Below are 111629 nucleotides of genomic sequence, written 5' to 3'. Positions count from 1 at the left end.
CACAAGCGTGCGCGGAAAGCGGAATTGCCAGACCACGGTTGCCGCCGTGTCTGACGGCGGATTCCCAATGAGCGTGGCCCAGACCTGCGCGCTTTCCAGCGGGTAGGAACCTGTCATCAGGCTCCACAATAGCACGGTGGCAATCGCAACCGTGAGGCAGAGGCAGACCACCAGCGCCCGCAGTGGCACACGCAACGCGACGCGCCCACCAATTGCGTCAAACGTTGCCATGCTCATAGCTTTGCCCTGACCAGCCAGATGAACACCGGCGCGCCCAGCATCGTGGTGACAATGCCAGTGGACACTTCGATCGGGGCGAGAACGACGCGCGCAGCGATATCGACCATGACAACATAGGCGGCACCGATCAATGCGGAAAACGGCACGATAAGCCGATAGTCAGACCCGACAAAAAGCCGCACTACATGCGGGATAACAAGCCCCACAAACCCAAGCGGCCCGGCGATTGAAACGGCGGCAGCGGTCAGAACGACTACAGCGCCAAGCGCAATGAGTTTGATGCGCACAGTATTAACACCCAAACCGGCTGCCGTCTCTTCGCCCATGGCAAGCGCGGTGACCTGCCGCGCGATGATCAGGGCGGCCAGCATTCCGGCAATGAACCAAGGCAAAGCCCAAAGATATGTCGCCATGTCGCGCCCGGCGAGAGAGCCGGAAAGCCAGATACGAAAATCACGGAACGCGTCTTCGTTCATGAGAATGACCGCGCTTTCGATAGCATAAAGGAACCCGGTGACCGCCGCGCCGGAAAGGATCAAGGTCAGCGGCGTCGCCCCGCCGGGCGCGGCGCTGGCAATTGTCCACATCAGAACCGCGCCAATCAACGCGCCGACCGCGGCAAAAAGTGGAATGAAAGCGCTGCCCGCCAGATCAAGCCAGCCAATGCCAATAATGACCGCAAAGGTCGCCCCAGCCATAAGACCCAGCAGGCCCGGCTCGGCCAATGGGTTACGGGCCACCCCCTGCATCAAAGCGCCTGCAACAGAAAGTGCGGCGCCCACGCTGATGGCGAAAATCGCACGCGGCATGCGCAGATCGCGCACGATCACATGGTCGAACACCCCGTCCTGAGGCGCAAAAAGGGCCTGCCACACGGTGACAATCGGGATAGGTTTTGCGCCCACCGAAATATGCCAGAGAAAGGCAGCAAGCACCCCGGCAACGCAAAGCCAAAAACCCGCTGCGGCAAAGATGGTGCGCGTCGCGTTCATTCTGCTGCTGCGGCGGCTGGATAGGCGCTGTCTGCGTGATCCGGTGTGCGGGGCAGGCAAACGGGGCGGCCGGTTTTTGGGTCCGCGATAACATCCGCGCGCAAATCGAAAACCTGACGCAACTCCGCCGGGCGGATTACCTCTGGGCCGGTCCCCTCTGCCACGATCGCACCGTCGCGCATCATTACAATCCGGTCGGCAAAGGCGGCGGCAAGGTTCAGCTCGTGCAAGACCAGTACCATCGTGCGGCCATCTTCCTGCACGATACGCGACAAAAGCGCCATAAGATCCACCTGCACCTTAAGGTCAAGAAAGGTGGTGGGTTCATCCAGAAGCAAAAGCGGCGTGTCTTGGGCCAGCACCATCGCCAGCCAGCAACGCTGCCGCTGACCACCAGACAGGCTGTCCACGGGGCGTTCCGCGAAATCCTTCAGATCGGTCAGTGACATGGCTTTTTCAACGGCGGCCCGGTCCCCCGGCGACCATTGGCGCAGCAAGGTTTGATGGGGAAAGCGGCCTTGCGCCACCAGTTCTGTCACCGTCAAACCTTCGGGCGCGACAGGGCCTTGTGGCAGCAGGGCAAGGCGGGTCGCAACATCGCGGGTTTTATAGCTGCCAATCGGCTTGCCCATCAATGAAACCTCACCTGTTTTCGGTTTCAGAATGCGTGCAAGGGCCTTTAGCAAGGTCGATTTTCCACACCCGTTCGGTCCGACAAGCGCAGTAATCTGTCCCGCCGCAATATTGAGATTAATGCTTTTGATAATCGTCGTATCACCGTAGCAAACCGAAAGATTTGATGCTGTGAGCGGTGATCCTTCGGCGGCTAAACTCATCGGCATATGACACACGACGCCGTTCTGGCTTGCCGTGCTCTCCCAGACTTATTGTTGTCGTTTGTGAAAGCGCAGCCGGCATATGCCAGTGCGCCACAATTACCTTAGTGTTATAGTCAGATAAGTTGCGCTGCAACGCGTTTCTGCCTGTCGGCGCGGGCGGGCGCCGATGCAGCCTTGCGGACTATCATCGTCATTGTCACCATCACGGTCGAAACTGGTCGCAGACGCGCGAAACCTACGTCGCGGTCTGGCAACGCTTTCAATTTCCCCGGTGGCTTTCACCGAACGCAACCCCATCGTGGCCAAACATGCATGACAGCGCTGCATCCGGCCCTGGCCAGCCAGATGGCTGTCAACCAAATGCCCGCAGCCTATCGCATTGCCTGTTACTGACAGGATCGCTGCAAGGCGGTGGCAGGGCGTGCAGCGTGCCGGTCAGCCTCGCGACGGGCAACAGCAGATCATGGCTGTCCAGCAGTATATCCGAGGCGTTAAATGCCCCTGTTCCTATACAATTTTATGTCGTTTTCGCGGTCCGCAGCGACAGGTCGACGATGCAATAACGCATTCCGTCGCTATTGTCGGGTCATCTGTCCAGCCTGAACAGGAAATCAATCTGTGCCATTGATGACGGACCACTGGCGGACAATCTGTGCTTACAGATCTGCAGTGATATCTGCGTCGCCAGCCTGCAGCGTGCCCTTTGCACGATCAAAGCGCAGATGAGCCAATGCAGCCTTGCCCGATTGGGTGAACAACGTGCCCGCTTCCTTGCCGTCACCAGTCAGGATTCGCGTCCCGACCGGGGCTGCCCCGTCGATAGTGACCTTTACCAAACCCTTACGCAGTTCCGTCTTATGCTTCATCCGGGCGTTGATTTCTTGGCCAACATAGCAGCCTTTTTTGAAATCAATGCCGTTCAGACGTTCAAAGCCGCATTCCAAAAGATAGCTATCCGGGGTCAGCTCAATCCCTGTTTTGGGGATAATATGGGCGACACGCAGTGCATCCCAATCCGTGTCGTCGCTGCGATCCTCTGCCCCGTAAAACCGCCAGCCCATGGCCGGGTTACGTGGGTCGGGCATTGCGCCGTCGGGCACGGGGCCTGTTCCGCGCGACACGATGATCTCTGTTTCCGCGATCTGCACAGCGGCACGCAACCGGTACATTGTCAGCTTCTGGGCAAGGGATGGCGCATGCGACGCAGCAACGTCGATCAGCAGTTGCTCATCATCCCCAACAATAAAGAAATCGGCAATGAATTTGCCTTGGGGCGTCAAAAGGGCGGCGTAAACGATCCCATCCGTTGCGCGGTCAACATCATTGGTGACCAAATTCTGCAGAAATGGAATTTTGTCATCACCTGTGACCGAAAGCACAACGCGTTCATTCATCATTTTCGCTTTCTGATCGTTTGAACTGAAGCCGGTGCAAATCGGCATAGATCCCACCGCGGGCGAGCAATTCTTCATGTGTGCCCTGATCGACAACGCGTCCGTGGTCCATCACGACAATGGAATGTGCGTTGCGGATGGTCGACAGCCGGTGTGCGATAACAAGGGTGGTGCGGCCTTCCGACAACTCTTCCAGCGCGGTCTGGACGATTGCCTCGGACTTCGTGTCAAGCGCGCTGGTCGCTTCGTCCAGCAGTAGGATAGGCGTATCGCGCAACAATGCGCGGGCGATGGCGACGCGCTGACGCTGACCGCCCGACAGGTTCGATCCACGCGGTCCGGCGGGACTGTCCAATCCAGCGGACAGGCTCGGAAGAAAGTCGCTGACATGGGCCGCATCCAGCACTGATTTTAACTGCGCCTCCTCCACGTCTTCGCGGCCCAAAAGGATATTGTCCCGCAGCGTTTCATCAAAAAGCGCGGCATCCTGTGTCACAACCGAATAAAGACCGCGCAGATCGGGCAGTGCCATGTCTTTGATCGGGGTTCCAGAAATGCTGACCTCACCGCTTTCAGGATCAATCAACCGTGTCAGCACGTTGAACACGGTACTTTTGCCTGCGCCGGACGACCCAACCAGAGCGGTGGTTTTGCCGGCCTCAGCGGTGAAACTGGCCCCGCGCAGCACCGGCAGGTCATCGTAGCGCAGCGTGACGTCATTCAGGACGATCTCAGGCGCGCCAGCAGGTTTCGGGCGCGGGGAAGCGGGCGAGACGATGCTGGGCTTAATATCCAAAACCGATTGCAGGCGTTCCGCACTGGCCGCCGCGCGCTGCCACTGACCGCTCATCGCGCCCAGACGGCGCAGCGGGTCAAAGGCCAGCGACATTGCGGTGAAAAACTGCATGAATTCGCCGCTGGTCTTTTCACCTGCGATGATTTCAGAGCCGCCATAGATCAACACACCCAGAAAGCCGATGCCGGTCATGATATCGATCAGCGCCGGAACCGCCGCCTGACCCATGGTTGTCTTCACCTCGGCGTCAATACCCTTGCGGATCAGCCCGTCATAGCGGGTGGATTGATAGGTCTCGAGCGCATTCAGCTTGATAGGATTGATGCCGTGAAACACCTCGTCCAGTCGGGTCGAAATGTCGCCAGCGATCTGGCGTGACAGTCCCGCGCGATGGCGAATGAAAGCTTGCACCATCAGCGATGGCAGGATCAGCAGCGGCACGCCGACAATGGCAATCAGGGTCCAGCGCCAATCCACCGACAGTGCAGAGGCGAAAAGCACCACGAGCGCGATCAGATCCCGACTAAATGCGGTGATGATTGAGCTCCAGATCGAATTGATGGCACCCACATCGCCCTGCACCCGTTCGATCAGGCTTCCCGGGGGATTAAGCTGATGATAGCCACTGTCGAGCGACATTAAATGTTTCAATAGATCGCGTCGCATTGCCGCTGCGGAAAGCTGGCGGATTAGCGACATGATAACCTTTTGCGCGGATGACGTGAGCGCGCGAAGAATGAAGATCCCCATCACGCCAAGCCCGACCCAATAAAGCGCGTTCCGGTCGCCTTGCGTAAATACGTCGTCGAACATTGGCTGCACAAGAAAGCTGAGCGCGCCGAACATCGACCCTTCAATGGCCATCAGGGTGACGGCACCAACCAGCAGCCATTTATGTTTGCTGACATAGCCGCGCCATAGCCACCAGAATAGCTTGGTTGCTGAGTCCGGTTTAGGCTTCCGGGCCGGTTTTTTTTCTGCGGGCATCGGGGGCCTCTTGCCATGGGATCACGTGGGTCTAATCGTAAATGGGGGATGAAGACAAGCTTGGCAAGCTTGACGCCGAACATGCCGCGCGTAGTGTCCAAGTATCACAATTGCCGAAAGCTTCCCCATGTCTCTGTCTCAAGGTCGCCCCTATCTGGCCATTCCCGGCCCGTCGGTTATTCCGGATGCGGTTTTGCGCGCGATGCATCGTGCGTCCCCGAATATTTATGAGGGGGAGTTGCATGAGCTAACCCATAGCCTTGTCCCTGACCTTAAGGCGGTTGCGATGACCGCGCAGCATCTTGCGATCTATATCGGCAATGGTCATGCCGCGTGGGAGGCTGCGCTGGCCAACACCCTGTCGCCCGACGACACGGTGCTGGTGCTGGCCACAGGCCGTTTCTGTATTGGCTGGGGCGAAATCGCAGCCGGGCTGGGTGTAAAGGTCGAAACGATTGACCACGGCGTGCAGTCGTCGGTGGATTTGGCGCGGGTCGAAGAAGCGCTGACCGCTGATACCGCAGGGCGCATCAAGGCGGTGCTTGCGGTGCATGTGGATACCTCGACCAGCGTCAAGAACGATATCAAAGGGTTGCGCGGCGCGATGGATCGGACAGGGCATCCTGCATTGCTGATGGTCGATTGCATTGCCTCGCTTGGCTGTGATCGGTTTGAGATGGATGCATGGGGTGTCGATGTGATGGTTGCGGCCTGCCAGAAAGGCCTGATGACACCCGCTGGGCTGAGCTTTGTTTGGTATAATGACAAGGCCGATGCGGCGCGTGGTCGCTGCGTGACCAACTACTGGGACTGGCGTGCGCGTACTGATCCGAAAATGTATTACCAGTATTTCCACGGGACTGCGCCGACTCATCATCTTTATGGTTTGCGTGCGGCACTGGATATGATCAAGGCGGAAGGGCTGGATCATGTTTTTGCCCGCCATGCGACGCTGGCGCAGGTGATTTGGGCCGCGTTTGACAAGTGGTCTGAAACAGGACCGATGCATCTGAATATCGCCAACCCGGCGGACCGGTCCCATGCGGTCACGTCAATCGGGATCGGACCGGGGCAGGGTGATCGGCTGCGGAAATGGTGTGAAACCCAATGTGGCCTGACGCTAGGGGTTGGACTTGGCCGCACGCCAGAGGACGCTTATTTCAGGATTGGTCATATGGGACATGTGAATGCGCATATGATCATGGGGGTGCTCGGAACGATTGAGGCTGGGCTGACTGCGCTGGATATTCCGCATGGGGCCGGGGCGCTGGCGGCGGCGGCCGATGTGGTGGCGCGCGCGTAGATTCCTTGCGCTGGTCGCTAGTGTAGCACCTGGATCAGCAAATTATCTTAACGCTGCGCGCGCTGTGGCCAGTGCCTTTGGCAGGGCTGCTGCGAAAGCGTCGATCTGGTCGGTGGGGCCGCAGCTGACCCGGATGCAGCGATCCTGCGGGGTGACGAATGGCATGCGAACAAAGATACCCTGATCAATCAGCGCCGCCAGTATCGATTTGGCAAAGGCGCCATCCGCGCCGCAGTCAATGGCGACGAAATTTGTGGCAGAGGGCAGGGCGGACAGCCCATTCTCTGTGGCGATTTGGCTGATCCGATTGCGCGAATTTGCGACCTCTGCCCGGATATGGGGCAGCCAATCGGTGTCTTGCAGCGCCGCGAGTGCGCCGGCCTGACTGATCCGTGACATGCCGAAATGGTCGCGTACCTTGTTGAATGCATTGATGACTTCGGCGTGCCCGATGGCGTAGCCGACCCGCGCGCCGGCCATGCCATGCGCCTTGGAAAAGGTGCGCATCCGGATCACATTCGGGTTGGTCACGTCGATGGCGGGCGCGGTTCCGTCGGGGGCGAGGTCAATATAAGCCTCGTCCAGGATCAGCAGGCTGCCAACTGGCGTCTTGGCGATCATTTGCGCCATGGTTTCGGCGCTGTGCCATGTGCCCATGGGGTTATCAGGGTTGGAGATGTAGATCAGTTTCGCCTGCGTTTCCAATGCTTTGGCAATGAGCGCATCGGGGTCTTCGTGGTCGTCCTTGTACGGCACTGTGTGCAGTACCCCGCCAAAACCGGCGACATGATAGTTGAAGGTCGGATAGGCCCCGGCAGAGGTCACGACATTTTCGCCTTTGGCCACGTAAAGCCGGACCAGTACGCCCAGCAGCCCGTCAATCCCTTGTCCGACCATGATATTTTCGGGCGCGACGCCATGCATTTTCGCAAGCGTGTGCCGCAGATCGTGGTTTTCGGCATCACCATACATCCAAACCTCGGACGCGGCTTTTTGCATGGCTGCGATGGCTTTGGGCGAGGGGCCGAAGCCGGACTCATTTGCGCCCAGACGGGCGATAAATTGTTGGTTTCGCTGCCTTTCCTGCGCTTCCGGTCCAACAAAAGGGACCGAGGCAGGCAGGCGGGCGGCGAGCGGGGTAAGCTTGGGCTGTGTCATGCCGTCACATAACCGGGCCGTTGAAGCGGTTGCAAGAGCTGGTCGAAGGTTCGTATTCTTGTGTTCCGCGGTCGTCCGCTGCGTGTGACGTTGTCCCCTAGAATGGTTAAAGGCGGCCTAAGCGGCCGCCCCTGTTGACTCAGCCGATTTCTTGCAACCGCGCGATGGCGGCTTTGAGTTGGGCTTCTTCCTCTTCCCGCAGGGCGAGGTTTTCGCGCGCTTCGGCCACGACCTCATCCGGGGCGGAGGCCACGAATTTGGGGTTGTTCAGCCGTCCGCGCAGGCCGCCAAGTTCCTTGCCCAGCTTCTGCAAGGTCTTTTCCAGCCGTGCGATTTCTTCTTTGACATCAATCAGATCAGCGAGCGGGATGCCGAATGTGCCGCCTTCCATCGGGACGGTCACACAGCCTTTGGGGAAGCTTGCGACATGATCGAGATTTTCCACGCGGGCGAGCCGTTTGATCATGACTTCGTTACCATCCCAAGCGGCCTGACCGCGTGTGTCCAGCCCGGTGACCAGCAGCGGCACTTTGGCCCCGGCGGGGACGTGCACCTGGGCGCGGGCAGAGCGGATGCCTTCGATCAGGCTGATCACCCAGTTCATCGCGTGGTCGGCGTTTTCGTCAACCAAATCAGCGGCTTGGTAGGTCGGCCAATCGGTGTGCACCAGCATTTTTTCGCGCTTGCCCAAGGTTTGCCACAGCTCTTCTGTGATGAAGGGCATGATGGGGTGCAGCATGATCATACATTGGTCCAGAACCCATGACATGGTGCGGCGGGTTTCGGATTTTTCTGTTTCATTTCCGTCCAGTAGCAGCGGTTTGGACAGTTCGACGTACCAGTCGCAGACCTTGCCCCAGACAAAGGCATAAAGCGCGTTGGCGGCGTCGTTAAACCGATAGGTTTCAAGGGCTTGGTTGACCGTTTCCAACGTCTTGGCGGTTTCGCCGATGATCCATTTGTTGACCGTAAACTGCGGGTCTGGAATGGATCGGACTTGCGTCGGACTTGCGTCGGACCCGGGCGCGCGGTGGCTGAACACATCGTTCATTTCTGCGAACCGGCAGGCGTTCCAGATTTTGGTGCCGAAATTGCGGTAGCCCTTGATCCGGTCCTCGGAGATTTTCAGCACACCGCCGATGGCCGCCATGGCCGCGTTGGACATGCGCAGCGCGTCGGCACCGTATTGGTCGATCATGTCCAGCGGGTCGATGACGTTGCCGCGCGTCTTGGACATCTTCTCGCCCTTTTCGTCGCGCAGCAGCTGGTGCAGGTAGACCGTGTGGAAGGGTTCCTGGCCCATCACCGCCTCGGACATCATCATCATCCGGGCGACCCAGAAGAACAGGATATCCTGCCCGGTGATCAGTACGTCACCGGGGAAGTATTTCATCGCCTCGGTGTCTTCGGGCCAGCCCAACGTGCCGAAGGGCCAGAGGCCGGAGGAGAACCATGTGTCGAGGACGTCGGGGTCGCGGTAGATAGGAAGTTTGAAAGCCGATCCATCGGCTTCTGCCCGAAACCGTTCGCCTAGCGTCAGCGTACTGAGATTTGCCTCGAATTGCTTTCTTAGGTCGGTGTCCGTTGGAGGTGACGGTACAACCACTACGTCTATTCCATAGTATTCTTCAAACCATTTGATTGCTTCAGATTCAGTAGCAAATGACTTGAATGTTCGACCGTTGAGATTGAATTTGCGTTTGCCGTCCTCTGATTTTTCCGTACTGATTCCATACCAAACCGGGATCTGGTGTCCCCACCAGAGCTGGCGCGAGATGCACCAAGGTTCGATATTTTCCAGCCAGTGATAGAAGACCTTTTCGCCGCTTTCGGGCATGATCTTGACCCGGCCCTCGCGCACGGACTCCAGCGCTGGGCCGACGATTTTCGCCGAATCCACGAACCACTGGTCAGTCAGCATTGGTTCGATCACGACTTTGGAGCGGTCGCCGAAGGGCTGCATGATCTTTTTCGCCTCGACCAGCGGGACGAGTTGTTCTTCCTCGGTCCGCGCCTCGCCGCCTTCTTCGGGTGCAGTGGGGGCCTTGGTCGCTGCCTTTCCCAGACGCGCGTCGGTGGCGACGGTCATGACGGCCAGACCTTCGGCGGTGATGTCTGCGACCACGCGCTTGCGGGCCTCGAACCGGTCCAGCCCGCGATAGGCGTCGGGGACAAGGTTCATTGCGGCGATCATGTTCTCGTCGAAGCCCTGTTCGCCATTGGCGATGCGCTGGGCCACGGCGGCTTCCTCGACATAAGGTTTGCCATCGGACCGCATGTTCCCTTTGGTATCCATCAGCGAATACATCGGGATGCCGCCGCGCTTGGCGACCTCGTAGTCGTTGAAGTCATGGGCGCCGGTGATCTTCACCGCGCCCGAGCCGAACGCCATGTCCGGATAAGGATCGGTGATGATCGGGATCAGGCGGCGGGATTCCTTGGGCCCGACGGGAATTTCGCAGAGCTTGCCGACGATGGGCGCATAGCGTTCGTCATCTTTGTGGACCGCGACTGCGCCATCGCCCAACATGGTTTCGGGCCGGGTGGTCGCGATGGAGATGTAATCGCGCGTTTCGCGTAGGGTGACGTTCCCGTCTTCGTCTTTTTCGACGTATTCATAGGTTTCCCCACCGGCGAGCGGGTATTTGAAGTGCCACATGTGGCCGTCGACCTCGATATTTTCGACCTCAAGGTCGGAAATCGCGGTTTCGAAATGCGGGTCCCAGTTGACCAGTCGCTTGCCGCGATAGATCAGGCCTTTGTTGTACATGTCGACAAAGACTTTGAGCACGGCGTCGTGGAAATTGCCGGGCTTTTCCGTGGCTGGCGCAGTTGACGCGCCGGACATGGTGAAGGCGGACCGTTCCCAATCCATGCTGTCGCCAAGCCGCCGCGCCTGTTGTTCGATCACGCCGCCTTTTTGAGCCTTCCAGTCCCAGACCTTTTTGAGGAAGTCATCGCGCGCCATATCCGTGCGCTTGCCTTCGCCTTTTTCGGCCATGTCTTTTTCGACCATTAGCTGCGTGGCGATACCCGCATGGTCCAACCCCGGCTGCCAGAGCGTGTCAAACCCTTGCATCCGCTTCCAGCGAGTCAGGATGTCCATCAGCGTGTGGTTGAAGGCGTGCCCCACATGCAGATGCCCGGTGACGTTGGGCGGCGGCAGTTGGATGCAGAATGTTTTCGCATCGGGTTTGGCGTTGGCCCCCGCTTTGAAGGCGCCTGCCTCTTCCCACATTTTATAAAGCCGGGTTTCGGCTTCGCGCGCGTCAAATGTCTTTTCCATGCCCATGGTCGGATATCCCAAGTCAGTTTGGGGTCAGATACCGAATGGATGGCCCAAGTAAAAGGGCCTGCGTCATTGCTGACGACAGGCCTGCGCTTGGGAACGCAAAAATCAGAGGCGTGGCGGACAGGGCCGGAGGGAGGGGCCGGACCTGTCCTGCCTCGTGGCTTATGGCCGTGCGAGGTGCCAGTTGCCGCCAACGCCGTCGCCGGTGATGTCGCCGGGCTTGCTGTCATTGACCCACAGGTACAGGGGCTGACCATCATAGGCCCATTGCTTGCTGCCATCATCGCGGGTGATCGCGGTGAATTTCCCAGTCTCATCGGCATCTGCAGCGGCGGCGAGTGGTGGCCAGTTGCGTGCGCAGCCGCCGTTGCAGGCCGATGAGGTCGCGGTGTCGGGATCGAATGTATAAAGGCTCATGCCGCTGGCGTCGGTCAGGATGCCGTTGGCTTCGACGGCAGGGGCTGTTCCGTGGCCGGCCGCATATGCATCACAGGCGCTGAGCCCGACAACAAGGGAAAGTGCGATCAGGGAAAGTTTCATTGGGTCACTCCGTCTGGGTTGGTTTCATTCCTGCCGGGTCATCTGCCGGTCATAAGGGATACGCCGGGGCCCGCGGGTTTATTCCCGACCCGTGACGATTTTTTTCAAAAATCTGATTTGCCCCCTGCATGGCTGGACAACAGGCGCGTGTTGCCTAGTGTGAAATGAGCATCGCAGCGGGGGAATGGCAGATGGAAAAATTCGGCAAAAGCCAATCGGTTGGGCGGGTTGAGGATGTCAGACTGCTGACCGGCCATGGCCGCTATGTGGATGATATTGCACCTGAGGGGGCTTTGTTTGCTTATTTCCTGCGCGCCTCTGTCGCGCATGGTGAAATTACGGATTTGGACGTTGACGATGCTCGCCAGATGCCCGGCGTGCATCTGATTGTGACGCTGGATGATCTGGAAGCGGCGGGTGTGAAGATTGGTCTGGGCGGGGTGACAGTTAAAAATCAGGATGGCTCTAAAGGGGCTGCGCCGGAACGCCCGATGCTGGCCCGTGCCCGCGTGCGCCATGTGGGCGAGGCTGTAGCGATGATTGTCGCGGACAGTCTGATCTCGGCGAAGGATGCGGCAGAGGCCATCGTGTTGGAGATTGACGACCTGCCTGTGCATGTCGATCTGGCGATTGGCGGCGATCCGATCCATCCTGAGGCGCCTGAAAACCTCGCTTTCGATTGGATTTTGGGCGATGTGCCCGCGGTGGAGACTGCGATTGCCGCTGCGGATCATGTGGTGCGCGCAGAGGTTTTCGATAATCGTATCATCGTCAATGCGATGGAGCCGCGCGGCTGTTTTGCCGAAGTGGTGGATGGTCGGTTGCATCTGGCCTTTGGTGGTCAGGGCGTTTGGGGGATGAAAGACGATCTGGCCCGCCATTTCGATCTGCCTAAGGACGAGATTCGCGTAACCAACCCTGATGTGGGCGGCGGTTTCGGGATGAAGGGCATGCGCTATCCGGAATATTTCGTGGTCGCCCATGCTGCCCGCGTCCTGGGCCGCCCTGTCCGTTGGATGTCCGACCGGACAGAGGCGATGTTAACCGACAATGCGGGCCGCGATCTGGTGACGACAGCCACCATCGCATTTGATGCCAATTACCGCATCACAGCTTATCATCTTGATACCATTGCCAATATGGGCGCATATAATTCCCAATTTGCGCAGCCGATCCAGACTGAACTGTTCGCCAAGGTGATGATGGGCACCTATGACGTGCAGACCGCCTGCATGCGGACGCGCGGTATATTTACCAATACCACACCAGTTGATGCCTATCGTGGTGCGGGGCGACCAGAGGCGATTTTTGTGTTGGAACGTGTGATGGATGAGGCGGCAAGGCAGTTGGGACTGGACCCCTGGCAATTGCGCGAGACGAATTTCATTGCGCCGGACAAGTTTCCTTATACCAGCGTAACGGGTGTGACATATGATGTTGGTGAATTTGCCAAGGTGCTGAACACCGCCGCGGGTGCGGCTGACCGTGACGGGTTTGCTACCCGCAAGGCGGCCTCTGCCGGGGAAGGCAAACTGCGCGGGCAGGGGCTGTGCTATTATATTGAAAGCATCCTTGGTGATCCGTCCGAAACGACTAGCGTTGCCTTCGTGGATGATGGCGCGCTGATCTATGTGGGCACCCAGTCGAACGGGCAGGGGCATGAAACCGTCTATGCAAAGTTCCTGTCGGATCACACAGGCATTCCGGTGGAGCGTATTGCCGTCATTCAGGGTGATAGCGATCAAATTGCCGAGGGTGGCGGCACCGGTGGCTCGCGTTCTGTAACCGTGCAAAACACGGCGACGCTGGCCACGGTTGATGTAATGGTCACTGCGTTCAGCGCATTTCTGGCAGAGCATGAAAACGTCGATGCGGGGGCCGTCAGTTTTGATGACGAACGGTTCCGTATTGCCGGTTCCAACCTGACGCCGACCATGTTGGAGGTCGCGGATCTGGCACGAGAGGCGGGCCGCGACGAACTGCTATCCCACACCGCCCGGATCACGCTGGATGCTCGCAGCTTTCCCAACGGCGCCCATATCGCCGAGGTTGAGATTGATCCCGAAACCGGGGTCGTCACGGTTGACCGGTATACGGTGGTTGATGATTTTGGGAACCTGATCAACCCGATGCTGGCCGAAGGGCAGGTGCATGGCGGTGTCGCCCAAGGCATTGGGCAGGCGCTGACCGAACATGTGGTTTTTGACGCGGATGGGCAGTTGTTGACTGCCACCTTCATGGATTACGGGATGCCGCGTGCAAATGCGCTGCCCATGATTAGTTTTGCGACAGAGCCGACACCATCGGTGAATAACCCGATGGGGATGAAAGGCTGTGGCGAGGCTGGCACTGTTGGTGCGCTGGCCGCCGTGGCCAATGCGGTGATTGATGCGCTGTGGGAGGTTGGCGTGCGGCAGATCGACATGCCGTTTACCCCGCATCGCGTATGGCAGGCTATCGAAGCTGCAAAGGATGACAGTGCCGCTGCGTGATTGGTTCTTTGGTCTATTCGGGCGCCGTGCGCGCACCGAAGACGGCGGCGTACGGCACAGGGGCCCAGCGACCCATGTTGTCATTCTGGACGGGACCATGTCATCGCTGGAACCGGGGCGTGAAACCAATGCCGGAATTACATTTAAGTTGCTGCGCGAGGTCAGTCGCACCGCGAACCTGACCGTGCATTACGAAGCCGGTATCCAGTGGCGCGACTGGGCGGGCACCTGGGGGGTGATGACCGGCAAGGGCATCAATCGCCAGATCGAGCGGGCGTATGGTGTCGTCGCGTCGCGCTATCGACCGGGCGATCAGATTGTGCTGATCGGGTATTCGCGGGGAGCCTACGCCGTGCGGTCACTGGCGGGGGTGATCGATTTGGTCGGTCTGGTCCGCGCCGACAATGCCACTGTGCGCGCGGTCCGGCAGGCCTATCGCCATTATCGCACCGGCGCGCGTCAGCCTGTGGCGCTGAAATTCCGCGAGATCTATTGCCATCCTGACGTGCAAATTGAGGCGGTAGCGGTTTGGGATACGGTCAAGGCGCTGGGGTTGCGCCTGCCGATCCTGTGGCGCTGGGCGCAGGCGAACCATGATTTCCACAATGATATGCTGGGCCACCATATCCGCCACGGGTTTCATGCGCTGGCAATGGATGAACGGCGTGAGGCTTATGCCCCGGTGATGTGGGCCTGCCCAAGTGATTGGCAGGGTCATCTGGAACAAGTGTGGTTTCGCGGCAATCACGGCGATGTGGGTGGCCAGGTGGGTGACTACCCCTGGGCGCGCCCGCTGGCGAATATTCCCTTGGTCTGGATGTTGGAGCGTCTGGCGGGGTGTAACCTGCCCTTGCCTGATGGCTGGCGCGACCGTTTCGTGCAGGATGTGACTGCGCCCTCAATGGGAAACTGGCGCGGTTGGTCAAAGATATTCCTGTCCCGCCGCCGCCGGATCATCGGAACGGATATATCGGAACGTATCCACGAAAGCGTCCCGCGTGAAGAGGTGACCGGTAAGCGGCGCACGGCACGATCGCGGTTGTCCGTTTAGCTTTAGAGCATTTCGATTTACACCTGAATCGCCAATCGCTGCCTTTTGCCTGCGGCTCAAACGCAATGGGTGATCTATGATGTCTCAGGTTAAAATCGAAACGCTTTAGATACTGACAATGACGCTGACATGCGTCATCCAGGCCGAACATAAGAAATAGATGGTGAGTGCTACAAAGGCGAAGGTCGGCAAGTGGAAATGTCGTGTGCGGACTACGACCACGACATATAGCGCTAAAATCGTCAGGGCGATTGCAGGGATGCCAAAGAAAAAAACCGGGAATGGCGTGATGTAGGCATCATAGTTCGGAAGGATGAGACCATCGGAAAAGCCTGCGCCCAATACGCCGAACGCAATGAGACAAAGATATCCAACCATAGATATTACGGAGATGATGGAAAGCTTGAAAAAGAACGGGCGTTCCAAGCCTTTGGTCCAAATGACGGTCGCCAGAGCTATCCAAATAAGGAATGCGACGAACGGGGCAATATCCAGAAGAAATCTGAGCTGGTTCATCGCCGCCTTATCCCGCAAGCTGCATGATCAGGCAGGTTGTGGACCCAGTGGCATAGAGCTTGCCATCTGCGGCGCCTCGGATTTCTCCATGCGCGACTCCTGTCGACCGGCCTGCGTGGTCGATCGTTCCGGTGGCCAGGATCTCTGTGCCCAGCGGGATCGCGCGGGTGAGATTCACCTTGTATTCAAGTGTGGTATAGATCGACCCTTTGGGCACGGTCGTCATGATTGCGCAGGCCATGCAACTGTCAAGCAGCGTGCCGTACCAGCCGCCATGGACCCCGCCCATGGGGTTCGTATGGGAAAAATCCGGCGTTCCGCGAAAGATGACCTTGCCGGGTTCGACCGTGTCGAGCGCATAGTTGAGCAAGGCGGAAATGGGCGGGCGGCTGATCTCCCCGCGCTGCATGGCCTGCATGAAGTCCAGACCGGAGAGCGACAATAGCGTCTCGCGGTCTGGCAGTTGCTCGGGAGAGTTGGCAATAAACATGGTCGCTCCGGCTCGTTATTCGGCGCGAAGCTGGACCGTCAGGCTACGTTTTGCAACCGTACTTTTGGTGTCACGCCAAGCGCGTGGCATACATCGCGGCTGAGCTCTGGCCGGTTGAGCGTGTAGAAATGCAGATGTTCCACCCCGCCCTGCAAAAGATCATCACATAATTCGGTCGCAATCGCGGTGGCCAGCAGTTCGGTCGTGCCTTGTCCTGCGGCATGGGCGAACGCGTCTTGGATCAGCTGAGGAATATGCGTGCCGCATTGCGCAGCAAAACGTTGGGTGCCGCCCCAGTTTTCAATCGGCAGGATTCCGGGAATGATCGGCGCGTCGATCCCCGCCTTTACGCAGGCATCGCGGAAGCGAAAGAAGGTATCGGCTTCGAAAAAGAACTGTGTGATGGCTGATGTTGCGCCCGCGTCGATCTTGCGTTTCAGGAAATCAATATCGGCGGCCTGATCGGCTGCTTCGGGGTGCTTTTCAGGATAGGCCCCGACGCGCAGTTTGAATTTCCCTGTCTCGGCGAGCGCTGCAATCAGTTCGACCGAACTGCTGAAACCTTCGGGGTGGGGTGTGAATTTTGTTGTGCCTTTGGGGGCATCGCCGCGCAGGGCGACGATTTCGGTCACGCCTGCATCAGCATAGCTTTCGGCGATTTCCAGCGTTTCGGATTTTGAGGCATCGACACAGGTCAGATGCGCGGCCACGTTCAACCCGCTGGTTTTATGGATGGTGCCCACGGCCTCATGCGTGAGTTGCCGCGTCGTGCCGCCCGCGCCATAGGTCACGGACACAAAGCTGGGGTCCAGCGGTGCGAGGGTGTTCACGCAGTCCCAAAGCCGAAACGATCCGGCGAGCGATTTCGGCGGGAAAAATTCGAAGGAAATGGATGGGACGGACATGTGGCGGACCTCTCTCTTGCTTTGCATGTTTGCCATCTCTATTGATCTGAGGCAAATTCATAAACTTCAGCACGATGATGAGGTCGGCTCACATATGCATATCGAGTTCCGCCATTTGCGCACGATCAAAGCGATCCATGACACCGGCGGGCTGGCCCGCGCCGCCGATCAGTTGAACATCACACAGTCCGCTTTGTCGCATCAGATCAAGGGGATAGAGGATCAGGCGGGGGTGGAGCTTTTTGTGCGCAGGTCCAAACCGCTGCGCCTGTCTTCGGCAGGGATGAAGATGCTGGCCGCGGCAGAGCGCATCCTGCCGCAGGTCGCCGCACTGGAGGCAGAGTTTTCAGGGCTTGTGGCGGGCAGTGCGGGCCGCCTGCATATCGCGATTGAATGTCATGCCTGTTTCGAGTGGCTGTTCCCAGTGCTGGAGCAGTTCCGTAAGGCTTGGCCAGAGGTGGATGTGGATATCCGCCCGGGTCTGGCGTTTGACGCGTTGCCCGCTCTGCGCAAGGAAGAGGTGGATTTGGTGGTGTCTTCCGACCCGGAGGAGATGCCCGAAACTGATTTCACCCCGCTTTTCGACTATGAGCCTGTGTTTGTGGCCGCTGCGCAGCATCCGCTTGCGCAGAAAGACGTGATCGAGGCCGAAGATTTCCGTGGTCAGACCTTAATCACCTATCCGGTCGACCGCGCCCGGCTGGATATTTTTTCGCAGCTGCTGACCCCGGCCAAGGTGGAACCGGCTGCGGTGCGTCAGGTTGAATTGACGGCGGTGATCTTGCTGCTGGTGGCCTCTAACCGTGGGGTTGCAGTGCTGCCTGATTGGGTGGTTCGGCAGGTCCGATACAATTCCGATTATGTGACCCGCCCGCTTACCAAAGCCGGAATCACTCGCAGGTTATACGCGGCGACGCGGGCGGAGGATACAAGCCGCCCGTTTATGGCGCATTTGATCCGGCTGGCCCGGCAGGAAGCGGTCAAGTTGCAGCGGCCTTAGGCGTGTTTTGTTCTAAATTTTGTGTCAGCGGCTGCGGTTTTTGCTGTGGTATGGGCGTAAAATACCCTTCGGCTTCGAGTCTGATCATGGTTTCGCTGAAAGGGGCGGCCATGCCGTAGTAGTAGCCTTGCACCACTTCGCAGCCCATTTCATAAAGCATATCGCGTTGCTGCGGGGTTTCGACGCCTTCGGCGATCACGTGAACACCCAACCCTTTGCCCATGGTCAAAAGCCCATCGACAAGCACATGGGTTGCCGGATCGACCCCAAGGTCGCGCACAAAACATGTATCAAGTTTCAATTCATCGAATTCCAAATCTTTCAGGTGTTGGAATGATGCGAAGCCGGTGCCGAAATCATCAAGTGAGATACGCACCCCCGCCCGCCGAAAATTGGCAATCGACCGCTGAATCATTTCGCTGGAACGCGCAATAAAGATGTCTTCGGTGATTTCAAATGTCAGGTGCCGCCGCAGATGCGGGTATCGGTCGATCAGTTCGAGAAGGTCGTTATGCCCCGTCACTGTCGCCAATGTTGTTTCTGACACATTGATGGAGACCTGCCCGGGGTTTAGCCCTTCGGCTGTCCATGCCTGAATGTTGCGCAAGACATGTTCCGCAGTGTGCAGCATGAAGGCGCCTTGCAGGCCTAATTCATTGATCAATGGCAGAAATGCGGCAGGTGACACCAAGCCCCTTGTCGGGTGTTCCCAGCGCGAAAGCGCTTCGAACCCGACAATGCGCCCGGTTTCCAGCGAAACTTTGGGTTGGTAGTAGGGGACGATCTGATGATCTGCCATTGCCCGGATCAGCACGTTGCGGTCTTCCAAGGTGGCGCGGGTCGGGAAGGCTGTTTTGTCATAGATGACAGGCCGCTTGTCAGGATCCTGCTTGGCCTGAGACATTGCCTGATCCGCGCCAGACATGAGTGACGCCATGGTTTCGGCATCGCGCCCTTGCCGTGCGATGCCAAGACTGGCGCTGACCTTTAGGTTTTTCTGCTCAAACGGAATTGGTTCTTCGATTACGCCCATGATGCGTTCACTGAACCGCTGCGCTGCTTTGGCGGATATGATCGTTGCCTTTATAATAGCGAATTCATCGCCACCCAGTCGTGCCACATGACCATCTTTACCCGCGAGCGCGCGCAGCCTGTCTGCAAGTGTGACCAGCACGGCGTCGCCAGCGGTGTGACTGTAGCTGTCATTGATCGGTTTGAACCCGTCAAGGTCCATAACAAAGACCGTCACCCCCAGCCGATTGGCATGCTGTCGCATCAGGCTTTCGAGCGTGTCTTCGAACGCTTGCCGGTTCATCAGACCTGTTAATTTATCATGCCGCGACAGCCGTTCAAGTTCCATCAACCGCGCATTGGCTTCGTTTTGCGCCCGCCGCAGGGCGCGGTGCGTGTCCTTTTGTAGATTCATCGTATCAAAGGTGTTGGCGATATAGACCGTTGTCAGAATGGCAAGCACGTACCACGCGACATTTGATGACGGAAAGGCCGGGTTATTGCTAAGGTTCCAGAGCATCATAAAAATGGTGGCAAAGGCGGGTGTCATCTGGCTCCAGTTATAGAGGGGGAGCAGGCCGAACACGTTGCTGACATGCACAAAGACGCCGAAAACCCACATATATCCGATCAACACGAAGGGTAAGCTATCGCTGGTCGACAGCAGGAAGGCGAAGGCCAAAAATGGAAGGATTGTTGTTAGATTGACAAGAAAAATCGCAAGCGCCAAAGGCAGGTTGAGCGGCCTGTCGAAATGGCTAGCCCGTTTGTTCAGCGGGTAGGACAGTGTTTCGAGTACCAAAAGTGCGGCCATTATTGCCGACGCTGGAAGCCACATGCCGTTTAACCCACAAACGCCAACCAACATACTGGCCGCACCGATACGTTTTGTAAGGTGCAGGCCTGATATGTGCCCGGCAATCTGGGATTCGTGCAGGAAGTGATCTAGGTGGCGTCTGGGCATATTGGACTAAATCTTTGCGGTCGCTGCCCGTATCGCAGAGGAGTGGAAATAAGTTATTAAGCCGCATGGGCTGTGTTGGCTCTTGTTCCATCGGGATGTTGCGCCTATACGCCGCCACTGATCCTGAAAATTCGGAGGCCCCGCAATGGCTGGCAGTGCGAACCTGAATGTGATGATGAAGACCGCCCGGAAGGCCGGTCGCGCGCTCTTGAAGGATTTCGGCGAAGTCGAGAACCTGCAAGTCAGTACAAAGGGCCCTGGCGATTTTGTCACCCGCGCTGACCGCACGGCCGAGGAAACCATCCGTGAGGAATTGATGCGCGCCCGTCCGTCCTATGGGTTTCTGGGCGAAGAGGGCAAAGAGATCGCGGGCGAAGATCCGACCCGTCGCTGGATTGTGGACCCGCTGGACGGTACCACGAATTTCCTGCACGGGCTGCCCCATTGGGCTGTGTCCATCGCGCTTGAACATAAGGGCCAGATCGTTGCGGGCGTAGTCTATGACCCGGCCAAGGACGAGATGTTCTATGCTGAAAAGGGTGGCGGTGCATGGCTGAATGAAGGCCGTTTGCGCGTTTCTGGTCGTCATCGCATGATTGAAAGCATCTTTGCCACGGGCCTGCCTTTTGGCGGTCGCGCTGATTTGCCTGCAACCATTCAGGATCTAGCCCGCCTGTTGCCCGCGACCGCAGGGGTGCGCCGGTTCGGTGCGGCGGCGCTTGACCTCGCTTATGTGGCCGCTGGCCGCTATGATGGCTATTGGGAGCGTGGGCTGAAGGCTTGGGATATTGCCGCTGGTCTGGTCATCGTCCGCGAGGCGGGCGGGATTGCTGAGGCGATCACGCCTGAAGGCGATATTCTGGCAGAAGGCACGCTGATTTGCGCCAACGAGCCGATCTTTGAGACTTTTGCGAAAGTTATCCGCAAGGATTAGCGTCTGTCCCTATCGTCTGACGATAGGGATATTGCTGCGCCCATACTGCGCATCCGGGTGGTCCGGATGCCCGTCTGTGCGCTTCCAAAACCGTACCCCGCCCAGCTTGAGCCAGAGCGGCAGGGTGGCCAGTAACCCGATGATAAACCCGCCCGCATGCGCCCAATAGGCGACCCCGCCGGCGGTGGTATCCACATTCACCCCATTGAACAGCTGCATCCCGAACCAGACCCCAAGCGTGATCCAGGCCGGGATGGGCAGGATGCGGAAGAAGACGATGAAAAAGACAAAGATGTCGACCTTTGCCTTGGGGAAAAGCAGAAGGTAGCCCCCCATCACCCCGGCAATGGCGCCGGAGGCTCCGATGACTGGCACGATGGAATCCGGCTCGCTCGCGAATTGCGCGAGGTTCGCGCCCACGCCACAGATAAGGTAGAAGAGCAGAAACGGGATGTGCCCCATCTTGTCTTCCAGATTATCCCCAAAAATCCACAGAAACAGCATGTTCCCTGCCAGATGCATGATCCCCCCATGCAGGAAGATCGACGTCACGAGCGAGACCGAATTTTCCGCCTGCGACAGCCGGGCCGGGATCATGGCGTAGTCGAAATAGAACCGCGCCATCAGCATGTCGGAGCTTAGCGCCGTATAGCCCCAAACGAAGATGCCCACGTTGATCGCGATGAGGATCAGCGTGACATATGGCCTGCGTTCAGAGGGGTTGTGGTCGCGGATGGGTATCATGCCGCGACCGTTAACGAACTGGTCGGGACGGTCAAGCGGAAGCTGCAACCTCTGCCAGCAGGGCGGCGTTTCCGCCTGCTGCTGTGGTGTCGATGCAGACATGTCGTTCATGCAGAACATGGGCGGCGTCCGGCATCCCGGTGATCAACGCGATGATCGGGCCCTCACGCTGACTAAGCGCGCGTTCCAGCGCTTGTCCGGTGTCCGCGTCGCCCCACCAGATTACCGCAGACAGCGGACGCAGGCTGGTCAGCTGTGTGGCGGGCAGATTACCATTGGCAATGACAGGCAGGCCGCCCAAGGCTGTGACCGCATCTGCCTGCGCCCGCGCGGTGTCTGCGCCCGGTCCCATACAGAGGATCGGACCACGGGGCAGTATGCTCAGCCGGTTGGATTCGCCGGTCACGCCGGGCAGGTCAGTGGGTGCGCCGGGATCGCTGGGGGTGGCAGCGGATAGGTTTTTATGAAGGGCTTTTAGGTCAGCCGCGCTGTCCCAGCTTTCGCGGGTCTCTGGGGCTTGTGTGGCGCTGAACCGCGGCAGGTAGTGCGCTCCGCCTGCCTTGGGGCCGGTCCCTGACAGCCCTTCGCCACCAAAAGGCTGGCTGCCGACGACCGCGCCGATCTGGTCGCGGTTGACGTAGATATTGCCTGCCTCAATCTTTTCAACAATGGTTTGCACACGGTCATCAATCCTTGTGTGCAAGCCAAAGGTCAGCCCATAGCCGGTGGCGTTGATGGCGGCGATGACCATGTCTAGCTCGTGCGCTTTGAAGGTTGCCACATGCAGGACGGGGCCAAAGATTTCGCGCGTCATGGCGGCGATACTGTTCACACGGATGACTGTAGGGGCAATGAAATGCCCCTCTGCCGGGGCGTTCAATTGGTGGATGATCCGGTTTTCGGCCTTTGCGGTGGCGATATGATCGGCGATGGTCTTGTGGGCGGCGGCGTCAATGACAGGGCCTACATCTGTGGACAGGTGCCACGGGTTGCCAAGGGAAAGTTCATCCATTGCGCCTTTCAGCATTTTCAGCAGGTTTTGGGATATATCCTCTTGCACATAAAGGCAGCGCAGGGCCGAGCAGCGCTGCCCGGCAGAGCGGAACGCGCCGTTCACGATATCACGCACCGCATGTTCGGGCAGGGCAGTGCTGTCCACGATCATCGCGTTCAGCCCGCCGGTTTCGGCAATCAACGGTGTGCCGGGCGCGCAATGCTCTGCCATGCTGGTCCGGATTTTCAGCGCGGTGGCGGTAGAGCCTGTGAAGGCGACGCCTTTGATGCGTATGTCCGCCGTCAGTGCCGCGCCTACATCGCCACCGCCGGGCAGAAGCTGTAGCGCGTTCTTGGGGACTCCGGCGGCATGCAGCAGTTCTACCGCGCGGGCGGCAATCAGCGGAGTCTGTTCTGCTGGTTTTGCCAGCACAGCGTTCCCGGTCGCCAGCGCCGCTGCGATTTGTCCAGTGAAAATGGCAAGCGGAAAGTTCCACGGGCTAATACAGGTCCAGATGCCGCGCGGCGTTGTGACAGCGGTCGCTTGGGCCGCATAGTACCGCAGGAAATCGACCGCTTCGCGCAGTTCAGCCACCGCATCGGGAAGACCTTTGCCTGCCTCACGGGCCAAGAGCGCGAAGAGTTCTTCGGCGTTTGCTTCATAGGCATCGGCGGCTGCATTGAGGGCTGCAGCACGCGTCATAAGATCAGCCTGCCAAGGCGATGCGGCGTTGAGTGCGGTGGCGATATCGTGTTCAGTCGCGTCGCGGGTTGTGCCCACGATATCGCCCGGTAGGGCTGGGTTTATTACCTCATGCGCGGAGCCGTCGGACGGCTCGCCTGCGATGATCGGTCCGCAGGTCCAGCGGTCGGTCTGATAAGCGGCGCGGCCGTGGTCGATGGCCGTCAATGTCGGTGCGTGGGTCAGATCCCAGCCTTTTGAATTGCTGCGCTCTGGCTGGAAAATATCGGGTCCTTTCGGCAGATCGGGGCCTTGGCCCGCCATGTCAAACGGATCAGCGGCCACCACCGCTGGGGGCACGTCTTCATCCACGATTTGATTGACAAAGCTGGAGTTCGCCCCGTTTTCCAGCAAGCGCCGGACAAGATAGGCCAGAAGGTCCTCGTGCGCGCCGACAGGGGCGTAGATGCGGCAGCGGGTTTGTTCGGCTTGCAGCACCATCGTGTGCAAGGTTTCACCCATGCCATGCAGGCGTTGGAATTCGAAATCCTCGCGGGTTCGGCCCATTTGATCGGCCATATGCAGCACGGCGGCGACGGTATGGGCGTTATGGGTGGCGAATTGCGGATAGATCCTGTCCGTCATGCCCAGCAGCTTGCGCGCAGTGGCGATATAGCTGATATCGGTGTGGCTTTTGGCGGTGAAGACCGGGAAGCCGTCGATACCTTGAACCTGTGCTCGTTTGATCTCCGCATCCCAATAAGCTCCTTTGACAAGTCGTACCATGATCTTGCGGTCAAGCCGTGTTGCCATGTCGTGAAGCTGGTCAATAACTAACGGCGCTCGTTGCCCGTAAGCTTGCACCACCACGCCGAACCCGTCCCAGCCTGCCAGCGAACGATCCGAAAGCACAGCCCCGATCACGTCGAGCGAGAGCGAAAGGCGGTCGGCCTCTTCTGCGTCGATGTTGAAGCCCATGCCTGCCGATTTGGCGAGCAGTGCAAGCGATCGGACGCGTGGGACAAGTTCATCCATCACGCGGTCTTTCTGCGCGACCTCGTAGCGGGCGTGCAGCGCGGAAAGCTTGACGGAGATACCGGGGTTTTCGGCGACGCTGTCATGGGTGCAATGTTCGGCAATTGCGCTGATCGCGCGCGAATAAGACACATGGTACCCGCGCGCATCCGCGTCGGTGCGCGCAGCCTCACCCAGCATGTCATAGCTGTAGGTGAATCCCTTGGCCTGCATCCCCTCGGCCCGTTTCATCGCTTTCTGGATCGTCTCGCCCAGTACGAATTGCCGCCCCATTTCACGCATGGCGCGGGCGACGGCAGTGCGGATGACGGGCTCGCCCAGCCGCTTGACCGCGCTGCGCAAATGCCGGGTCATCCCCGGTTTTTCATCGTCGAGAACGCGGCCCGTCAGCATCAGCGCCCAAGTGGAGGCGTTGACCAGTGAAGAAGCCGAACGCCCCAGATGCTTGCCCCAATTGGACGGCGCGATCTTATCCTCGATCAGGTCATCCATGGTTTCGGCATCGGGTACGCGCAGCAGCGCCTCGGCCAGACACATGAGCGCGATGCCTTCGTCAGTGGACAGGCCGTATTCGGCCAGAAACACCTCCATCAGACCGGGATCGCTGCTGGCGCGGATGTCGCCGACCAGAGCAGCGGCGTGGTTGCTGATCAGTTCACGATCCGTGGCGGAAAGGTTGGCCATCTGTGTCAGCTGCGCGACAGCGGTGGCTTCATCGCTATAGATCGCAGCGTCGATCTGTTGGCGCAGGTCAGTTTTATCGTCGCGGGGCATGGGGGGACCTTTCACTCTTTGACCTATTGTACCGCGTTGACCGCAGGCGTATCGCCCTCTATTGATGTGAAATGCAGGCTGCTGGTCTGAATTGAGGGGTTTTTTATGTCCGAACGACTTGCTGATCTGGACGTGTTTGATCGTAAGATTCTGAACGTGCTGACCGTGGAGGGCCGGATCAGCGTGACAGAGCTTGCCCGGCGGATCGGTCTGTCGAAATCGCCGACGCAGGCCCGGCTGAAGCGGCTGGAAGAAAGCGGCATCATCCGCGGATATCGCGCGCTTTATGATCCGATCCGGCTGGGCCGCGATCACATCGCCTTTGTTGAGGTGAAGCTGACCGACACGCGTGAAGCCGCGCTGGCGACCTTCAACGCTGCTGTTGTCCGCGTGCCGGAGGTGGAGCAATGCCACCTGATCGCCGGGTCGTTCGATTATCTTTTGAAGGTGCGGACCTCCGGGATGCCGGGCTATCGTGCGGTTTTGGCAGAAAAAATTTCGACACTGCCGCATGTGGCAAGCACATCGACCTATGTGGCGATGCAAGCGGTCAAGGAAGAAGGTGTGCCGCCGGTCGCGCCTGCGTGATTTGACGCGGCACTGCTCTTGCGCGGATAGTTCCATATGCGCTGGATTGCCCCATTTTGTCTGATCGCCCCTGCGGCATTCGCCAAGACATGCCCGCCCGTGCCCGATCACGCCGCACGTCTGGATGAAATCATCGCCGGGCTACAGGCCGCCGAAACGGCGGCAGATGCGGGGCTGTTGAACCAACAGATCTGGGCAGTTTGGACCACAGCCCCTGATGAACAAGCGCAGGCGCTGCTGGATGAAGGGATGCGCCGGCGTGACGTGTTTGATTTTCTGGGCGCAGGCGATGCCTTTGACCGGCTGGTGGCCTACTGCCCCGATTATGCCGAAGGGTATAACCAGCGCGCCTTTGCCAGTTATCTGCGACAGGATTACGACGCGGCTTTGATCGACCTGAACCGCACGCTGGAAATTGTGCCCAACCATATCGGTGCGCTATCAGGCAAGGCGCTGACCCTGATCGGGCTGGGCCGCCATGATGACGCGCAGCAGGTGCTGCGTGCAGCGGTGGCGCTGAACCCATGGCTGCAAGAGCGTCATTTGATTGTCGCACCTAAGGGCACGGATATCTGATCACATATTGCACCGCCGCAGCGGGCAGATTAGGAATGGCTTTGTGCCCGCGTGGTGGAATGGTAGACATCGGAGACTTAAAATCTCTTGGCCGAAAGGCCGTGCCGGTTCGAGTCCGGCCGCGGGTACCACTGTGTATTAGCCGAGCGTTTCGGGCGCCGTGCTGCTGCTTATTTGCATATCTGACAGTGTAATCTGGCGGTTGCTGAAAAGCTGCACTTGCGCGGCGCTGGGCAAAGTTAGCACTAGGTCACTGGTGTCTTCGGGAAAGGTGATGGTCGTGGTGGTGGCACCGCTTTGTGCGGTGAGGGTTGCCGGGATACCTTGTGTAGTTTCACCAAGCTCGAACAGTAGTACTTTGGCCGGTTGCCCAAAGCGCCGCTGAGTCCAGCGGTCTGACCGGCCCAGATTGCACGACAAGGCTGGTGACAGATGCGCCCATGTTGCGGCGCACTCCAAAAGCGGGATCGGGCCGCTGGCATCACGCAGCACCAGTGCGAATTGCCGGTCCAGATCAGGGATGTCGACTGTGATCGGTGTTTCGAACGCGGCCCAATGGGCAAAGATCCCATCCCCGATAGGGTGCAGGTCCATCTGTCGCGGGCTGATATTGGCCTTGACGCTGCCACGGAGTTTGCCAGGGCCAGCGATATCGGCGTCGAAATCGGCAAGGTCGATTTGCAGCGTTTCTGCCTTGTCCGGCGGGTTGGAGAGACACAACCAGACGCCGGAAAACTGCCGTATCTGATCGCCGCTCCCCGGCAGATGAAACCGTTGCAGAAGTGAGGCGCGCGGAGGCAGGTGGATGCCCTGACAGTCCAGCAGGGTCGCGGGGGCTTTCAACCCTGTCAGTGCGGGTCCCTCGACATTTATATCGGCCCTCAGGTTGATGGTACCCGCGCCGCCAGCGGGCAGGTTGGGCACAAGGACCTCTGGCTGCCAAGGCGACAGCAGGGTTTCACCCGATGCATCCTCGTCTGCCAACCCTGTGGCAAGCTGTCTGCGTGTCAATCGCAGCTGCAAGCGCAGTACGCAATCGGTGCGGCTGCCGATAAGGAAGGTCGCGCTGTCTTCGCCCGCTTCAAATTTTTCGTTCAGGTAGTCTGACAGATCACTGCTTTGGGCGCTGTCATCAATCCCCAGCTTGCGCGGGACCTGATGCAGCACCCGGTCGTCATCGCGCGAGATGCTCAACCCTTCGCCCGTATTGGGCAAGATCGCGGTAATCCATGGCGCGGCGCTATGTGCATACAGCTGGTTGAGCGTCAGCTTGCTGACATGTCTTCCGATGAATGTACTGTTTGGTGTGACGAAAGACCCGGTGCCGACTGAGGACATGCTGACAGAAATATCGGTATCCGCTGTCAGAGTCAGTCGGTCGCGTCGGCCAACATTGCTGCTTCGGGTGAGCGCAGGCTGATACTGGCATATGATCCCGCCGATAAAAAGCGGGGGTGATAGCGGCAGCGCATGCGCCGCAGCGAATCCGGTTGGCCCCGGTTCGTTCTTTTCCAAGGTCAGCGGCAGCGCCATGTTCCGCCCGTAGGGGACCAGTGTCAGTTGCGTCGCGTTGTAGTGCCAGCCGCCTAAACCTGTCACGGTCAGTTCTGCACTGCCACCTGCGGGGACACGCAGGATGATGCCATCGTCGGCAAGTGCTGCGACAGCGATGGTCGCCTGTGTAGCTGCGGGCGCGGCGTTTGTCGCTGTTTGGGCCGCGACCAAATTTTGGTAAGTTTCAGCCGTCTGAAGGTCGTTGCGCCGGACAAGTTCCTTTTCCGCTTTCCTGCGTTTTTCGATCTGGTCGGCGGCCCGCATGGCTGGTGATAGAATTTTTTTCACAGCCATCAGTTTTCCCCGATATTCGTGGTTGTCAGCTGCCCAAGCGTGACCTTCGCCCGGTCCGCGCTGCGCACCAGATGCATCAACTGGCTGACCATCAGTTGGAACCGCAATTGTTGATCCGCGCGCATATCGGCAGGCAGTGTCAGTGTCGTGCCGTCCCAGACCGTGTCGAGCGTAAGCGCCGCGTGTCGTTCATCAAGATAGGCGGCGTTCAACCCGCCCAGCACGGCATCGCGCCGCAGCATCAGGACTGCGTGCAACACGGTGAGACCGTCCTGCAAACCGGCATTGCTTCCGGCGATTTGCGTGGCCAATGCGGTGATTTCATCACGCGGCACCCGCCCCAGATCGCCCAGCCGCACCATATCAAAGCTGGCCAACCGTTCGGCATTCTCTGGTCCGATGCCAAGGAAAAGCGCAAGTGGTAGCTGGTTGGAAGTCCCCTGAATGGTGGCCGTCATGACCCTGTCATCCACTGTCCCGTTGACTTCGGCCCGTGCGATATGCCCGCCTTCGGCAGGCAGCGGGCTGAGCGTTTGCACTCCTTCGAACACTGTCTGAAGCCGCCAGAGGCTGCGGTCAGACACAGTTTCGGGTGTGATCGAGACGATTTGCCCAAAGCGCCATTCCGCCGCGATCCGCCGCCCGCCCGCCCGCGTTTCGGCCATAGAGATCGGTGCGTTGCGCCCGGCATCCCGTGCGGTGCCCAGATAGCCAGTAATCACGGATAACAACAGATCTGCGCCTGTCACCGGGGCATCCGCAGGCTGACGCTCTGTGTTGTCCAGAACCACGTCGACAGGTCCGGCGAGTGCGATGTTCACCTCTGCCAGAAAGGGCAGGCGAATAACCTCGCCATCGGCCCGCGCGCCGATATCGGTTTCATGTTCCAGCGGTCCCAATGAGACGAAAACAGCGGCCCGCTCCGCGTCACCATTGCTAAAGGACACATCGCCGCCGACACCCCGGCAGGGTTGCGCAAACAGCTCCGTGCTGCTGGCAACATGTGTCACCTCTGCGGCCAGCATGTCCGCAAGGATACCGGGCAGGGCGCTGATCATGTGACCTGACCCAGTTCACCAAAGACCGCCAGATCGAAGCTGAGCTTGCTGAGCCGGTCAAATCGCACCGCGTCGCCGTCAAGGGCCGCAGCGCCAGTGAATTCAATATCCACATGCTGTGTCGCTTTCGCCCGGATATTGGCGCTGATCATTTTATATGTCCCGTGGGTGCGTGGGGTGACGGTCACCGCGTAGGAAGCATTCCGGTAGGGGGTGACAAAGCGGACCCGGACCCAGTGATCCTCTGGCGCGCCTCTTCTGAACTGCCGTGTCACCGACAGCACATTGCGGCCCCCGGACAGCGCGTAGCCGGTCCCGAACAGATGCGGATTATACAGGATATCGGGTAGCCAGCTCTTCCCGCCGCCCCAAAGCGGGCGGTCCGGGTCGAGAAAGCGTTTGTCGCCCTGAAATGCAAGGGTGAGCTGCGCTTTGACCTCGTTGGAAAGCTTGGCTTCGTCGGCATAGTCGTCATCTATCCCAAGGTTGAACAACATCAGACCGGCAGCTTCTGCCGCATCCGTTTGCGCGCCCGCGTTGGAGCCGCTGATATTGCGGTAATCTATCGCACCGCCATCGGTGTAAAAACTGTCCTGTCCGCCGAAACCGGCACTGACTGTGATCGCATCTGCGCTGCCAGCCGTGACAGGTCTGCCATCCGGATCGACGGTCGCGATCGTCATGCCCCGTTTTGCGGCTGATTTGCCGTTGCTGCTGGTCACGGTAAGCGCGGGTTGCGCCGCAGCGGTGGTGCTGCGCGCTGCTGGTTGTGTTGCGGCGGTCGCGGTACGGGCGGCTGGTTGTGCGGTTGACCGAGTTGCGGGCTCTTCCATCGGTGCCATGCGCATCATCATCGGCGCGATTGTACCTGCGCCGGTCGCTGGGAAATCCTGCGGCGCATCAAATTCTGCTTCTGTAAAACGGATCGCTCCGACGGCCATCAGATCGCTGGCCATGTCACTGGCCGCGATATTTAGCTCTCTTTCCATAAAGACCAGTTTCTCTGGCTGATCGAGCTTGAAATCAATCACGTCGATGGTCTTTTCCGGATCGATATTCGGGTTGAACCTGATCGGTTCGTCACGGTCGTTGATGCTGACCACTGGAATATCCCACCGCCATACAGTCGGGTCGTTGATCCCCTCGATGAGTGTTGGTCCGTCATCAATCGGGAATACATAGATCGGATTGCGCCAGATGACCTGCGACGCCGAAGAGGCCCCGCCGCCAACGCGCAAAAGCAAGGCGAGAACCTCTGGCGAGAGTTTATCCTGCGTGACAGCGGCGTCTATGATCGCGTCCGTCGTGACCGCATCATCGGCGATATGTGTGGCCCTGACCACGCCGTTTTCCAACACCCGTGCCGACACGGCCCCATCTGCGAGCTTTGGTTCGGTGACGGATTTGTCGGCCAGTTTGGCTGTAATGACGGAACCATCGACTAGCCCGTCAGCCGCGATCGGTGCGCCTTGGGCCCCGCCGGTGTGATCATGCCCGGCGAGCTGGTCAAGGATCAGCTGCTGCAACCGGTTGAGCGCGGCTGCGGACAGAAGCTCACCAATTTCGAATTCTTCGGGGATGTCGTCCGGCATCGTCTCTCTCCTTTTGGGGTTGGCCGGTGGCGTTATTCCATGGCCAGTCGGAAATTCACCGAAACGGATTGCCCATCGGCCATTTCGACCTGATTGGGCGTTGCGGCAAAGTTATAGAGGTCGCGGGTTTTGTCGCCGCTCTTTTCGCTGATGGCGACCATACCGCCGCCGATCACGACCTGACCTTGCTCCACATTGCCCCGGAAAGTGATGGTCAGTTCTTTGTCGACCATTTTTAGCGTGGGTTTTCCGGTCAGCTTGACCGGGACCACACCGGGCTGGTCGAGCGGTTTTTCGGCCATGGGGTCGAACTCTTTGTTGCCGAGGATCAGTTCATAATCCCCGATGACGCTGTCACCCTTGAGTAGCGACAAAAGCAGCATGCGCCCGCCGTCAAGAACCTGATTGTGATGTGCAAATGTGGCCGTGACATTGCCCGCATCATCAAGAAGCTGAAGGGTCATATGTCCGCGTGGGTGAATTGTTTCGGATGTCATTTGGTCTCTCCTTATGTGTTGCTGCCGTTTAGCCATTGCGCAGACGGCGGATTGTGATGCGGTCCTGCGGCTGCACCACGGAACGCAGTGTGATGGCACGGGTGCGCAGTGGCGGGTCGGTATCGGTCGGGCTGCGGATCTCCGCGCCGGGATCCAGCCCGATAGTGTCGCGCGGGTGGGCTACGGAACGCAGGCTGTCAGGCAGTCCGGCCGATAGTGTCATGCTATCGCGAGGGTGGCCCGTGCTGGTAAGGTCGTCCGGGCGCAGCTCTGCATCTGTGAGGGTCAGGGTGTCCTGCGGCCTGACGCTATCACGCGCATCAATGGGGATCTCTGGCAGGATTTCGATACTGTCGGTCGGTTTTGCCGTGGCCCGCAGGTCAGGCGGAAACCCGGCTGCGAATGTCATCGTATCGACCGGATGCGCGGCGCTGATCGCGGGCTCCACCTGAGCATCACTCGCGGTCAGCTCAATCCGGTCGGTTTGTGTTAAAGCAGAGGCCAGTGACAGGTCGCGCTGCTCTAGCATTTCGATGCTGTCAGAGGGGTGCACGCTGTCAGTTAAATATAGCGGGTCGTTCAGTTCCATTTGATCTGATGGGCGCAGCTTATCGCTGAAATGCATTTCAGTGATGTCTTGCAGGACGTCGTCAGCCGAAAACAGCAGGTTTTTCGCGATCCGCACGGTCCCCGCCAGTTTGAATCGTTCGATCATCTGGTCGCGCCAGATTGTGCGATGGCTTAGCGGTCCCCCGTGGTCAGCGGCAAGTGCGGTGTCGGGCATGACAACGGCAAATTCGCCGGGCCTGCGTCCGAACCAGCGGGCCGAAAGCGTGATGTCTGCGGTGCTGGGTACGGGTGCGAACTGCGCTTTGTGGATATCGGGATCAGACTCGTCATGCGCTGTGAGCGTGAGGATACGCCACTGCGACCGCCCCTCACCCAAAAAGGACGGAACTTGCAGTGGGCTGGTGTGGAGTGCCGTCGCGTCCTTGGGCACGCCGTGGCTTTGTGCGCCGGTGAAGTTCAGATCGCTCTTGCTGCGTAGCGTAAGGAGCGGCCCGATGGGTTTGTCCGTATTGGGCGCAGGGATCAGGTGATCATCTGCCGACAGTCCGAACCCGGCATAAAGCGCGTCCTTATTGCCCAGACAGGTCAGTTTGCTCAGCGATGTGCTGCCCGTTTCAAGGTGGTTCCAGATCATGTCTCGGACGCTGAAATCTAACGTGGCACCGGGGGCGAGCACCCGGTTGACGATGATCGCCTGCGCTTGTCCAGTTTGGACCAATGCGAACGGCCCAAAAGGAGCGGCACCTGCGGTGATACTAAACGTCGGATCAGGCCAGAGCAGCGGATCGCTGTCCTCTAGCCCGGCAAGGTTTTCACTGGCTGGGTTATCCAGCGCGAACCGATAGTGATCGCCGGGCAGCGGGCTGATTTCAGCATCATAGCGCCGCAAGGGCGCGTCGATCACATCAACAGGGAAAAGCCCGCCCGTTGTGGGTTTCACAAAATATTGCCGGGTTTGGCCGGGATCTGTACGCCCTTGCAGAGTCTGGCTTTGGATTTGACCCTGCGCGTCCTTTTGGGTGAGCACAAAGCGATAATCGGTTTCAGGCGGGACCGCCTGCGCGATGCTGCCGCTTGCCAGCGCGTGACCGTTGCCTGCCAATGCGGCGAGCGCCAGCAGTCGGTCAGCAGTGGCGGCCCCGCGCATGGCAAGGGCTGCAACCCGGCCTAGCCGGATGCGAAATGTTTCGGTGTCATCTTCGGGCCAGGGGGCCTGATCATGCAGCGCGCCTAGCAGCTTGCCATCGCTGAGGTCATTGAAGAATTCCAACGCGCGCGACCGCTGCACTGCTTCAAGCTCGCTTAGGCTACGGCGCAGCGTATCGCGAGCCGCGCGGGTGAGGCTGGCCATGGCATCCCCGTGGCGCGATAAAGCCCGGCGATAGGGATCGGGCAGGTAACGATCCACCAGCCCGAACTGCCCCGCCGGAGCCATATCAATGATGCGTTCGGCGTCCAGAGCCATCAGGCGGGATCCTCCCATGTGAAGGATACGATGGGGTCAGCCAGACGCAGGATGGCATTTTGCGGGATGCTAAGCTGTTGCGTTCCATCCGAAGTCAGATTTTGCAGTGACCCTTCACCCGTTTCCAACGCGGTGAGGCTGAAATTTGTCAGGGTGATCTGATCTGTCAGCACGGTCATGGTCTGATCCGCGGCAAGCGCTGTCACAGTCTCGGCCAGTGTCAGCACAGCGTTCGGCTTGCTGGTGTCGATGGCTTCCAGATAGGTGCCAAGGCTTTGGCGTAATTCGGTGGTGAACTGGTCGATGACCGGCCCGGTCGGCTCTGTGATATCTGCCGTCAGCTGCACGCCGATCAGAAGTGTGGGCCGGTCTTCCAGCGTGACGATCAGGCTGTTTGTCTCTTGCCCCGGTACCAACCGCTGTGTTTCGCGGATGCTGACATCGCCGGGTGCAATGGTTTGCGTGTCTATCGTGCTGATCAGGGTAAAAGATGACTGATCAATCAGGATATCGCCCAGGTTTTCGACCGACATCAGCGCGGCCAGTAGCCGGTTCCATTGCAGCCCGTCGCCGATATCCAGCTTGTCCACTGTTTCGGTAATCAACGCCTCGCAATTGCGCACCAGTTCTAGCGCTTGGCTGTTTGACAGGGTCGCGCTGGCGGGCCGTATGACCAGCGTGCCGCCGATTTCGACGTTTTGCGTGCTGGCCAGCCGGGCAATGATGCCGGGGCCCTTTGCACGTGCAATGGCCTGTTTGACCTGCTCCATATCCTTGGGGTCGCCATCAAGGATGATCTCAATTTCGCCGGGGCGTAGCGGCACGCCTTCCAGCGGATCGCCCGCGTCGCGCAAGCGGACGCCATTGACGCCTTCAATTTCCATCAGGGCCTGCTCAAGCGCTTTTTCCGTGCCGCCGCCCGCCGATGCAATGGCCATGCGGGCGCGCTTGCGCAGCTGTTCATCGGTTTCATTGGTGCCCAGCCGCACCGAAGGGCCGACAAGCGACAGGCTGGCGATGCCCGCGATGGGGGCGACAAATGTCGCATTGTTGAGCGTGACATCATCGCCGTTCACCGACAGATCAGCATCTGGATCATCGGGATCAGGCAGCGCGCGCAAGGCGACCTCAATGGTGTTTTCGCCTGCGCGCAGTTCATCGCCGTCAAGCACCGCATAGGACACGCGCGACGCATCCGCCCGTTCGACAGTAACCACGGCACCAGCGGGGATGATCACCCTGGCAGAGACCCGGTTGTCCCGTTCAAAGCGCATTTCCACGATATCCGTTTCGCCCGACAGCCGGGTCAACCCAATCAGCGCGACAAGTTGGTCCAGTGAACTGCCCGTTGCGGTCTCCAGAAAGCCAGCCTCATACACCGCGTTCATGCGGGCATAGAGTTCTGCGAATTCGCGCGATGTTGCTTCGACCAGTGTGCGGGTGACCGAACCGGGGGCGGTGTCGGTCAGGATGCCCTGCGCGCTGAGCGTGCCTAACATGTGATCGACCACCTCTTGATAGGTTCTGCGGGCGAATTCAGGGGTCATGATGCCAGCGCTCCGATATCGTTCAGGTCAGCGCCGCTGATCAACGCGGCAAGCGGAAAGATCAGGGTGCCCGCCGGATCAAGCGTGATCTGTGCGTCCAGCGCGCCAGGGTCGGCGGCGTTGCGGCGGATCGTGACATCGCGCAGGCGAAAACGGGGATCGTCGCGCAGCGCTTCGCGGATATAGGCGCGGGCGCGGTTGCTGGTCTGTTCGGTCAGGTTTTCGCCGATTAGCAAATGCAGCCGTGATCCAAAGCGCGGGTGCCCCAGTTGCGCCAGCGTACCGCGCGGAATGGCAAGCGCCAGCCACGCAGCCTGACCGATAGCATCAATATCGCGCTGTGTATCAAGGTCCCAGCCGGTCTCTGTGGCGCGCCGGTCCAGCGCCAGCACGGCATCGGCCCGGCGGGCCGGTTGCAGCCGCAGGTCGGACAATGTGTCATGTGCCAGTTCAGAACGCAACATGGTCTTTCCTTCTTGTCTTTCTAGCCGATCATCACGGTGCCAATGGCAACAACAGTGCCGACGGGCAGGTCAGACGGATCATTGCAGGTCATGGCGGTATCGCCGCTGCGGGTAGCGGGTTTGCCGTTGATCATCACAGTGCCACTGCCCATCAGCACCTCACCTTTGTTGGATGGCGGCGATTGAAACGGTCCGCCCTGTGGGATGTGAGGCGGTGTGTTGCTGGCGGTTGACCCTTGTACGGCGGCGGGCATGCCCATGATGTTCACATCGCTTGACAGCCCATCGTCGATAATCCCCGCAAACGGATGCGGCAGGGGTGTTGGCACGGGGCTGGGCGCGGCCGGGATCATCACGATATGGATGTCCGTTCCCACGATCTGATCGCCTTGTTTTGCGCCGGGTTGTCCCATTCTTTTCTCTCAGTTCAGGTTAATGACAGAGCCTTTGATATCCATCGTGCTTGATGCCGTGATTTCAGTCGCGGCCCCGGCCTCAAGCACGGCATTGCCGCCGGCCTTGAGGGTCAGGTCGCTTGCGGCCTCGATCACCAGAGCGCCATCGCCTTTCAGGGTAATGTCGCCACTCTCGGTGAGTGTCAGCGTGCCACCGCTGGTTTTCAGTGTCGCTTCGCCTGCATCAGCGTCCAGTGTCATGGTCATGTCGTCCAGCGTGGCCGAGATTGTCTTGTCGGTCATTTGCAGCACAGGCCCAGAGGGCAGGCTGACCGACCAGTCACGCGATCCGTTCTGCCCAGCGGTGTGCCGCGTGTCGATCCGCGCATCATCCGCCCCGTCATGGGGCAGCCGGGTCAGCATTTCGCCCGCAGCGATTTCAGGCGCGGTGACGGTTTCGGAAAAGACCAGCCCGGCGATCACAGGTTGATCAGGGTCACCACCTATAAAGTTCAGCACGACCACATCGCCTGCAACGGGCGGGGCAACATGCCCCAGATATGCGGTGGTCAGGGGCACCTTTTCATAAATCGCCTCTGTGCCTTGCAACCGCACATCACAAGCGTATTGGGTCATGCCCGCCGCATCCGGCTGGTGCACCGTGTCGATCACCCCAAAGGCGCTGGGCATATGCCCGCGTAGTTCAGACTGCACCACCTGTCGGATGAGGGTCACAAGATCGAGCATCACGCGGCCTCCAGATCGGAAAAATGGTAATGGCCAAGCAATCCGTTTTGCGCGGAAAAGCTGACTGCAAGTGTTTCAAGCCGCGCCATCCGGATCGGAAGGCCGTTGTCGCCGGGCAATAGCACGACATCACCGGGTGACAGATCTTCGGGCAATGGCGTGGTCAGGCAAAGCCCGCTGATCGTGGCCGCCTGCCGTTGTTTGGCGGCCAGTTGTGCCTGGGTGGCGTCCACCAGCGTGCGGATCGCTGCAACGCGAGTGGTTGCGGGCGCATCGGCGGAGCCCGCTGAAATCAGGGATGTATCGGCCAATGGCAGCGTGCTGGCACCGGGGCCGACACTGCCCAATGCGCCTGCGCCAACCATCCGGTTTGCGGGCGGTATATGGCTGTTTTCAGCGTCTTCGCTGACCAGCGCGGCCCGGTTCAACGCGGGTGGCGCGCCGGGTATGGGCAGGTTGATCGCCAAGGCGCCAAGCGCCCCGCTGGTATCGCTGGTCAGGGCAAGCCCGGACATATGGGCCAGCCGCATCGCGTGGTCCAGCATGGTCCGGTCGGATCGCAGCACCATATGCGGGATCGTCGCGCCGGGTAAAATCATGCCTGTTTGCACCTCTGCGATGCTGCACAGGTCAGAGATCATCTGCCCCGCGGTTGTGTTAGCATAGCTTTTGGCGGCCATGGTTTGCATCAGCGCGGCGGCGGGTTCCAAAATGCTGATGCGGGTGGCATCAAGGCCGACCCCGCGCCAGGCAATTGTTCCGCCTAACAGGGTAAGTGACGTATCACCTTGCACCACCCCAAGGCTGACCGCTGCCCCCGGATCGGGGGCCGTGACGCCGCGCGGCAAGTCCAGCGTGGCCCTGCCCACAGGGTGGGCAAGCCCCCGGTCCAGCCGCATGGAGCGGACCGGAACCGGGTCGCTGGCGCCGTCAAACGCCAGAGTTATGGTGACCTTAGCGGTCACCGACGCCGACCTGACCGACGGTCAGTGCTGTGTTCAGCATCTCGATGGATGCGGTCGCATAGGCGGCAAAAACTGCATAGGCCCCGCCCGCAGCAACAGCGGCCCCGATGGCGCGCAGCGGCCCTAGCGCGTCATCCACATCGACGCTGCTGTTGGCGGCTGCATTGATCACGCCTTCGATTGCGGGGATAAATCCGAAATTCGGATCGGTGCGCGCGCCCTGTGCCGGTTCGTTCAATTCGTTGAACGCATCGACACGATCCTGCACCCCAAGTTCATCATTCAGCTGCGCGGCATCGTTCAGCACCTTCTGAATGGCATCGGTGGCAGATTTGATCGCGTCGTTGATCGAACCACCTTGTAGCCCGTCGAAAAGCCGGTCAATCGCGTCTTCCAGATTGTCGGTGACGGTCAGTGCCGCCATCGCCGCGTCGATACCTGCGGCATGGGCCACCGGGTCGGGCACATCTGTTGTGGGCCAGATAAGCGTGTGGGCGAAACTGTCACCGGTGATGACGATATTCAATTCGTCCAATGCGTTGGAAATCGCTTGTGTGCGCGTGTCCAGCAGATTGAAAAGTTCGGTTCCTGTAGGCATGGTTCAATTCCTTTTTTATAACAACCAGTGTCGAAATGCTTTATTTTGCAGAGGATGCGACTGCGCCCATCGCGCTGAGCAGGGGTTCAAGTTCCAGTGCGCCGTCGATCAGCCCTTTTGCGTCCTCCAGTACGTCCATTGCCTTGTTTACTGCATCAAGCGCCCCTTGCGCGGTTCCCAATGCGTCGGCAAAGCCACCCGCCGCCTCAAGCGCGTTCGCAAGGTTGAGGTCGTCGAGATCCTGTAGAAATTCCGCCGAGAATCCGCCGATCGTCGGTTCGGGTGGCGGTACGTAGCGGCGGAGTGTCATTGCGTAGAGATAGCCGCCGTTTAGGTGTCCGGATTGCACCACGTCCAGCCGTTCGAGTAGGGTTTGTTCGACCTCTGTCGCGACGGACGCGCTGGAGACGAAATCCAGTGGTGTGCCGTCGCCGAACGCGCTGCGCAACTCTTCTAGTCGTTGGCCTGCGCTTTCTCCGTGGGCGATGCCGCGGATGCGGATTTCGGCGGCACCTTCGCCCAGGTCCTGCACCAGATCACCATCCCAGCCCGGTATCGCATGGGCGGCCAGTTTGCGGGTCTGCGTGATCTCGATGTCGAGCACCTTGTCCAGTTCCAGTTCGCCAATGAGAACGGTTTCCTGCATGTCAGATACCTCCGTCCGGGATCAGCCCGTGCCGTCGCAGATCGTCGGCAAGGATGCGCGTCAGGGTCGCACGCAACTGTTCTTCATCTGCGAAAGCATCTGTTTTCAAAGTGTTTTCTTGTGAGGTAGGGGCGGTGTTGAGCGGGGTGTTCTGCCGTGGAAGTTCCTGGTCGAGTGCCGCAAGGGCGGATTTGACCCTCGAAACCGGAGCGCCTGATGTTGCCTTGTTCCGGTCCGTTAATACGGGCTGGTCCGATTGCGCCGGGGCTGGGCTGTAAGCTGTTATCGGGTCCATGCCAGTGAGCGCGGCGCGTGAAATTGATGTTGCATTTTCCGATGGCGCGCTATGCGTCACGAGCTGTACGGGAGCGTCGGCAGGGGGGCTGCGGCGGCGGCTGGCTTGTACGAACAGGGCCTGCAAAACGCGTGCGGCGGGCGTGATTATTCTGGTCGGTTGGATGGCGTTCTGGCCGTGTCCTGCGGGGCCTGAAACAGGTGTTTTTAGCGATCGGACTTCCGTCGGACTTCCGTCGGACTTTTGCGGGCGATCTGCAATCGAGGCGGATGGATTCGGAGCTATGACATCACTGCGCGCGGATGTGTCTGTCGCTTCTCTATTTGTGACGAGCCGCAGCATCGGGGCGGGTTGTGATGGGCCTTGCGGTGCCGGGGCAGCACTGATCGGGTGCGGGATCGCGGCGCGTAAAGGTGCAAGCGCTGTCTGTTCTGCGGTCGGTCCGGCGTTGGGCCGCAAGGTGCTGTTGTCAGCATGTTGTGAGGCACGCCGGGATGCTGTTGTTTGTGGCGCGCTTTGATGCGCGGCCTCAACCAAATGCGCGGGGGCGGTTGGGAAACTGGTATGCGGCCCTAGATCCGTGGCGCTGTTGTCCTGTGTTGCGGCGGCGTGCGCGCGGCGGGCCTGACCACGGCTGATCATTGGGGCCAATTGGTCAAGGCTGGTGCCCAATCGTTGCCCAAGACGGGCGCGTATATGCATTACGAAATCAGTCATCATGCACCACGATCCGTGTTGTTCTGTCGTCATCGACAGGCTGGGCCGGGGCGGGCAGGGTGGCTTGGGTCGCCTGCAACAGGCCAGCGGCCACGTTCAAGCGCCGTGCAGTATTGGCGGGCAGGGCCAACGCCTCTGCCGGGGTCAGCCCAAAGCGCAGGCAGAGCGATGCAAGTTCAAGGTCCGGATGCGACTGCCCGGCCTGTGCGAAGGCTGCGATTTCTGCGGCGGGTGCTGTGTCTGAAAGTTGGCGGGCCGCGTTTACCAAGGTTTCGCCCAAGGGAAGCGGCAGCGCCATCAGATCGGCGTGGCTGGGGCGTTGATCGCCGCTGAGCGAGGTCGCTACCAGCGCGACCTCATACGCTGAGGCGTCGATTTCGGGCTGCCCGTGGGCAAGCCCGATATGGCGCGACAGGCAGGCGTTGCGTTCACCAAAGGAAAGCGGGCGCAGATCATAGGCTCCGACGGTGGTGGTGATCGTCACCCCGCCTGTCGCGGCATGATCTGTTTGTTGGATATCCAGCCGGGTGCTGAGGTCCGCAAGCGCTTTGCTCCCTTCCGCAACCAGATCATCGGCCAAATCGGCAGGCAAGGTATCAATCGGGCCAAGGGGGGCGGCTTTTCCGTCCAGTTCCTTTTGGACAGAGCCCGCGACCCAGAGCCGCAGCAGTTGGCCCACATCTGCCTGATCGGTGCTGCCCGTACTGCGCGCAGATCTGTCAAGGATCGTTAACCATTGCCCCCAGCTTGGCAGCGAGATGCGATAGGTCACGCCGTCGCGGCTGAACAGCCGGGGCTGGATATCGCCAGGGGCCGTCATCAGCCCGCTGTCTCGCGTGTTGCGGAGAAGTCATAAAGCGTTTCAGCCGCGCCGCCGACACCCATCGCAAAGCGCTTGCCGTGGGCATAGCATTCTTGCAGCGAGATGACATTTTCGACCTCGCCATCCGGGCCGTCGAAATTGGTCGATATGACGATCTGAAAGCTTTGGTTGCTGGCGAATTTCTCTTCCACCGCATCGAGGGCTGATTTTGCCTTGATCACACCGGTCACACGGGTGGTGCCGAAGATGACGCCGATCCGTTCCGCTTCGCCAATGGCGGCGATGTCAGAGGTCGGGCGGTCGGTGACAAAGCTGATATCCTGCAAGCCTTCCATCGGCTCGCCGTCGATCAGCACCTTGGATCGGTTGGCGCTAAGTATCTTGGGCATGGGCAATCCTTTCCTGTGCGCCGCAGGTCATGCGGCGTTGGTCTGTGAAATCTGTTGGGGCCTTGGCCTTGTTTAGAAGGCTTTCACGTTCAAAGTGGCGTAGATGTAATCAATCGCCCGGACCGGACGCACCGCGATGTTGATCCGGACAATTCCGGCAGCGGCTTCGGCGTTGGTGGCTGTCACCGCGACCTCGTATGGTGGGGACAGACCGTCGGCGGATGGCACCAGCGCGCCTTCGCGGAACATGGCATTGAATGCCTCATCTATCCGCTGTCGCAGGGCCGAGCGTTGGGCCTGATTGTTCAGCAGTCCGACATAGTCGATGGCGATATTCTGGACCGTGCGCACAGCCCGGTCGGCGGTACGTTGCACGTTCACCTGTTCCTGACTGGTGGCGATGCCCTTGATCACGGCAACACCTTTGCGGGGGAGCTTGTCCACCGGCAAAAGCCCCGCGCGCAGCAGTGCCCGCAGGTCCCCATCGGTAAAATCAAAATTCGGCGCAACGATGCCACGCAGGGTTTTATAGGTCGGAGAGCGGAAATATTGCTGGCCCGAAATCAGCCCCGCAACCGCGCCGACGGTGCCATGCGGTGCCGTCAGCACAAACCGATCCGAAGTCAGGACAGAGGCCATTGATTTGGCCGCCTCGATATTCGGGCGGGACGTTCCATGGGGGACGATCTGGCCAAAGCCGATGCGGTTCTGTGCCTTGCGGCTCATCGCTTCGCAATGGGATATGATGGTGGAATAAAGCTCTGTCGCGGTTACGGTGGAGGTAATGTTGTTGGAGGCGATCACCATGTCGATCTGTGGTTGGGTTTCCAGCCGTTCCAGCGCGTCGCGGTATTCGGCGACGGTGGCTTCACGACCGCCGGAGAGCAGGGTGGCCGCTGCCGTGGGATTGGTGTTTTGCGGGTTGGCTGAACCACCCCCGGCGATAAAGGCAGGCATGACAGCGGGCAGGCGGATCAGCCCGCTTTCGGCATTGATGACCGACATGAAGAAACGCGCGTCGCCAGAGGCGGTGGACAGATTGCGGAAGGTTTCGGCGGGTTTGTCATTCTGCGCCGCCTCGGCTGAGGTGAAGACAAAGACATCAACGGCCCGTGCCGCCCCGGTGCCCTTGGCCAGAAAGCGCACCCGCAGGTCATTGCCCCAGGTGCCCGCAGCCCGCGCCCTGACCGATATCTGGTCAACGCGGGTGTCATCCGCTGCGCTGGTCAGGCTGATCGGGACTGTGACATTTGCCGCAAGCCCCGCGCTTTGTGGAAGGGCGGAAACAACGACGGCGCGCAGCCCGTTGGCAAAGGCAAGCTCTACCTCGGGCATAGAGGTGAGCGACCCGGCGCCAAAAAGATCACGAAATTCCGAAAGCGAGCTGAGTTCGCGTAGTGGCTGATTTGCATTGTCCGTCTCGCAGCATCCCACGATGCCAAGCGTGCCAGCCGCAGCCAGACCTCGTGGGACAAGTTCCTTTACCACCGTGATTTCAACGCCGGGAATTGTCAGCATGACAAATACCTTTCTCAAAATGTAATGCCGCAGAGTAAAGCGCGGCAGAGTGAAAACTGTTGTTCAATTGTTAAAACTGTGCGGCAGGAGGCGCAGTTTCGTATAGTCGGGATTTCCTTACCCTTATTGGATTGGGTTATGAGGCTATATAAATGCAATTAAAACAGCCTGTTATGTGGGTATTTCCCGTTGTCCCGGTTTTGCGCCTTGATGGTAAAATGATAAATAGGGGCGTTATTTTCATGGTGCCGGATGATGGTCGGCGTGCCCTGCGGGGTGGTCGCGCGATGCCTGACGACGCTCATAGGCGGCGGTGTGGTGACGTCCTATTGTCGTTTGCCGTCGTATTTCGTTCCTGTCTCGTCAATGATCACGTTTCACAGTTTTATTTTGCAGATTTTCGACATTCTATTGTTACGCTTGCATTGGATAGTCCCGGCAGCTGTGCTATTAATTCAACCATCGGCATAGGGGGGATGAGATGAATCAACTTCATTTCAAAGAGCCGTCTGATCGGGATTTCGTTCCGGGCTTGCGGTACGACCGTCAATCGCGCGAGCGCGCGATTCATATTGATGACGACCTGCCAGCATTGGGGCCAGACCCGAAAGCCAGCCTTGAAATTTTCGTGGATCTTGGCCTGTCTGACGATGAGATTGCGACGTATTTCGGTGTGCAGCCGAGGATGATTTCGTCGCTGCGTAAGATTTGGGATATTCGTTTCTAAGGTCTTGGCCATGATCCGGGGGGCCGTGGGAGGGATTCGTGCGCCCCGGCGACAGTATTGATCGAGATCAACTTCTCGACGCGCGGATTTGTTAGGATTGCGCAATCGCACTTGTGTCATTGGAGGACACCATGCCAACGAAAACCGAAAGCACTGCACGTGAAACGACCCCGTCGTCATCAAATCAGGACGACGCGATATCGCAGCTCGCCGCCCTGTCCTGGATGGGGAGCACCTGGGTTGAAGCCATATCGGAAATGGGAAGCGAAGTGGCACGTTTCGTCGCGGAGCGGATCAGCGAGGACGTCAAGGCACAGCATGCCTTGTTGCACTGCAAATCCCTGAGCGAGATGCACGCGGTCCAAGCCGCTTTCTTGGAGCGTGCCTACGATCAGTACACAGCCGAAACAGATAAATTACTAGAGAGGGGCGGTGCGATTTTGCCACCGTTTTTGGCGACAACAAAGCATACGCCTGTTTGACGCGCGCGAGGGGCGTGGGTCGCAATTCACCCGCTGCCGCGCGCGCATAAAAAAACCCGCCCAAGCCGAAAGCTGGGCGGGTTTTTTGTTCGTTTTGATCGCTTATTCGCGGTTGCCGAACAATTGCAGCAGGAAGATGAACATGTTGATAAAGTCGAGATACAGGTTCAACGCACCCATGATCGCCGCTTTGCCCAACCATTCGCTATCACCATGCGCTGCATGTGCGATGTAGTCGTTTTTGATCTTTTGCGTGTCATAGGCGGTCAGCCCCGCGAAGATCAGCACGCCGATGGCGGAGATCGCGAACATAAGAGCCTCTGACTGCATGAAGATGTTGACGATCGACGCGATGATCAGACCCACAACACCCATGATCAGGAAGGAGCCCCAAGCCGAGATGTCTTTCTTGGTGGTGTACCCCCAGAGCGACAGGCTGGCAAAAGAGATGGCCGTGATCAGGAAGATCTGGATGATCGAGAACCCGGTGTAGACCAGAAAGATCGAGCTGAGCGACAGGCCCATCACTGCTGCGAAAGCGTAGAATACAAGCTGCGCTGTCGCGGCGGACATCCGGTTGATCATCGCGCTTAGGCCAAAGACAAAGGCCAGCGGCGCGAACATGATCACCCATTTCAGGGGCGAGCCATAGATCAGCGTACCAAAGCTGGTCAGCAATGTACCGTTGCCAAGCTGTGCGGCGGCATTGCTTGGGTCCGTGGTTGTTGCCAGACCGGAAATTGCCCAAGCAGCGAGCGCTGTGATCAGCATGCCGATGGACATGGTGCCATAGACTTTGTTCATATGGGCGCGCAGACCCACATCAATCTGCTGGGTTTGAGTACCGGCACCAGCGCCGGGAGCAGTTTTTGCCCAATCGTATTGCGACATTCAGACCTCCAAGAATATGCAACGCCTGAGACGGCGGATTAGGTTACATATTGGCACATAACAGCACAAATTCAAGCATCCGCTAGGTGTATTTGACGCATTGCGGATGCTTTGGGCGGGAATGTCGCAACAGTGCAGACCGAATATTCATCTGCGCCAAGTGTCAGGCACATCCCACAGGGGTTTCTGCGCTTCTTTTTGCGCCTCTGCGTAGCTGATTCCGATGTCGCGCAGCAAATGATCCTCCATCTCACGCAGGGATCGGCGCTGATGCACGGTGGCCAAAATCATACGCAGCTTGGTCAATAGACTGGTGTGTTGTGACTTCGCTGTGTGCGGCTGACATTCGGACGATAATACAGAAGACATCATATTTCCCTTCGTGATGTTTTGTGTCGTTTTGATCTATTCCCTTGATGGGTACCTTTTTGCCTGCCATAATGAAAATGAATATTTGGAAATATCATCATCAGGAATATTGATATGTCGCGAAATCTGGATCTGACGGCCTTACGCTCTTTCGTTGCAGTGGCGGATACCGGGGGCGTTACCAAAGCCGCCGGGTTGCTGAACCTGACCCAATCGGCTGTGTCCATGCAGTTGAAACGGTTGGAAGAATCATTGAATGCTGGTTTGCTGGACCGCTCTGCCCGTACCATCGGCCTGACCCCGCAGGGGGAGCAGTTGCTGAGCTATGCACGGCGCATCCTGATCCTGAATGATGAGGTCTATGGCAAGCTGACCGCGACTGAGTTTGAAGGTGAGGTCACCCTTGGGGTGCCGCATGACATCATCTACCCGGTCATCCCAGAGGTGCTGCGCCGGTTCGCAGCAGCCTATCCTCGCGTCCGGGTGCATCTGGTGTCGTCATTCACCCGCCGGCTGATGGATGATTTCAGCCGGGGTGAAGTTGATGTGATGTTAACGACCGAGGATAGCGTCGGGACGGGTGGCACGACTTTAACCAAAATCCCCTTGGTCTGGATCGGCGCACCCGGCGGTCAGGCATGGAAGCAGCGCCCGCTGCGGTTGGCGTATGAGCAGCGCTGCATCTTTCGCCAGTTCGTGCAGCGCCGTCTGGATGAGGTGGGAATCCCTTGGGACATGGTTGTCGATAGCAATTCTTCCCGCACGGTGGAGGCGACGGTCAGCGCCGATCTGGCGGTGCATACGATGCTGGAAGGTACAGAGCCGCAGCATCTGGAACGCATTTCTCATGGTGGGCAATTGCCCACGCTGCGCGACATGAATGTGAATATCTACCATGCGCAGATCAAGGATGGGCCAGTTGTCAGCGACCTTTGCGACTTTATCCAGGATGGGTTCTACAAGCTGAAAGCCCCCGCTATGGCGTAACGACGATTTTCCCGGTCGCCTTGCGGCTGCGCAGCATGTCCAGTGCCTCGACCGCGTTTTCTAATTTGAAAACGTAGCTGATATGCGGTTTCAGTTTACCCTGCCGGTACCATTCCATCAATTCTGACAGACTGCGGGTCAGAAGATCCGGGGCGAATTCCAGATAGCCGCCCCAGTAGAAACCGATGACGGTGATGTTTTTGACCATAATGATATTGGCCGGAACCGGAGGGACCTGACCGCTGGCAAAGCCAATGACGATAATACGCGCCTCGCGGTTGCACGCCCGTAATGCGGCGTTGAACTGATCGCCGCCCACCGGATCATAGACCACATCGGCCCCGCCCAGCGCCTTGACAGCCGCGCGGATATCTTCGGTTTCGCTATTAATCAGGTGATCTGCGCCAGCGGCCTTTGCCACGGCCAGTTTGTCAGCCCCGCGCGCCACGGCAATGACTGTCGCCCCCAGTGCTTTGCCGATTTCGACAGCAGTCAGCCCGACTCCGCCAGAGGCGCCAAGGACAAGCAATGTTTCGCCCGTTTGCAACCGCGCGCGATGGGTCAGCGCCAGATGCGATGTGCCATAGGCAACCATAAAGCCCGCCGCGACGTCTGAGGGCATTTCTGCTGGCACCGGCTGGCAAAGCGTGGCCGGAAAGGCTGCCTTTTCTGCAAGCCCGCCTTGGCCGCCGAATACGGCAACGCGGGTGCCGATGGCGGGAACGCTTACGCCGGGCCCGTGGGCGATGACGGTGCCGCATACCTCCATCCCCAGTATGAAAGGGGGCTTTGGTGTGGCCTGATATGTGCCTTTGGCCATGAGCAGATCCGCGAAATTCAGGCCGCACGCCTCAACCGAAAGAATGACCTGCCCCGTTTTTGCAACGGGATTAGGAATAATCTCAACCTTTGGCGCGTTAGTATGAGAGGAGAGGAGTAGCGCACGCATCTGTTAATTGTCCTGTCGGGGTCGAATCTTATTCACCTTTACCATCACATCGGGGCGGTTGGCGGAAAAAGGTTAATATTTGACCGCTCGGAAAAAAATTAGGGCAGGGAACCTGTCTTTAAGGTAAGGTCAGATACTGCAACCGTTGCGTGTTCTATTCTAATGGTGTCATGGACGTCTGATAGTGCGGGGTGTCCGGAATTTTGTGACGGTACGCTGCACTTGGCCTGGGTTGTTTTGTTCAGGTTCAGTCAAACTAAGGAAGTATAATATGAAACATCCGGTCGACGTACATGTAGGTAAGCGTATTCGTCATCGCCGTTGGATGAGTGGAACGACGCAGCAGCAGCTTGCGGAGAATGTTGGTATCAAATTTCAGCAAATTCAGAAATATGAAACAGGTATGAACCGCGTCAGCGCGTCACGTCTGTGGGACATTGCGAAAGTATTGAATGTTCCTGTCTCCTTCTTTTTCGAAGGTCTGGATGCACAGCCTGCGGCCAATGCTGCAGATGGGGATATGCCCGGGGATATCCTGACGGATAAGGAAGCGCTGGAGTTGCTCCGGTCTTACTATGCCATCCCTGAAAATCAGCGTCGTCGTTTGTTCGACCTCGCACGTGTGCTCAGCGAAGCAGCTTGATGCACACTTGACCCTATGGACTGCACCGCGTTACCCGAAGTCTAGAACGCGGTGCAGACAGGGCAAAACCAATGGCAATTGATCGGACGACCCAAGCGGAGCTGATCCGCGTGGCACATGTGTTGGCAGATGCCGCTCGCCCCGTGACGCTGCAATATTTCCGCAATAACAACCTTGTGGCGCAGAACAAGGATGCGGACGGGTTTGATCCGGTGACCGCCGCTGACAAAGCCGCAGAGCAGGCTATGCGCGCGATTCTGGCCCGTGAACGTCCGAATGACGGCATTTTGGGCGAAGAGTTCGGTACGCAAGAGGGCACAAGTGGGTTAACCTGGGTGCTGGACCCCATCGACGGCACCAGAGGCTATATCAGCGGCACCCCGACTTGGGGCGTGTTGATCGCCGTGTCTGATGCGACCGGTCCGCTGTTTGGCATTATTGACCAACCTTATATTGGCGAACGCTTTGTTGGCGGCTTTGGCCTTTCAGAATTAACCGGCCCGCAGGGTGTCCGCCCGCTTGGGTGTCGGGCGGTGTCGCAACTGGGTCAAGCCACAGTTCTAAGCACCTTTCCCGAAATTGGCAGTACGGCCGAAATGCATGCATTTCGCGCGGTGGCAGGGCAGGCGCGGCTGACTCGTTATGGCATGGATTGCTATGGTTATGCCTTGCTCGCCGCTGGTCAGATCGACCTGGTGATTGAGGCTGGATTGAACGCTTATGACATTCAGGCCCCCATCGCTGTCATCGAGGCAGCGGGTGGTGTTGTGACGGATTGGGCGGGTCGCTCGGCGCATCAGGGCGGCCGCGCTTTGGCCGCCGCTAATGCGGACATCCATGCCGCCGCACTGTCGATCCTGCGGGATGCGATGGATGGCTAATACGCTGATTGTGGGCGCTGATGTCATCCTGACAATGGATGATGACCGGACCCAGCTGACGCAGGCTGATATCCAGATCAGCAATGGTGTGATCAGTGATGTCGGGCGGGGATTATCGCCTAATGGTTGCATGATTGTTGACGCATCGGGGACAGTGATTACCCCGGGACTCGTTAACACACATCACCATCTGTATCAGACGCTGACCCGCGCCGTGCCCGGTGCGCAGGACGCGCTGCTGTTTGGCTGGCTGCAGACGCTCTATCCGATTTGGGCGCGTTTTGGCCCCGAAGAAATGTTTGTTTCGGCCCAGATCGGGTTGGCTGAGCTGGCATTGTCGGGGTGCAGTCTGAGTTCTGACCATCTTTATCTGTATCCGAACGGGGCGCGGCTGGATGACACGATTGCCGCCGCGGCAGAGGTGGGTCTGCGTTTTCATCCCACCCGTGGCGCGATGAGCATTGGCGAAAGCGATGGCGGGCTGCCGCCCGATGCGCTGGTCGAACAGGAAAGCGCGATTCTAGAGGATTCTATTCGGGTCATTGATGCGTTTCACGATCCGCGTCCGGGTGCGATGGTCCGTGTCGGGGTTGCCCCATGCAGCCCGTTTTCGGTCAGCACCGATCTGATGCGCGATGCTGCGATCCTTGCCCGTGACAAGGGCGTTATGCTGCATACGCATTTGGCCGAGAATGACGAGGATATCGCCTATTCGCTTGAAAAATTCGGCTGTCGTCCGGGGCAATATGCGCAAGATTTGGGTTGGACCGGGTCGGATGTCTGGCATGCCCATTGTGTCAAACTGGATCAGAGTGAAATTGGCCTGTTCGCCCGCAGCCGCACTGGCGTGGCCCATTGCCCCTGTTCCAATTGCCGCCTTGGGTCGGGCATTGCCCCCGTGCGCGCGATGGTGGATGCGGGTGTGCCTGTGGGGCTGGGCGTGGATGGGTCGGCCAGCAATGACACTGCGAATATGATGGCAGAGGCCCGTCAGGCGATGTTGTTGCAGCGGGTCAGTCGCGGGGCAGACGCGATGTCTGCGCAGGAGGCATTGTGGCTGGCGACGCGCGGCGGCGCAGAGGTGCTGGGCCGCGATGATTGCGGTCAAATTAGCGTCGGAAAACGTGCGGACATTGCCATTTGGGATGTGGGTACGATTGAAAGCGCGGGGTCCTGGGACCCGGCTGCGCTGGTTCTTGCGGGCCCGCAAAAAGTGCGGGACCTTTTTGTCGAGGGCCGCCGCGTTGTGGCGGATGGGCAGATCACCACCATCGACACGCGCCGGGTGATCGACCGGCAGAATGCGCTGGTGCAGCGCCTGATGGCTTAGCCGCCCCGCCGCGTTCCCGCCACCCAGACGTCGGCGATGGCCCGGTCGTCGCCCATCATGATTGTCGGGAAAATCGCGGTCCAGATATCATCGGCGCGGGTGCTGCGTTGGGCTATCGCGGGCGTCGAGGCCAGATCGAGCACCACGATATCGGCCATCGCGCCGCTGCCAAGGTGGCCGATTTCGCCGGACATATGCAGCGCGCTGGCCGAACCTTCGGTTGCCAGCCACATCAATTGTGCGGGGTGTAGTGCGTTGCCTTTGAGTTGCCCGATTTCATAGGCGGCGGCCATGGTGCGCAGCATTGAAAAGGACGACCCGCCGCCTGTATCCGTCGCCAGCCCTGTGCGGACACCCTGTGCGGACAGCGCCATCATGTCGAACAGCCCTGAGCCGATGAAGGTGTTTGATGTGGGGCAATGCACGACGGCGGCGCCGACCTCTTTCAGGCGATCCACCTCGCGCGGTTCGAGGTGGATCGCGTGGCCATAAAGCCCCTTTGCGCCGAGCAGCCCGAAGGTTTCGTAGGTATCGAGGTAATCGCGCGCATCGGGGAACAGATCGCGGACCCATGCGATTTCGGGCAGCTGCTCGCTCAGATGGGTTTGCATCAGCACATCCGGATGTTCGCCCCAGAGCGCGCCGAGCGCTTCTAACTGGGCTGGGGTCGAGGTGGGCGAAAAACGCGGGGTAATCGCATAGCGTGCCCGGCCGCGCCCATGCCAATGCTCCAATAATCGTTTGCTGTCGTCATAGGCGGATTGGGGCGTGTCGCGCAGTGTGTCTGGGGCGTTGCGATCCATGCAGGTTTTGCCTGCGATAACGGCCATATTGCGCGCTGCGGCGGAGTCGAAAAATGCGTCAACGCTTTCAGGGTGGATCGTGCAGAAACTGGTGAGCGTTGTGGTGCCATGCGCCAACGCCAGATCCAGCGTGCGCCCCGCCACATCGTCGGCATAGGCGCGATCACCGAAACGCGATTCTTCGGGGAAGGTGTAGGTGTTCAGCCAGTCGATCAGTTGCTTGCCCCAACTCGCTACGATGCCGGTTTGGGGGTAGTGCATGTGCGCATCCACAAATCCGGGGCTGATCAGCTTGTCGCCGTAATCGGTTACTGTTGCATCCGGATGGGCGGCCCGCAACGCCGCGCCGCTGCCGGTGGCTGCGATCCGGTCGTTTTCGATCAAGACCCCCCCGGCGCTGTCAAATTGCGTGACATCGGCCCATGCGCTGGTCAGCGGATTGCCGGAGAAGCCGAGGGTTTGCCCCAAAAGAAGATGTTTTGTCATGCAATCACATTATGGTGGCACCGCAGCGGCGTAAATCTGTCAAAACGCGTTGTGGTGCATCGCGCTTGGGCTATGTTGCAGGTCAAGAACAGGGGGCGCGCATGGCTGACACAGACGACACCAACATCGAAGAAGAAGCATTCGGGATCACGGACCGATTGCTGAGCGATGTGCGTGCAGCTGTGGATGCGGATGAGGCAGAGGTTGTGGCCGGGTTGCTTGACCCGCTGCACCCCGCTGATATCGCGCATTTGCTTGAGCAGATCGAAACGAAAGAACGCCGCGCTTTGCTGTCCCTGTGGACAGCGAAGCTGGATGGTGAGGTGTTGTCCGAACTGGACGAGAGCCTGCGCGAAGAGATCATCGACCTGCTTGGCCCGGCAGAGCTTGCCGATGCGGTGCGTAGTCTGGAAAGCGACGATGTTGTCGATCTTGTCGAATACCTCGACGAGGATCAGCAAGAGGCTGTGCTGAAGTCGCTGCATGCAGGCGACCGGGTGCTGGTTGAACAGGCGCTGTCATACCCCGAAGAATCGGCCGGTCGCCATATGCAGTCTGAACTGGTGCGCGCGCCGGAACATTGGACCGTGGGCGAGATGATTGATTATCTCCGCTCTGACGTGCTGTTGCCGGAACAGTTTTACCATATCATTCTGGTGGACCCGCGTTTGAAGGCGACGGGCTATGTGGGGTTGGGCCGTATCCTGAGCCATCCGCGTTATATGCCGCTGAAAAATCTGACGGAAAGCAGCTTTCGTACCTTTCATGTGGAACAGGATGTGGAAGAGGTCGCGCAGGCGATTAACCACTATCACATGATCACGGCCCCTGTGGTGGATGATGACGACCGCATCGTCGGGGTGATTACTATCGACGATGCGATGGCGTTCCTTGAAGAAGAGGCCGAGGAAGATTTGCTGCGTCTGGCGGGTGTGGGCGAGGGATCATTGTCTGACCGGGTGATCCTGACGACGAAACAACGCTTTCCCTGGCTGGCGGTGAACCTTGTGACGGCGATCTTGGCCTCGATGGTGATTTCGCTGTTCGACGAAACGATTGCCGGGTTTGTCGCGCTGGCGGTGCTGATGCCGATTGTCGCCTCGATGGGTGGGAATGCGGGCACGCAATCGCTGACCGTGGCCGTTCGTGCGATTGCGACCCGTGATTTGACCGGCGCGAATGTCTGGCGGGTGATCCGGCGCGAGGCGGCGGTGGGGCTGATCAATGGTGCGATCTTTGCTGTGGTGATGGGGATCGTCGGCGTGGTCTGGTTTGGTGCCCCGATGCTGGGCGTGGTCATTGCCGTCGCGATGGTGATCAATCTTGTGGTGGCGGGGCTGGCGGGCACCGTCATTCCCGTGGTGCTGGAACGGATGGGCGTTGACCCGGCGCTTGCCTCTGGCGCTTTTGTCACGACGGTGACGGATGTCGTTGGGTTCTTTGCATTTCTGGGGCTCGCCGCAGCATGGCTGATTTGATCGAAAAGGCAGAGGCACGCAAGGCGGCGCTTGTCCGCCGCAAAGACGCGCATGATCTGGGGATCGGGATCGCCGGTTATCTGAGCGAGGTTCTGGCCGGGTATCGCGGCGTGCCGCTGTCGGGTTACATGGCGATGCGTACAGAGATCGACCCGACCGCCGCGATGGAAGAGGCAGCGGCGCATGGTCCGGTCGGGGTGCCGGTGATAATGGGCAAGGCGCAGCCATTACAGTTTCGTCTGTGGGAGCCGGGCTGTGCGATGATACCGGGTGAGTTCGGCGCGCAGGTGCCTGAGGCTGGCGATTGGATGGCCCCAGAGATCGTGATTGTGCCGCTGCTTGCCTTTGACCGGCGCGGCGGCAGGCTGGGTTATGGCGGCGGGTTTTATGATCGCACGCTGGAATTGCTGCGAATGAGCCGCCCGACGATGGCCATCGGCTTTGCCTATAGCGCGCAAGAGGCGGATGTGCTGCCGTTGGAACCAACGGATCAGCCGCTGGATTTGATCGTGACGGAAAGGGGCGTGATCACGCCCGATCCGTAATGGCCTGGTGCGCGCTTATTCTTCGCTGAATGCGGCCATTACTTCGTCCGAGGCTTCGAAATTGGCGGTGACGCGCTGTACATCATCGTCTTCTTCGAGCGTGTCGAGCAGCTTCATCAGTTTGGTAAGACCCTCTAGATCAAGCTCTGTCGTCATGTTGGGTTTCCAGATCAGCTTGGTCGTTTCAGATTCGCCCAGCTCTGCCTCAAGCGCTGTTGCCACGTCGTTCAGATCCGTATCGGCGCAGTAGATCACGTGGTTTTCTTCGTCGCTTTGCACATCCTCTGCGCCAGCTTCAATCGCGGCCATCATGACGGTGTCAGCGTCACCGACAGAGGCAGGATAGACCACCTCGCCCTTGCGGTCGAACATGAAGCCGACAGAGCCGGTTTCGCCCAGATTGCCGCCACTTTTTGAAAAGGTCGAACGGACGGTGGATGCGGTCCGGTTGCGGTTGTCGGTCATCGCCTCGACGATCACAGCGACGCCGCCGGGGCCGTAGCCCTCGTACCGGATTTCATCGTAGTTTTCCGCGTCACCGCCCTGCGATTTCTTGATCGCGCGGTCGATCACATCCTTGGGGACAGAGTTCGACTTGGCCTCTTTTACGGCCAGTCGCAGGCGGGGGTTCTTATCGGGATCGGGGTCGCCCATTTTGGCGGCCACGGTGATTTCCTTGGCCAGCTTTGAGAACAGCTTGGAGCGCAGCTTGTCCTGCCGTCCCTTGCGGTGCTGAATATTTGCCCATTTGGAGTGGCCAGCCATTGTCAATCCTCGTCGTATGTCCTGAAAATCTGCGTCTCTATACGGCAAGGGAGGGGCGGGCCGCAAGCGCGTCGGCATAGGTGCGCGTTGGCTGATGGCCGGTCGGGCTAGGATGCCGTTCGATAGTGCCAGCCCGATGTCTGTCTACAGATCACGGCACCTGCTAGTGTTAAAGCCGCTTTGTCAGGCTGGGACTGGGTTTCCATTTGATGTTGCGACATCTCAGGGGCGAATCAGTTGGTCGTTTAGTGCGCGGCTAACCATCAATCCGGTCCTGATATTTACGCGCACCGCTTGATTTTCAGGGATGTTCATCTGACTGCAATTTCAAGTAGTTTTCATAAAAATAATAACGCGTTTTAGCTGTTCGGCGCGACCATATTGAAAACTTTGACAAAAATCAGAGCGCCACGTTAGGGTGTGTGCTCAGAATGCATTATCAATCTAAGGTTTATTTCTGGCGGTGAAGATTACGCTTACGCGAGCAGAACCTTAGCCATAAATTTTGAACAGTAGATCGTTTCTACAGGATATTTTGGTGGGGATACTAAAATGAACAACTCTTATCGTACTATTCTAGGTGCTGCCATTGTCGCGACGGCCTTTGGTTCGGTTGCGTCGGCGCAAAACGTTTTTTCCGGCACGAACGTGGCCGAAGATCGCAATGAAGATCTGCTTGAAGCCATCGAGGATGATGCGGAGCGTGATCTTGACCGGTTTGGGAACGAAGGGCGCCCGCAGGGCTTTGCCGGTTCTCTTGCTTTGCGTGGTGTCGCGAATTCGGGAAACACCGATAGCGTCGATCTCGGCATTGGTACCGATCTAAACTACGTGCAGGGTGTGAATGGCTATGAGCTTCAGTTGAGCTATACATATGGCGAAGAGGACGGCGACAAGACCGAGGAAAGCCTGTTCTATGGCCTTGAATATACCCGCGATTTTACGCCGGTGATCTTTGGATTTGCCAAGGTTCAAGGTTCGGTCGATGAGTTTTCTTCTTTTGAAAACGACACCTTCGCGAGCTTCGGTCTTGGGTACCGCATCTATAATGAAGCCACGCGCCAGTGGTCCGTTCAAGCTGGGCCGGGCTATCGCTTTGCCGAGTTGAGCGACGTGACTTCGGCTGATGTCGATGAGGGCGCGTTTGGGATTTCTTCTGACTATGCGCAAAAACTGACAGAGACTGTTTACCTGACCAACGACACGGACATCATCACGTCAGAGTCTGACACTGTCATCTTCAACGATCTGTCTATGAGCCTGTCTATGGCTGATGGCCTTGCGCTGCGTACCAGCCTGCTTACTGAATATCACTCTGACCCGGAACCCGGCTTTGATGAGACCGACAATACTTTCGGTATCTCATTGGTTTATTCGTTCAACTAAGACCAACACGTCCCTCGTGTCAGTCTGAACAGTGCAAAGGGCGGCGACGTAAGTTGCCGCCCTTTGCTTTGTGACGTCGCTTGCATCGCCGCCAAGGGGAGCCTCGCGGCGGTCGGTTCAGCGGAATGCTGAAGCTTGCCGCGCATAGTTAACGCGCCTTCGATACGGAACGAAAAGCCATCTGATAGGATTTTTGCCGCTGAGCGCATTTGCCCGGGATCGGCGTGGCATTTTGTTTCAGGATAGGGTCGCAACGGATTATGAAAACGCGGCACCTGTGTCCGGTGCGGGGGAACGCAAAAGGGAGGTTTGGGTCGTGGTGAAAGCGCTTGTGCTTGAAGAGAAGGGGAAACTGTCGCTGCGGGATTTCCCGTTAGAGCAACATCTTGGACCCGGCGATGTACGTATTGCGATCCGAACCGTTGGTGTTTGTGGCTCTGACGTTCATTACTATACCCACGGCAAGATCGGTCCCTTTGTTGTCGAAGAACCGATGATCCTTGGCCACGAAGCCGCCGGTGTCGTGCTGGAAATCGGGTCCGAGGTCACCCATCTGAAGGTGGGCGACCGGGTGTGCATGGAGCCGGGGCTGCCTGATCCGACGTCGCGTGCGTCAAAGCTTGGGATCTACAACGTCGATCCTTCCGTGCGCTTTTGGGCGACGCCGCCTGTGCATGGATGCCTGACGCCTGAGGTCGTGCATCCGGCGGCATTCACCTACAAGCTGCCCGCCCATGTGAGCTTTGCCGAGGGGGCGATGGTCGAACCTTTTGCCATTGGCATGCAAAGCGCGTTGCGTGCGCGGATCCAGCCTGGCGATATCGCGGTGGTGACCGGGGCGGGGCCGATTGGGATGATGACGGCGCTGGCCGCGTTGGCCGGGGGCTGTGCCAAGGTCTATATCGCCGACCTTGCGCAGCCGAAGCTGGATATTATCGGGGCCTATGAAGGGATTGAGACCATCAACATCCGCGACAGGCCTGTGGCGGACGTTATAGCAGAGACCACGGACGGCTGGGGCGCGGATGTGGTGTTTGAATGTTCGGGGGCGGCACCTGCGGTTTTAGGGCTGCCAGCCTTGGCCCGGCCCGGTGGGGCGGTGGTACTGGTCGGCATGCCGGTCGATCCGGTGCCGGTCGATGTGGTCGGGCTTCAGGCCAAGGAATTGCGGGTTGAGACCGTGTTTCGTTACGCCAATATCTACGACCGGGCGATTGCCTTGATTGCGGCGGGCAAGGTGGATTTGACGCCGCTGATTTCCGCGACCCTGCCGTTTGCAGATAGCATCGCCGCCTTTGACCGTGCGGTCGAAGCGCGCGAAACGGATGTGAAAATCCAGATTGAGATGCCGTCGCGCTGACGGACCCTTCGGCCGATTTCGGTGAAAAATGCTGATACAAAATTGCATGCCGCAGGTGCATAAAAGTATGAGGGCGCTGCCCCTTGTTTTGCTGGCTGATGGCTTCTTTTGAGTTGGATAACGTCTGGGGTTCCCTTGTGAATATAGCTGAACCATCATTTTTCGAGGATATTTTGCCGCAATGCAGCATGTTTGGGAGTTCTGTGACTGCTGCAGGATCGGCGCAGAGCGATGCGCCTCTGCATCCCCACAAGTCTTGCGTGTCAAAAAAGTATCGGTTTTCTGCGGGTGGCGACGTGGCTCGGAGCGCTGACTGGTGATAGAAAAGAATCATCACCGAGAGGAGAGCCGTAACCGCAAAGGCGCGGACCGGCTACGGTGCAGCGGGGAGGACAAGATGCAACTCGACCTGGAGCTGGTCCATATCAGAGATGGCGAATCCTTTGCCGCCTGGCGTCATGGCTATCCGTTCCGGACGGTGCGCTGGCATTACCATCCTGAGTATGAAATCCATCTGGTCGTGGCGACACACGGCAAGTTCTACATCGGTGATCACGTCGGAGAGTTCGCGCCCGGTCAGTTGATCATGACGGGGCCGAACCTGCCGCAAAACTGGATCAGCGACATCGGCGCGGCGGAAACCGTGCCGCAGCGGACCGAGGTGATCCAGTTTCCGCAGGATTTTGTCGACAGGCTAATCGCGGCCTTTCCTGAGGCTGGCGCGGCTCAGGCGCTGTTTGAACGCAGTCGCCGCGGCATCCTGTTTGATAGCGAAACGGGTAACGCGGTCCGCCCATTGATGAAACGGATGATGGGCGCGCGTGGAGTCCTGCGTTTGGCGCTGTTTTTTGAAATCCTCGACGTGCTGCTGAAGGCTAGTAAAACGCAAACCCTGTCGAGTCTGAGCTTTGTCATGGATATGGCCAAGGCCGAAGATACTGACATGAACCGGGTTATTGCCCATCTGCGCGAGAACCTGACAGAGCCGGTGAGCGAGACCGACCTGGCCGAGATGACCGGGCAGAGCCAAAGCGCCTTTTCGCGATCTTTCAAGCGGCATACAGGCACGACTCTTGTGCGGTTTCGCAACCAGCTGAGGATTGATTTGGCCTGTCAGATGCTGGTGTCGGTTCCAGAGGTTCGGGTGTCTGACATTTGCTTTGATGTCGGCTTTTCGAACCTGTCCAACTTCAATCGTCATTTTCTGCGGCTGAAAGGCATGTCGCCGTCTGAATTTCGACAGACCTTTGCACAGAACGAGGCGGTGCGCATGCCCGCCTGACCACCGGATATCTTTGCTATGACCATTGATCTGCGGGCGTGTCGCGCGCGGAAGGCAGAGATTTTTGTCTAACACCAAGGGGAGGAGACCCAATGAAGACCTTACTTAAAACCGTTTCAGCAACGGCACTTGCGTTGGCTGCATCGACAGGCATGGCCGTGGCACAGGACGATCAGCTGAAGATCGGCATGACATTCCAAGAGATGAACAACCCGTATTTCGTCAGCATGCAAGAGGCGCTGATGGAGGCCGCCAGTGCGATTGGGGCCGAGGTTGTTGTAACCAATGCCGGACACGATGTGGCCAAGCAGATTTCAGATGTCGAAGACATGCTGCAACAGGATATCGACATCCTGCTGTTGAACCCAACCGACAGTGCAGGCATCGAAAGCGCGGTCCGTATGGCCAAAGAGGCTGGCGTGATCGTGGTGGCTGTGGACGCCAATGCGAACGGGCCGGTTGATACGTTTGTCGGCTCTAAAAACCGCGACGCGGGCTATATGTCTTGCCAGTATCTGGCCGAAGCCATGGGCGGTGAGGGCGAAGTCGCCATTCTGGACGGGATCCCGGTTATTCCGATCCTGCAACGTGTCGAAGGCTGCAAGGCCGCGCTGGACGAAGCGCCCGGCATCACGCTGGTGGACACGCAGAACGGCCGGCAGGATCGTTCGGTCGCGCTGGGTGTGGTCGAAAACATGATCCAGGCGCATCCGAACCTTGGCGGGATTTTCTCGGTCAATGATGGTGGTGCAATGGGTGCATTGGCCGCGATCCAAGGCTCTGGCAAGGACATCAAGCTGACGTCGGTCGATGGCGCACCAGAAGCGGTGGCCGCTATCGCGCAGGGTACGCCGTTCATTGAAACCACGGCACAGTTCCCGCGCGATCAGGTGCGCGTGGGCCTTGGCATGGCGCTGGCCCAATATTGGGGCGCGCGGGTCGTCCCGTCTGAGGTTCCGATCGACGTGCGCGTCGTGGATGCCGAGAATGCCGCGGGCTTTTCCTGGTAAGCTGCATTGATTTTCCGCGCCCGGATGTTGCGTCCGGGCGCGGTTCACGTCGAGAGGAGATAACATGCTGGAAATGAAAGGTCTCCGAAAGGCCTTTGGCCCGGTCAAGGTGCTGCACGGCGTTGATCTGGATGTGCGGGCCGGAGAGGTTCACGCCCTGCTGGGCGAGAATGGTGCCGGGAAGTCCACGATGATGAAAATCCTGTGTGGGATCATCAGCGCGGATGAAGGCACGATCCGTATTGACGGCGAAGACCGGCAGTTTGCCCATTATAACGAGGCGATTGCCGCAGGTGTCGGCATTGTGTTTCAGGAATTCAGCCTCATCCCCTATCTGACGGCGGTCGAAAACATCTTTCTGGCGCGTGAGATCCGAAATCGCTTTGGCCTGCTGGATCGCAAGGCGATGCGCGCCCGCGCCAAAGAGGTGTTGGATAAGCTGGGCGTTGACGTGGTGCTGGATGTGCCGGTGGCAGAGCTGAGCGTTGCCGAGCAGCAGTTTGTTGAAATCGCCAAGGCGCTGTCACTGGATGCGCGGATCCTTGTGCTGGATGAACCCACGGCGACCCTGACCCCCAGAGAGGTGGAATATCTGTTCAAGGTGATGCGCGAGCTGCGTAACCACGGCGTTGCGATCATCTTTATTTCACATCACCTTGAAGAGATATTTGAAATCTGTGACCGCATCACGGTGCTGCGTGACGGCGCATATGTCGGCACCTGTCCGGTTGGTGAAATCGACACTGACGGGCTGGTTGAGATGATGGTCGGACGTCGGATCAAAAGCAATTTCCCACCCAAGCCCGCAGCAAACCCGCGCGCCCGCGTTGTCCTCAACGCCGCGCAGATTCAGCTGCATAAAAACGGGCCTGTCAGCGCCTTTCAACTGCGTCAGGGCGAGGTGTTGGGCTTTGCCGGGCTGGTTGGGTCAGGCCGGACGGAAACGGCCTTGGCGATCATGGGTGCATATCCGGCCTTTCGCGTGAAGGTCGAGATTAACGGCAATACCAAACCACCGAAAAACCCCAGCGAGGCATTGGCGCGCGGGATCGGTCTTTTGCCGGAAAGCCGCAAGGAACAGGGGCTGATCACGTCGTTTTCTATCATGCAGAATGTGTCGGTGAATAATTATGGCAAGTATCGCCGCATGGGCCCGTTTCTTGATCTGGCGGCAGAGCGCGCGCATACCGAAAAGGCGATCCGCGATGTGCAGGTCAAGGCACCCGGTCCGGATGTACCTTGCGATACGCTGTCCGGCGGCAATCAGCAGAAGGTGGTGATTGCCCGCTGGCTGAACCACCATACGCCGATCCTGATTTTTGATGAGCCGACGCGCGGTATCGATGTGGGTGCGAAGGCCGAGATCTATCAATTGATGCGTAATCTGACCGAAAGCGGTTACGCGATCATCATGATATCGTCGGAGTTGCCAGAGGTGACGGGCCTTGCTGACCGGGTCTGCGTGTTCCGCAGCGGCGCCATTGTTGCCACGCTTGAAGGCGACGCGATCACCTCTGAAGACATCATGAAACACGCTACAACGGGAAAGCTCCAATATGTCGCATGAAGCCACCGCTCAACCGTCGTCTTCGGCCTTGCGGTCGGTGACCGCGCGCCTGAAACATTCGCCTTTGCTGCTGCCGCTGGTCGGGTTGATCGTTGTGTCAATCGCCATGGCCTTCGCCAGCGATAACTTTTTCAGCGTTGATAACATCGTCAACGTGCTGCGTCAGCAATCCATTATTGGTATTCTCGCCATCGGCATGACCTTTGTCATCCTGACCGGCGGGATTGACCTGTCTGTCGGCGCTGTGATGGCGCTTTGCGGGACGCTGGGCGCCGGGGTCATGGTCCATATGGGGCTGCATGGCGGGCTGGGTCTGTTGGCGATGATTGTTGTCGGCATCCTGTTTGGGCTGTTCAATGGTCTGCTGGTCGCCTGGGGCAAGATGCCCGCGATCATCGTGACGCTGGCGACCATGCTGATCGCGCGGGGGCTGGGGCTGGTTTATTCGGGCGGTTACCCGGTCAGCGGGCTGCCGGGCTGGGTGTCGTGGTTTGGGATTGGCCGCATCGGCGGCATTCCTGTGCCGATCATCATCATGGTTGTCCTTTATGCGCTTGCCTGGGTTCTGCTGCAGCGCACCGCCTTTGGCCGCCACGTCTATGCCATTGGCGGCAATGAGACCGCGACCACCCTATCGGGCGTGAATACCAAGCGGATCAAGCTGATCGTCTTTATGATATCTGGCTTTACCTCGGCCATGGCGGCCATCGTGCTGACCGGGCGCTTGATGAGCGGTCAGCCCGGCGCGGGGGTTGCTTTTGAACTGGATGCTATTGCGATGGTTGTCCTTGGCGGCACGGCGATTTCTGGCGGGCGCGGTCTGATCTTGGGCACCCTGATCGGGGCGGTGCTGCTGGGGATCATCAATAACGGCCTGAATCTGATGGGGATCAATCCCTACCTGCAAGACGTCATCAAGGGCTTCATCATCCTTCTGGCTATCTACATCGGTCGTGATTGGCGGTGATCGAAGCGGCGAACCCGGGCGGTCTTTCTCCCGCTGCTCGGGTTTGCTGGGGCGCTGACCTTGAACAGGAGCTTGCAAAATGACGGATCATTTTATCGGCGTGGATGTCGGGACCGGATCGGCGCGGGCCGGGGTTTTTGACGCCGCAGGTGAACTGCTGTGCACGGTCAAGCGTGATATCACCACGCATAAAGCGCCGGGCGGTATCGCCGAGCAATCGGGTGATCAGGTATGGGACGCCGTTTGTGAAGCCACGCGGGCGGCGCTGACCGCAGCCGGGATTGACCCCGCCGAGGTCCGTGGCGTGGGCTTTGACGCGACCTGTTCGATGGTGGTGCGCGGCAAGGATGGGGAGGCGCTTGCCATCGGTGATCCGGTCCATCCTGAACGCGATATCATCGTCTGGATGGATCACCGCGCGATCCCGCAGGCCGCGCGTATCAACACGCAAGAGCATGCTGTTTTGAAATATGTGGGCGGTGCGATTTCACCTGAAATGCAAACGCCCAAGCTGCTTTGGCTGAAGGAAAACCGCCCTGAAACCTATGCGGCGGCCGGGCATTTCTTTGATTTGACGGATTTTCTGGGGTGGAAGGCGTCAGGCAGTCTGGCGCGTTCGTCCTGCACGGTGACTTGCAAATGGACCTATCTGGCGCATGAAAGCCGCTGGGACCCGGATTACTTTCATGCCATCGGATTGGGTGATCTTGCTGATGGGGCGTTTGCCCGGATCGGACAGGAGATCGTTGAACCGGGCACGGCCCTTGGGGCTGGGCTGACCGAAAAAGCGGCGGCTGCGCTGGGCCTGATCCCCGGCACGGCAGTTGCCGCAGGATTGATCGACGCCCACGCCGGGGGCATTGGCACTGTTGGTGCCAGTGGAGGTGATGAAGATCCGACCAGCTGCCTTGGGTATGTTTTCGGCACCTCATCCTGCACGATGACAACCACAGCCGAACCCGCCTTTGTGCCGGGGGTTTGGGGTCCTTATTATTCGGCCATGTTGCCGGGGGCTTGGCTAAGTGAAGGCGGGCAGTCTGCGGCGGGGGCGGCCATTGACCAGCTAGTCGCGATGCATCCTGCGTATGGTGCGGCGCAGGAAAAGGCGGCGGGGCAGCCGTTGCCTGTGTGGCTGGCAGATCGGGCACTTGCGACCAGCCGCGATGCCTCTGACGCTGTTTCGCTGGTGCGTAATTTGCATGTTGTACCGGAATTTCTGGGCAACAGAGCGCCGTTCGCCGATCCGCATGCCCGCGCGGTGATTGTCGGACTGGGGATGGAACAGGGCATCGCTTCGCTTGTCGCGCTTTATGTCGCGGGGATTTGCGGGCTGGGCTACGGATTGCGCCAGATTATTGAAACACAGGCTGCGCATGGCGCGCCGGTTTCCTCTGTCGCGATCAGTGGCGGCGCGGGGCAGCATCCGCTAATCCGCCAGTTGCTGGCCGATGCGACCGACCTGCCGGTCCATGCTACATGCAGTCCCGAACCAGTGCTTCTTGGCGCGGCGATCCTTGGTGCGGTCGCTGCGGGGACCCAGCCGGACATTCGGTCCGCCATGCCGCAGATGTCGCGCATTGACCAAACCTTTGCCCCGTCCGGCGACGCGGCCCGCCGTGTGCATGATCAAAGGTTTGATGCCTTCCTGAAACTTCAGCGCGTCGCGCGCGACCTGCGTGCCGCGCCATGACGACCCCCGTAAAAGGACACACCATGCAATTTTCTGGAAAATCCGTGATCATCACTGGTGCGGGCAAAGGTATCGGCCGTGCGACGGCAGCGCTTTTGGCGGCGCGCGGGGCAGAGATTACCGCTATCAGCCGCACGCAATCTGACCTTGATGATCTGCGCGCCGCGATTGGTGGCTGTAGCATCGCCGCTGACCTGTCTAGCCCCGAAGGCGCAAGGAAAGCCATGGCTGAGGCAGGGACCTGCGATATGCTGGTCAATTGCGCAGGCACCAACGTTCTTGAAAGCGTGCTTGAGATGACCGAGGCCGGGTATGACACGGTGATGGGGATCAACCTGCGCAGCGCGCTGATCTGCGCGCAAGCCTTCGCGCGGGGCCGCGTGGCGGCTGGCGGTGGTGGTGCCATCGTCAATGTCACCTCAATTGCCGGGCATCGCGGATTTCAGGATCACGTCTGCTATGCCGCGTCCAAGGCTGGGCTTGAAGGGGCGACCCGCGTCATGGCGCGAGAGTTGGGGCCGCACGGCATCCGCGTTGTTGCGGTGGCCCCCACAGTGACAATGACCGAATTGGCAGCCAAAGCGTGGAGCGATCCGGCCAAGAGCGCACCGATGATGGCGCGCCATCCTGCCGGACGTTTTGCCGAAGCCGAAGATGTGGCGCGTGCCATCGCACTGCTGCTTTCAGACGACGCCTGCATGGTCACAGGATCGGTCATGCCAGTGGATGGCGGGTTCCTTTCTGTCTGATCAGGCAATCCCCGAATAGCCGGCATGGCGATGCGTGCCCGGCCAGAACAACACAGAAGAATGTAATGGGATGACCATTGCACAACAGGAGGATGGACATGGGTATGTCTTTGAATGGCAAGGTCGCGGCTGTCACTGGCGCGGCTTCGGGGATCGGTTTGGCGATCACAAAGGATCTTTTGGCCGAAGGCGTGACCGTCGTCATGGTGGATCGCGATGCAGAAAGTTTGGCGGGCTTGGCCGCGCAGTTGGGCCGTGCTGCGATACCACAGGTAACAGATCTGCTTGACCCGCAAAGCTGCAAGGACATGGTGCCGGAGATCCTCGAAAAAACCGGGAAAATCGACATTCTGCTGTGTAATGCGGGCAGCTATATCGGCGGTGATCTGGTGGATACAACGCCAGAGGCTATCGACCAGATGGTGAACCTTAACGTGAACGCCGTGATCAAGAATGTCCGCGCTGTCGCACCGCATATGACGCAGCGCAAGGAGGGGGATATCATCGTGACCTGCTCTATCGCGGGTCACACGGCGATCCATGTGGAGCCTGTCTATTCAGCGTCGAAATGGGCGATCACAAGTTTTGTGCAGACAATGCGCCGACAGTTGATGCAGCATGGCATCCGCGTGGCACAGGTGTCCCCAGGCCCGGTTATTTCCGCGCTGCTTTCTGACTGGGAACCCGAACGGTTGCAACAAATGAAGGACGCAGGCGCGCTGATGGAAACCCAAGAGGTGTCGGACGCGATGATCTTTATGCTGACCCGCCCCCGCAATGTGACCATCCGCGACATGATTGTGCTACCATCCAATTTTGATATTTGACCGGTGGTTGCTTTCCGGTCGCGCAGTTAAGACGGCATAAATTGACTCCGGTTCGCAAATTCACCCCGCGCCGACCGTTTCAATCGGCGCGGGGTGTGTTAGGTGCTGGCGTCACGTGCAAGATAGGTAAAAACTGCCATGGCCGAAAAACAGATCAGTCCGATCCTTAAACAGGTTCTTGAATTGGGCCCGACGCTAGCGTTTTTCCTGATCTATGTCCGGATCAAGGATGAGACCTATAGTTTTGCTGGGACTGAATACACGGGCTTCATTGTCGCGGCGCTGGTCTTTGTGCCGATTCTGCTGATCGCTATGTGTCTACTTTGGTGGTTGACCGGCAAGCTGAGCCGTATGCAGGTTTTCACGGCCTTTATGGTCATCTTCTTTGGCGGGCTGACGGCCTGGTTCAATGACGAACGGTTCTTCAAGATGAAGACAACGATCGTTTACAGCTTTATGGCTGGATTGTTAGGCATCGGGCTTTTACGGGGGCAAAGCTATCTGCAGTACGTCATGGATGAATTCCTGCCCATGCGGGAGGAAGGGTGGATGATTTTCACCCGTCGCCTGACTTTGATGTTTGCACTACTCGCAATCGCGAACGAGCTGATCTGGCGCACACAATCTACGGATGTGTGGGTCAAGCTGGAAACATTTGCGTTCCCAGCTATCCTGTTCGTTTTTCTGTGGGTGCAAATTGTTGGATTGCAGAAATACCTGATCGATGATCCGTCTGCGCCAAAGGGTTAGCGCATCTCAGCAAAGCCGAACCCCACTGCACCGCGCCGTTGCACAGCCCGTGCATCGCGCCGGTAGCGCAACGTGTCGACCTGATCTTGGGTGATCTGCGGGCGGAATGTCAGCCCAGCGAGACCCCCTGCAACCCATTGCACAATCGCATCTGCCGGGAAGCTTAGGATGTTCAGCTGAATCTTTTGACCGCGTTCGATATTTTGCAGCCCTTCGATTCGAACACCTTTACGGTTCACATCTAGGATATGAACTTTTTGCTGGCCGGATGGCGTGCGTACTTCGATAGGATATTCCGTTGCATAACGGTGCTGACGATATTGCATCATGACTCATTCACTCACTTTCTCACCACGCCCTTATTTTTATGGCTGAATGGCTAAGAATTGGTTACGGTATGCGTGACAGTGAGAATTGTCCGTAAGGTGCTGGACGGCTTGTGAAACATTCGTGTTTTTATACGGGCTCCGGTGCCGCAGGACGCCCTGCTCAAGTCCCGCTATGCAGGATTGACGCAGGCGCGGTGGCGGCTTATGAAAATGTTTGTGGCGATTTGTTACCGGATTGCGGGCCACGTTAAACATGCCGCTAAAGAGGATTGATGGTTGCATGACCTCGATACCTTTTCCCGGTGTCGGGGTTTTTTAATGCGCCGTGATGCGCCTGGGGAATGAATATGGGAACGTGGAAGAAACGTACAAAAGCCGTGCATGAAGGCATTCGCCGCAGCCAATATGGCGAGGTGAGCGAAGCGATTTTCATGACACAGGGTTTTGTCTATGACAGCGCCGAAGCGGCAGAGGCTCGCTTTATCCAGTCGGGTGAGGATGAGTTTATTTATGCCCGTTATGGCAACCCAACTGTTGCCATGTTTGAAGACCGGATTGCCGCGCTGGAAGGGGCCGAGGATGCATTCGCCACAGCCTCTGGCATGGCGGCTGTCAATGGCGCGCTGACCTCATTGTTGCGGGCTGGGGACCATGTTGTGTCCGCCCGTGCCCTGTTCGGGTCCTGCCATTATATCCTTGATGAGGTGCTGACACGGTACGGCGTCGAAGTCACTTTTGTGGATGGTACGGATCTGACCGCATGGCAGGAGGCAATTCGGCCTGACACTAAGGCTGTGTTCTTTGAAAGTGTTTCGAATCCGACACTTGAGGTGGTTGACATCAAGGCGGTGTCTAAGCTGGCACACGCGGTTGGTGCCACTGTGATTGTGGATAATGTCTTTGCTACGCCCGTCTTTTCCGACGCGCTGGCGCAGGGGGCGGATGTGGTTGTTTATTCCGCGACCAAACATATTGACGGGCAGGGCCGTGCGCTGGGTGGGGTGATCCTTGGCACGCGCGACTTCATCCGCGGTACGGTTGAACCCTACATGAAGCATACCGGCGGTTCCATGTCGCCTTTTACGGCGTGGCTGATGCTTAAGGGATTGGAAACGCTCGATTTGCGGGTGCGTGCGCAGGCTGGGTCGGCGCAGGTAATTGCAGAGGCGCTGCAGGCAGATGCACAGTTGACGCAGGTCATCTATCCGGGGTTGCCGGACCATCCGCAGCATGCGCTTGCGGTTGCGCAGATGGGTGTCGGCGGCACGGTGTTGGCGTTGGACGCCGGGTCGCAGGCGGCTGCGTTCAAGCTGTTGAACGCGCTAGAGATCATTACGATTTCCAACAACCTTGGCGATGCGAAATCCATCGCCACCCACCCGGCGACCACCACGCATCAGCGTTTGCCCGAAGAGACGAAGGCAGAGCTTGGGATCACGCCGGGCCTTTTGCGGATCAGCATCGGCCTTGAGGACCCTGAGGACCTGTTGCAGGATTTGCGGAAAGCCATCGGAAAAGCGTAGGACTTGCGCGTGCTTTGGTGGATCATTGACGGCGCGATTCTGCTTTCGGTGGAGGGGTGGGTCCGCGTCACGGCCTATCGCCAGTGGCGGTTGCTGCGCAGGCGACAGCGCCGCTATGGCGTCCGTCGCGTGCGGATTGCCGCGCCCCGCTTGGCCGATGAAAAGTTTCTGTGGCGCAGACTGTTCGACCATGATCCGCGCTTTACGGTGCTAAGCGACAAGATCGCGTGCAAAGACTGGGTGAGGGAACAGGGCTTTGCGGTCAAGTTGCCCCGCACGCTGTGGACCGGTGATGACGCGAGAGACATTCCCGACGCTGTATGGGCACAGCCGATCTATATCAAGGCGGGGCACGGCTGGCAGATGAATATACCGGTTCTGTCGGAGCCGGCGGATCGGATGCCGCTGATCGCGCAGGCCAATGAGTTTATGGCACAGTCGCATGGGTTGGAAGGGCACCAGTGGGGCTATGCAAATGTGCCGCGCCAGTTGTTGGCCGAAGAGGCCCTCTTCCTCGACACGGACCTGATCGAGATAAAATATTATACGTTTGGCAGCATCGTTGAGCAGATGGTTATTTCACGGCACGGCGATCCGACCACCTCTGCTCGCTGGTTGCGGCAAGAGAGCGGCGGCTATGCCCGTGACGACCGGCCGACCACCGTCAGTCCGATCATTGACGTATTGCCACTACCGCCCGCTGCGGATGAAGGTCTGCGGATCGCGGCAGAGATCGGCGCGGGGTTTGACCAGATGCGCATAGATACGATGACGGATGGCGAAGATATCTACGTGGGGGAAATTACGGTCTACAACCAGGGTGGGCGGGCTCATTCGCAGGGCCACTACGCCGAAGCACCGCTGAACCGGAGTTGGGATTTGCGCCGAAGTTGGTTTTTGACGCATCCGCAGTCTGGATGGCGAGCGATCTATTCATCAGCGCTGAGGCGCCGAATTGATGCGCGTGAACGGCAGGGACACGGGCTGGCGTAAATCGAAGGTGTACCTTGTTTGGGCTGCGTGATGGCGCGGCATTATGGGGACTGTCGGACGGATTTTACGACAGAATACTCTGATGATCAGGATTGATCCAAGCAGTTCTTTTTTGCGTATTTATGATACTACCGTTGGAAAATCCGGGAATTCGCCCCATTTAAAGGGGTCTGATCAAGCAGGGGGGCACTCCGATGAATGTTCACGCAGCCGCTATGGATGGCGAACCGACACGCGAAGAGGCTGAGGCGGCACTGGCATTGCTGCGGCGCTGGGCCAGTGATGTGACGGTGGAAGAAGTGGCGACGCTTGATCCGCTTGTCTCGCGTTTGATCCCCGGCCAGGAGGTGTCAAACTATCCTGCGCTTGCACGTGCCTATCCCGAAGATTTTGAAGTTGATGACGCTTACAAGGCGTCGATGCCCGATTTGCAGAACGGCCCATCGAGCCTGATCAAGGGCGCGCAGCGACAAATTCAGCATGTTGGCATTTCGAATTTCCGCCTGCCGATCCGGTTTCGCACCCGTGACAATGGTGATCTGACCTTGGAAACGTCGGTCACGGGCACAGTGTCGCTGGAGGCGGAAAAGAAGGGCATCAACATGTCCAGAATCATGCGCACGTTCTACAAGCATGCCGAAGAAACCTTTAGTTTTGAAGTGATTGAGCGCGCTTTGGACGCTTACAAAAGCGATCTGGATAGTTTCGACGCGCGCATCCAGATGCGGTTTAGCTTTCCTGTGAAGATGGAAAGCCTGCGGTCGCGCCTGTCAGGCTATCAGTATTACGATATCGCGCTGGAGCTTGTCGAAAGCGCTGGTGTTCGCAAGAAAATCATTCATCTGGACTATGTCTATTCTTCGACCTGCCCTTGTTCGCTAGAGCTATCTGAGCATGCCCGCCAGTTCCGGGGGCAGTTGGCGACACCGCATTCCCAGCGCTCGGTTGCGCGTATTTCGGTGCTGATCGAAGAGGGGTCCAATGTGCTGTGGTTCGAGGATCTTATTGACCGCGCCCGCGCGGCTGTTCCCACCGAAACCCAAGTTATGGTAAAGCGTGAGGACGAGCAGGCTTTTGCCGAGTTGAACGCCGCCAATCCGATCTTTGTCGAAGATGCCGCGCGGCTTTTTACGGAGCAGCTGCATCTTGATCCCCGGATTTCGGATTTTCGCGTGATTGCGAGCCATCAGGAAAGCCTGCACAGCCATGACGCGGTGTCGATTTTGACCGAGGGTGATACATTCGCGGCAGAAAGTCTTGACCCACGGCTTTTCACATCACTTTTTCACGTGGGTTGAGCCGGGGTAGGGTGGATCAAGATCCACCTTACGCGCTGATCGGCTGTCTTCCCGCGCTGGCGTAGCATCCCAATGTCAGATCCCAGCTTTTCAAATAGCTGGTGCTGATCGCATCGGTGACATGGCCGAGGATTTCGTAGCCGCCGCAGTTGAGCACGCAACGCGTGCCTTCCGGCGTCCCGGTGAAAGTGACGGTCACGATGGTGGCGTCGTCCTCTGACCTGCCCGGAAACCAGGTGAATGCGAGGTAGCTGCCGGGATCATAGGCCAGAATCCGACCCCATATTTGCTGGCTGCCATCCGCCATGATTTCGCTGATCGTGCCATCTTTGTGATCATCGAAGCGGATGTTTTTAGGCCGTTTTTCTCGTCCCGCAGGGCTGTCTCCGGGCCACCATGTGGCGATATCGCGTGTAAACAAAGCAAAGGCGTCCGCAGGATCAAGCGGAACAGTGACGGATTTCTCAATCGGTTTCATATTTCTGATTTCCTTTTGGCCTGATCTTCGGCAGCCTTGACAAAGGCGATGAGCGCGTCATCCCAAAGGGTATCGAGGTAGCGCCGCAAGCTATCGACACCTTCCGGCGCAATGGCGTAGAGGCGCCGATTGCCATGCGGAGTGACTGTCAGAAGCCCGGCATCGGACAGAACCTTGAGGTGCTGACTGACGGCGGGGCGGCTGACCGGCATGTCCTGCGCGATGGCGCTGACCGGCAATGCGCCCGCCCGAAGCCGGTTGAGAATGTCCCGCCGGGTCGGATCCGCGAGTGCGGCTATTGCGTATTCGTAACTCATGACTTACCGTAAGTCACTGCTTACGATTTGTCAATCGTGGCGTGCAACCCTTGAAGCCCCTGACGCCGGATACTAAGACTCTGTCAGGATTTTAGAAGTAGGACGATCACCGTCCAAATGTGAGGCAGTAGATATGCAAGACCCCGTCGAAACCTATATGAACCTTGTCCCGATGGTCGTCGAACAGACCGCGCGGGGGGAGCGTGCCTACGATATCTTTTCGCGTCTGTTGAAAGAGCGGATCATTTTCGTCAACGGTCCCGTCCATGATGGGATGAGCCAGCTTGTGGTGGCGCAGTTGCTGCACTTGGAAGCGGAAAACCCGAAAAAAGAAATCAGCATGTATATCAACTCCCCTGGTGGTGTCGTCACCTCGGGTCTGTCGATCTATGATACGATGCAATATATTCGCCCGAAAGTGTCCACGCTTGTCGTGGGGCAGGCGGCATCTATGGGCTCTCTTTTGCTGACGGCGGGTCATGCTGGCATGCGCTTTTCGCTGCCCAATTCGCGTATCATGGTGCACCAGCCATCGGGTGGTTATCAGGGTCAGGCGACGGATATCATGATCCACGCGCAAGAGACGCAGAAACTGAAAGACCGCCTGAACGAAATCTACGTGAAGCACACTGGTCAGTCTTTGAAAAAAGTCGAAGCCGCGCTGGAACGTGACAACTTCATGTCACCCGTGGAAGCAAAGGACTGGGGCCTGATCGACGAGATCGTGGAGAACCGTGAGAAATCGGAAGAATAAACGCTTTCTTAACGTCCCGTGCACATGTTCATTTTGACATTGTGGACCTTCGCGGGCTGTCCTAGTGTTACGGGCAGGGGCAGCCCGAAATATGTTTGACCGGCCGCAGGGCCAAGGGGTTTGAGATGGCGACAGCGTCAGGTAGTGACAGCAAAAACACGTTGTATTGCAGCTTTTGCGGCAAAAGTCAGCATGAGGTGCGCAAGCTTATCGCTGGCCCGACAGTGTTCATCTGTGACGAATGCGTTGAGCTTTGCATGGATATCATCCGCGAGGAAACCAAGACCGCGGGGCTGAAGTCCGGCGATGGTGTGCCGACGCCGACGGAAATCTGCCAAGTGCTTGACGATTATGTGATCGGCCAGATGCATGCGAAACGCGTGTTGTCAGTGGCGGTGCACAATCACTACAAGCGCCTGAACCATGCCGATAAGACCGATATTGAGCTGGCGAAATCGAATATCATGCTGATCGGCCCGACAGGTTGCGGCAAAACTTTGCTGGCGCAGACGCTGGCGCGTATTCTGGATGTGCCGTTCACGATGGCCGATGCAACGACCCTGACCGAGGCGGGGTATGTTGGCGAGGATGTTGAGAACATCATCCTGAAACTGTTGCAGGCATCTGAATACAACGTCGAACGCGCGCAGCGTGGTATCGTCTATATTGATGAGGTCGATAAGATTACCCGCAAGTCTGACAATCCTTCGATCACCCGTGATGTGTCGGGCGAAGGCGTGCAGCAGGCCTTGCTGAAAATCATGGAAGGCACGGTTGCCTCTGTGCCACCGCAGGGCGGGCGTAAGCACCCCCAGCAGGAATTCCTTCAGGTCGATACGACCAATATTTTGTTCATCTGCGGCGGCGCGTTTGCCGGGCTGGACAAGATCATCGGTCAGCGTGGCAAAGGGTCGGCGATGGGCTTTGGCGCTGACGTGAAAGACAATGACTCGCGCGGTATTGGTGAAGTGTTCCAGAGCCTGGAACCTGAGGATCTGTTGAAATACGGTCTGATCCCTGAATTTGTCGGGCGTCTACCGGTGATTGCAACCCTGACTGATCTGGATGAAGACGCGCTGATCACCATCCTGACAGAGCCAAAGAACGCGCTGGTCAAGCAGTATCAGCGGTTGTTCGAGCTGGAAGACACCAAGCTGACCTTTACGGATGACGCGCTGAGCGCCATTGCGAAGCGGGCCATTGAACGGAAGACCGGTGCGCGTGGTTTGCGTTCGATCATGGAAGATATCCTGCTGGATACGATGTTCGATCTGCCTGGTATGGATACCGTGACAGAGGTTGTGGTGAACGAAGAGGCTGTTGCATCCGAAGTTGCCCCGCTGATGATCCACGACAAGGGCAACAAGAAAGAATCGGCGACGGCTAGCTAAGCGATGACCGTCCGGTATATTTCAACGGGCTCCCCTTTTGAGGCCAAGATCGGCTACAGCCGCGCGGTTGTGGCCGATGGCTGGGTCTTTGTCGCCGGGACGACCGGCTATGATTATGCCGATATGCGCATGCCAGAGACGATCGAAGAGCAATGCCGGAATACGATTGCTACCATAGCGAAGGCATTGGATGAGGCCGGAAGCGGGCTCGATCATGTGGTGCGGGTCAATTACATTGTGCCGAACAAAGATGAATGGCCGAACTGCTGGCCCATTTTATCGGCGGCTTTTGCTAAGGCGAAACCTGCGGCGACCATGATCTCGGCGCAATTGCAGAACCCTGAGATGAAGATCGAAATCGAAGTCACGGCACGGGTCCCCTGATCCTTGCTGGACCTTTTGGCACCGTTGGTGCATGACATCCGCAACGCATACGGAGACGCGACATGGGCCTTGGTCACAACATCAAACGCATCTTTACTTGGTGGGATGGGCAATCCTTTGGCACCCAGCTTTGGACCAGCCGTCATGGGCAGAAGGTCGGCGAAGATGCGCAGGGCAATATCTATTATCGCAACGCCGACGATAGCCGCCGCTGGGTGATCTATAATGGCGAGAATGAAGCGTCACGCGTAAGCCCCGAATGGCATGGCTGGCTGCACCGCACATGGGATGAGCCACCGAGCGAAGTTGCGCTGCCGCATAAGGACTGGGAAAAACCGCATCAGGAAAACCTGACGGGCACCATGGCCGCCTATGCGCCTGCCGGGTCGATCCGCCGCGCCGCACCGGCAGAGCGTTCGGACTATGAGGCATGGACACCGGAATAGGGCACACCATGCGCAATTTTCTTGCAGTTTTGGTCGGTGTGGCCTGCCTGGGGCAGGCTGCCCTTGCGCAGGATGACGTTGCTGTCAGTTCTGCGGACGGTGGTGAGTTGCGTGTTCTGGACAAGCTGACCGGGGACGTTACAGACCTGTCGCTACGTGCCGGTGATGCGGGGACAATCGGCTTTTTACAGGTGCGGCTGAACCAGTGTCGCTACCCGACTGAAAATCCAGCCGGTGACGCATTTATTGAAGTTCAGGTGTCTTACCGGAATGAAGCTGCTTTCGCTGGCTGGCTGATCGCCTCTGCGCCAGCGCTGCACGCGATGGACCATCCACGCTATGACGTCTGGGCGTTGCGCTGTATGACGTCCTGAGGCGGCGGAACGGGGCCAGCCACCGTAAAGTCCGCTTGTTGTGCTATCGCGCCGGCGAGTCGTTTGCGATAGCTGGCTCGGGGTATTTCCACGGCACCCAGACTGGCCAGATGTGGCGTCAGGAATTGTGTATCAAACAGGGTGAACCCGCCAAGCCGCAGTCGGTCAATCAGGAAGGCCAGCGCCAGCTTTGATGCATCTGTCGCACGGCTGAACATGCTTTCACCAAAGAACGCAGCGCCTACGGTAACGCCGTATACCCCGCCCACGAGCCGCTGACCGTCCCAGACTTCGACGGAATGTGCTTGGCCACGCTGAAACAGGGCGCGGTAGAGGGCGAAGATCGTATCATTAATCCAAGTCTCGTCACGGTCGGCACAGCCCTGTACTACTGCATCGAACGCTGTATCCACCGTCACTGTAAACTGACCGCGCCGCATTGTACGCGCCAGACTGCGTGAGATGCGGAAGCCTGTCAGGGGGAAAATACCGCGCATACGCGGATCGACCCAGAACACATCCGGGTCGTCGCGGCTTTCTGACATGGGAAAAACGCCGACCTTATATGCCTGCAAGAGCAGGTCCGGGGTCAGGATCGGGTCAGCGTCTTTCAAGCGGCTCAGCCTAGGTTCTGGTCCAGCCAATGCTCCAGCCAGTGGATGTTGTAGTTGCCGGTCAGCACGGCTTCTTCGGCCAACAGGGCGTGGAACAGCGGGATTGTGGTGTCGACGCCATCGACGATCAATTCACCCAGCGCGCGGGCAAGGCGGGCGAGCGCCTCGGGCCGGTCGCGCCCATGCACGATCAGCTTGCCGATCAGGCTGTCGTAATACGGCGGGATGCGGTAGCCGTCATAAAGCGCGGAATCCATCCGCACACCTAACCCACCGGGGGCGTGGTATTGGGTGATCGTGCCGGGGCAGGGCGAGAAATCAGGGAGCTTTTCAGCGTTGATTCGCACCTCAATTGCGTGCCCGTTGATCTTGAGATCTTCTTGGGTGATCGACATTGGTTCACCGGCCGCGACACGCAATTGTTCGCGGACCAGATCGACGCCAAAGATCGCTTCGGTCACCGGATGTTCCACCTGCAGGCGGGTGTTCATCTCGATGAAGTAGAATTCATCGTTCTCGAACAAGAATTCGATCGTACCTGCGCCGATGTAGTTGATTTTGGCCACCGCATCCGCGCAAACCTTACCGATCCGGTCACGCAGTTCTGGTGTGATCGCGGGGCCGGGGGCCTCTTCAAACACTTTTTGGTGGCGGCGTTGCAGTGAACAATCACGTTCGCCCAAGTGTACCGCGTTGCCTTTGCCATCACCAAAGACCTGAATTTCAATATGGCGCGGCGTGGTCAGGTATTTTTCGATATAGACTTCGTCATTGCCGAATGCGGCTTTGCCTTCGGCGCGCGCGGATGTGAACGCCTTTTCCATATCGGCTTCGGTCTGGGCAACTTTCATGCCGCGCCCGCCGCCGCCCGCAGTGGCCTTGATGATGACGGGGTAGCCGATTTCCGCACCGATGCGCTTTGCATCGGCCAGCGTCGGAACGCCGCCGTCAGAACCGGGCACGCAGGGCACGCCGAGGTTCCGCATCGTTTCTTTGGCGGTGATCTTGTCGCCCATCACACGGATATGTTCGGCGGTCGGGCCAATGAAGGTGATGTCGTGATCTTCGACCACCTGCACAAAGGCGGCGTTTTCCGACAGGAAGCCATAGCCGGGGTGGATCGCCTGCGCGCCCGTAATCTCACAGGCCGAGATGATGGCCGGAAAGGACAGATAGCTTTGCGCAGAGGAGGGGGGGCCGATGCAGATCGCCTCATCCGCCATGCGCACATGCATGGCATCGGAATCAGCGGTGGAATGTACGGCAACCGATTTCACGCCCATCTCACGGCAGGCGCGGATGACACGCAGGGCAATTTCGCCCCGGTTCGCGATGAGGATTTTGTCGAACATGGGCTGGCCTATTCGATAATCATCAGCGGGGCGCCAAACTCAACGGGGCCGCCGTCTTCGACCAGGATGCGTTTGACCGTACCGGCGCGTGGGGCGGGGATATGGTTCATTGTTTTCATCGCTTCGACAATGACCAGCGTGTCGCCTTCGGAGACGGTTGCGCCGACGGCCACAAACGCGGCCGCACCGGGTTCGGGTGACAGGTAGACCGTGCCGACCATGGGCGACGTCACAGCACCAGGGTGTGATGCCGGGTCAGCAGATTCGCTTGCCACAGGGGCTGCCGGCGTTGGCTGTGAAGCGGCTGGCGCAGCCGGGGCTGGTGCAGAAGCTGGGGCGCTGGCCTGTGCAACCATTTGCATCTGGCGGCTGACGCGGACGTTCAGGCTGTCGTTTTCACCATAATCGCGCTTGACCTGCAGTTCGGTCAGGTCGTTTTCGCGCAGCAGCTCTGCCAATGCCTGAATGAAGCTGACATCGCTGTCATGAGGGGTTTTCTTGCTCATCATGTCCTCGGCCCGTTGCCTATATATTATTAGCGCTGTTGTGACGTGAGGTCACAAGCATCTTGACGCTTATAGGGCAAGCTATCGGACGTGGAAAGCGGGGGCGGTACGAAAATGCGCGGTCAGTCGCCCGTCGTCTCATCCGCAGTATCGTCTGCGGTTTCAAAGGTCGGTTCAGGCGTCTCCGCCTGATCCGCGTCACGGGTGGCAAAACTGTCATTCGGTTGCGTTGCCGCATCGCGCGTTGGCTCTTGCTCTGCCGTGGCCTGCTTTTCTGGCTTTGTAACCGTCTCGGCCTCTTCTTCTTCGGCGGCGGTTTCTTTCACCTCTTCCGTCTCGAAGATATCTTCTTCCTTGTCGGCGGGTAGCATTGGCACATTGTAAGGCCGCAGGGTGCGTTCTGGCGGGGCAATTTCCGCAGGGTTTTCAGGATAGGATGCCCCGGCCAGTCGGGCGTTCACCACTTGGGCGATGAAGGCCTTGTCTGCCGGCAGGGTGGCAATGGTATCCAGCGCCTTAACGACGGGAACTTTGTGATCGTCCGGGCGCTGCACCTCCGGTATGTAGACCGGGACGGCGATGGCCTTGGGGGACAGTGTCAGTGTTGTGTCCATGGTATCATGCTCCGAGAAGCGGGAATCTGTGGAGTTCAGGTTCGCGCTTTCGACTTACCAAGCTGTTAATCGGTCCCTCACAATTCGAAACGATTTTAGGTAAACCGCCGCTCAGATCGCCAGATATTGGGCGCGAAGCTGTTCGTTTTCGAGCACTTCGGCTGCGGAGCCATCAAAAACCACGGTTCCGGTGTCAAGAATCACGGCCCGGTCAGCCAGCTTGAGCGCGGCGACCGCGTTCTGTTCGACAATGACGGTGGTGATCCCCTGATCGCGGATCACGTTCAGTGTCTTGGCGATCTCTTGCACGATTACGGGCGCGAGCCCCTCATAGGGTTCATCCAGTAGCAGGACTTTGATGTCGCGCGCCAAGGCCCTTGCGATGGCCAGCATTTGCTGTTCACCGCCGGAGAGCGTCACGCCCTCTTGTTTGCGCCGCTCTCCAAGGCGGGGAAACAGGTCATATAGCCGTTCCAGTGACCAGCCCACGGGCGGGGCGATCTGGGCCAATTGCAGGTTTTCTTCGACGGTGAGCCCCGGAATGATGCGGCGATCCTCTGGGACCAGCCCGATCCCTGCGGCGGCGGCCTGATGGCTTTTCATGTCATGCAGCGGCTTGTGGTCCAGCCAGATTTCCCCATGGGTCAATGCCGGATCGTCCATCCGCGCGATGGTGCGCAGGGTCGAGGTCTTGCCAGCCCCGTTGCGGCCAAGCAGCGCTAGAATCTCGCCTTCATGGATTTTGAAGCTAACATTCTGGACGATGTAGCTTTCGCCATAATAAGCCTCGATCTCCCAGACGCTCAGAAAGGCGGGCTGTGTCGCGGCATTGTTGGCGTTCTTGTTGAAGGGTGCGTTCATGTTCCAATCTCCGATTCTGCCGCCAAAACGCGTGCAGGAATGTTGCAGGGCTTTTCAAAATCGTCCTGCGGCTAGACCTGTGCCTCGCCGAGATACGCTTCGCGGACCTTGGGATGACCTTTGATATTATCGGGCGTGTCTTCAACAAGCGGTGTGCCCTGCGCCAGAACGGTGATCCGTTCGGCCAGTGAAAACACCACGTTCATGTCGTGTTCGATGATCGCCATCGTGATCCCGCGCTTCTGCCGGATTTCCTTGAGCAGGTTGATCGTGTTTTCCGTATCCGCCCGTGCCATGCCTGCTGTTGGTTCATCCAGCAGCAACAACTTTGGGTCCTGAACCAGACACATTGCCATTTCTAACCGTCGCTTGTCGCCGCGCGACAGGCTGGAGGCGATCATGTCCTTCTTTTCAAGCATGTTGACGTCTTCCAGAATGGCTGCGGCCTGATCCTGTATGGCCCGCTCTGAAAAGATGCTTTCGATGGCATGCATGCGAAACGCCCCGTCGCGCTTGGCAAAGCAGGGGATCATGACGTTTTCGAAGACACTGAGATCGTTGAAGATTTCGGGGGTTTGAAAGACCCGGCTGATCCCCAGCTGGTTGATCTCATGCGGTTTACGCCCCAGCACGGACTGCCCGTCAAACATGACCGATCCGCTGTCGGGGATCAGTTTGCCCACCAGCACGTTGAGCAGGGTGGACTTACCGGCCCCGTTCGGGCCGATAATGGCATGTGTCGTGTTTTCCGCCACGCTCAGGTTCACATCCCCCAGCGCTTGCAAACCGCCGAACCGCTTGTTGATACCTTTGACTTCAAGAATACCCATCAGACTGTCTCCTTACTCGGCTGGCTTGGTGGCGCCGGGTTTATTCGCATCCGGCTTTTTGCGCCGAAAGGCGGCGGCGATTTTCTGACCACCCTGCACCAGACCGCCGGGCAGGAAGATGACGACCAGCATGAAAATGATGCCCAGCGTCAGGTGCCAGCCCTTGCCCACGAAGGGATGGATCACGGTGACGAGGAAGTTTTCGATCCCGTCGGGCAGAAAGGCGAACCAGCTATGCAACACCTGATCGTTGATCTTTGAGAAGATATTCTCAAAATACTTGATCATGCCTGCACCGAGCACGGGGCCGATCAACGTGCCTGCACCACCGAGAATGGTCATTAGCACAACCTCACCCGATGCGGTCCACTGCATCCGTTCTGCACCGGCAAGCGGGTCCATTGACGCCATCAGCCCACCGGCAAGCCCGGCATACATCCCAGAGATGACAAAGGCTGCCAGCGTGTAAGGCCGCGCGTTCAGGCCGGTATAGCTCATCCTTGTTTGGTTCGATTTAATCGCGCGCAGCATCATCCCAAAGGGGGACCGGAAGATACGGATCGCCAGATAGAAGGCCAGGATCATAAGAACAGCGGCCAGATAATAGCCGACGTTGAAAGTGAACAGCCAATTCCCCAGCTCCAGCTGATAGCTTGACCGCATTTCCAGCCCAAAGAGCGATGGCACCGGGATGTTCCCGCTGGCGGTTTGGGACGCACCCAGTACCCGTGGATCGTTCATCGCCAGTTGCAGTCCTGTTTCACCGCCGGTGATCGGTGTCAGCACCGAATAGGCCAGCGCAAAGGACATCTGCGCAAAAGCCAGTGTCAGGATCGAAAAGTAGATCCCTGACCGGCGCAGCGAGATGAACCCGATGATCAGCGAGAAGAGCCCGGCAATCACAACGCTGAGCAGGATCGCGGGGATCACATTCATGCTGAGCAGCTTGAACATCCAGACCGCCGCATAAGATCCCGCCCCCAGAAAGGCCGCATGGCCAAAGGACAGGTAGCCGGTCAGGCCAAAGAGGATATTAAACCCGATTGCAAAAATCCCGAAGATCACGAAGCGCTGCATCAGGTCGGGATAACCCGCGTTGAATTGCGCCAGTTCTGATCCTTCGGGGAAGGGGTTCAGGATGAAGGGGGCAAGCATCGTCAGTGCGACAACAACCAGCAGCAGACGCAGGTCTTTCTTTTCCAGTCCGAGCATTGGGTTATTCCTCCATCACGCCCTTGCGGCCCATCAGGCCACGGGGACGTGTCAACAGAATGATAATCGCGACCAGGTAGATGACGATCTGATTGATGCCGGGCAGCAGGTCGATCACTGCAGGCATTGATGCAAAGCTTTCGAGGATACCAAGCAGGAAGCCTGCGGCGACGGCGCCGGGCAGGGAGCCCATGCCGCCGACCACGACGACCACGAAGCTTAGCACAAGGAAATCCATTCCCATGTGATAATTGGGGGAACTGATCGGGGCATACATCACCCCGGCAAGGCCCGCGACGGCGGCAGCGATACCGAACATGATGGTAAAGCGTCGGTCGATATCAATGCCCAGCAGGCCCACGGTTTCGCGGTCGGCCATCCCGGCGCGCACCACCATCCCAAAGGTCGTGAATTGCAGGAAGGCAAACACAGCGGCGATGATCACGATTGAGAAGAAGAAATAGACCAGACGCCAGTAGGGGTAGATGATCGCATTGGGATCAAAGCCCAGCAAGACACCGAAATCGAAGCTGCCGACAAAGGCATCCGGGGCCGGGGTCGGGATCGGGTTTGCGCCGTAGAAATACTTGATGATCTCTTGGATCACGATCGCCAGACCGAATGTCACAAGGATTTGGTCGGCATGGGGGCGTTTATAGAAATGTTTGATCAGGCCCCGTTCCATCACAAAGCCGATCATAATCATGATCGGGATCGCGATCAGGATGGCCAGCGGCACGGCCCAGTCGATGATGGTGGCGCCTGCGGCCTCTCCGAACCAGTCTTGTACATAGGGTACATTCACCTTCATCGGATTGCCCAGAAAGTCGGTGCGCGTGTCGTCAATCACCTGATGGCTGAGCGTCAGCAGTTTGTTCATGCTGACGGCGACAAAGGCGCCCAACATGAAAAGAGCACCATGGGCAAAGTTCACAACACCCAAGGTGCCGAAAATAAGCGTCAGCCCCAGCGCGATGAGCGCGTAGGCGGAACCCTTATCGAGCCCGTTCAAAATTTGCAGGATAAACTGGTCCATATGATGACCTCTGATCGTTTGGAGAATGGGCAGAAACGCCCATGACGACACCAGTTAGCCGTGTCGAGGAGGGGCCACCGCGCAAGGCGGTGGCCCGGATGCCTTAGGCGCCTGGGTTACAGGCTCCGAGTGCGCCACCTGCGAATTGCTGGTGGTCGGGGGCGTATGTGACCTGCTCGGCAGGTGTCACTTCGACGATTTCCACCAGATCGAATTCGTTCTCGGGGTTTTCTTTGCCCCGCACAACGACAACGTCCTTGAAGCACTGGTGGTCGTCGGCGCGATACAACGTCGGCCCGTTGCCAAGCCCGTCGAATTCGAAGCCTTCGAGCGCTTCGGCCACGGCGCAAGGGTTGAACGAGCCAGCCCGTGTGACCGCATCGGCGTAAAGCATTGTCTGCACATAGCAGGTATGCGCCGCCTGGCTTGGTGGGAAGCCGAACTTTTCGCCAAAGGATTGCACAAAGGCGTTTGTCCCGGAGTAGCGGGACCCCAGCTCGTTCTCCAACTTCCAGTCCCAGTTTTGAGAACCGAGGATACCGGCGATATTTTCGCCTGCACCGCGGGCCATCAGCTCGGAATAGAGCGGCACGACGATTTCAAACTGCTGACCGTTGGCTTGCGCCTGACGCAGACCGAATTGCACCGCGTTGGTGAGAGAGTTCACCATGTTCCCGCCGTAGTGGTTCAGAACCAGCACATCCGCGCCAGAGTTCAGGACTGGTGCGATATAGGAGGAAAAGTCTGTCTGTGTCAGCGGTGTCAGCACCGTGTTGACAGTTTCCCAGCCCATCGCCTCGGTCGAAGACTGGATGGCTTCTTGAGTGGTATAACCCCAGTTGTAGTCTGCGGTCAGGTGATAGGCCTTGCGGTTATTACCGTATTGCGCCGCCAGGATCGGTGCCAAAGCAGCACCCGACATGTAAGAGTTAAAGAAGTGGCGGAAACCGTTGGCCCGCTTGTCTTTGCCTGTTGTGTCGTTGGAGTGGGTCAGACCCGCCATGAAGATCACGCCAGCCTCTTGGCACAGCGCCTGCACGGCCACGGCCACACCGGATGAGGAGCCACCGGTCACCATGATCGCGCCGTCTTTTTCAATCATCGACCGCGCGGATGCACGAGCGGCGTCTGATTTTGTCTGCGTATCACCAGTCACGTATTTTACTTCGCGACCCAGAATGCCGGTGCCGTCCAGAACCTTTGAGGAGAACGTGCTGAGCATGCCGCCGTCGCCGCCACCGTTTAGATGTTCGACTGCCAGTTCATAGGCGCGCAATTCGTCTGCACCTTCGTCGGCATAGGGGCCGGTCTGTGGAACGTTGAAACCCAGTACAACTTCACTATCGCCTGGCGCATTGGTGAAACCACTATGCGCATCTGCGCGAAGATAGGTGGGCAGTGCAAGTCCGGCACTGGCAATCGCGCCAGTTTGCAGCACACCACGACGCGAGAAATTCGATTTGGACATTATCATCCTCCCTAAAGTTATTGCCACCTGAGCCTCCTCGCTCTTGCGGCCTGCACTTTTCAGCACAGCTATACTTTCAGACAGGTATGGTGAATTCTCCAACAAGTCATTGACGACAAATGTAGAGTTTGTAAATTAATACACAACTTTCGCGCAAATTTCGGTAAATCAGTTTTCACGCAAGCGCAGAAAGCTTTTGAAAGCGTTGAGGGATTTAAGCATCGCTATGCATCATCTGACCGGATCGCGTATCCGTGACAAACGTCTTGATTGCGGGCTCAAGCAGGCCGCGCTGGCCGAGGCGGTTGGGATCTCGCCGTCTTATCTGAACCTGATTGAACATAACCGGCGCAGAATCGGCGGCAAATTACTGGCCGATCTTGCCCATGCGTTGGGGGTTGAGCCTGCGACGCTGACCGAGGGGGCGGACAACAGCCTGCTGGATCAGTTGCGTGCGGCGGCGGCCACGTCCGGTGATATGGCTGAAATGGCAAAGGCAGACGAGCTTGCCCTGCGCTATCCCGGATGGAGCGGGCTGATCGCAGAACAGGCGCGCCGGATCAGTGAGCTGGAACAGCGGATCAAGGCGCTTTCAGATCGCATGGCCTCTGATCCGCAGCTTTCGGCTTCTTTGCATGAGGTGATTTCGGCGGTGACTGCGATCCGTTCATCCGCTGCGATCCTGATGGGAAGCGAGCCGCTAGATGCTGATTGGCAGCGGCGTTTTCACGAAAATATTCACAGTGACAGCCTCCGACTGGCCGCCAGCAGCGAGGCGCTGATTGCCTTTCTAGAAGCGCCACCATCTGAAAGTGACGCGCCGCGCTCTCCATTGGAAGAGGCTGAAACCTATCTTGCGCGGACTGGTTTTCATCTGGCTGTGCTTGAAACCAGCTCACCGGATATTGACCGTTTTATTGCCGAGACGCGGCTTTCAACCCCGGCAAAGCGCGTGCTGGAAAGGCTGTGCCGTCAGTATGTCGTTGATGCGCTGGCCCTGCCGTCTGTGACCTTCACAGAGGCTTGCCGCACTTATGATTATGCCCCGGCTGCGCTGGCGCAGCATTTTCAGGTGGATTTTGCGACTGTACTGCGGCGGCTGGCGAGCTTGCCGCCTGATCAGGGGCATCCGCCAATTGGGATGGTCACCTGCGATGCATCCGGCACGCAAACCTTTTGCAAACCCGTTCCCGGCTTTACCATGCCCCGGTCTGGCGGCGGCTGCCCGCTTTGGCCGGTGTTCAGTGCTTTTGGCCGCCCCTCTCAACCAGTTCGGGTTGAGGCTGTCTTGCCCGGCACGGTGCCAATGCGGTTTCTATGCTACGCCATTGCAGAGCCGATAAATGCCGCAGGTTTTGACGCGCCGCCTGCGTTGCATAGCACCATGCTGATTTTTCCCGAACCGGCTGAAAGTCACAGCCCGTCGGTGCCCGTGGGCATCACCTGCCGCACATGTCCCCGCGAAAATTGCAGCAGCCGTCGCGAACCTGCGGGCGCGGGTGTTGCACCAATGCTTTGACACCGCAGCGGATTATCTTGATAGTCTGCCGCGGGAGGCTGCTCCGAAGGGGTGGTAAGGCATTTGGGAGGCGATGAGATGGGCAAACGTGTCCTTCTGATCGAAGACGAACCGAACATTATTGAGGCGATCAGTTTCATTTTGTCTCGTGATGGCTGGACTGTTCACACGCATGAGGACGGGCAGACAGCAATGGAAAAGATAATGGCACGACCGCCGGATATGATCATTCTGGATGTCATGCTGCCGGGGCGCAGCGGCTTCGACATTCTGCGCGACCTGCGGCAACAGGAGGCGACCGCGAAAATTCCGGTCATGATGCTGACCGCGCGCGGGCAGGACAAGGATCGGGAATTGGGTCTGCGGCTTGGCGCTGATCTTTTCATGACAAAGCCGTTTTCGAATTCTGAAATTATCAGTCACGTCCGCAACCTGATCGACGCATGAACGAGCCCGCGAAAAACGGCATTTTTCTTGAGCGTGCAAGCTACCGGCGGCGCCGGCTTCAAGATGCGGCGCGGCTGGTGCCGGTGCTGGGGGCAATCCTTTGGACGATTCCGCTGCTCTGGCCAGAGCAAGGTGACGCAGGTGCTGATAGTGCAAGGGCGGTCACTTACACCTTTGGTGTCTGGGTGTTTCTGATTATCATTACAGCGATCATATCGCATTATCTGCGGTCTGATGAGGCGCTTGGCGGCCCCACAGGCACCGACTGATGTTGTCTTTTCACATCCTGATCATTGTTGCGCTCAGTTATGTGGCCTTTTTGTTTGTGGTGGCGTTCATTGCCGAAAGACGCGCCACGCGCGGCCATGTCGCTTGGCTGCAATCGCCGATTATCTATACGCTGTCGCTGAGCATTTACTGCACCGCCTGGACCTTTTACGGCGCAGTTGGTTACGCCGTCCGATCCGGGCTGGAATTCGTGACCATTTATCTGGGACCGACGCTGGTTTTGGTTGGTTGGTGGTGGATATTGCGGCGGCTGGTGCGCATCGGGCGTTCACAGCGGATCACCTCTATCGCGGATCTGGTGTCGTCGCGTTTCGGCAAATCGACGCAGCTGGGTGTTATCGTCACTGTGATCTCTGTCGTGGCGGCGACACCTTATATCGCCTTGCAACTGCAATCGGTCACCTTGTCATTCGCTGTGTTTGCTGGGGCGGGGGGCACAGAGTGGCAGGCGGCAGAGCTGAACGCAACGGCGATCTGGGTTGCCATTGGGCTGGCTGTCTTTACCGTCCTTTTCGGGACGCGCAATCTTGATGTTAATGAACGCCACCATGGGATTGTCATGGCCATCGCTGTCGAAGCGGTGGTCAAACTGCTTGCGCTGCTGGCTGTTGGCATCTTTGTTGTTTGGGGGGTGGCTGGCGGCCCCAGCCCGATGCTGGCTCGGATCGAGGCTTCGCCCATTGATTTCTGGGATCAGGGGCAGGGGCGCTGGGGCACGCTGATTTTTCTGTCGGCGGCGGCCTTTCTTTGCCTGCCGCGTATGTTTCAGGTGCTTGTGGTGGAAAATGCGGATGAACGGCACCTGACCATCGCAAGCTGGGCCTTCCCTATATACCTTTTTTTGATGAGCCTCTTTGTTGTTCCCATCGCCGTTGTGGGGTTCGATCTGCTGCCGCCGGGCAGCAACCCTGACCTTTTTGTCCTGACATTACCGCTTAGTCAGGGGCGCGAGGGTTTGGCGATGTTCTCCTTTCTGGGCGGGCTTTCCTCAGCCACCTCAATGGTGATCGTGGCGACGATCGCGCTGGCGACGATGGTGTCTAACCATATCGTGGTGCCGATCTGGTTGAACCTGCGGGCCGAGCAGGGGGCGGTCATGTCGGGTGATGTGCGTCAGGTGATCCTTATGGCAAGGCGGCTGTCGATTGGCGGGGTACTGGCGCTTGGCTTTGTTTACTACCGGATGTCGGGGGGCGGGACCGCGCTTGCTTCTATTGGACTTGTTTCCTTTACCGGCGCGGTCCAGATCCTGCCTGCCATGCTTGGCGGCATTTTCTGGCGGGGTGCGACGCGCATAGGGGCCGCGCTGGGCCTTGTCACCGGGCTGGCCGTCTGGCTTTGGGCGCTTTTTCTGCCGAGTATCGGTGCCGGGGCCGTCATTTCCGAAACCATGATGCAGGTAGGCCCCTGGGGGATCGCCTGGCTGCGCCCGCAAGCATTATTCGGGATCAACGGGTTGGACCCGCTGGTGCATGGGGTGATGTGGTCGATGCTGCTGAACACGGGCATGTTCGTGCTGGGATCACTGCTGAGCTTTCCAACGCCGTTGGAGCGGCTTCAGGGCGCGCAATTCGTTAATGTGTTCGAACATTCCACGGCGGCCCGGACATGGACCACGACCTCTGCCGGGGCCGAGGATCTGCTTATCATGGCGCAGCGGATCATGGGCAGCGCCGAGGCGCAGGCGGTCTTTCAGCGCGAAACTGTGCGGCAGGGCAAGGCAGGCTATCTGCCTGATGTGACCCCGGTATTCATCGAGCAGCTTGAAAAAGAGCTTGCGGGCTCTGTCGGCGCGGCGACAGCCCACGCGATGATCGGGCAGTTGATCGGCGGCAGTGGGGTTTCGGTCGAAGACCTGATCGCAGTGGCAGACGAAGCCGCGCAGATCCTCGAATATTCCAACCGGCTTGAAGCGAAATCGTCAGAGCAGGAACGCACCGCCCGCGCGCTGCGTGATGCGAATGAAAAACTGACGGCGCTGTCGATCCAGAAAGACGCCTTTCTGAGCCAGATCAGTCATGAGCTGCGCACGCCGATGACGTCGATCCGGTCGTTTTCTGAAATTCTGCGCGAAGGCGATATGCCCGAAGAGTCGCAGGCGCGCTATGCGGGAATCATTCATGACGAAGCCATCCGCCTGACACGGCTTCTTGACGATCTGCTTGATCTTTCGGTGTTGGAAAACGGGCAGGTTCAATTGCATCGGCAGAAGGGGCGGCTTTCCGATCTGCTGGACCGCGCGCTTGGTGCGGCGGGTTTACAGGATGAGGCGCTGAAAGTGCAGCGGACGCCGGACAAAGAGCAGTTGGTGTTAACCACTGATCTGGACAGGCTTGTGCAGGTGTTCATCAACCTGATCGCAAATGCGCGCAAATATTGTGACGCACCGCATCCGCGGTTGAAGATCGCGGTTTCACGGAAAGACGGGCAGTGCCAGATCGACTTCATCGACAATGGTTCTGGGATTGCCGTTGAAAATCAGCAGTTGATTTTCGAAAAATTCGCTCGCCTGTCGGACCAATCCAAGGCGGGTGGTGCCGGGCTTGGCTTGGCCATTTGCCGCGAGATCATGTGCCGCTTGGGCGGCGATATCAGCTATTTGCCCGGCCAATATGGGCCTGCGTTCCGCGTGACCTTGCCAATGGCGGAAACCCCGGCGGTGTTAGCAGAACCGTAACCTCTGAAAGGTTAATCTTGGTTCAAAGTCACCTGTAGTGGGCAAATGACCGAGAATACGCATTCCTCTATCCTGCGGCGCATGACGGGCCAGCGGGCGACGGGGGCGGATGAAAATCCGCTCACATCTTCGCGCGCGCTACGTCTCGCGTTGACGAAGGCGGCGAATGATACGGTTGGCCTTGTGTTAACGGTGACAAGTATTGAAGAAAACGTGCAGCCACTGGATGAAATGCTGGCCGCGTTGAACGACAGCCTGATGTTGATCGAACTGCATAAGGACAGCGCGCTGATCGGGGTCGCAGCCTTTGACATGCAGTTGCGCGCTGCGATTCTGGAAATGCAAACTGTCGGCAGCCTTATCGGGGGCCCGGCTGATGAGCGGGCAGCCACGGGAACCGACAAGCAAATGTGCGAACCTGTTCTTGAAAATTTCCTGCAGGCTTTGCCTCAGGCGCTGCATGGGACCGAATTCGAAGGCTGGCTTGACGGAATTGGGATTGGAGCGCAATTCGCAAGCGCGCGGGCGGCAGGTCTGGTGCTGAACGATCAGGGGTACCGCACGTTGCGGCTGTCGGTTGATCTGGGGGTATCAGACCGGACGGGCATGATCCTGCTTTCCGTCCCGCCGGTGCCGCATCCGACCCATGGTCCTGCCCAGCCTGAAGAAGATGTCGATTGGGGTACACAGTTCCAAGCGGCGGTCTCTGACGCGCCCGCATCGCTAGAGGCCATATTGCACCGGTTTCACATACCCTTGGCGCAGGCGCGCAATCTGGCCGTGGGACAGATGATTCCATTGCCGGGCTGCACCGTCAGTTCAGTCCGTCTGATCACAGCTGATGGCGACAAGGTGGCAGAGGCTAAATTGGGGCAGGTGGGCGGTAAACGTGCGGTCCGTATCGAATCAGCGCCGATGCCACGGATGGGTGAACTTTCTGGGGCTACTATGGCCCCAACCGAGGAGGTTGGCCTGCCGGACACGTTGGCAATTGATTCAGGTGGGCTGATGGATACCCCGATGGATTTTGACGTTCAGACCGAGGAGGCAGAGCCTTTCATGGGTGGCGCAGATGCGGCCCCTGATGAGGGTTTTCCAATGATGGATATGGATAGCGTATCGCTAGGTGAAGACACTTAGGGCGTTGGCAAAGTTTAGATGCGGCGTGACGGGCGTTTATGCTTTCGACAGTGCGTCCAACTGGCCGCGCATGCCGCCCAGATCGTACCCGGCATCAGCCGTCGCGCTGATAATCGCATGGGTTTCCATCTGGCCTGCCTGTGCTAGCGACCATACGATTGACGACCGCGTGCCAGAGGCGCAATAGGCCAGTACCGGACCGGATGACCCTTCCATCGCTTGGCGCTGAAAGGCAACCATATCCATGTTTAAGGTCTGATGGGTCACAGGATTATTAACAAAGGTCAGCCCCGCCTGCTGCGTGGCGGCTTCAATCGCTGCAGCCTGATGGGGCGGTGGAACCTCTGCGTCTGGTCTGTTGCAGATGATTGTCGTGAACCCTGCGTCCTTGATGGCGGGCAGGTCCTCTGCGGTGATCTGCGGTGAGACGGCATAATCTGCTGTGATTTGTCTGATATCCATGTTGACCTTCTAGACGTCTGTTTGCCCTTGGTCCAGCGGGCATGTACCGCGCCCCTTTTGAGGCAGCGCCGCAAATGGTCATTTTCAATATTGCCGCGCGCGAAATTATATTAGGGTATCCCCACGCCGCTGAACGTTCTATGTTGGCTGGGACCAGGCGCGCGGGCGCGAGCGATAATCATTAGTTGGTGGAACACTGTCATGACTGACGTAATCGAAATCTCGCGCGAGCAGATGGATGCTGCCGCACTTGAAGCGGCCGAGATGCTCAAAACGTTATCCAACCCTGGTCGGCTGCGTATTCTCTGCGCGCTGGTTCCTGGCGAAATGACCGTTAATGAGCTTGAAGAGGCGATTGGCGCTAGCCAGCCTTATGTTTCGGGGCAATTGCTGCGGCTGCGGTCTGAAGGGCTTGTGACTCGCGAGCGGCATGGGCGCAGCATGCGCTACAGGGTGTCTGATCCGCGGGTGCGGCCGATCCTTGAACGTATTTACGAGGTTTTCTGCCCGCAGGCGTAATGGACAGGGTTTAGCCCAGCATCACCCCGATGATCACGGCCATCAGGCCGATCATCGACACGAAGAGCGCGCCAAGATTGATCGGCAGAATGTGGGAAATGCGTGCGCGTAATTCCTCATCCGACAGGCCTGCACGGCGCGCGCGGCTCACGGCGATCAGGCTATAGATGATGCCCACAAGCCCTAGGGCCGTGAGTGCTGCGCCTATCCAGATCACGATATCCATCTATCCCTCCGAAGGTTTCGGCTGCCCTAGCGCGGGGTGGACGGCTTCGCAAGGGTTGCGGGCGGACGGGACTACAGCTAGGGAAAGGCACGCCTGCGAGGAGAGCTTTGATGAACGATTCCGTGACCGATACAGCATCCACCGCCGCCGCTCAGGAGTTGCGGCAGTTTGTTGAACGTTTTGAACGGCTTGAGGCTGAAAAGAAGGATATCGCAGACGCCCAGAAAGAGGTGCTTGCCGAAGCCAAAGGGCGCGGTTACGACACCAAAGTGTTGCGTAAGGTCATTGCGATCCGCAAACGCGACGCCAATGATCTTGCCGAAGAAGAAGCTGTGCTGGAAATGTACAAGGCCGCGCTGGGAATGGCTTAGGTCTGATCCTATGGCTTGATGGTGGGTTTTGTTGTTTGGAATGAAACATCGTCGGGCGGGAGCGCTACGTCTCAGACCGTGACGCCGTTGAGCGGGTAGGCATAATTTGCCCAGTGTCCCCTACGTACACTGGTATCCAGCCGGTTTTTGTCGCCTGAATTTGTTTTTCTGTGCCTGCGTGCACCGTAGCGGCGCGATACGTAGGCCACCCAGATTGTTTGCCGCAAAAACACAGGGTGCAGAGACACAATGCGTATACTTCTTGTCCACACGGGCGGCACGATTGGCATGTGTGATACGCCAAACGGTTTTGCCCCGATGGCGGGTGTTGTCGAAGATGCGGTGCAAAGCTTGATCGCTTCGGGAGAGTGCGCGGCAGATGTGATGATCCACACGCTCGAACCGTTGATTGATAGTGCGCAAGCCACGCCTGCGGATTGGATCAGGGTTGCGCAATGTATTCACGACGCCTCTGACGCTAGTAATGGCGTCGTTGTGACCCATGGGACGGATACGCTGGCCTATACGGCGGGGGCGCTCTGCCTGCTGTTGGCGGGGCTAGATAAACCCGTGATCGTGACCGGTGCGATGCTTCCCCTGACGGTAGCGGGCAGCGACGGTCTGGGCAATCTGCGCGCTGCGCTGGATGCTGCTGGGGCTAGTAAACCCGGGGTTTGGGTCCAATTTGCGGGTCGGCTTTTGCATGGGGCTCGCGTGCGCAAATCCCATTCCAGCGCGTTTGACGCCTTTGCGGCTGAAACAAGTGAGGTTGCCCCACTTTTCGCCGCAGATCATGCTGGTCTGAATGCGCTGTCACCACAAAAGGTCGGTGTTTTCTCGGTCACACCGGGGCCATGCACAGATGTTCTGGCGTTTGCCGTCGATCACTGTGACGGCTTGGTGTTGCGCTGTTACGGGTCCGGGACCGCGCCGGATACACTAGAGATGCGGGCGGCGCTGGGGCGGGCCCGGCAACGCAAAATTCCGGTCATTGCTGTCAGCCAATGCCCCGAAGGCGGCATGAAACTTGGCACCTATGCCGCTGGTCAGGTGATGCGGGATAATAACGTGGTCGACGGGCGCGATATGACGCCGGAAATGGCTTATGTCAAAATGCAGGTCGCCTTGTCCTTGCACAGCACCTATCAGGCGCGCTGCGATTTTCTGGTGCAGAACCAAGTGGGAGAGTTCGGTCTGTGACGTTGTAGCTTGACGCAAAACGGCCCGACAGAGCTGTCGGACCGCGCAGTGGTTGGCAAATTGATGGTCAGCCTGTCAGCTAAGTGTTGGCATGGTGAACTCAGGATCGCTTCGCTGACCGCCGGGCCAACGGGTCGTCGTGGTTTTGATCCGTGTGTAGAACCGCACGCCTTCCATCCCCTGCATGTGGTGTTCGCCAAAGATCGAAGACTTCCAGCCACCAAATGAATGGTAGGCCATTGGCGCAGGGGTCGCACGTTGATCGCGATCATGCCGACTTCGACGTCTTGGTTAAAGCTGCGTGCGGTGACATCACATCGCGTAGAGCGCTTCATGCCTGGCTGAAAAGACTATGGGCAATCTACTTGCGTGAAGTTGCCCAGCCTACTCTGGCCTCCTTGCGGAGATAGATTTATCATACATATAAATTGGTTAATGTAATTTTCCGCCTGAATCCAGATTTGTATTTGCCCCGAGAATCAAGATTTTGCGCATGCTTCCGCTTTTTGTAGCTCTCTTCTGAAAATGGCGCCCACGGGAGGACTCGAACCCCCAACAGCCCGATTAGAAGTCGGATATTCTATCCAGTTGAATTACGTGGGCGAACTTTGCCATCATCTATCCAAGTTCCGACTGGTGTCAACCGGATGAGCAGAAACGCGGTGTCGAGGTGGGATACGGAAACGTCTTAAATCACTCTTGTATCAGGCGCTCATGTCCTTTTTACCCACTCTATCGAAATATGAGTCCCAAGATCGCGAGACGGACGAACTGTTTCCGGCGTGGCAAAACCCTGGGCGAGAGAAAGACAAATCCCATGACATCCATTACAGAGCCCGCGCGCCAGACCCCGGTGATCCATGAAACTGACGTGCTTGTCGTTGGATCTGGTCCGGGTGGTCTGGCGGCTGCTTTGGCTGCCGCGCGTTGCGGTGCTGATGTGACACTACTCGAACGGTTCGGCTGCTTTGGCGGCAACATCACCGTCGTCGGGGTGGAGGGGTTTGCGTGGTATCGTCATGAGGCCACGGTTGAGGCGGGCGGCATCGGCTGGGAATTCGAAGAACGGGCCAAAGCGATGGGCGCTGCGGTACCTGAAAGCCAGTCGCTGAGTTATGAGTTGGACAGCGAAGGCTTCAAACTGGTCGCCGATGCCTTGGTGGAAGAGGCAGGCATTCACCCCATGCTGCACCGCCAATTTGTCGCCCCGATTATGGAGGGCAAAACGATCAAAGGCGTGATCGTTGAATCCAAGGCAGGGCGCGAGGCGATCCTCGCCAAACGTGTGATCGACGCCACCGGTGATGCAGATGTGGCCCATCGCGCCGGTGCCCCCACGGTGAAAACACCTGTCGAAGACATGCAAGCAGCCAGTGTTATGTTTCATTTGGCAGGTGTCGACAAACAGGCGTTCTTGTCTGGCGTGCAAGACGATCCGCAAACTTATAAGGATTGGTCGTCCGGTGAGTGGCAGGTCGAAACCGATGGCAAAGAGGATGACATGTTCTCGCCGTTTCTGGGCAAACCTTTTGAGCTTGCGATCAAAAACGGCATCATTCCGGCCCATCTTAATACTATTGGCGGAACTTGGGGCGCGCTTCATGACAGTGGAGAGCTGACATATATGAACCTTGTGCATCTGGCAGGCTGCGACGGCACCGACCCAGACAGCATGACCAAGTTTGAGATCGAGGGCCGGCGTCAGGCGATGCATGCTATCGACGCCCTACGTCAGTATACGGCCGGGTGTGCTGATGCGCGGTTGCGTAATTTCGGGATGTCGATTGGGATCCGCGATACGCGCAAACTTGATGCAGTATACAATATGACCGAAGCCGATGTGCGCGGCGAGGCCCGCTTTGACGACTCAATCGGGATCTACCCTGAATTCATCGACGGCTACGGCGTGCTGATCATTCCGACGACGGGCCGCTACATGCATATCCCCTACCGTACCTTGCTTCCCAAAGATGTCTACAATCTGATCATTGCCGGGCGCGCCATCGGAGGCGACCGGATCGCCCATGCGGCCACCCGCAACATGGCATGTTGTGCCGTGACGGGCCAAGGTGCCGGTGTCGCGGCAGCCCTTTCGGTGCAGAACAAATGTGGTTTCGATGAGGTTGAAATGGCTGCGATGCAGGATGTTCTGACCTCACAAGGTGTCCGGATCGCTTGAGTGGTGAGGCGCATTTGAGGACATGAACTGTAAGAAACCGGCTGACGCTGAGCGCGACTTTCACGTCTGTCACCTGATAGGTCGCCGCGCCACCCGCTGCGACGTTCCTGATTGCAGCCCCCATGATAATGTCGGCAATAACCCGTGCTGTAACAGCATATCCCGTTTGCAGCGCTCAAAGTTGCCTTGCGGCTGCGCCTCTTGCCGAATTTCAGTCAGAGCGCATGCCGTAATATCTTGCGATGCGGTTAATTGCTCATTGGCGCAGGCGTCCCGTAAAAACCACGAGTGCCCACCGATCCGGTCAGGATTTGGCGTGTTGCCACCGCAATAGCCAGTGGCGTTTAAGCAACCGGAAATACATGAGGTCCCTAGGCACAACGCCGTACCAAAGTTTAACCCCAAAACGTCCAGTGCAAGCCAGATAGGTTTGTTCATGGTACTCCCCAACCCGCGGCGCGAATATTGGCCATTTTCGCATTAATTTCATGAAATATACCATGATCAAGACATTTGCGGTTGTTCAAAGCGGCCCGAGGAAGCCTTCGGCGACGCTCGCGAAAGATCCGCTTCGAGCCCAGTCTTGCCAGATTGCTATCATGCAGCGAATGACAGCTGTTGTAGTTTCGGCTCAGCAACTAGTAAAAGCCATAGAGGTGAAGGCGGCATTGTGTCGTTTGCATTGATACATGCTGTATATTCGTAAAACCTTCCGCAAATTGGAACTCGATCAGATCGTGCTTTACCTACGCCACCATGTTTGGCTTTGGAAATGCATGGCCGGTTTGACTGTGCGAAACACGTTGAAGCGGCTGCTGTTTCCCATGAACTGGATGACAAAGCGGCCATGGTGGACGCTGCTATCAAAAATCAGATGATCGGGGTTTTCCGGGTCGATTTCAGCTGCATCTAGATATTCATCAAACCAATTCTGCCAGTCCGTCGGCACGAGCGGAGAGAGAAGCGCGTCTTCGGCACTGACGGGCGTTCCATCTGGGTATAAAAATCCTTCTGGTCGGCTGTAGTTGTCCATGGAAACACTGTAGAATGACGCTGCCCCTTCTGGTGCTCGCGGGTCCCAGACGATCATAGAATGATCGCCTGACAAATAGAAGAAGACCACCCGCAGGCGATCATACCACGCGCGGAGCTCGGTTCCGGGGGCTGGCAAGTGCTCAGGCTCTAGTGTTTCATAAATCAGGTGTTCCGAAAGGCTGGGCCAGTCAAAAGGCTGCGTCCCCTTGGACCTTTGGTTCATCGGTCCAATGTAATCATCGTTATCCAATATTACGCGACGATCGACGAAGGCGCCCATTTCTTGCGGAATTGACGCGCCAGCGCTGTTTGCCGCATCATTCAAAATTTGATCCACCGACAGATCTCCCGGGAGTTCTATACGCCGCAATCGAAACTTGTCGTTGATGTCCGGGACACGTGCGAGAATACCCGCATGATAAGCATCAATGCGGTCACCGAAGTCCACTGTTCGGTCGCGCAAGACCCGTGTGAACGGTGCCATGTCGAAGGTCTTCAACGTATTGCTGAACCGACCACTGATCGCGTCTCCGGTAATACTCCCCGAAATCTCGAGAGTTCCGTTATTTGAGATCGAAAGGGAGCAGTTTGAATCGACAGGGTCGCTGCTTGATTCTGTAACCTCAATTTTTGTTTCACAGAGCGTTTGACCGTTCTGGCTGACCTGCAATTAAGCGAATAGGGTGGGATTGCTTCAACGAATATAGGCGTTTCGGCCTCAGCGACTGATGCGATCATTATTGCTCCGAATAACGAGTAAATAGTGATGTAAATGCTTTTTCTTGCGATCTGCACATGGTGAGAATTTCACTTTCGGCCACACCTTGCAACTAATACCGGAGCCTATTTCACTGTTCCCACACTTAGCATCGGTTCCAATACCGGATATGGTGTCGAGCAATGTGAACGTTCTCTTTCGTCCGCACAGCAGACATTTGCACAACACGCGGCAAAGTTTGTTTGCGCCTGTTGTGTGTCAAATGTTCCCCATGTTGTATTCAGGGTCCATAGGAAATCGGCTGACGCTCGGTATTACGGCTTGGGTGGAAGCCCCGGCTCTTGCCAAGGCTTCCTGTCCGCGCGGCTCTTTTAGCTTTCGCTGAGCGCGACTTTCATATCGGTGACCTGATAGATCACCTCGCCATCCGCCTCGACGATTCCGTTGGCGACGCCCATAGTCAAGCGGCGGGTTTGGATCGCTTTGGTGAAGTCGATCTTATAGGTCAGCATTTTGCGGTCGGGTCGGACCATGCCGGTGAGTTTGACCTCGCCCACACCCAGCGCATAACCGCGTCCTTGCCAGCCACGCCAGCCCAGATTGAAGCCGGTCAGCTGCCACAAGCCATCCAGCCCCAGACAACCCGGCATGATCGGGTTGCCGGGAAAGTGGCAGTCAAAGAACCACAGATCGGGGGTGATATCGAACTCTGCGACAACATGTCCTTTGCCGTGTTCCCCGCCATCGCCCGAGATATCGGTGATCCGGTCCATCATCAGCATCGGAGGCGCGGGAAGCTGCGCATTTCCGGGGCCGAAAAGCTCGCCCCGTGCACATTTCAAGAGCGCATCTTTATCGAAACTTGTCGGATAATCCGCCATATTGCTGGTCTCATTCTTGTCTGCTGCGTCCACTGACCTGTACCACTCAGACCTTCGCGAGGGCAAGTAGACCCGCACCTGAACCATTTTCATTTGATAATGTGGGGTATCTTCCCATATGAATAGGGGGAGGCAGCACAAGAGCGACCATGACTGATATCGTGACAGAACGCAGCGCAAATTGGCTTTCAGGGGCCGGGCTTCGGCCAACCCGTCAGCGGATGACACTGGCCAGCCTTCTGGTCGGGGACGGACACGACCGCCATGTGACGGCGGAAAGCCTGTTTGACGCGGCATCCCACGCGGGCGAAAAAGTGTCGCTGGCCACTGTATACAATACGCTTCGTGCGTTTTGCGAGGTTGGCTTGATGCGCGAAATCACGGTGGATGGATCGAAAAGCTATTTCGATACCAACATGACGGATCATCCGCATTTCTATTGGGAAGACAGCGCCAAGCTGACGGATGCCCCGGCCGAAGATCTTAAGATCAGCCGCTTGCCTGATGCACCTGAAGGCGCCGAAATCGCGTCGGTCGACGTCGTGATCCGGCTGCGCCGGAAGTAGGTAAACCCCGCACGTCTTGCATTAGTGCATTGTTTTGCGCAATATTTTGCTGATTGAGTTTGATATTGTGAGACAGTGTTATGCCTGAAGATCACCACAGGGATATGGTGCTTTCCTATCATCACGTACGCACAGCGCTTGGCATCCTTGGCATGGCGCTGCCGCTCTTTTTATTGATCGGCGGGCTGTTGGAACAGCATCGGATTGAACCTTCGATCAGCGATTTTTATCACACGCTTTATCGGGATATCTTTGTCGGCACGCTATGCGCGATCGGTGTCTTTCTGATCTGCTATCGTGGTTATGGCCGCCGTCCGGGTGATGTGATCAATGATGATTGGTTGGGGACCATCGCCGGCACCTCGGCCTTTGGTGTTGCACTTTTCCCGAACGAAAGCCCGACTGCCCAGATCGCGACAATGACGCAGAACATTGTGGGAATCGGGACCAGCCCGTTGTTTCACTATGCCAGCGCGTTGATTTTTTTCACCTGTCTGGCGATCTTTTGTCTTAGTAAGTTTGCACGCACTGCCAAAACCGTGCGACGCCGTGTCTATCAGGGCTGTGGCTGGATCATTCTGGCGTGCCTGATTGGAATCGCGCTGGCGTCATGGCTGAAAATCCACGGCACTGGCGCGGGGCAGGCGGCGGTGATGCGCTATAATCTGGTTTTCTGGTTCGAGGCGGTGGGCATCTGGGCCTTTGGTCTGTCATGGTTGGTGAAGGGCAAGGCGGATCAGGCCTTCATCCGGATGGCCAAGAGGTTGCCGATTGATCAAGACGACAGGGTTCATTCCTGACGGGGTGGTGGATCAGGATCCACCTTACGCTTTGACTTCTGTTTACGCGTAATTAACCTTGTCTGCGCAGTCTTTACGGTATGTCCAATTATCTGCGCCGCCGCATCGAGGGCGGGACCTATTTCTTCACTGTCCGCTTACAGGACCTGCGTGCAGATTTGCTGACTGCGCGCATCGATCTTCTGCGCAGTGTCACCCGGCTCTGTATGAAACGCTGGCCGTTTCAGATTGCGGGGGCGGTGATCCTGCCCAGCAAGCTGCATATGATCTGGATCTTGCCTGAGGGGGACGCAGATTATTCCAAGCGTTGGCGCATGATCAAATCGACCTTCTCGCGCCATGTGCCGCCTCCAGATGATCGCCCTGAAAGTCATCGCAAGCGTGTCGAAAAGGGGATCTGGCAACGCCGCTTCTGGGAGCATGCGATTCGGGATCAGAATGATTTCGCGCTGCACATGCATTTGATTGCAGCTGCACCGGTGCATGCCGGTCTGGTGAAGCGCCCCGCAGATTGGCCATTCTCATCATTGCAACGCCGTAAGGTGGGTCTTGACCCACCCATCGTCAGAACCACTGCCCAGGTTCCATCAGACCCAGATCTAACAATTGCTGCGAATGCCAATTGAATGGGACCGCGTTCTGCCAGTGGAAGCTATCGATCTGGTGGCGGCTGCCCGGATTTCGCCGCAGTGCCTTGGCCGTGCGAAAGGAACAGACCGCAGCGGTTAGGTTGTTGTGCCAAGGGCAGGCATAGGTGTTGTGCTCGGCGATGTTAAAGCTTCGGTCGGGAAGCATCTGCAGCCCCGGTACAGCCCGAAACAGTGAGACCCGGTCGATCCGGCGCCGTGTGATTGGGATATGTTCCTCGAACCGCCAGCGCAGACCGCCGAAAAAATCCATTTGCCGCTCCAACGCCGCACCTGTGTCATCCGTGCGCGCTAGCGCATAATACCCTGACCGATCAAGGTAGGCGTCGTTTCGGGATACGCCATCATCTGCCGCGTTCAGATCAGCAGCATAAAGATCGACCACATAGGTCAGGATCACATCCCGCCGCTCTTCCACGGTGAATGCAATCATCTCGCCCACGCTGCGGTGCTCGCAGAAAGGAAAATAAAGGTATTCCGCGTTGTAGCAGTAATGAAACCATATGCCGGGTGCGACGGCGATCAGCGCGTTGACGATATCCGGCAGTGCATTGTTTGATAGCACATCATAGTCAACACGGGTCGTGCCGTCAGGCAGGGCAATCTCAGGCGCGCAAAACGTGATCACCTGCGCAAAGCCTATCGATCTCAGCCGGGTCAGGGTGCTCTCTAACTCCACCGAATCATCTGCCAGCATCAATGCGACCGGGCCCTTGGACAGGGTGGTCTTGCGGTCGGCGATCAGGGCGGAGAGTGTGGAATAGTGCATCGGGCCGATATCTTGGGTCGTCTGGCAAACTCTGCGAATTTCGCGCGCATTGCAAGCATCACGCTCTCCCGTTAGAAGGCGCAGGTCCTTCCCGTTCGAAAGCTGTCCTCATGTCCGCGTCCAAAAAGCTGTTTATCAAGACCTATGGCTGTCAGATGAATGTCTATGACAGCGAACGCATGGCCGAGGCGCTGGGCGGCAAAGGCTATGTGGAAACGCGAAGCCCCGATGATGCGGATATGATCCTGCTGAACACCTGTCACATCCGCGAAAAGGCGGCGGAAAAGGTATACTCCGAGCTGGGTCGCTACAAAGATTTGAAGGCGGAAAAGCCTGACCTGAAAATCGGCGTGGCCGGTTGTGTGGCGCAGGCCGAAGGTGAAGAGATCATGCGCCGCCAGCCGCTGGTTGATCTTGTGGTTGGCCCCCAAAGCTATCACCGGCTGCCCGCGATGGAAGACGCGGTGCGCGGCGGGGCCAAGGCGCTCGACACTGATTTCCCCGAGGACGATAAGTTTGATACCCTGAAAAAGCGGTCGAAAGCCAAGCGCGGACCGACCGCCTTCCTGACTGTGCAGGAAGGCTGCGATAAATTCTGTGCCTTTTGCGTGGTGCCTTATACGCGCGGGTCCGAAGTGTCGCGACCCGCCGACCGGGTCTTGCGCGAGGCGCGCGAACTGGTCGAGGCCGGGGTCAAGGAACTGACCCTGCTGGGTCAGAACGTGAATGCCTATCATGGGCATGAACAGGGGCTGGCGGGGCTGATCTGGGAGCTGGACAGGATCGACGGGCTGGAGCGTATCCGCTTTACGACCTCGCACCCCAATGACATGGATGATGCGCTGATCGCAGCGCATGGCACATGCGCAAAACTGATGCCCTATCTGCATTTGCCGGTGCAATCCGGATCTGATCGCATTCTCAAGGCGATGAACCGCAAACATACGGCTGAAAGCTATATCCGCTTGATCGAACAGATTCGCGCGGCACGGCCTGATTTGCTGCTGTCGGGGGATTTCATTGTGGGCTTCCCCGGTGAAACGGAAGCGGATTTTGAGGACACGATGGCCTTGGTGCGCGAGGTTCACTACGGGCAAGCATATTCCTTCAAGTATTCTACCCGCCCCGGCACCCCGGCGGCGGAAAAACCGCAATTGCCCGATGAGGTGATGAATGATCGCCTGCAACGGCTACAGGCGCTCTTGCGGGAACAGCAGCAGGCCAGCCAGGCGTCAATGGTGGGGCGCGAGGTGAAGGTGTTGTTTGAAAAGCAGGGGCGCGAGGCGGGCCAGCTCATCGGAAAGTCCGAATACCTACACGCGGTCTATGCCGACGCCCCGGTCGAGTTACTTGGTCAGGTCCGCTCTGTCCGGGTGGTTGCGAACAGCCCGAACTCTTTGAAGGGTGAGCTTTACGTTTGATTCAATCCCTGATGCAGGAATTGGCGACAAATCCTCGGTGAGGATTTGATTTCAGACTTTCTGTGAAAGTCTGATGGCCGATAACCTGTCATTTCTGTGACATTTGCGTCTGATCTCTTGCACCTTGCGATTGGAATGGCCACCATATCAATATCTAGACTCAAAGGAGAGTTGATTGGCTACCGGTGCCCTGACCCCATCCGCTGACGCTGTCACCGAATCCCTTTTGGAATTCCCCGACAATTTTCTGTTGATTGATCTATGCGGTGAGTATGACCGCAATCTTACCACCATAGAAGACAAGTTGAGCGTCCAGATCGTGCGGCGCGGCAACCAGCTTGCTGTGCTGGGCGAGGACGGACCGCGCCAAGACGCGATGCAGGTGTTGCAATCCCTTTACTCCCGGCTTGAGGCTGGCCGCGCGCTAGAGCCCGGCGATATCGACCGCGAGCTGCGAATGGGCCCCGCGCCAGTGCCGACTGGTCCCGCCGATCAGATTGAGCTTTTCAAGACTGATACAGCGCGGGTGGAAATCAAAACCCGCAAAAAACTGGTTGAGCCGCGGACCGACGCGCAAAAGGCCTATGTGAAGGCGTTGTTCGACAATGAGCTTGCCTTTGGCATTGGCCCCGCCGGGACCGGTAAGACCTATCTGGCCGTGGCCGTGGGTGTGAACATGCTGATCAGCGGCCATGTGGACAAGATAATCTTGTCGCGCCCGGCTGTCGAAGCGGGTGAAAAGCTGGGCTATCTGCCCGGTGACATGAAAGACAAGGTCGACCCTTACATGCAGCCGCTTTATGACGCGCTGAATGATTTTCTGCCGGGCAAGCAGGCGGCCAAGATGATGGAAGAAAAGGTGATCGAGATCGCGCCGCTGGCCTTTATGCGCGGGCGCACATTGTCGAACGCCTTTGTTGTGCTGGACGAAGCGCAGAACGCGACCACGATGCAGATGAAGATGTTCCTGACCCGCCTTGGTGAAGGCTCGCGCATGGTGATCACGGGCGACCGCACGCAGATTGATTTGCCGCGCGGGGTGAATTCGGGACTATGGGATGCCGAACGGCTGCTCAAGAACATCTCGAAGATCAGCTTTAACTATTTCACGTCCAAGGATGTGGTCCGCCACCCGCTGGTCGCCGCGATTATCGAGGCCTACGAAAAGGACAGCACCTGATGACGCGGAACGGTTTTGCGTTTTGTGCCAGAAACAGACGTTTGTCTGGGGATTTCAGTTTGGCCCGGCTCTGTTGACCGTTGAACTTCAGATCGAAGACCCGCGCTGGACAGAGATTGCCGGATTGGCACAGACAGCGACGGATGCCACGCTGGACTGGCTGGGGCTGGAGCCTTCGGTGTTTGAAGTCAGCCTGCTCGCCTGCGATGATGCGCGGATTGCTGATCTGAATGCCGATTTCCGGGGCAAGCCTGCGCCGACAAATGTGCTCAGCTGGCCATCGGACGAGCGCGCGGCGGCAGTGGACGGCGAAATGCCGCTGCCCCCGGAACCTGGACCGGATAGCGAGCTGGGCGATATCGCCATTGCCTATGACACCTGCGCCCGCGAAGCCGCAGAACAAGGCAAATCGCTGACCGATCACACGCTTCATTTACTCATTCATGGAACGCTGCATCTGCTGGGTTTCGATCACGAACGTGCGCGCGATGCCAGTTTGATGGAAGGGTTAGAGACAGAGATACTTGGCAAACTGGGTCTTTCTGACCCATATAAGGATGAACCGGGCGATTAGGCCCTATCAGGTAAGGGAACAATGGGCGATACCGACGACGGGCCATCTATAGCAGCGCAAGGCGCGCAGCTGGATGAGGCAACAGTAAAACAGGGCTTTTTCGCCCGTATACGCAGCGCTTTCCAGCCGGAGGGTGAAGCGGAAACGGATGCGGCAACGCCCGGCGATTCGCCCATACCCGCCACTCAGATGCTTGGGATGCTCAACCTGCGACGCAAGCGGGTGGAGGATGTTTCCATTCCCAAGGCCGATATCGTGGCCGTGGCCGTGAGCATCACGCGCGATGAATTGGTGCGGGTCTTTCGTGAATCTGGTTTGACCCGGCTGCCGGTCTATGACGGCACGCTGGATACCCCGATCGGGATTGTGAACCTCAAGGATTTTGCGCTGCGCCACGGGTTCAACGGCAGCACGCCGGAACTGGACCTGCGCGGCATGGTCCGTCCGCTGATCTATGTCCCGCCCTCGATGCCACTCGGGGTGTTGTTGCAAAAGATGCAGGCAGAGCGCATCCACATGGCGCTGGTTATTGATGAATATGGCGGCACCGACGGTCTTGTCACGATTGAGGATGTGATCGAACAGGTCGTGGGCGAAATTGAGGATGAGCATGATATCGAAGAGGTCAAAAGCTGGGTGATGGAAAAGCCGGGCTGCTATCTGGCTCAGGCCCGGACCGAGTTGGTGGATTTCGAAGCCGAAATCGGTATGAACCTGACCGAACATGATGAAATCGACGAGGAAGAAATCGACACGCTGGGCGGGCTGGTCACGATGCTGGCAGGCCATCTGCCTGCGCGTGGCGAGGTGATTGTGCATCCCGACGGCCCCGAATTCGAAGTTGTCGATGCTGACCCGCGCCGGATCAAGCGGCTTCGCGTCAGGTTGTCGGCTCACTGAATGGCTGACCGCCTCGCGCGATTTGCGGTCTTGCCCGCCGCAGTTCGTCTGCTGATCGCGGCGCTTGCCGGGGCGGTGGGTGCGTTGGGGCAGGCACCTTTTGGCATTTGGCCTGCGACACTGGCTGCGCTGGCGGTTGCGATGCTGATCCATGCCAGCGCCTACAATGCAAGGCAGGCTGCGCTGATGGCCTGGGGTTTTGGCATCGGTTATTTCGGGCTGGCACTGCACTGGATTGTTGAGCCCTTTCTGGTTGATATCACCCGCCACGGCTGGATGGCCCCCTTTGCGCTGATCCTGATGGCAGGCGGTGCGGCGCTGTTCTGGGCGCTGGCAGCCTATCTGGCCGCTCGGATGCGCCCCGGCAGCGCGCTGCTTTTCGGGTTGGCGCTGGTTTGGGCTGAAATCACGCGTTCGCTGATTTTCACCGGTTTTCCCTGGGCGCTTTTGGGACATGTCTGGATTGGAACTGACATGGCACAATGGGCCGCATTTGGCGGGCCGCATCTGCTGAGCCTGATTACCGCCATCAGCGCATGGTCACTTGTCTTGCTGTATCGCCGCCGCTGGCTGGCCGGGGGCGGACTTGTGCTGGCGCTGTTTGTGGCGGGATTCGCCCTGCGGGCTCCGATGACAGAGGCGGCAGAGGATGCGCCGGTGATCCGGCTGGTCCAGCCAAATGCGCCACAGCATCAGAAGTGGGACCCGGCGTTCCGGCAGTTGTTCATGGATCGGATGGTGGTGATGACCGCCGCGGAAGAGGTTCCTGATCTGGTCGTCTGGCCAGAGACGGCGATCCCCTCACTTTTGAACTACATCGAAGCGGACATGCAACCGCTTGCCGATGCGGCGCGCGGCGCGCCGTTGGTTTTTGGCATCCAGCGCCGCGATGATGTTGGACGCTTCTATAACAGCCTTGTGGTGATGGATGGGGTGGGGGGTGTGCATGCGCTTTATGACAAGCAGCATCTGGTGCCCTTTGGCGAATATATTCCCGGTGGGGCCGTTGCCGAACGGCTGGGCCTGCGGGGTTTGGCGGCACAGATGGGTGGCTTCACCCCGGGCCACGCACCCGGTCCGGTGGATCTGCCTGGGATCGGGCAGGCGGTGCCGCTGATCTGCTACGAAGGTATCTTTGCAGAGGAAATCACCCGCGGTGACGACCCGCAATTGCTGCTGTTGATCACCAATGACGCATGGTTTGGCCGGGCCGCGGGCCCTTATCAACATCTGGCGCAGGCGCGCTTGCGGGCTATCGAACAAGGGCTGCCTATGGTTCGGGTTGCCAATACCGGTGTCAGCGCGATGATTGATCCTTGGGGGCAGATCGTTGCAGATCTGCCGCTGGGCATTGATGGTTTCATCGACGTGCCACTGCCCGCACCACGCATGGAAACATATTATGTCCGCTGGGGCGACGGGCCGGTCTTCGGCCTTATGACATTGTTGACCTTGCTGTGCTTTGCTGTCGCACGCCGCAATAGCGATTGACCTGCACAGCGGCAGCACCTACACCTGTCGCCAATGCTGTCACAACGGCTTCCTGACGTGACAGTCAATTTCAATGGAGCACTCCCCATGTCACGACAAGACTATATTTTTACCTCGGAATCCGTGTCCGAGGGTCACCCCGATAAAGTGTGTGACCGTATCTCGGATGCTATTCTGGATGCCCTGCTGGCCGAAGAGCCAGAGGCGCGCGTTGCCTGTGAAACCTTTGCGACCACCAATCGGGTCGTCATCGGCGGAGAGGTCGGTCTTTCCGATCAAAGCAAGCTGCGCGAATATATGGAAAGCGTGGATGCGATCACGCGGGCCTGCATCAAGGATATCGGCTACGAGCAGGACAAATTTCATCACGAAACATGTGAAATTACCAATCTGTTGCATGAACAATCCGCCCATATTGCACAGGGTGTGGATGCCAGTGCTGACAAGGACGAAGGTGCTGGCGATCAGGGTATCATGTTCGGGTATGCCACGACCGAAACCGACACGTTGATGCCCGCGCCGATCCAATACGCCCACGCGATCCTGCGTCGTCTGGCAGAAGTGCGTAAATCCGGGCAGGAACCCACCCTGCGCCCCGATGCGAAAAGCCAGGTTTCCCTGCGTTATGCGAATGGCAAACCGGTCGAGGTGACATCAATTGTGCTGTCCACCCAACACAGCGATGCCAGCCAGACCAGCGCCGATATCCGGGCGATTGTCGAACCTTATATCCAAGAGGTTCTGCCGCAGGGCTTCATCACGCCCAACACCGTCTGGCATGTGAACCCAACCGGTAAGTTTGTGATCGGCGGCCCTGATGGCGATGCAGGCCTGACCGGGCGCAAGATCATCGTGGACACCTATGGCGGTGCGGCCCCTCATGGCGGGGGCGCGTTTTCTGGCAAGGACCCAACCAAGGTGGACCGCTCTGCCGCATATGCTTCGCGCTATCTGGCGAAAAACGTGGTTGCCGCTGGCATGGCCGAACGCTGCACAATCCAGCTGAGCTATGCGATTGGTGTGGCGAAGCCGCTGTCGATCTATGCGGATACCCACGGCACCGGCGAGGTGTCCCCGGCGGATATCGAAAAGGCCATCGCGCAGGTCATGGACCTGACCCCGCGTGGCATTCGCAGCCATCTGCAACTGAACAGGCCGATCTATGAACGGACGGCGGCCTATGGTCATTTTGGGCGCCAGCCTGATGCGGATGGCGGTTTCAGCTGGGAACGCACAGATCTGGTGGATGCGCTGAAATCAGCGGTCTGATCCAACCCATCGAAAATTTAGACCGGTGCCCTGGCAACAGGGCACCGGTTTTTTTGTTTCCTGCATACGTGTTTTGTGCGCGGATGAACTGACGCTCTGAAAATTTCGGGAATAGGATGCGTCGCTGCTGACCCTTACATTGCGTTTGTATCGGGCCGCATCCTGCCCGCACGGAACGGAGCGACGGCAATGGCAAATAAACTTCCAACCTATTTTATCTCGCACGGCGGCGGACCATGGCCTTGGGTCCCGCAAATGCGCGAGATATTCGCCAATCTTGAACGCTCTTTCGTTGAGATGGTGGATGACCTGCCTCAAAAGCCGAAAGCGGTGCTGATGATTTCGGGCCATTGGGAGGCTGAGATGGTGCAAGTCATGGCCTCTCCCCAGCCACCGATGGTCTATGACTACGGCGGGTTTCCGGCACATACCTACAGCGTCGTCTACCCATCCCCCGGCGCACCGGAGATTGCGGAAAAGGCACTGAATTTGCTAAAGGATGCCGAAATTGCGGTAGAACTGAACGTAACGCAAGGCTACGACCACGGGACATTTGTGCCCATGGCGATCATGTACCCGCAGGCGAATGTGCCGCTGTTCCAAATATCACTACAAGCATCCTATGATCCTGCGACCCATCTTGCGATGGGCCGGGCGCTGGCACCCCTGCGGGACGAAGGCGTGCTGATCGTCGGTTCTGGCCTCAGCTATCATAACCTGCGCCTGTTCGGTCCCGAGGCGCGTGAGCCGTCGGACGGTTTTGATGCTTGGCTGCATGATGCGCTGATGCAGGAGCCGGATGCGCGTACAGCCGCGATGATCGACTGGGAAAGCGCACCCTACGCACGGGTCAGCCACAAGCAAGAGGATCACCTTGTTCCGATCTTCGTTGCACTTGGCGCGGCAGAGGGTGAGGCGGCGACGATGATCTATCATGAAAAAGGCCTATTTGGCGGGGTAACTGCGTCCAGCTATCGGTTCGGATGACCACTGGCAGGGATTGCCCTGCACGTCCCGCCGGGCTATGCCGCTGCCGATGAAAAACACGCCAAAGCATCAAGGCGCCCCGTGGCGCAATTTCTATGGCAGGCTCAAGGGCAAATCCCTGCGGCCTGCGCAAGAAAAATATCTGGACGAAGATTTGGCGCAGCTGTCGCCCGGTGCGGTCGATTGGAATGAAAACCCTGATCGCACGCCGCTGGATGTGGATGCGCTGTTCGGGGGCAAACCGCTTTGGCTGGAAATCGGCTTTGGCGGCGGCGAACATTTTGTGCATATGGCCAAAACCTATTCGGATATCGGGCTGATCGGTTGCGAGCCTTATATCAATGGGGTTGCCATGCTCTTGGGCAAGATCCGACAGGCAGGGGTGGATAACCTGCGTGTTCATCCCGGTGATGCGCGTGACTTGTTTGACGTACTGCCTGCTGGGTCGGTCAGCAAGGTTTTCCTCAATTATCCCGACCCTTGGCCCAAAAAGAGACATCACCGCCGCCGCTTTGTAACGCCAGAGCATCTGGAACCGCTGTCTCAGGTCATGGCACCGGGGGCGGAGCTGCGGGTGGCCACCGATATCAAAGATTACGTGCGCCAAACCTTGGAACAGGTGCCCCGCCACGGATTTGAATGGCTGGCAGAGCGCCCGCAGGACTGGCGCGATCCGTGGGGTGACTGGCTCTCTACACGGTACGAGCAAAAGGCCCTACGCGAAGGCCGGACACCGCATTATCTGACATTCCGCAAACACGCCGCCGGGTAAAACGTCCGGCAGTGATGGACGCTGCATTCCCCCTGCGCTATGACCTGCCGGAAACTTGCAGGAGGCGCATTTATGTCCGGTCACGGCACCCCCATCCCCATGACATCCCGCCCCTGCGGCCCGCTGAGCGGCGTGGCTGATGTGCCGGGGGATAAGTCAATTTCGCACCGATCCTTGATCCTTGGTGCGCTTTGCGTGGGCGAGACCCGCATCACCGGATTGTTAGAGGGCGAAGATGTGCTTGATACGGCCAAGGCGATGCGTGCGTTCGGCGCGACGGTCACCGATCACGGTGGCGGCGAATGGTCTGTGCAGGGCGTCGGTGTGGGCGGCTTTGCAGAGCCGGATCAGGTGATTGACTGTGGAAACTCCGGCACCGGCGTGCGCCTGATCATGGGCGCGATGGCGACCTGCCCGATCTCGGTGACGTTTACTGGCGATGCATCCTTGAATGGCCGCCCGATGGGGCGGGTGACGGACCCGCTCGCGTTGTTTGGCACGCAGGCCGTGGGCCGGGCAGGGGGGCGGTTGCCGATGACGCTGGTGGGTGCAGCAGAGCCTGTGCCGGTGCGCTACACGGTGCCCGTGCCCTCGGCGCAGGTGAAATCAGCGGTGCTGCTGGCCGGCCTGAACGCGCCGGGCCAGACCGTTGTGATCGAAAAAGAAGCGACCCGTGACCATACCGAACGGATGCTGCAAGGCTTTGGTGCGGAACTGAGTGTGGCCGAAACGGAAGAGGGCCGGGTGATCACCCTGAACGGCCAGCCAGAGCTGCAACCGCAAACCATCGTCGTCCCGCGCGATCCGTCATCAGCCGCGTTTCCGGTTTGTGCGGCGATCATTACGCCGGGGTCTGACGTGCTGGTGCCCAATATCGGGCTGAACCCGACCCGCGCGGGGCTGTTTGAAACGCTGCAAGAGATGGGCGCGGATCTGACGTTTGAGAATATGCGCGAAGAGGGGGGCGAACCTGTGGCCGATCTGCGCGCGAAATTCTCGCCTGATTTGAAAGGGATCGCTGTCCCACCCGCGCGCGCGGCGAGCATGATTGACGAATATCCGGTGCTATCGGTCGTCGCCGCCTTTGCCGAAGGCGTGACCGATATGCAGGGCGTGAAGGAGCTGCGGGTCAAAGAGAGCGACCGGATCGACGCGATGGCCAAGGGGCTGCGCGCCGCTGGCGTGGGTGTTGATGAAGGACCTGATTGGTGGAAAGTCACCGGGCTGGGCCATGGCAATGTGCCGGGCGGTGTCACTGCGGAAAGCCAGTTAGACCACCGGATCGCCATGGCCTTTATGGTGATGGGGATGGCGACGCAGAAGCCGATGTCTGTCGATGACGGATCGCCGATCGCAACGTCCTTTCCGATTTTCGAGCCGCTGATGGCGGGATTGGGCGCGCAGATCGTGCGGGCGAATAGCTAGGGCTAGATGGGGCGGCTCATGACTGGAAAGAGCCCAACCTGCTCATTTGTCAGCATGCAGCGAATGACAGAAATCGAATTGAGTATTTCCAGCGATCCGGATAGCGTTCAGATGTGGCCTTGCTCGGGCCTCCCCCCTCCACTGGGTCAGCATTTGACATGCGGAGCGACACGATTTCGGACCTATCCTGTTCGAGCATACGCATAAGGAGGGATTGCGGAGACCGCTCGCAAAAGGAGGTTCACGATGAGACTATCATCGCCAATCTACATGCTTAAGCGCCAAGCCAAGCGGCTGGCACGCGAAAAGGGCATCAAGCTCCACGAGGCTCTCAACTGGATTGCCATCAACGAAGGCTTCAAGGACTGGAGCCACTTGGCGACCAGCTACTCCAAAACCACGCCAGCCTATGAAATCTTGAGCCAGCTCAATCCAAGCGATATAATGCTGATCGGTGCGCGCCCCGGTCATGGCAAAACCTTTCTTGGATTGGAGCTGACTGCATTGGCAGCGAAGAACAATCGCACAGGCTACGTTTTCTCATTGGACTACAATGAAGCGGATGTCTGGAAGCGGTTTGAAGGACTCGGTTTCGATCCAAAGGAACATGGCCGTTCAGTCGTCGTTGATACTTCGGACGATATCTGCGCAGCGCAATATCATTGAAAGCGTCAGCAACTCGCGAGGTCAAGCACTTGTCGTTGTCGACTACCTGCAGCTTCTGGATCAAAAACGCAGCAATCCTCCGCTCGAAGAACAAGTCCGGGCGCTGAAGGGATTTGCCATCGAATGCGGAGCGGTTGTGGTTCTGATCTCCCAGATCGACCGCGCTTTTGAGCTATCGTCGAGCAACATGCCAACCCTTGCGGACATCCGTTTGCCAAACCCTGTCGATCTATCGCTTTTCGACAAAAAATGTTTCCTACATGACGGCCAAATCCAGATGGAGGTGGCGACATAGTGCCTAGCTGGATTCCTTTGCGGACGTTCGTCGAAGGTCCGCAAAGCCGATCTCACTGATCGTTGACATTTAACTTACCCTGCTGATGGGTTGGCAACACGGCGACTGGCCCAAGATTAGCATTTCGTCTGTTCGGCCAACCCAACGCCTGTTCAGTCTGGGTATCGACCCAAGAAACGCGGCGACGCTTTGTCCGGGCCTGTGGCGCCGCCTCAGCGCAAGCCCGTCCGGCAGCAGATTTTCGCGTGGAATGCGGCTGTCGATGGATGTATGCGGGGGGAGAAGCGTGATGCGCATGGGTGATCCTTTATCGGTTTGCTCTAAATATCTGGCACATTGGCAGTTTTTAAGGAGCATATCGTGGCATTCACCGTGGCGATTGATGGCCCTGCAGCGGCGGGGAAGGGTACGATTTCAAAGGCCGTGGCGGCGCATTTTGGCTTTGCGCATCTTGATACCGGGTTACTTTACCGTGCGGTGGGTGCGCAGGTGCTGGCGGGCGGTGATCCGGTGACTGTGGCGCGTGCGTTGAATCCGGCGGATCTGGAGCATGACAATCTGCGCACGCCAGCGGTGGCGCAGGCGGCGAGTGAAGTGGCTGTGATTGCGGATGTCCGCAGTGCGCTTGTTGACTTTCAACGTAAATTCGCCGCGCGTGACGGCGGTGCGGTGCTGGATGGCCGCGATATTGGGACGGTGATTTGCCCCGATGCACAAGCCAAATTATTCATCACCGCCAGCGCCGAATGCCGGGCCGAACGGCGCTATAAAGAACTAACAGGCAAAGGACTTAGCATTACATTGGCGCAGGTTCTGGAAGACGTAAAAGCCCGCGATGCCCGTGACAGCAGCCGCGCGACTGCACCGCTGATTGCGGCGGCGGATGCCGCGCTGATTGATACCTCTGATCTGAGCATTGCGGCGGCGGTTGCCCGCGCTGTGGCGGCGGTTGAAGCGGCGCAAATACGCGTCGGATAAGCGTCGGACTTCCATCGGACCGCAAAGTGCGGTGCGATCCGGGCGCGTTAACCTGTTCCCGCTAAAGTGCTGCGCCGTTTCCCCGTGCACCGAATTGCCATAGGGTCGCCTTGACAATCACACAGAAAGAGCAGGGCGCATGGCTGAGCATATCGTCGATCAATCGCAATGGCCGCGTGCCGATCTGTTCCGCTTTTTCCGGGGCTACCAAAAGCCGCATTATGCGGTGACATCGCGTTTGAATGTGACCCGTCTGATGCACCGGAAAGCGGAGGGCGTGTCGGCGTACCGTGGCTGTCTTTATGCGATCGGGGCGGGGGTCCATGCCGTGCCGGAATTATGCATGCGGTTTCGCGGCGATATGGTCATCCACCACGATGCAATCGCGATTTCAATGACCGTCCCCACGCAAGCGGGTAGTTTCGGCTATGCCTACCTGCCATATACGGCGGATTTTGATACTTTCGATGCCGCCGCGCGGGCAGAGATCGACGATGTGGCAAGCGGGCGGCCGTTTGATCCGAATAACGGCGGGCGGGATGATTTGGCTTATCTGTCTTGCCTGCCTTGGCTTGATTACACATCAATCAACAACGCGCTGCCGGGACCGGATGATTGCATACCGCGCGTGTCGTGGGGCAAGATTGTTGATCACGGTGACCATGCGGATATGGCAATGACGCTGGAGGTGCACCACGCGCTGGTTGACGGAGCGCATGTGGGGCAGTTTTTTGCGGCGGTGCAGGCGGCGCTGGACCGGATTTAAAGGTTAGTGGCATACCTTTGCGAAATTTCAACTAATGAGAGAATTTCCACCTCATGAACGGCGCTTCGTGTTGCCGCAATTTGGAGACAACTCTTATATTTCAAATGATCGCAAATCATCTCGGTAATAGAATAACTTTTTAAACACCACAAATTTGAGTTGCGTTGAGTTAAGTTATTTCAACTCAGAACTTATTGAACGCCGTAGAGAAGCAGTTTCTTGCTGATATTAGTATTCTATTAATGTTTGGTTCGTCCGGTGATTTCAACGGATCGCTGCAACACATGCGTTGAACCGTTCTGCTGGTGTTTCGTATCCCAGCGTTTT

Annotated in this window: 112 protein-coding genes, 2 tRNA genes, 1 pseudogene and 2 riboswitches (1 of these 117 running past the window's edge); of the genes and pseudogenes, 60 read left to right on the top strand and 55 right to left on the bottom strand. The window is 58.2% G+C overall.

Annotated features, from left to right (window positions below; all coding sequences use genetic code 11):
* From ACJ5NV_RS13720 to ACJ5NV_RS13700, 5 genes are all read right to left on the bottom strand, one after another.
* A protein-coding gene (locus ACJ5NV_RS13720; RefSeq protein WP_411644551.1) for a FecCD family ABC transporter permease crosses the window boundary here: on the bottom strand, positions 1–237 show its start. It extends 816 nt beyond the left edge of the window; 237 of the gene's 1053 nt are visible here — the first part of the coding sequence; its start codon is at positions 235–237; the stop codon falls past the left edge of the window.
* A complete protein-coding gene (locus ACJ5NV_RS13715; RefSeq protein WP_411644549.1) occupies positions 234–1232 on the bottom strand; it encodes a FecCD family ABC transporter permease in 999 nt (332 codons plus the stop codon). The genes ACJ5NV_RS13720 and ACJ5NV_RS13715 overlap by 4 nt, the downstream gene beginning before the upstream one ends.
* Complete coding sequence (locus ACJ5NV_RS13710; RefSeq protein WP_411644625.1) at positions 1229–2068, bottom strand: ABC transporter ATP-binding protein; 840 nt, start codon at positions 2066–2068, stop codon at positions 1229–1231. The genes ACJ5NV_RS13715 and ACJ5NV_RS13710 overlap by 4 nt, the downstream gene beginning before the upstream one ends.
* A gap of 659 nt (positions 2069–2727) precedes the next feature.
* Complete coding sequence (gene ygfZ, locus ACJ5NV_RS13705; protein WP_411644624.1) at positions 2728–3465, bottom strand: CAF17-like 4Fe-4S cluster assembly/insertion protein YgfZ; 738 nt, start codon at positions 3463–3465, stop codon at positions 2728–2730.
* Positions 3458–5248, bottom strand: a complete 1791-nt coding sequence (locus ACJ5NV_RS13700) for an ABC transporter ATP-binding protein (protein ID WP_411644547.1) — start codon at positions 5246–5248, stop codon at positions 3458–3460. Before ACJ5NV_RS13700 ends, ygfZ begins: the two co-directional genes overlap by 8 nt.
* A gap of 127 nt (positions 5249–5375) precedes the next feature.
* Here ACJ5NV_RS13700 and ACJ5NV_RS13695 point away from each other — a divergent pair, with 127 nt between their 5' ends.
* Positions 5376–6551, top strand: coding sequence for a pyridoxal-phosphate-dependent aminotransferase family protein (locus tag ACJ5NV_RS13695; RefSeq protein ID WP_411644545.1), 1176 nt, complete (start codon positions 5376–5378; stop codon positions 6549–6551).
* A 42-nt stretch (positions 6552–6593) separates the two neighbouring features.
* Here ACJ5NV_RS13695 and ACJ5NV_RS13690 read toward each other — a convergent pair whose 3' ends face one another.
* The 3 genes from ACJ5NV_RS13690 to ACJ5NV_RS13680 all read right to left on the bottom strand — a co-directional run bounded on the left by ACJ5NV_RS13690 (position 6594) and on the right by ACJ5NV_RS13680 (position 11541).
* Complete coding sequence (locus tag ACJ5NV_RS13690; RefSeq protein WP_411644543.1) at positions 6594–7709, bottom strand: pyridoxal phosphate-dependent aminotransferase; 1116 nt, start codon at positions 7707–7709, stop codon at positions 6594–6596.
* Between the two features lie 139 nt (positions 7710–7848).
* Complete coding sequence (locus ACJ5NV_RS13685; RefSeq protein WP_411644541.1) at positions 7849–11001, bottom strand: valine--tRNA ligase; 3153 nt, start codon at positions 10999–11001, stop codon at positions 7849–7851.
* Between the two features lie 162 nt (positions 11002–11163).
* Positions 11164–11541: a COG4315 family predicted lipoprotein gene (locus ACJ5NV_RS13680; RefSeq protein WP_411644539.1), complete on the bottom strand. Its 378-nt coding sequence runs from the start codon at positions 11539–11541 to the stop codon at positions 11164–11166.
* Between the two features lie 191 nt (positions 11542–11732).
* Here ACJ5NV_RS13680 and ACJ5NV_RS13675 point away from each other — a divergent pair, with 191 nt between their 5' ends.
* Positions 11733–14033, top strand: coding sequence for a xanthine dehydrogenase family protein molybdopterin-binding subunit (locus tag ACJ5NV_RS13675; protein ID WP_411644537.1), 2301 nt, complete (start codon positions 11733–11735; stop codon positions 14031–14033).
* Positions 14020–15084, top strand: coding sequence for a DUF2235 domain-containing protein (locus ACJ5NV_RS13670; protein WP_411644622.1), 1065 nt, complete (start codon positions 14020–14022; stop codon positions 15082–15084). The genes ACJ5NV_RS13675 and ACJ5NV_RS13670 overlap by 14 nt, the downstream gene beginning before the upstream one ends.
* A 105-nt stretch (positions 15085–15189) precedes the next feature.
* On the opposite strand, the gene ACJ5NV_RS13665 is transcribed toward ACJ5NV_RS13670, so the two are convergent.
* Genes ACJ5NV_RS13665 through metF form a run of 3 tightly spaced genes read right to left on the bottom strand, consistent with a single transcriptional unit; the run spans position 15190 to position 16995 of the window.
* A complete protein-coding gene (locus ACJ5NV_RS13665; RefSeq protein ID WP_411644535.1) occupies positions 15190–15600 on the bottom strand; it encodes a hypothetical protein in 411 nt (136 codons plus the stop codon).
* Between the two features lie 7 nt (positions 15601–15607).
* The gene (locus ACJ5NV_RS13660; protein WP_411644534.1) at positions 15608–16090 is read right to left on the bottom strand and encodes a PaaI family thioesterase; all 483 of its coding nucleotides are present in this window, start codon (positions 16088–16090) and stop codon (positions 15608–15610) included.
* Positions 16091–16128: 38 nt separating this feature from the next.
* Positions 16129–16995 carry a methylenetetrahydrofolate reductase [NAD(P)H] gene (metF, locus tag ACJ5NV_RS13655; RefSeq protein ID WP_411644533.1) on the bottom strand — a complete coding sequence of 289 codons (867 nt, stop codon included), beginning with the start codon at positions 16993–16995 and terminating at the stop codon, positions 16129–16131.
* Positions 16996–17089: 94 nt separating this feature from the next.
* On the opposite strand from metF, the gene ACJ5NV_RS13650 reads away from it, so the two are divergent.
* Entirely contained in the window at positions 17090–17995 is a 906-nt protein-coding gene (locus ACJ5NV_RS13650; protein ID WP_411644620.1) for a LysR family transcriptional regulator, read from the top strand.
* Here the strand turns inward: ACJ5NV_RS13650 and ACJ5NV_RS13645 are convergent.
* Positions 17976–19820 (bottom strand): putative bifunctional diguanylate cyclase/phosphodiesterase, encoded by a 1845-nt coding sequence (locus ACJ5NV_RS13645; RefSeq protein ID WP_411644531.1) that lies wholly within the window; start codon positions 19818–19820, stop codon positions 17976–17978. The genes ACJ5NV_RS13650 and ACJ5NV_RS13645 overlap by 20 nt on opposite strands.
* Positions 19821–20115: 295 nt before the next feature.
* Here ACJ5NV_RS13645 and ACJ5NV_RS13640 point away from each other — a divergent pair, with 295 nt between their 5' ends.
* A complete protein-coding gene (locus ACJ5NV_RS13640) occupies positions 20116–20904 on the top strand; it encodes an inositol monophosphatase family protein (protein WP_411644530.1) in 789 nt (262 codons plus the stop codon).
* Positions 20905–20913: 9 nt separating this feature from the next.
* Here the strand turns inward: ACJ5NV_RS13640 and ACJ5NV_RS13635 are convergent, their stop codons facing one another.
* Positions 20914–21648: a rhomboid family intramembrane serine protease gene (locus tag ACJ5NV_RS13635; protein ID WP_411644528.1), complete on the bottom strand. Its 735-nt coding sequence runs from the start codon at positions 21646–21648 to the stop codon at positions 20914–20916.
* 31 nt (positions 21649–21679) lie between these two features.
* On the bottom strand, positions 21680–25132 hold the full coding sequence (putA, locus tag ACJ5NV_RS13630; RefSeq protein WP_411644526.1) for a bifunctional proline dehydrogenase/L-glutamate gamma-semialdehyde dehydrogenase PutA: 3453 nt from the start codon (positions 25130–25132) through the stop codon (positions 21680–21682).
* 105 nt (positions 25133–25237) lie between these two features.
* On the opposite strand from putA, the gene ACJ5NV_RS13625 reads away from it, so the two are divergent.
* The 3 genes from ACJ5NV_RS13625 to ACJ5NV_RS13615 all read left to right on the top strand — a co-directional run bounded on the left by ACJ5NV_RS13625 (position 25238) and on the right by ACJ5NV_RS13615 (position 26427).
* On the top strand, positions 25238–25720 hold the full coding sequence (locus ACJ5NV_RS13625) for an Lrp/AsnC family transcriptional regulator (RefSeq protein WP_411644524.1): 483 nt from the start codon (positions 25238–25240) through the stop codon (positions 25718–25720).
* A gap of 36 nt (positions 25721–25756) precedes the next feature.
* Positions 25757–26296: a tetratricopeptide repeat protein gene (locus ACJ5NV_RS13620; RefSeq protein ID WP_411644523.1), complete on the top strand. Its 540-nt coding sequence runs from the start codon at positions 25757–25759 to the stop codon at positions 26294–26296.
* Between the two features lie 45 nt (positions 26297–26341).
* Positions 26342–26427: transfer RNA gene (locus tag ACJ5NV_RS13615), tRNA-Leu, on the top strand.
* A 7-nt stretch (positions 26428–26434) separates the two neighbouring features.
* On the opposite strand, the gene ACJ5NV_RS13610 is transcribed toward ACJ5NV_RS13615, so the two are convergent.
* The 16 genes from ACJ5NV_RS13610 to ACJ5NV_RS13535 all read right to left on the bottom strand — a co-directional run bounded on the left by ACJ5NV_RS13610 (position 26435) and on the right by ACJ5NV_RS13535 (position 42430).
* Positions 26435–28144 (bottom strand): hypothetical protein, encoded by a 1710-nt coding sequence (locus ACJ5NV_RS13610; protein ID WP_411644521.1) that lies wholly within the window; start codon positions 28142–28144, stop codon positions 26435–26437.
* Entirely contained in the window at positions 28144–29202 is a 1059-nt protein-coding gene (locus ACJ5NV_RS13605; RefSeq protein ID WP_411644519.1) for a hypothetical protein, read from the bottom strand. The genes ACJ5NV_RS13610 and ACJ5NV_RS13605 overlap by 1 nt, the downstream gene beginning before the upstream one ends.
* A complete protein-coding gene (locus ACJ5NV_RS13600; protein WP_411644517.1) occupies positions 29199–30794 on the bottom strand; it encodes a hypothetical protein in 1596 nt (531 codons plus the stop codon). Before ACJ5NV_RS13600 ends, ACJ5NV_RS13605 begins: the two co-directional genes overlap by 4 nt.
* A 32-nt stretch (positions 30795–30826) precedes the next feature.
* Positions 30827–31291, bottom strand: a complete 465-nt coding sequence (locus ACJ5NV_RS13595) for a hypothetical protein (RefSeq protein ID WP_411644515.1) — start codon at positions 31289–31291, stop codon at positions 30827–30829.
* Positions 31292–31319: 28 nt separating this feature from the next.
* Complete coding sequence (locus ACJ5NV_RS13590) at positions 31320–33326, bottom strand: hypothetical protein (protein ID WP_411644513.1); 2007 nt, start codon at positions 33324–33326, stop codon at positions 31320–31322.
* Positions 33326–34873, bottom strand: coding sequence for a baseplate J/gp47 family protein (locus ACJ5NV_RS13585; RefSeq protein WP_411644512.1), 1548 nt, complete (start codon positions 34871–34873; stop codon positions 33326–33328). The genes ACJ5NV_RS13590 and ACJ5NV_RS13585 overlap by 1 nt, the downstream gene beginning before the upstream one ends.
* Positions 34870–35337 (bottom strand): hypothetical protein, encoded by a 468-nt coding sequence (locus tag ACJ5NV_RS13580; protein WP_411644510.1) that lies wholly within the window; start codon positions 35335–35337, stop codon positions 34870–34872. Before ACJ5NV_RS13580 ends, ACJ5NV_RS13585 begins: the two co-directional genes overlap by 4 nt.
* A gap of 20 nt (positions 35338–35357) precedes the next feature.
* Positions 35358–35750, bottom strand: a complete 393-nt coding sequence (locus tag ACJ5NV_RS13575; RefSeq protein ID WP_411644508.1) for a PAAR domain-containing protein — start codon at positions 35748–35750, stop codon at positions 35358–35360.
* A 9-nt stretch (positions 35751–35759) separates the two neighbouring features.
* The gene (locus ACJ5NV_RS13570; RefSeq protein WP_411644506.1) at positions 35760–36479 is read right to left on the bottom strand and encodes a phage baseplate assembly protein V; all 720 of its coding nucleotides are present in this window, start codon (positions 36477–36479) and stop codon (positions 35760–35762) included.
* Positions 36479–37444, bottom strand: a complete 966-nt coding sequence (locus ACJ5NV_RS13565) for a hypothetical protein (RefSeq protein ID WP_411644504.1) — start codon at positions 37442–37444, stop codon at positions 36479–36481. The genes ACJ5NV_RS13570 and ACJ5NV_RS13565 overlap by 1 nt, the downstream gene beginning before the upstream one ends.
* Positions 37434–38042: a hypothetical protein gene (locus ACJ5NV_RS13560; protein ID WP_411644502.1), complete on the bottom strand. Its 609-nt coding sequence runs from the start codon at positions 38040–38042 to the stop codon at positions 37434–37436. Before ACJ5NV_RS13560 ends, ACJ5NV_RS13565 begins: the two co-directional genes overlap by 11 nt.
* Before the next feature lie 40 nt (positions 38043–38082).
* Entirely contained in the window at positions 38083–38688 is a 606-nt protein-coding gene (locus tag ACJ5NV_RS13555; RefSeq protein ID WP_411644501.1) for a DNA circularization N-terminal domain-containing protein, read from the bottom strand.
* A gap of 1 nt (position 38689) precedes the next feature.
* Entirely contained in the window at positions 38690–39703 is a 1014-nt protein-coding gene (locus tag ACJ5NV_RS13550; protein ID WP_411644499.1) for a hypothetical protein, read from the bottom strand.
* Positions 39693–40520 (bottom strand): hypothetical protein, encoded by an 828-nt coding sequence (locus tag ACJ5NV_RS13545; RefSeq protein WP_411644497.1) that lies wholly within the window; start codon positions 40518–40520, stop codon positions 39693–39695. The genes ACJ5NV_RS13550 and ACJ5NV_RS13545 overlap by 11 nt, the downstream gene beginning before the upstream one ends.
* Entirely contained in the window at positions 40520–40912 is a 393-nt protein-coding gene (locus ACJ5NV_RS13540; RefSeq protein WP_411644495.1) for a hypothetical protein, read from the bottom strand. The genes ACJ5NV_RS13545 and ACJ5NV_RS13540 overlap by 1 nt, the downstream gene beginning before the upstream one ends.
* 72 nt (positions 40913–40984) lie before the next feature.
* Positions 40985–42430 (bottom strand): phage tail sheath subtilisin-like domain-containing protein, encoded by a 1446-nt coding sequence (locus ACJ5NV_RS13535; RefSeq protein ID WP_411644493.1) that lies wholly within the window; start codon positions 42428–42430, stop codon positions 40985–40987.
* A 481-nt stretch (positions 42431–42911) separates the two neighbouring features.
* Between ACJ5NV_RS13535 and ACJ5NV_RS13530 the strand changes: the two genes are divergently transcribed.
* Together ACJ5NV_RS13530 and ACJ5NV_RS13525 are read left to right on the top strand one after the other, a co-directional pair.
* Positions 42912–43157: a hypothetical protein gene (locus tag ACJ5NV_RS13530; protein ID WP_411644492.1), complete on the top strand. Its 246-nt coding sequence runs from the start codon at positions 42912–42914 to the stop codon at positions 43155–43157.
* A 131-nt stretch (positions 43158–43288) separates the two neighbouring features.
* Entirely contained in the window at positions 43289–43639 is a 351-nt protein-coding gene (locus tag ACJ5NV_RS13525) for a phasin family protein (RefSeq protein ID WP_411644490.1), read from the top strand.
* A 102-nt stretch (positions 43640–43741) separates the two neighbouring features.
* Here ACJ5NV_RS13525 and ACJ5NV_RS13520 read toward each other — a convergent pair whose 3' ends face one another.
* Positions 43742–44530: a Bax inhibitor-1/YccA family protein gene (locus ACJ5NV_RS13520; protein WP_411644489.1), complete on the bottom strand. Its 789-nt coding sequence runs from the start codon at positions 44528–44530 to the stop codon at positions 43742–43744.
* A gap of 147 nt (positions 44531–44677) precedes the next feature.
* On the bottom strand, positions 44678–44902 hold the full coding sequence (locus ACJ5NV_RS13515) for a DUF1127 domain-containing protein (protein ID WP_411644487.1): 225 nt from the start codon (positions 44900–44902) through the stop codon (positions 44678–44680).
* A gap of 111 nt (positions 44903–45013) precedes the next feature.
* Here ACJ5NV_RS13515 and ACJ5NV_RS13510 point away from each other — a divergent pair, with 111 nt between their 5' ends.
* Positions 45014–45886: a LysR family transcriptional regulator gene (locus tag ACJ5NV_RS13510; RefSeq protein WP_411644485.1), complete on the top strand. Its 873-nt coding sequence runs from the start codon at positions 45014–45016 to the stop codon at positions 45884–45886.
* Here ACJ5NV_RS13510 and ACJ5NV_RS13505 read toward each other — a convergent pair.
* Positions 45876–46835: an NADPH:quinone oxidoreductase family protein gene (locus tag ACJ5NV_RS13505; RefSeq protein WP_411644483.1), complete on the bottom strand. Its 960-nt coding sequence runs from the start codon at positions 46833–46835 to the stop codon at positions 45876–45878. The two genes, ACJ5NV_RS13510 and ACJ5NV_RS13505, sit on opposite strands and share 11 nt — an antisense overlap.
* Before the next feature lie 271 nt (positions 46836–47106).
* On the opposite strand from ACJ5NV_RS13505, the gene ACJ5NV_RS13500 reads away from it, so the two are divergent.
* The 3 genes from ACJ5NV_RS13500 to ACJ5NV_RS13490 all read left to right on the top strand — a co-directional run bounded on the left by ACJ5NV_RS13500 (position 47107) and on the right by ACJ5NV_RS13490 (position 49689).
* Positions 47107–47478, top strand: a complete 372-nt coding sequence (locus ACJ5NV_RS13500) for a helix-turn-helix domain-containing protein (protein WP_411644481.1) — start codon at positions 47107–47109, stop codon at positions 47476–47478.
* A 71-nt stretch (positions 47479–47549) separates the two neighbouring features.
* Positions 47550–48359 carry a histidinol-phosphatase gene (gene hisN, locus ACJ5NV_RS13495; RefSeq protein ID WP_411644479.1) on the top strand — a complete coding sequence of 270 codons (810 nt, stop codon included), beginning with the start codon at positions 47550–47552 and terminating at the stop codon, positions 48357–48359.
* On the top strand, positions 48352–49689 hold the full coding sequence (locus tag ACJ5NV_RS13490; RefSeq protein WP_411644477.1) for an 8-oxoguanine deaminase: 1338 nt from the start codon (positions 48352–48354) through the stop codon (positions 49687–49689). Before hisN ends, ACJ5NV_RS13490 begins: the two co-directional genes overlap by 8 nt.
* Here the strand turns inward: ACJ5NV_RS13490 and guaD are convergent.
* Complete coding sequence (gene guaD / locus ACJ5NV_RS13485) at positions 49686–50978, bottom strand: guanine deaminase (RefSeq protein WP_411644475.1); 1293 nt, start codon at positions 50976–50978, stop codon at positions 49686–49688. The two genes, ACJ5NV_RS13490 and guaD, sit on opposite strands and share 4 nt — an antisense overlap.
* Before the next feature lie 101 nt (positions 50979–51079).
* Between guaD and mgtE the strand changes: the two genes are divergently transcribed.
* Together mgtE and ACJ5NV_RS13475 are read left to right on the top strand one after the other, a co-directional pair.
* Positions 51080–52456, top strand: a complete 1377-nt coding sequence (gene mgtE, locus ACJ5NV_RS13480) for a magnesium transporter (RefSeq protein ID WP_411644474.1) — start codon at positions 51080–51082, stop codon at positions 52454–52456.
* On the top strand, positions 52444–53001 hold the full coding sequence (locus ACJ5NV_RS13475; RefSeq protein ID WP_411644472.1) for a 5-formyltetrahydrofolate cyclo-ligase: 558 nt from the start codon (positions 52444–52446) through the stop codon (positions 52999–53001). Before mgtE ends, ACJ5NV_RS13475 begins: the two co-directional genes overlap by 13 nt.
* Before the next feature lie 15 nt (positions 53002–53016).
* On the opposite strand, the gene ACJ5NV_RS13470 is transcribed toward ACJ5NV_RS13475, so the two are convergent.
* Positions 53017–53766, bottom strand: a complete 750-nt coding sequence (locus tag ACJ5NV_RS13470; protein WP_411644470.1) for a YebC/PmpR family DNA-binding transcriptional regulator — start codon at positions 53764–53766, stop codon at positions 53017–53019.
* A 552-nt stretch (positions 53767–54318) separates the two neighbouring features.
* On the opposite strand from ACJ5NV_RS13470, the gene ACJ5NV_RS13465 reads away from it, so the two are divergent.
* The 10 genes from ACJ5NV_RS13465 to ACJ5NV_RS13420 all read left to right on the top strand — a co-directional run bounded on the left by ACJ5NV_RS13465 (position 54319) and on the right by ACJ5NV_RS13420 (position 65354).
* On the top strand, positions 54319–55152 hold the full coding sequence (locus ACJ5NV_RS13465; protein WP_411644468.1) for a DUF481 domain-containing protein: 834 nt from the start codon (positions 54319–54321) through the stop codon (positions 55150–55152).
* 319 nt (positions 55153–55471) lie between these two features.
* Positions 55472–56512 carry an NAD(P)-dependent alcohol dehydrogenase gene (locus ACJ5NV_RS13460; protein WP_411644618.1) on the top strand — a complete coding sequence of 347 codons (1041 nt, stop codon included), beginning with the start codon at positions 55472–55474 and terminating at the stop codon, positions 56510–56512.
* A gap of 397 nt (positions 56513–56909) precedes the next feature.
* The gene (locus ACJ5NV_RS13455) at positions 56910–57794 is read left to right on the top strand and encodes a helix-turn-helix domain-containing protein (protein ID WP_411644466.1); all 885 of its coding nucleotides are present in this window, start codon (positions 56910–56912) and stop codon (positions 57792–57794) included.
* 92 nt (positions 57795–57886) lie between these two features.
* On the top strand, positions 57887–58804 hold the full coding sequence (locus tag ACJ5NV_RS13450; RefSeq protein WP_411644465.1) for an ABC transporter substrate-binding protein: 918 nt from the start codon (positions 57887–57889) through the stop codon (positions 58802–58804).
* A gap of 64 nt (positions 58805–58868) precedes the next feature.
* Entirely contained in the window at positions 58869–60371 is a 1503-nt protein-coding gene (locus tag ACJ5NV_RS13445; protein ID WP_411644464.1) for a sugar ABC transporter ATP-binding protein, read from the top strand.
* The gene (locus tag ACJ5NV_RS13440; RefSeq protein ID WP_411644463.1) at positions 60361–61338 is read left to right on the top strand and encodes an ABC transporter permease; all 978 of its coding nucleotides are present in this window, start codon (positions 60361–60363) and stop codon (positions 61336–61338) included. The genes ACJ5NV_RS13445 and ACJ5NV_RS13440 overlap by 11 nt, the downstream gene beginning before the upstream one ends.
* A gap of 79 nt (positions 61339–61417) precedes the next feature.
* The gene (locus ACJ5NV_RS13435) at positions 61418–63028 is read left to right on the top strand and encodes an FGGY-family carbohydrate kinase (protein ID WP_411644461.1); all 1611 of its coding nucleotides are present in this window, start codon (positions 61418–61420) and stop codon (positions 63026–63028) included.
* 23 nt (positions 63029–63051) lie between these two features.
* Entirely contained in the window at positions 63052–63777 is a 726-nt protein-coding gene (locus ACJ5NV_RS13430; protein WP_411644459.1) for an SDR family oxidoreductase, read from the top strand.
* A gap of 98 nt (positions 63778–63875) precedes the next feature.
* Positions 63876–64604 (top strand): SDR family oxidoreductase, encoded by a 729-nt coding sequence (locus ACJ5NV_RS13425; RefSeq protein ID WP_411644458.1) that lies wholly within the window; start codon positions 63876–63878, stop codon positions 64602–64604.
* 138 nt (positions 64605–64742) lie between these two features.
* Positions 64743–65354, top strand: a complete 612-nt coding sequence (locus ACJ5NV_RS13420) for an inner membrane-spanning protein YciB (protein WP_411644457.1) — start codon at positions 64743–64745, stop codon at positions 65352–65354.
* Here the strand turns inward: ACJ5NV_RS13420 and ACJ5NV_RS13415 are convergent.
* Complete coding sequence (locus ACJ5NV_RS13415; RefSeq protein ID WP_411644456.1) at positions 65351–65683, bottom strand: PilZ domain-containing protein; 333 nt, start codon at positions 65681–65683, stop codon at positions 65351–65353. The genes ACJ5NV_RS13420 and ACJ5NV_RS13415 overlap by 4 nt on opposite strands.
* 206 nt (positions 65684–65889) lie before the next feature.
* Positions 65890–65967: riboswitch (SAM riboswitch) on the top strand.
* A 63-nt stretch (positions 65968–66030) separates the two neighbouring features.
* Between ACJ5NV_RS13415 and metZ the strand changes: the two genes are divergently transcribed.
* From metZ to folE2, 3 genes are all read left to right on the top strand, one after another.
* On the top strand, positions 66031–67206 hold the full coding sequence (gene metZ, locus ACJ5NV_RS13410; RefSeq protein WP_411644454.1) for an O-succinylhomoserine sulfhydrylase: 1176 nt from the start codon (positions 66031–66033) through the stop codon (positions 67204–67206).
* Between the two features lie 9 nt (positions 67207–67215).
* Positions 67216–68199: an ATP-grasp domain-containing protein gene (locus tag ACJ5NV_RS13405; RefSeq protein WP_411644453.1), complete on the top strand. Its 984-nt coding sequence runs from the start codon at positions 67216–67218 to the stop codon at positions 68197–68199.
* Between the two features lie 194 nt (positions 68200–68393).
* Positions 68394–69497, top strand: a complete 1104-nt coding sequence (gene folE2, locus ACJ5NV_RS13400) for a GTP cyclohydrolase FolE2 (protein WP_411644451.1) — start codon at positions 68394–68396, stop codon at positions 69495–69497.
* Positions 69498–69525: 28 nt separating this feature from the next.
* On the opposite strand, the gene ACJ5NV_RS13395 is transcribed toward folE2, so the two are convergent.
* Both ACJ5NV_RS13395 and ACJ5NV_RS13390 read right to left on the bottom strand, forming a co-directional pair.
* Positions 69526–69975 carry an SRPBCC domain-containing protein gene (locus ACJ5NV_RS13395; protein ID WP_411644450.1) on the bottom strand — a complete coding sequence of 150 codons (450 nt, stop codon included), beginning with the start codon at positions 69973–69975 and terminating at the stop codon, positions 69526–69528.
* Positions 69972–70292, bottom strand: coding sequence for an ArsR/SmtB family transcription factor (locus ACJ5NV_RS13390; protein WP_411644448.1), 321 nt, complete (start codon positions 70290–70292; stop codon positions 69972–69974). Before ACJ5NV_RS13390 ends, ACJ5NV_RS13395 begins: the two co-directional genes overlap by 4 nt.
* A 133-nt stretch (positions 70293–70425) precedes the next feature.
* Between ACJ5NV_RS13390 and ACJ5NV_RS13385 the strand changes: the two genes are divergently transcribed.
* The 5 genes from ACJ5NV_RS13385 to ACJ5NV_RS13365 all read left to right on the top strand — a co-directional run bounded on the left by ACJ5NV_RS13385 (position 70426) and on the right by ACJ5NV_RS13365 (position 73641).
* Positions 70426–71046, top strand: a complete 621-nt coding sequence (locus tag ACJ5NV_RS13385; protein WP_411644446.1) for an ATP-dependent Clp protease proteolytic subunit — start codon at positions 70426–70428, stop codon at positions 71044–71046.
* Positions 71047–71171: 125 nt separating this feature from the next.
* Positions 71172–72437, top strand: a complete 1266-nt coding sequence (gene clpX / locus ACJ5NV_RS13380; protein ID WP_411644444.1) for an ATP-dependent Clp protease ATP-binding subunit ClpX — start codon at positions 71172–71174, stop codon at positions 72435–72437.
* A gap of 3 nt (positions 72438–72440) precedes the next feature.
* Complete coding sequence (locus tag ACJ5NV_RS13375) at positions 72441–72821, top strand: RidA family protein (protein ID WP_411644443.1); 381 nt, start codon at positions 72441–72443, stop codon at positions 72819–72821.
* A 62-nt stretch (positions 72822–72883) separates the two neighbouring features.
* Complete coding sequence (locus tag ACJ5NV_RS13370) at positions 72884–73267, top strand: NADH:ubiquinone oxidoreductase subunit NDUFA12 (RefSeq protein ID WP_411644442.1); 384 nt, start codon at positions 72884–72886, stop codon at positions 73265–73267.
* Between the two features lie 8 nt (positions 73268–73275).
* Positions 73276–73641 carry a DUF2155 domain-containing protein gene (locus ACJ5NV_RS13365; RefSeq protein ID WP_411644441.1) on the top strand — a complete coding sequence of 122 codons (366 nt, stop codon included), beginning with the start codon at positions 73276–73278 and terminating at the stop codon, positions 73639–73641.
* Here the strand turns inward: ACJ5NV_RS13365 and aat are convergent.
* From aat to ACJ5NV_RS13315, 10 genes and pseudogenes are all read right to left on the bottom strand, one after another.
* Positions 73605–74255: a leucyl/phenylalanyl-tRNA--protein transferase gene (gene aat, locus ACJ5NV_RS13360; RefSeq protein ID WP_411644439.1), complete on the bottom strand. Its 651-nt coding sequence runs from the start codon at positions 74253–74255 to the stop codon at positions 73605–73607. The two genes, ACJ5NV_RS13365 and aat, sit on opposite strands and share 37 nt — an antisense overlap.
* Positions 74256–74260: 5 nt before the next feature.
* A complete protein-coding gene (gene accC, locus ACJ5NV_RS13355; RefSeq protein WP_411644437.1) occupies positions 74261–75607 on the bottom strand; it encodes an acetyl-CoA carboxylase biotin carboxylase subunit in 1347 nt (448 codons plus the stop codon).
* 8 nt (positions 75608–75615) lie between these two features.
* Entirely contained in the window at positions 75616–76113 is a 498-nt protein-coding gene (accB, locus tag ACJ5NV_RS13350) for an acetyl-CoA carboxylase biotin carboxyl carrier protein (RefSeq protein WP_411644617.1), read from the bottom strand.
* A 122-nt stretch (positions 76114–76235) separates the two neighbouring features.
* Complete coding sequence (locus ACJ5NV_RS13345) at positions 76236–76727, bottom strand: hypothetical protein (RefSeq protein WP_411644436.1); 492 nt, start codon at positions 76725–76727, stop codon at positions 76236–76238.
* 111 nt (positions 76728–76838) lie between these two features.
* On the bottom strand, positions 76839–77588 hold the full coding sequence (locus ACJ5NV_RS13340; RefSeq protein WP_411644434.1) for an ABC transporter ATP-binding protein: 750 nt from the start codon (positions 77586–77588) through the stop codon (positions 76839–76841).
* Positions 77589–77659: 71 nt separating this feature from the next.
* Complete coding sequence (locus ACJ5NV_RS13335) at positions 77660–77794, bottom strand: ABC transporter ATP-binding protein C-terminal domain-containing protein (protein WP_373412707.1); 135 nt, start codon at positions 77792–77794, stop codon at positions 77660–77662.
* Between the two features lie 105 nt (positions 77795–77899).
* Positions 77900–78418 (bottom strand): annotated as a pseudogene (locus ACJ5NV_RS13330) (ABC transporter ATP-binding protein); the annotation flags it as partial.
* A 12-nt stretch (positions 78419–78430) separates the two neighbouring features.
* Positions 78431–79630, bottom strand: a complete 1200-nt coding sequence (locus tag ACJ5NV_RS13325; RefSeq protein ID WP_411644432.1) for a branched-chain amino acid ABC transporter permease — start codon at positions 79628–79630, stop codon at positions 78431–78433.
* A gap of 4 nt (positions 79631–79634) precedes the next feature.
* Positions 79635–80666 carry a branched-chain amino acid ABC transporter permease gene (locus tag ACJ5NV_RS13320; RefSeq protein ID WP_411644430.1) on the bottom strand — a complete coding sequence of 344 codons (1032 nt, stop codon included), beginning with the start codon at positions 80664–80666 and terminating at the stop codon, positions 79635–79637.
* 103 nt (positions 80667–80769) lie between these two features.
* A complete protein-coding gene (locus ACJ5NV_RS13315) occupies positions 80770–82134 on the bottom strand; it encodes a substrate-binding protein (RefSeq protein WP_411644429.1) in 1365 nt (454 codons plus the stop codon).
* Between the two features lie 226 nt (positions 82135–82360).
* Between ACJ5NV_RS13315 and ACJ5NV_RS13310 the strand changes: the two genes are divergently transcribed.
* From ACJ5NV_RS13310 to ACJ5NV_RS13290, 5 genes are all read left to right on the top strand, one after another.
* Positions 82361–83653 (top strand): short-chain fatty acyl-CoA regulator family protein, encoded by a 1293-nt coding sequence (locus tag ACJ5NV_RS13310; RefSeq protein ID WP_411644428.1) that lies wholly within the window; start codon positions 82361–82363, stop codon positions 83651–83653.
* A 78-nt stretch (positions 83654–83731) separates the two neighbouring features.
* Positions 83732–84100 (top strand): response regulator transcription factor, encoded by a 369-nt coding sequence (locus ACJ5NV_RS13305; protein WP_411644426.1) that lies wholly within the window; start codon positions 83732–83734, stop codon positions 84098–84100.
* Positions 84097–84369, top strand: a complete 273-nt coding sequence (locus tag ACJ5NV_RS13300) for a hypothetical protein (protein WP_411644424.1) — start codon at positions 84097–84099, stop codon at positions 84367–84369. Before ACJ5NV_RS13305 ends, ACJ5NV_RS13300 begins: the two co-directional genes overlap by 4 nt.
* Positions 84369–87065 carry an ATP-binding protein gene (locus ACJ5NV_RS13295; protein WP_411644422.1) on the top strand — a complete coding sequence of 899 codons (2697 nt, stop codon included), beginning with the start codon at positions 84369–84371 and terminating at the stop codon, positions 87063–87065. The genes ACJ5NV_RS13300 and ACJ5NV_RS13295 overlap by 1 nt, the downstream gene beginning before the upstream one ends.
* 45 nt (positions 87066–87110) lie before the next feature.
* Complete coding sequence (locus tag ACJ5NV_RS13290; protein WP_411644420.1) at positions 87111–88205, top strand: FliM/FliN family flagellar motor switch protein; 1095 nt, start codon at positions 87111–87113, stop codon at positions 88203–88205.
* 36 nt (positions 88206–88241) lie between these two features.
* On the opposite strand, the gene ACJ5NV_RS13285 is transcribed toward ACJ5NV_RS13290, so the two are convergent.
* The gene (locus ACJ5NV_RS13285) at positions 88242–88667 is read right to left on the bottom strand and encodes a protein tyrosine phosphatase family protein (protein ID WP_411644419.1); all 426 of its coding nucleotides are present in this window, start codon (positions 88665–88667) and stop codon (positions 88242–88244) included.
* A gap of 201 nt (positions 88668–88868) precedes the next feature.
* Here ACJ5NV_RS13285 and ACJ5NV_RS13280 point away from each other — a divergent pair, with 201 nt between their 5' ends.
* The gene (locus tag ACJ5NV_RS13280; RefSeq protein WP_411644417.1) at positions 88869–89186 is read left to right on the top strand and encodes an ArsR/SmtB family transcription factor; all 318 of its coding nucleotides are present in this window, start codon (positions 88869–88871) and stop codon (positions 89184–89186) included.
* 10 nt (positions 89187–89196) lie between these two features.
* On the opposite strand, the gene ACJ5NV_RS13275 is transcribed toward ACJ5NV_RS13280, so the two are convergent.
* Positions 89197–89412 (bottom strand): hypothetical protein, encoded by a 216-nt coding sequence (locus tag ACJ5NV_RS13275; protein ID WP_411644415.1) that lies wholly within the window; start codon positions 89410–89412, stop codon positions 89197–89199.
* Positions 89413–89522: 110 nt separating this feature from the next.
* Between ACJ5NV_RS13275 and ACJ5NV_RS13270 the strand changes: the two genes are divergently transcribed.
* Both ACJ5NV_RS13270 and ACJ5NV_RS13265 read left to right on the top strand, forming a co-directional pair.
* Positions 89523–89783 (top strand): DUF2312 domain-containing protein, encoded by a 261-nt coding sequence (locus ACJ5NV_RS13270; protein ID WP_411644413.1) that lies wholly within the window; start codon positions 89523–89525, stop codon positions 89781–89783.
* A gap of 249 nt (positions 89784–90032) precedes the next feature.
* Entirely contained in the window at positions 90033–90983 is a 951-nt protein-coding gene (locus ACJ5NV_RS13265; protein ID WP_411644411.1) for an asparaginase, read from the top strand.
* A gap of 75 nt (positions 90984–91058) precedes the next feature.
* On the opposite strand, the gene ACJ5NV_RS13260 is transcribed toward ACJ5NV_RS13265, so the two are convergent.
* Positions 91059–91223 carry a hypothetical protein gene (locus ACJ5NV_RS13260; RefSeq protein ID WP_411644409.1) on the bottom strand — a complete coding sequence of 55 codons (165 nt, stop codon included), beginning with the start codon at positions 91221–91223 and terminating at the stop codon, positions 91059–91061.
* Between the two features lie 286 nt (positions 91224–91509).
* Positions 91510–91586, bottom strand: a tRNA-Arg gene (locus tag ACJ5NV_RS13255).
* A 214-nt stretch (positions 91587–91800) separates the two neighbouring features.
* Here ACJ5NV_RS13255 and ACJ5NV_RS13250 point away from each other — a divergent pair.
* Positions 91801–93162 (top strand): FAD-dependent oxidoreductase, encoded by a 1362-nt coding sequence (locus ACJ5NV_RS13250; protein WP_411644407.1) that lies wholly within the window; start codon positions 91801–91803, stop codon positions 93160–93162.
* A 337-nt stretch (positions 93163–93499) separates the two neighbouring features.
* Positions 93500–93646 carry a sortase B protein-sorting domain-containing protein gene (locus tag ACJ5NV_RS13245; RefSeq protein ID WP_411644405.1) on the top strand — a complete coding sequence of 49 codons (147 nt, stop codon included), beginning with the start codon at positions 93500–93502 and terminating at the stop codon, positions 93644–93646.
* 258 nt (positions 93647–93904) lie between these two features.
* On the opposite strand, the gene ACJ5NV_RS13240 is transcribed toward ACJ5NV_RS13245, so the two are convergent.
* Positions 93905–94681 carry a hypothetical protein gene (locus ACJ5NV_RS13240; RefSeq protein ID WP_411644403.1) on the bottom strand — a complete coding sequence of 259 codons (777 nt, stop codon included), beginning with the start codon at positions 94679–94681 and terminating at the stop codon, positions 93905–93907.
* 605 nt (positions 94682–95286) lie between these two features.
* On the bottom strand, positions 95287–95796 hold the full coding sequence (gene fabA, locus ACJ5NV_RS13235) for a bifunctional 3-hydroxydecanoyl-ACP dehydratase/trans-2-decenoyl-ACP isomerase (protein WP_411644615.1): 510 nt from the start codon (positions 95794–95796) through the stop codon (positions 95287–95289).
* A gap of 149 nt (positions 95797–95945) precedes the next feature.
* On the opposite strand from fabA, the gene irr reads away from it, so the two are divergent.
* From irr to ACJ5NV_RS13220, 3 genes are all read left to right on the top strand, one after another.
* Entirely contained in the window at positions 95946–96362 is a 417-nt protein-coding gene (irr, locus tag ACJ5NV_RS13230) for a Fur family transcriptional regulator Irr (RefSeq protein ID WP_411644401.1), read from the top strand.
* An 80-nt stretch (positions 96363–96442) separates the two neighbouring features.
* A complete protein-coding gene (locus ACJ5NV_RS13225) occupies positions 96443–97162 on the top strand; it encodes a hypothetical protein (RefSeq protein WP_411644399.1) in 720 nt (239 codons plus the stop codon).
* 80 nt (positions 97163–97242) lie between these two features.
* On the top strand, positions 97243–97788 hold the full coding sequence (locus ACJ5NV_RS13220; protein ID WP_411644397.1) for an REP-associated tyrosine transposase: 546 nt from the start codon (positions 97243–97245) through the stop codon (positions 97786–97788).
* Here ACJ5NV_RS13220 and ACJ5NV_RS13215 read toward each other — a convergent pair.
* Positions 97727–98578 carry a hypothetical protein gene (locus ACJ5NV_RS13215; RefSeq protein WP_411644395.1) on the bottom strand — a complete coding sequence of 284 codons (852 nt, stop codon included), beginning with the start codon at positions 98576–98578 and terminating at the stop codon, positions 97727–97729. The two genes, ACJ5NV_RS13220 and ACJ5NV_RS13215, sit on opposite strands and share 62 nt — an antisense overlap.
* 110 nt (positions 98579–98688) lie before the next feature.
* Here ACJ5NV_RS13215 and miaB point away from each other — a divergent pair, with 110 nt between their 5' ends.
* The 13 genes from miaB (at position 98689) to ACJ5NV_RS13150 (ending at position 111302) form a co-directional block, all read left to right on the top strand.
* Positions 98689–99999 (top strand): tRNA (N6-isopentenyl adenosine(37)-C2)-methylthiotransferase MiaB, encoded by a 1311-nt coding sequence (gene miaB / locus ACJ5NV_RS13210; protein ID WP_411644393.1) that lies wholly within the window; start codon positions 98689–98691, stop codon positions 99997–99999.
* 175 nt (positions 100000–100174) lie between these two features.
* Entirely contained in the window at positions 100175–101179 is a 1005-nt protein-coding gene (locus ACJ5NV_RS13205) for a PhoH family protein (RefSeq protein ID WP_411644391.1), read from the top strand.
* 73 nt (positions 101180–101252) lie between these two features.
* A complete protein-coding gene (gene ybeY, locus ACJ5NV_RS13200; protein WP_411644390.1) occupies positions 101253–101753 on the top strand; it encodes an rRNA maturation RNase YbeY in 501 nt (166 codons plus the stop codon).
* A 21-nt stretch (positions 101754–101774) separates the two neighbouring features.
* On the top strand, positions 101775–102653 hold the full coding sequence (locus ACJ5NV_RS13195; RefSeq protein WP_411644388.1) for a CBS domain-containing protein: 879 nt from the start codon (positions 101775–101777) through the stop codon (positions 102651–102653).
* The gene (lnt, locus tag ACJ5NV_RS13190) at positions 102654–104144 is read left to right on the top strand and encodes an apolipoprotein N-acyltransferase (protein WP_411644386.1); all 1491 of its coding nucleotides are present in this window, start codon (positions 102654–102656) and stop codon (positions 104142–104144) included.
* A 33-nt stretch (positions 104145–104177) separates the two neighbouring features.
* Positions 104178–104225: riboswitch (SAM-SAH riboswitch) on the top strand.
* Positions 104226–104231: 6 nt separating this feature from the next.
* A complete protein-coding gene (gene metK / locus ACJ5NV_RS13185) occupies positions 104232–105413 on the top strand; it encodes a methionine adenosyltransferase (protein ID WP_411644384.1) in 1182 nt (393 codons plus the stop codon).
* A 189-nt stretch (positions 105414–105602) separates the two neighbouring features.
* Positions 105603–106400, top strand: a complete 798-nt coding sequence (locus ACJ5NV_RS13180) for a DODA-type extradiol aromatic ring-opening family dioxygenase (RefSeq protein WP_411644382.1) — start codon at positions 105603–105605, stop codon at positions 106398–106400.
* Positions 106401–106449: 49 nt separating this feature from the next.
* Positions 106450–107172, top strand: coding sequence for a tRNA (guanosine(46)-N7)-methyltransferase TrmB (gene trmB / locus ACJ5NV_RS13175; protein WP_411644380.1), 723 nt, complete (start codon positions 106450–106452; stop codon positions 107170–107172).
* A gap of 72 nt (positions 107173–107244) precedes the next feature.
* Positions 107245–108597, top strand: coding sequence for a 3-phosphoshikimate 1-carboxyvinyltransferase (gene aroA / locus ACJ5NV_RS13170; RefSeq protein ID WP_411644378.1), 1353 nt, complete (start codon positions 107245–107247; stop codon positions 108595–108597).
* Positions 108598–108843: 246 nt separating this feature from the next.
* Positions 108844–109263, top strand: a complete 420-nt coding sequence (locus tag ACJ5NV_RS13165) for a DNA helicase (RefSeq protein WP_411644377.1) — start codon at positions 108844–108846, stop codon at positions 109261–109263.
* Positions 109205–109558 carry a DnaB-like helicase C-terminal domain-containing protein gene (locus tag ACJ5NV_RS13160; RefSeq protein ID WP_411644375.1) on the top strand — a complete coding sequence of 118 codons (354 nt, stop codon included), beginning with the start codon at positions 109205–109207 and terminating at the stop codon, positions 109556–109558. The genes ACJ5NV_RS13165 and ACJ5NV_RS13160 overlap by 59 nt, the downstream gene beginning before the upstream one ends.
* A 360-nt stretch (positions 109559–109918) precedes the next feature.
* Positions 109919–110536: a (d)CMP kinase gene (locus tag ACJ5NV_RS13155; RefSeq protein WP_411644374.1), complete on the top strand. Its 618-nt coding sequence runs from the start codon at positions 109919–109921 to the stop codon at positions 110534–110536.
* A 139-nt stretch (positions 110537–110675) separates the two neighbouring features.
* Positions 110676–111302, top strand: a complete 627-nt coding sequence (locus ACJ5NV_RS13150) for a CatA-like O-acetyltransferase (RefSeq protein ID WP_411644372.1) — start codon at positions 110676–110678, stop codon at positions 111300–111302.
* Positions 111303–111629 lie beyond the last annotated feature (327 nt).

Source organism: Loktanella agnita (assembly GCF_046640325.1).
In the GTDB taxonomy this organism is placed as follows: Bacteria; Pseudomonadota; Alphaproteobacteria; order Rhodobacterales; family Rhodobacteraceae; genus Yoonia; species Yoonia agnita.
The sequence above is the reverse complement of the archived record's forward strand: the minus strand, read 5'-3'. Positions and strand labels throughout refer to the sequence as shown.

Bases quoted from the DNA above. Each gene is read 5' to 3' on its own strand.
- ACJ5NV_RS13715 (WP_411644549.1), bottom strand. From the start codon at position 1,232: ATGAACGCGACGCGCACCATCTTTGCCGCAGCGGGTTTTTGGCTTTGC.
- ACJ5NV_RS13710 (WP_411644625.1), bottom strand. From the start codon at position 2,068: ATGAGTTTAGCCGCCGAAGGATCACCGCTCACAGCATCAAATCTTTCG.
- ygfZ (WP_411644624.1), bottom strand. From the start codon at position 3,465: ATGAATGAACGCGTTGTGCTTTCGGTCACAGGTGATGACAAAATTCCA.
- ACJ5NV_RS13700 (WP_411644547.1), bottom strand. From the start codon at position 5,248: ATGCCCGCAGAAAAAAAACCGGCCCGGAAGCCTAAACCGGACTCAGCA.
- ACJ5NV_RS13695 (WP_411644545.1), top strand. From the start codon at position 5,376: ATGTCTCTGTCTCAAGGTCGCCCCTATCTGGCCATTCCCGGCCCGTCG.
- ACJ5NV_RS13690 (WP_411644543.1), bottom strand. From the start codon at position 7,709: ATGACACAGCCCAAGCTTACCCCGCTCGCCGCCCGCCTGCCTGCCTCG.
- ACJ5NV_RS13685 (WP_411644541.1), bottom strand. From the start codon at position 11,001: ATGGGCATGGAAAAGACATTTGACGCGCGCGAAGCCGAAACCCGGCTT.
- ACJ5NV_RS13680 (WP_411644539.1), bottom strand. From the start codon at position 11,541: ATGAAACTTTCCCTGATCGCACTTTCCCTTGTTGTCGGGCTCAGCGCC.
- ACJ5NV_RS13675 (WP_411644537.1), top strand. From the start codon at position 11,733: ATGGAAAAATTCGGCAAAAGCCAATCGGTTGGGCGGGTTGAGGATGTC.
- ACJ5NV_RS13665 (WP_411644535.1), bottom strand. From the start codon at position 15,600: ATGAACCAGCTCAGATTTCTTCTGGATATTGCCCCGTTCGTCGCATTC.
- ACJ5NV_RS13660 (WP_411644534.1), bottom strand. From the start codon at position 16,090: ATGTTTATTGCCAACTCTCCCGAGCAACTGCCAGACCGCGAGACGCTA.
- metF (WP_411644533.1), bottom strand. From the start codon at position 16,995: ATGTCCGTCCCATCCATTTCCTTCGAATTTTTCCCGCCGAAATCGCTC.
- ACJ5NV_RS13650 (WP_411644620.1), top strand. From the start codon at position 17,090: ATGCATATCGAGTTCCGCCATTTGCGCACGATCAAAGCGATCCATGAC.
- ACJ5NV_RS13645 (WP_411644531.1), bottom strand. From the start codon at position 19,820: ATGGCCGCACTTTTGGTACTCGAAACACTGTCCTACCCGCTGAACAAA.
- ACJ5NV_RS13640 (WP_411644530.1), top strand. From the start codon at position 20,116: ATGGCTGGCAGTGCGAACCTGAATGTGATGATGAAGACCGCCCGGAAG.
- ACJ5NV_RS13635 (WP_411644528.1), bottom strand. From the start codon at position 21,648: ATGATACCCATCCGCGACCACAACCCCTCTGAACGCAGGCCATATGTC.
- putA (WP_411644526.1), bottom strand. From the start codon at position 25,132: ATGCCCCGCGACGATAAAACTGACCTGCGCCAACAGATCGACGCTGCG.
- ACJ5NV_RS13625 (WP_411644524.1), top strand. From the start codon at position 25,238: ATGTCCGAACGACTTGCTGATCTGGACGTGTTTGATCGTAAGATTCTG.
- ACJ5NV_RS13620 (WP_411644523.1), top strand. From the start codon at position 25,757: ATGCGCTGGATTGCCCCATTTTGTCTGATCGCCCCTGCGGCATTCGCC.
- ACJ5NV_RS13610 (WP_411644521.1), bottom strand. From the start codon at position 28,144: ATGGCTGTGAAAAAAATTCTATCACCAGCCATGCGGGCCGCCGACCAG.
- ACJ5NV_RS13605 (WP_411644519.1), bottom strand. From the start codon at position 29,202: ATGATCAGCGCCCTGCCCGGTATCCTTGCGGACATGCTGGCCGCAGAG.
- ACJ5NV_RS13600 (WP_411644517.1), bottom strand. From the start codon at position 30,794: ATGCCGGACGACATCCCCGAAGAATTCGAAATTGGTGAGCTTCTGTCC.
- ACJ5NV_RS13595 (WP_411644515.1), bottom strand. From the start codon at position 31,291: ATGACATCCGAAACAATTCACCCACGCGGACATATGACCCTTCAGCTT.
- ACJ5NV_RS13590 (WP_411644513.1), bottom strand. From the start codon at position 33,326: ATGGCTCTGGACGCCGAACGCATCATTGATATGGCTCCGGCGGGGCAG.
- ACJ5NV_RS13585 (WP_411644512.1), bottom strand. From the start codon at position 34,873: ATGACCCCTGAATTCGCCCGCAGAACCTATCAAGAGGTGGTCGATCAC.
- ACJ5NV_RS13580 (WP_411644510.1), bottom strand. From the start codon at position 35,337: ATGTTGCGTTCTGAACTGGCACATGACACATTGTCCGACCTGCGGCTG.
- ACJ5NV_RS13575 (WP_411644508.1), bottom strand. From the start codon at position 35,750: ATGGGACAACCCGGCGCAAAACAAGGCGATCAGATCGTGGGAACGGAC.
- ACJ5NV_RS13570 (WP_411644506.1), bottom strand. From the start codon at position 36,479: ATGCTCGATCTTGTGACCCTCATCCGACAGGTGGTGCAGTCTGAACTA.
- ACJ5NV_RS13560 (WP_411644502.1), bottom strand. From the start codon at position 38,042: ATGCCTACAGGAACCGAACTTTTCAATCTGCTGGACACGCGCACACAA.
- ACJ5NV_RS13555 (WP_411644501.1), bottom strand. From the start codon at position 38,688: ATGCAGGAAACCGTTCTCATTGGCGAACTGGAACTGGACAAGGTGCTC.
- ACJ5NV_RS13550 (WP_411644499.1), bottom strand. From the start codon at position 39,703: ATGATGACTGATTTCGTAATGCATATACGCGCCCGTCTTGGGCAACGA.
- ACJ5NV_RS13545 (WP_411644497.1), bottom strand. From the start codon at position 40,520: ATGACGGCCCCTGGCGATATCCAGCCCCGGCTGTTCAGCCGCGACGGC.
- ACJ5NV_RS13540 (WP_411644495.1), bottom strand. From the start codon at position 40,912: ATGCCCAAGATACTTAGCGCCAACCGATCCAAGGTGCTGATCGACGGC.
- ACJ5NV_RS13535 (WP_411644493.1), bottom strand. From the start codon at position 42,430: ATGCTGACAATTCCCGGCGTTGAAATCACGGTGGTAAAGGAACTTGTC.
- ACJ5NV_RS13530 (WP_411644492.1), top strand. From the start codon at position 42,912: ATGAATCAACTTCATTTCAAAGAGCCGTCTGATCGGGATTTCGTTCCG.
- ACJ5NV_RS13525 (WP_411644490.1), top strand. From the start codon at position 43,289: ATGCCAACGAAAACCGAAAGCACTGCACGTGAAACGACCCCGTCGTCA.
- ACJ5NV_RS13520 (WP_411644489.1), bottom strand. From the start codon at position 44,530: ATGTCGCAATACGATTGGGCAAAAACTGCTCCCGGCGCTGGTGCCGGT.
- ACJ5NV_RS13515 (WP_411644487.1), bottom strand. From the start codon at position 44,902: ATGATGTCTTCTGTATTATCGTCCGAATGTCAGCCGCACACAGCGAAG.
- ACJ5NV_RS13510 (WP_411644485.1), top strand. From the start codon at position 45,014: ATGTCGCGAAATCTGGATCTGACGGCCTTACGCTCTTTCGTTGCAGTG.
- ACJ5NV_RS13505 (WP_411644483.1), bottom strand. From the start codon at position 46,835: ATGCGTGCGCTACTCCTCTCCTCTCATACTAACGCGCCAAAGGTTGAG.
- ACJ5NV_RS13500 (WP_411644481.1), top strand. From the start codon at position 47,107: ATGAAACATCCGGTCGACGTACATGTAGGTAAGCGTATTCGTCATCGC.
- hisN (WP_411644479.1), top strand. From the start codon at position 47,550: ATGGCAATTGATCGGACGACCCAAGCGGAGCTGATCCGCGTGGCACAT.
- ACJ5NV_RS13490 (WP_411644477.1), top strand. From the start codon at position 48,352: ATGGCTAATACGCTGATTGTGGGCGCTGATGTCATCCTGACAATGGAT.
- guaD (WP_411644475.1), bottom strand. From the start codon at position 50,978: ATGACAAAACATCTTCTTTTGGGGCAAACCCTCGGCTTCTCCGGCAAT.
- mgtE (WP_411644474.1), top strand. From the start codon at position 51,080: ATGGCTGACACAGACGACACCAACATCGAAGAAGAAGCATTCGGGATC.
- ACJ5NV_RS13475 (WP_411644472.1), top strand. From the start codon at position 52,444: ATGGCTGATTTGATCGAAAAGGCAGAGGCACGCAAGGCGGCGCTTGTC.
- ACJ5NV_RS13470 (WP_411644470.1), bottom strand. From the start codon at position 53,766: ATGGCTGGCCACTCCAAATGGGCAAATATTCAGCACCGCAAGGGACGG.
- ACJ5NV_RS13465 (WP_411644468.1), top strand. From the start codon at position 54,319: ATGAACAACTCTTATCGTACTATTCTAGGTGCTGCCATTGTCGCGACG.
- ACJ5NV_RS13455 (WP_411644466.1), top strand. From the start codon at position 56,910: ATGCAACTCGACCTGGAGCTGGTCCATATCAGAGATGGCGAATCCTTT.
- ACJ5NV_RS13450 (WP_411644465.1), top strand. From the start codon at position 57,887: ATGAAGACCTTACTTAAAACCGTTTCAGCAACGGCACTTGCGTTGGCT.
- ACJ5NV_RS13445 (WP_411644464.1), top strand. From the start codon at position 58,869: ATGCTGGAAATGAAAGGTCTCCGAAAGGCCTTTGGCCCGGTCAAGGTG.
- ACJ5NV_RS13440 (WP_411644463.1), top strand. From the start codon at position 60,361: ATGTCGCATGAAGCCACCGCTCAACCGTCGTCTTCGGCCTTGCGGTCG.
- ACJ5NV_RS13435 (WP_411644461.1), top strand. From the start codon at position 61,418: ATGACGGATCATTTTATCGGCGTGGATGTCGGGACCGGATCGGCGCGG.
- ACJ5NV_RS13430 (WP_411644459.1), top strand. From the start codon at position 63,052: ATGCAATTTTCTGGAAAATCCGTGATCATCACTGGTGCGGGCAAAGGT.
- ACJ5NV_RS13425 (WP_411644458.1), top strand. From the start codon at position 63,876: ATGGGTATGTCTTTGAATGGCAAGGTCGCGGCTGTCACTGGCGCGGCT.
- ACJ5NV_RS13420 (WP_411644457.1), top strand. From the start codon at position 64,743: ATGGCCGAAAAACAGATCAGTCCGATCCTTAAACAGGTTCTTGAATTG.
- ACJ5NV_RS13415 (WP_411644456.1), bottom strand. From the start codon at position 65,683: ATGATGCAATATCGTCAGCACCGTTATGCAACGGAATATCCTATCGAA.
- metZ (WP_411644454.1), top strand. From the start codon at position 66,031: ATGGGAACGTGGAAGAAACGTACAAAAGCCGTGCATGAAGGCATTCGC.
- folE2 (WP_411644451.1), top strand. From the start codon at position 68,394: ATGAATGTTCACGCAGCCGCTATGGATGGCGAACCGACACGCGAAGAG.
- ACJ5NV_RS13395 (WP_411644450.1), bottom strand. From the start codon at position 69,975: ATGAAACCGATTGAGAAATCCGTCACTGTTCCGCTTGATCCTGCGGAC.
- ACJ5NV_RS13390 (WP_411644448.1), bottom strand. From the start codon at position 70,292: ATGAGTTACGAATACGCAATAGCCGCACTCGCGGATCCGACCCGGCGG.
- ACJ5NV_RS13385 (WP_411644446.1), top strand. From the start codon at position 70,426: ATGCAAGACCCCGTCGAAACCTATATGAACCTTGTCCCGATGGTCGTC.
- clpX (WP_411644444.1), top strand. From the start codon at position 71,172: ATGGCGACAGCGTCAGGTAGTGACAGCAAAAACACGTTGTATTGCAGC.
- ACJ5NV_RS13375 (WP_411644443.1), top strand. From the start codon at position 72,441: ATGACCGTCCGGTATATTTCAACGGGCTCCCCTTTTGAGGCCAAGATC.
- ACJ5NV_RS13370 (WP_411644442.1), top strand. From the start codon at position 72,884: ATGGGCCTTGGTCACAACATCAAACGCATCTTTACTTGGTGGGATGGG.
- ACJ5NV_RS13365 (WP_411644441.1), top strand. From the start codon at position 73,276: ATGCGCAATTTTCTTGCAGTTTTGGTCGGTGTGGCCTGCCTGGGGCAG.
- accC (WP_411644437.1), bottom strand. From the start codon at position 75,607: ATGTTCGACAAAATCCTCATCGCGAACCGGGGCGAAATTGCCCTGCGT.
- accB (WP_411644617.1), bottom strand. From the start codon at position 76,113: ATGAGCAAGAAAACCCCTCATGACAGCGATGTCAGCTTCATTCAGGCA.
- ACJ5NV_RS13345 (WP_411644436.1), bottom strand. From the start codon at position 76,727: ATGGACACAACACTGACACTGTCCCCCAAGGCCATCGCCGTCCCGGTC.
- ACJ5NV_RS13340 (WP_411644434.1), bottom strand. From the start codon at position 77,588: ATGAACGCACCCTTCAACAAGAACGCCAACAATGCCGCGACACAGCCC.
- ACJ5NV_RS13335 (WP_373412707.1), bottom strand. From the start codon at position 77,794: ATGAACGTGGTGTTTTCACTGGCCGAACGGATCACCGTTCTGGCGCAG.
- ACJ5NV_RS13325 (WP_411644432.1), bottom strand. From the start codon at position 79,630: ATGCTCGGACTGGAAAAGAAAGACCTGCGTCTGCTGCTGGTTGTTGTC.
- ACJ5NV_RS13320 (WP_411644430.1), bottom strand. From the start codon at position 80,666: ATGGACCAGTTTATCCTGCAAATTTTGAACGGGCTCGATAAGGGTTCC.
- ACJ5NV_RS13315 (WP_411644429.1), bottom strand. From the start codon at position 82,134: ATGTCCAAATCGAATTTCTCGCGTCGTGGTGTGCTGCAAACTGGCGCG.
- ACJ5NV_RS13310 (WP_411644428.1), top strand. From the start codon at position 82,361: ATGCATCATCTGACCGGATCGCGTATCCGTGACAAACGTCTTGATTGC.
- ACJ5NV_RS13305 (WP_411644426.1), top strand. From the start codon at position 83,732: ATGGGCAAACGTGTCCTTCTGATCGAAGACGAACCGAACATTATTGAG.
- ACJ5NV_RS13300 (WP_411644424.1), top strand. From the start codon at position 84,097: ATGAACGAGCCCGCGAAAAACGGCATTTTTCTTGAGCGTGCAAGCTAC.
- ACJ5NV_RS13295 (WP_411644422.1), top strand. From the start codon at position 84,369: ATGTTGTCTTTTCACATCCTGATCATTGTTGCGCTCAGTTATGTGGCC.
- ACJ5NV_RS13290 (WP_411644420.1), top strand. From the start codon at position 87,111: ATGACCGAGAATACGCATTCCTCTATCCTGCGGCGCATGACGGGCCAG.
- ACJ5NV_RS13285 (WP_411644419.1), bottom strand. From the start codon at position 88,667: ATGGATATCAGACAAATCACAGCAGATTATGCCGTCTCACCGCAGATC.
- ACJ5NV_RS13280 (WP_411644417.1), top strand. From the start codon at position 88,869: ATGACTGACGTAATCGAAATCTCGCGCGAGCAGATGGATGCTGCCGCA.
- ACJ5NV_RS13275 (WP_411644415.1), bottom strand. From the start codon at position 89,412: ATGGATATCGTGATCTGGATAGGCGCAGCACTCACGGCCCTAGGGCTT.
- ACJ5NV_RS13270 (WP_411644413.1), top strand. From the start codon at position 89,523: ATGAACGATTCCGTGACCGATACAGCATCCACCGCCGCCGCTCAGGAG.
- ACJ5NV_RS13265 (WP_411644411.1), top strand. From the start codon at position 90,033: ATGCGTATACTTCTTGTCCACACGGGCGGCACGATTGGCATGTGTGAT.
- ACJ5NV_RS13260 (WP_411644409.1), bottom strand. From the start codon at position 91,223: ATGGCCTACCATTCATTTGGTGGCTGGAAGTCTTCGATCTTTGGCGAA.
- ACJ5NV_RS13250 (WP_411644407.1), top strand. From the start codon at position 91,801: ATGACATCCATTACAGAGCCCGCGCGCCAGACCCCGGTGATCCATGAA.
- ACJ5NV_RS13240 (WP_411644403.1), bottom strand. From the start codon at position 94,681: ATGGCACCGTTCACACGGGTCTTGCGCGACCGAACAGTGGACTTCGGT.
- fabA (WP_411644615.1), bottom strand. From the start codon at position 95,796: ATGGCGGATTATCCGACAAGTTTCGATAAAGATGCGCTCTTGAAATGT.
- irr (WP_411644401.1), top strand. From the start codon at position 95,946: ATGACTGATATCGTGACAGAACGCAGCGCAAATTGGCTTTCAGGGGCC.
- ACJ5NV_RS13225 (WP_411644399.1), top strand. From the start codon at position 96,443: ATGCCTGAAGATCACCACAGGGATATGGTGCTTTCCTATCATCACGTA.
- ACJ5NV_RS13220 (WP_411644397.1), top strand. From the start codon at position 97,243: ATGTCCAATTATCTGCGCCGCCGCATCGAGGGCGGGACCTATTTCTTC.
- ACJ5NV_RS13215 (WP_411644395.1), bottom strand. From the start codon at position 98,578: ATGCACTATTCCACACTCTCCGCCCTGATCGCCGACCGCAAGACCACC.
- miaB (WP_411644393.1), top strand. From the start codon at position 98,689: ATGTCCGCGTCCAAAAAGCTGTTTATCAAGACCTATGGCTGTCAGATG.
- ACJ5NV_RS13195 (WP_411644388.1), top strand. From the start codon at position 101,775: ATGGGCGATACCGACGACGGGCCATCTATAGCAGCGCAAGGCGCGCAG.
- lnt (WP_411644386.1), top strand. From the start codon at position 102,654: ATGGCTGACCGCCTCGCGCGATTTGCGGTCTTGCCCGCCGCAGTTCGT.
- metK (WP_411644384.1), top strand. From the start codon at position 104,232: ATGTCACGACAAGACTATATTTTTACCTCGGAATCCGTGTCCGAGGGT.
- ACJ5NV_RS13180 (WP_411644382.1), top strand. From the start codon at position 105,603: ATGGCAAATAAACTTCCAACCTATTTTATCTCGCACGGCGGCGGACCA.
- trmB (WP_411644380.1), top strand. From the start codon at position 106,450: ATGAAAAACACGCCAAAGCATCAAGGCGCCCCGTGGCGCAATTTCTAT.
- aroA (WP_411644378.1), top strand. From the start codon at position 107,245: ATGTCCGGTCACGGCACCCCCATCCCCATGACATCCCGCCCCTGCGGC.
- ACJ5NV_RS13165 (WP_411644377.1), top strand. From the start codon at position 108,844: ATGAGACTATCATCGCCAATCTACATGCTTAAGCGCCAAGCCAAGCGG.
- ACJ5NV_RS13160 (WP_411644375.1), top strand. From the start codon at position 109,205: ATGGCCGTTCAGTCGTCGTTGATACTTCGGACGATATCTGCGCAGCGC.
- ACJ5NV_RS13150 (WP_411644372.1), top strand. From the start codon at position 110,676: ATGGCTGAGCATATCGTCGATCAATCGCAATGGCCGCGTGCCGATCTG.